We start from the raw sequence: 115,343 nt of genomic DNA on the forward strand, positions 1-115,343 counted from the left end.
GAGTTGGAAGAACCAGGGGCCACGCAGTCGTAGGCGTTGGTTGATCACTTCTGCGATCTGCGTGATCTGCGGGTCTGCTGCCGGGAACGTGCTGCGCATGGAAATGCCGGCTCTCACGCGCTCGCGAGTGCGTGGGCCGACCCAGCGCAGCGCGTGTTCGAAATCGGTGAAGCAGTCCACGGTGGCTTCTTCGCCAGGCAGGTACTCAATCAGCAAGGGCAGCGTTGTGGCTGCCATCGTCGCCAGGGCTGCCTGGGGATTGGCTACGAGCGCGAAACCTTGTCCGCCCTGGCCGAGGTCTGGCTTGACCACAGCGGGCCAGTGCACCACCTGCGCCGCGTTGGCATAGACATGAGGTACCCAGGGTTGGTCAGCGAACTCAGCATAGGTCAGCGACTTGCGTCGAGCGATGGCGCATGTCCGCGCGTCATCATTGATCAGCCCGACGTTGAAACGCTCCCTGGATTGACTCAGATACGCCTGGACGGTGTCATGGGTAGCGAACACCAGATCAATCTGCCAGTGCCGGAGCAACGCGACGAACGCGTCGTCGAATTCAGGGGCATCGATGCGAGGCAGATCACCCTGGTAACGTTCGTACAATTGGCGCCCATGATCGTCGACGCTCGAGGCACCGTGGAGCCGCACATGGACCGAATGGATCAGGGCTTGATGAATTTCCGCGGCGTTTTCCGAACCGCAGGGGAAGACCAGTACGTTGAGTGGCATGTATTCAGCTCTGCCGCGCAGCATGGATCACTGAGATGATGCGCTCTTGGCTAACGATGTCGAGGTCCGGATAAATCGGTAGGCACAGCACTCGTCGAGAGGTGCGCGTGGCAATCGGCAGACGGTCGGGGCGGGCACTATCAAGGTTGCGATACATGGGAAACTCGCTGATCAACGGGTAGAAGTAGCGCCTCACCAAGATATCCTGCTCCCGGAAACGATCGTACAAGGCATCGCGGTCGATGCCGAAGGTCTCGCTATCGACCATGATCGGGCAGTAGGCATAGTTCCAGTCCAAGTCATGCGCTGGGGCGATCAGATCGATGCCGGGCACGTCTTGCAGAGCCGATCGATAGCGCTCGAATATCTGTCGACGGGTCACCAACGCCTGATCGATGTAGCGCAATTGCAGAAGGCCGAAAGCGGCCTGTAACTCGTTCATCTTGCCGTTGATGCCAGGCGCCACCACCGTGATCTCATCGGCAAACCCGAAGTTCTTCAAGTAGTCGATACGTCGTTTGGTTTTCTCATCCTGACAAACGATCGCACCACCTTCGAACGTATTGAATACCTTGGTGGCATGGAAGCTGAGCACCGAGACGTCGCCATGGTTAAGAATGCTTTCTCCATGCCATCTCACGCCGAAAGCGTGAGCGGCATCGTAGATCACTTTCAGGCCGTAGGTATCGGCGATCGCTTGGATTTCTTCGAGGTCGCACGGAATGCCGTAGCAGTGAACCGGCAAGATGGCGGTGGTATTGGGCGTTATCGCCTCGACGATGCGTTGCGGGTCTAGGTTGTTAGTATGCGGGTCGATATCGACGAACACCGGTTTGAGGTTGTTCCACAGAACGGAGTGAGCTGTGGCAACGAACGAATAGGGCGTGGTGATGACTTCGCCCGTAATTCGCAGGGCCTGTAACGCAGTGACAAGCGCCAGAGTACCGTTGGAAAACAGTGAAATGTAGCGGACCCCCAGATGGTTGGCCAACTCCTGTTCAAGCTGCTGGTGGAAACGACCGCAGTTGGTCAGGAACCGGCTTTCCCAGATCTGCTCCAGGTAAGGCACATAGCTCTCCAGCGGAGGCAGCAGCGGGCTTGTAACGGGGATGGGTTTCACCATGGACATGGCTCGCATTGACTACAGCTAAAGAGATTGCCGCATCGAGCGGTAATGCGCGTGCAGACAGGTGCCTGGGCGTCATTTAAACGACGATTCAGGCGCTATCGATGGGCTCAAGCAAGAATTTGGCCAACCTCGGGCGTCCAGATAAATGGCAAATGACCGTGCAACCGTGACTTGGCAGTCTAAACGGGCATCTCTAATCTATTGAGTCTGCGGGAAGGACCGTCACCACGGCAGCTCAGTCCATTTTGCGTGGACTGGACCCCGCGAAATTTCGCCATGTCTATCGGGAAGCCATAATGATTGGCATCAAAAGCATCGCCAGTTACGTACCTGTCGAAGGCGTCGACAACTACGCCCAAGGTGCGAAGTTCGGCAAAGATCAAGATTTCATTTTCGGCAAGATCGGGTCGACTTTTTTGCCGCGCAAGCATGACGGCCAGGAAACCTCCGATCTATGCGTGGAGGCTGCCCAAGCGCTTTTCGCCGCCAATCCGTCGCTGGATCCTGCCAGCATCGATGCTGTCATCGTCGTGACCCAGAATGGTGACGCCGAAGGCCTGCCGCACACTGCGGCTATCGTTCAGCACAAGCTTGGCCTGTCAACCCACGTTGCCGCTTTCGATGTGTCTCTGGGTTGTTCAGGCTATGTTTATGGCCTCTACGCCATGAAAGGTTTTATGGAAGCCGCGGGCTTAAAGAATGGCCTGCTCATCACTGCCGACCCGTACTCGAAGATCGTCGATGACGAGGATCGCAACACCTCCATGTTGTTCGGTGATGCAGCCACGGCCACCTGGATGACCCAGGGCGCTCACTGGCAGTTGGGCAAGTCCCTGTTCGGCAGCGACGGTGCAGGTGCCGAGCACTTGCGCACTACCGACGGCAAGTTTTTCATGAATGGCCGCCAGGTCTACAACTTCGCGTTGTCCAAGGTGCCGGCTCATTTGACCGCGCTGCTCGAAGCAAGCCAGGTGGACGCCGCGGATGTCGATATGTTCTGTCTTCATCAGGGCAGTGCCGCAATCGTTGATGCAGTGTCTCAGCGCTTCGAGGACGGTGAGTACAAGGCGCGTTTCGTAAAGGACATGCTCGAAACTGGTAATACCGTGTCGTCGAGCATTCCGTTGCTGCTCGAGAAACATGTGCTCGACTCGTCCCACGAGCGAGTTGTGGTCTGTGGCTTTGGAGTCGGGTTGTCCTGGGGGTCGGCGGTCTTGGAGCGAACGGACTGAGTTCGTTGCTACGCGTTGAAAGCGCTGATCGTCAATGCGATTGGCGTTTTGGCGTTTCTAGGTGGTTCCCGATAATGAAGTGCATTGTCGGGATTTGTGCTCTGCTCATGAACCTTTCCCAGGAGTATCTTTTGGCAAACAGGCGCGCTGTTGATGTGAACCTGTCGGCCCGCTCCGGCATGAGGGTGTAGGTCGCCACAGCTTGAAGAACCAGTCGGTAAGGGTTTGGCCGCCATATTGATCATGATCAGCGCACTTCGATGCTAGTGGACGTATCGTTGCGGTGCTTGATGCTGCCTTCTGTGTGGCGGCTGTTCTGTTGATGTCTGCTGCGGACCGTCAGCGGTCTGGGTGGGCCGAGACTCATCTCAACTGGACTTTTGGAGTTGAAAACTGAGCAATCAAGGAAGACTTATGTTCAAGCTCGCATGCGGAATTGTGGTGGCGATATCGATGGCTCCAGCACTTGCAACGGCAAGTGAAGCATCTCCCGTAGGGTCGTGGCAGTTCGCTTATTACCACGCGCCGAGCGGCGCTTTTTATGCCAACCAGACCATTTGCTTCAAGGAAGACAAAACATGGTATTCAAGCACGCAGGCCAACTGGAAGGGTGCATGGTTCCAGAGTGGCGATGACCTGCAGTGGTACGGTAGTGTGCCTATGAATGGAGTGGGGAGTGCCAATAATATCGCCACCATTTCGATCGGTAGGTTTACTGATGCAGGTGCCATGGGTGGCATTTACACGGAGTGGGCAGCGCCCAGCGCGCTACCTATGGGGTGGGACAAGCACTACACCTACAAAATGACGTTCAAGGGCACTGCGTGCGGTGCGCCCAAGTAGTCATGTGATCCCCGTTGACCTAAAGGCTTATTGCCTTGCGTGATAATCCATTCAGGTCGACGATTTTCGCCTCTGGCTCTGTCCGGAACTGGGTTGCAGTCCGTTCGTGCTCGCTTGCACGGGTGGAGGCGCTTAAGCGTACTTCGGTAATCGAGCTAAGTAGGGTGGTGAAGGGTAGGCCCAGTCATGGGGCGGGTGACCTGATTACTCCTTCATTGGGATCTTGTTGGCGGGGTCGAGCGATCAGGATCATCAGGTGGGGCCGCGGGGTGGCTGCGCTTGAGGTACGTGGGTGCGCCTCTAGTTGTTGAAAATCGCTCCCGATGCCGTATTTGCATTGTTGCGTCGAGCGGGCGGGGAGCAGGCTTTTAGGTGTGGTCCGTCCCCCATTGCCCGCGCAGTGGAGCCATTATCCTTTTTCGCAGGGCGGAGAAGTGATTTAGGGCTGTCTGCCTATCACCTCATTTCTGTCCCCTGAGTGGGCGGTGTTTTTCTGGCGTCAAACCCTTGATTTCACTGGGGTAGCATCAGGCCAGTAAAAAAATTCTGAAAATCCCTAAAGCAAACCGCCCGGACGACGATAACCATTACGAAGGTTCTCTAGGCCACACACCCGGCAGTTGCCAGGGCCGGAAGCCGCAGTACCCAATCCAACGAGGAATTCGTCATGGCTTTGACCGTAAACACCAACACCACCTCTCTGGGCGTTCAGAAAAACCTGAACCGTGCTTCCGACGCAGTAAGCACCTCGATGACCCGTCTGTCTTCCGGCCTGAAAATCAACAGCGCCAAAGACGACGCCGCTGGCCTGCAGATCGCTACCCGCATGACCTCGCAGATCCGTGGTCAGACCATGGCGATCAAAAACGCCAACGACGGTATCTCGATCGCTCAGACCGCTGAAGGCGCGATGCAGGAACAAACCAACATCCTGCAGCGTATGCGTGAACTGGCCGTTCAGTCGCGAAACGACTCGAACAGCGCGAACGACCGTCAAGCCCTGGACAAAGAGTTCCAGTCCATGGCTTCGGAACTGACCCGTATCGCCAACAGCACCCAGCTCAACGGCAAGAACCTGCTGGACGGCTCGGCTTCGGTCATGACCTTCCAGGTTGGCTCGAACACCGGTGCTTCCAACCAGATCACCATCGACCTGAGCGCCAAGTTCACCGCTTCGGACCTGGGTGTCACCAGCTCGATCAACATCCAGGGTTCGGACAGCACCACCGCCGAGTCGAACTTCAGCGCCGCTGTTTCGGCCATCGACAACGCTCTGCAGACCATCAACAGCAACCGTGCTGACCTGGGTGCCGCGCAGAACCGTCTGACCAGCACCATCAACAACCTGCAGAACATCAACGAAAACGCCGAAGCCGCTCGTGGTCGTGTACAAGACACCGACTTCGCTGCTGAAACTGCCCAGCTGACCAAGCAGCAGACTCTGCAGCAAGCGTCGACCTCGGTTCTGGCCCAGGCCAACCAGCTGCCTTCGGCAGTCCTGAAGCTGCTGGGCTAATCTCTAGCTAGCGGTAAGCGGGGAAGCGCTGTCCAGGCGCTTTCCCGCTGTCTATTTACGAGGTGGTGGACATGGACATGAGCGTCAAGCTGAACCTGTCTTACCCGGCCCCGCGCGCGGCCGAACAGGTGCCCGAAAAGCAAGCGCCGCTGCCCAGTCAGCAGCGTGACGATCGCGACGACAAGAAAGATGCTCAGGTGCCGCACGGTGCCGACAACGTCAAGCACGCCGTCTCGCAAATCGAAGAATTCATGAAGCAGACCCGACGCAATTTGCAGTTTTCCACCGACGAGGAATCCGGCAAGATCGTGGTCAAGGTCATCGCCAGCGAAACCGGCGAGCTGATCCGTCAGATTCCTTCCGAGGAAGCGCTGCGAATCGCTCATAGTCTGAGCGATGTAAAAAGTGTGCTGTTCGACGCTAAAGCCTGAAGGCGTTAGTGCGATAAACCGTTTTTTCCAATGCCTGTCCCGCCGCCCTCGGGCAGAGCATCATCACCAAGAGGGACTTCTGCATGGCTAGCCCGATCATTCCTTCCTCAGGTCTAGGCTCTGGTCTGGATATCGGCAGTATCGTCAAGGTGCTCGTATCTGGCGACACCTCTGCCAAGCAGGCGCAGATCAAGCGTCAGACCAGCAATAACAGTGCGATGATTTCTGGCATCGGCTCGCTGCGCAGCGCCCTGACGGCGTTCCAAGACGCCATGAAGAAGCTCAACGACAAGAATGCCCCTTCTTTCAACGCCTTCGCTGCCACCTCGGGCAATGAGTCCGTGGTGAAGGTCAAGTCCAATAACACGGCGGTGTCTGGCAACTACGACATCGTGGTCAACAAGCTTGCCACCAGCTCCAAGGTCGCCAGCCAGCAGTTCTCCAACGGCGCCAACAGCGCGATCAATGCCGGCGACATGACCATCACTCAAGGTGGCAGCAGCTACAAAGTCACCATCGGCAGTGGCGCGACGCTGCAGACTGTGCGTGACCAGATCAACAAGGAAATGTCCGCCAACGGCATTTCCGCGAACATCATCAATGAATCTGGCGGCTCACGTTTGGTGCTGACCTCCACCAAGACGGGTGCGGGGAACGACATTTCAGTGGGGGGTATCCCAGACCTCACCATTGACGGTACTAAGCAGATGTCCGGTACTGGCGGAGGATTCATCAATGCCTTGGCGCAGGATGCGGATCTGACTGTCGATGGTCTGAAGATCACCAGTGCTACCAACACCATCGACAAGGCGATCAGTGGTATGAGCCTGGAGTTGACGGGCGTCAGCGCCAAGGCTGCTGATGGCACGGGCACATCGACTCGTCTGACCGTGGCCCAGGACAATGATGGATTGAAAAAATCCATTCAGGGCTTCGTTGATGCCTACAACACCTTGCAAAAAGCCGTCACCTCCCTGACCGCCACCAGCAAGCAGACGCAGGATGGCAAGGAAGTAACCGTACTCGGCCCCCTGACCAACGACCCTACCACCCGCTCGTTGCTATCGGACATGCGCGGTGTGCTGAGTCAGGCGGTTTCTGGGGGGCTACTGAATAGCCTGAGCCAGTTGGGTATCAACACGTCGAAGGACGGGACCCTTGAGTTCAATAGCATCAAGTTCACCGCCGCGATGGATGACAAGAAGCTCGGTGGCGAGGTGCAGAACCTTTTCACCAGTGACAACGGCATCTTCGCACTGATGAACAAGGCTATCGATCCGTATAACGCCACCGATGGCAGCTTGGCGACACGCAAGTCCAATCTGGACAAGGTCGCCAAGAACCTCAGCGACCAGCAGGCCGCTCTTGATCGTCGTACCGATTCGCTCACCGAGTCACTGACGCGCAAGTTCGTGGCACTCGACACTGCGCTGGGCAAGATGAAGGCCCAGGCCAACCAGATCACCTCGATCTTCGACGCGCTCAACGCACAGAAGAAGAACAGCTGATTCTGGCGGTTGTGACAAAGGCCTGGCCGCGTCATATTGACGCGCCAGGCCTTTTGCATTGCCGCTAAAGTTTTTTCACATCGCGGCGATACAGCAGGTATCCGTCATCTTTTTCGCTGCAACGAGGTAGATCCATGAACCCGATGTTGGCCCTTCGGCAATACCAGAAAGTCAACGGTGTTGCACAGACCTCCGAAGCCAGTCCGCACCGTCTGGTGCAGATGCTGATGCAGGGCGGTCTCGACCGTCTGGCGCAGGCCAAGGGCGCGATCGCGCGAAAGGATGTGGCGCAGAAGGGTATTCTGATCGGCAAGGCCATCGACATCATCGGCGGCCTGCGCGAGGGTCTGGATCTGGAGAATCATGCCGACAGCCTGACCGACCTGGACAACCTCTACCAATACATGAGCCGCCGTCTGATTGAAGCCAACGTGAACAGCGATCCGGCGATCATCGACGAAGTGGCGCGGCTGCTGATCACCGTCAAGGAAGGCTGGGACGCCATTGGCGATCAAGCCGCTGCCGAGTAATACCAGGAGACGCACATGAGCGAAGTGATTGCACGTATCGAACGAACCCGCGATGCCTTGCTGGCTGCGTTCGCTGAACGCGACTGGGAAGCGGTGGGGGAGCTCGACCTGGAATGCCGCGTGTGCGTCGATGAGATCCTGGCCGAGGCCCACGAACACGATGCTCAGGTCAGGAACAGCCTGGATGAATTGCTGGGGGTTTACCGGCAATTGATTGAGGTTGCAAGTGGTGAACGTCAATCCCTCGTCGATGAGATGTCGCAGATCCGCCAGGCAAAAAACGCGACAAAGGTATACCATCTGTTCAGCTGATCGCTGGGCAATGCAAGAAGCTGCGCGCCATTAATTTGACTGTGTGCTGTTTTTTGACTTAACTAGTGGCTGTTTTCGAGTTTCAGACGTCTGATCCTCACGACGGATGTCTGAATGAAGTCGATAACGCCTGCGGGCGCCGAGATGACTAGGGAAGTTGGTATTGAATGTGGCGTGAAACCAAGATCCTTCTGATCGATGACGACAGCGAACGCCGCCGCGATCTGGCGGTGGTCCTGAATTTTCTCGGCGAAGACAACCTCTCCTGCTCCAGCCTGGACTGGCAGCAGACGGTGGAGGCATTGTCTTCGAGCAGGGAAGTTCTCTGCGTGCTCATTGGCGCGGTAAGCGGGCCGGCCGGGGTGCTGGGCTTGCTTAAGACCGTCACTGCGTGGGATGAGTTCCTTCCAGTGTTGCTTTTGGGCGAAATTTCTTCTGCTGAGTTTCCTGAAGACCTGCGCCGACGCGTGCTTTCCAATCTGGAAATGCCGCCTAGCTACAGCCAGTTGCTCGATTCGCTGCACCGTGCCCAGGTCTATCGCGAGATGTATGACCAAGCGCGTGAGCGTGGTCGTCAGCGCGAACCCAACCTGTTCCGCAGCCTTGTCGGTACCAGCCGGGCCATTCAGCATGTGCGCCAGATGATGCAGCAGGTGGCTGACACCGACGCCAGTGTGCTGATCCTCGGCGAGTCCGGCACCGGCAAGGAAGTGGTCGCCCGTAACCTGCATTACCACTCAAAGCGCCGCGAAGCGCCATTCGTGCCGGTCAACTGCGGTGCGATCCCGGCCGAGTTGCTGGAGAGCGAGCTGTTCGGTCATGAGAAAGGCGCCTTTACCGGCGCCATCACCAGTCGTGCCGGGCGCTTCGAGTTGGCCAATGGCGGTACGCTGTTCCTCGACGAGATTGGCGACATGCCGCTGCCCATGCAGGTCAAGCTGCTGCGGGTGCTGCAGGAGCGGACCTTCGAGCGGGTTGGCAGCAACAAGACCCAGAGCATCGATGTGCGTATCATCGCCGCGACTCACAAGAACCTCGAGAACATGATCGAGGAAGGCACCTTCCGCGAAGACTTGTACTACCGCCTCAATGTCTTCCCCATCGAGATGGCGCCGCTGCGCGAGCGGGTCGAGGACATTCCGCTGCTGATGAACGAGCTGATTTCGCGCATGGAGCACGAGAAGCGCGGCTCGATCCGCTTCAACTCGGCCTCGATCATGTCGCTGTGCCGCCATGGCTGGCCGGGTAACGTGCGCGAACTGGCCAACCTGGTCGAACGCATGGCGATCATGCATCCCTACGGGGTGATCGGCGTCGCCGAGTTGCCGAAGAAATTCCGCTACGTCGATGACGAAGATGAGCAGTTGGTGGATAGCCTGCGCAGCGACCTGGAAGAGCGGGTGGCGATCAACGGCAACACGCCGAACTTCTCCAGCCACGCCATGCTGCCGCCTGAGGGGCTGGACTTGAAGGACTACCTGGGCAGCCTTGAGCAAGGACTGATCCAGCAGGCGCTGGATGATGCCAACGGCATCGTCGCCCGTGCCGCCGAACGCCTGCGCATCCGCCGCACCACGCTGGTGGAGAAGATGCGCAAGTACGGCATGAGCCGTCAGGGCGGCGAGGAACAGGCCGAGGACTGAGTTCCCGGTAGCGGATACAACTCCTTTGGGGCTGCCTTGCAGTCCTTCGCGACACAAGGCCGCTTAGATTTTCTGGCAGCGGCCTTGTGTCGTGATCGGGTCGCGAAGCGGTCCTACGATTGCAAGCAAACCCCATCCCCGGCACGGCTATTGCTACACCGCAGGCGAAGTACCGTTTTTATGACGGTCAGCCATGCGAGAGAGCACGATGCCCCAGGCCGCCCCTATTTCCCGACTCCATGATGCGTCAGGGCGAGTTCCGGTCGAGCAGGACAGCCGACCCGGACTCGACCACGCCGTCGCCCTGTTCGATCAGGTTTCCACTCAGCTCAGCGAGTCCTACACCTTGCTCGAGGCGCGGGTCACCGAACTCAAGGGTGAGCTGGCAGTGGTCAGCGCCCAGCGCATGGCGGAACTGGATGAAAAGGAGCGTCTGGCCAACCGTCTGCAGCACCTGCTCGACCTGCTGCCCGGTGGTGTGATCGTGATTGATGGTCATGGCCAGGTGCGCGAGGCCAACCCGGCCGCCTGCGACTTGCTCGGTGAGCCGCTGGTCGGCGAGCTGTGGCGCCAGGTGATTGCGCGCAGCTTCGCCCCTCGCGAAGACGATGGTCATGAAGTGTCACTGCGCGACGGCCGCCGCCTGTCCATCGCGACGCGTTCGCTGGATGCCGAGCCTGGCCAATTGGTGCTGATAAACGACCTGAGCGAAACCCGTCGGCTGCAAGAGCAGTTGGCGCGCCATCAGCGTCTGTCATCGCTGGGGCGCATGGTTGCTTCGTTGGCCCATCAGATCCGCACGCCGCTGTCGGCGGCCATGCTTTATGCCAGCCACCTGGCGGATGACCAGGGCACCCTGGCGTTGGACACCCGCCAGCGTTTTGCCGGTAACCTCAAGGAGCGCCTGCACGAACTGGAGCACCAGGTGCGCGACATGCTGGTCTTCGCGCGCGGCGAACTTCCGCTGAACGATCGCGTCACGCCCAAGGCGCTGTTCCAGGCCCTGCAGCACGCCGCCCAGCCCCACGTTCAGGGGCATGCGGTGCGCTGGCAGTGCGATACCCACCTGGGCGAGTTGCTGTGCAATCGCGACACGCTGGTCGGCGCGCTGCTCAATCTCCTGGAAAACGCCGTGCAGGCCAGCACCGCACCGGCCCGGCTCAAAGTGCATCTGTTGCGCCGTGAGCAGAACCTGCACCTGAGTGTCAGCGATGCCGGCAGTGGCATCGAGCCGCAGGTGCTACAGCGCCTGGGCGAGCCTTTTGTCACCACCAAGTCCACCGGCACCGGATTGGGCCTGGCTGTGGTCAAGGCCGTGGTCAAGGCGCATCAGGGCAGTCTGACGCTGCGTTCTAAAGTCGGTCGCGGCACGTGCGTGCACGTCGTGCTGCCGTTGATTGCCGCCCCTGGCGCGCAGGTACTGGCATGACCAAGGTATTGCTGGTCGAGGATGACCGGGCCCTGCGCCAGGCCTTGAGCGACACGTTGTTGATCGGTGGATTCGCCCATCGCGCGGTGGGCAGTGCCGAAGAGGCGCTGTCGGCGGTGAGCGAAGAGGCTTTCGGCCTGGTGATCAGCGACGTGAACATGCCGGGTATGGATGGTCACCAGTTGCTGGCCCAGCTCCGGCGCCAGCAGCCGCAGTTGCCGGTCTTGCTGATGACGGCCCACGCGGCGGTCGAGCGTGCGGTCGATGCGATGCGTCAGGGCGCGGTCGACTACCTGGTCAAACCGTTCGAGCCCAAGGCTTTGTTGAGCCTGGTCGAGCGGCATGCCGCCGGCCATCTGGAGGCGGCAGAGGAAGGGCCGGTGGCCTGCGAAGCGGCGAGTCGGCAACTGCTCGAGCTGGCGGCTCGGGTGGCGCGCAGTGACTCGACGGTATTGATTTCCGGCGAGTCCGGCACCGGCAAGGAGGTGCTGGCGCGCTACATCCACCAACAATCGTCGCGGGCCGCGCAGCCGTTCGTGGCCATCAACTGTGCGGCGATCCCCGACAACATGCTCGAAGCCACGCTGTTCGGGCACGAGAAAGGCGCCTTCACCGGCGCCATCGCGGCCCAGGCCGGCAAGTTCGAGCAGGCCGAGGGCGGTACGCTGCTGCTCGACGAGATTTCCGAAATGCCGTTGGGCCTGCAAGCCAAACTGCTGCGGGTGCTGCAGGAGCGGGAAGTGGAGCGGGTCGGTGGACGCAAGCCGATCGCCCTGGACATTCGTGTGCTGGCCACCACCAACCGCGACTTGGCGGGCGAGGTGGCCGCCGGACGGTTCCGCGAAGACCTCTATTACCGGCTTTCGGTGTTTCCCCTGGCCTGGCAGCCGCTGCGCGAGCGCCGCGCCGACATCCTGCCGCTGGCCGAGCGCCTGCTGGCCAAGCATGTGCTGAAGATGAAACACGCCCCGGTGCGCCTGTCCGCTGACGCGCGTCATTGTCTCCAGGCGTATGCCTGGCCGGGGAACGTGCGCGAGCTGGACAATGCGTTGCAGCGTGCCTTGATCCTGCAGCAGGGCGGGGTGATCGAGGCGGCGGATTTCTGTCTGGCGGGTGCCATTCCCTTGTCGCCAGTCAAGGGTGCCATTATTGAGCCATCATGCGCCGAATCCAGTGCCGAGTCCAGTGGCCTGGGCGATGACCTGCGCCGTCACGAATTTCAGATGATCATCGACACCCTGCGTGCCGAGCGTGGTCGTCGCAAGGAGGCCGCCGAGAAGCTGGGTATCAGCCCCCGCACCTTGCGCTACAAGCTGGCGCAGATGCGCGATGCCGGCCTGGATGTGGAAGGTGGCCTGTACGGTTGAATGCTGGGTAAAGGGACACTCCGCCAAGGCTGGCACCTTTGTTGCTTTAACCGTCTTACCCGCTGCATCAGTGTCAAAAAAATGCGGCCGCCGGAGAGAGAAGTTCATGAGCCAAGGTGTTGAATTCAATCGTCTGATGCTGGACATGCGCGCGATGCAGGCCGATGCCATGTCGCTGCCCAAGGTCGCGGCTGCGCCCGAGCTCGCGCCAGGCCAGAGCAGCTTCGCCGACATGCTCGGCCAGGCCATCAACAAAGTCAGCGATACCCAGCAGGCGTCCAACCAGCTGGCCAACGCCTTCGAGATCGGCAAGAGCGGTGTCGACCTCACCGATGTGATGATCGCCTCGCAGAAGGCCAGTGTCTCTTTCCAGGCGCTGACCCAGGTACGTAACAAGCTGGTGCAGGCGTACCAGGACATCATGCAGATGCCGGTTTGAGGGCGCGTTGAGTCATGGCCGAAGCAGTCGTCGATAACGCCCCCGCCAAGAGCGGCCCGCCCGCGGCCAAGCCGCCGCTGTTCGGCATGGCGTTCCTGGAAAACATTTCGCGTATGCCCATGCTGCGTCAGGTCGGCCTGCTGGTCGGTCTGGCTGCCAGCGTGGCCATCGGCTTTGCCGTGGTGCTGTGGTCGCAGCAGCCCGACTACCGTCCGCTGTATGGCAGCCTGGCCGGCATGGACACCAAGCAGGTCATGGAAACCCTGGCCGCTGCCGACATCCCCTATACCGTCGAGCCCAACTCCGGGGCGTTGCTGGTCAAGTCCGACGATCTGTCCCGGGCGCGCATGAAGCTGGCGGCTGCCGGCGTTGCACCGAGCGACGGCAACCTGGGCTTCGAGATTCTCGACAAGGAACAAGGGCTGGGCACCAGCCAGTTCATGGAGGCGGCCCGTTATCGCCGTGGCCTGGAAGGCGAACTGGCGCGCACCATCTCCAGCCTCAACAACATCAAGGCCGCCCGCGTGCACCTGGCGATCCCGAAGAGCTCGGTGTTCGTGCGCGACGAGCGCAAGCCCAGCGCCTCGGTGCTGGTGGAAATGTACTCTGGGCGCAGCCTAGAGGCCGGTCAGGTGATGGCGATCGTCAACCTGGTCGCCACCAGCGTGCCGGAACTGGACAAGTCTCAGGTCACCGTGGTCGACCAGAAGGGCAACCTGCTCTCCGACCAGTTGCAGGACACCGCGTTGACCATGGCCGGCAAGCAGTTCGACTATACCCGGCGCATGGAAGGCCTGCTCACCCAGCGTGTGCACAACATCCTGCAGCCAGTGCTGGGCAACGACCGCTACAAGGCTGAGGTGTCGGCTGACGTCGACTTCAACGCCGTCGAGTCCACCTCCGAGCAGTTCAATCCCGACCAGCCGGCGTTGCGCAGCGAGCAGTCGGTGAACGAGCAGCGCGCCAGCGGCCAGGGTCCGCAGGGCGTGCCGGGTGCGCTGAGCAACCAGCCGCCGGCCGGCGCTGCGGCGCCTGAGAACGCCAGGGCCGGTGCAGCCCCAGCCGGTGCCATCGCGCCCGGCCAGCCGCTGGTCGATGCCAACGGCCAGCAGATCATGGATCCGGCCACCGGCCAGCCGATGCTGGCACCGTACCCGGCCGACAAGCGTCAGCAGAGCACCAAGAACTTCGAGCTGGACCGCTCCATCAGCCATACCCGTCAACAGCAGGGGCGTTTGACCCGCCTGTCGGTGGCGGTGGTGGTGGACGACCAAGTCAAGGTCGGCGCCAATGGCGAGAGTACTCGCGCCCCGTGGGGGGCCGAAGACCTGTCGCGCTTCACCCGCCTGGTGCAGGACGCGGTGGGCTTCGATGCCAGCCGCGGTGACAGCGTGACGGTGATGAACGTGCCGTTCTCCGCCGACCGCGGCGAAGTGCTGGCCGATATCCCGTTCTACTCGCAGCCCTGGTTCTGGGACATCGTCAAGCAGGTGCTGGGCGTGGTGTTCATCCTGGTGCTGGTGTTCGGGGTACTGCGCCCGGTGCTCACCAGCATCACCGGTGGCGGCAAGAACGTGGCCGGCGACCCCGACATGCAACTCGGCGGTATGGGTGGCATGGGCATGATCGGTATGGACGGCGAGGTCGGCGACGACCGCGTCAGCCTGGGCGGACCGAGCAGCATCCTGCTGCCGAGCCCAAGCGAAGGCTATGAGGCGCAACTGAACGCAATCAAGGGCCTGGTGGCCGAAGACCCGGGTCGTGTGGCCCAGGTCGTCAAAGAGTGGATCAACGCCGATGAGTGACAACCGAGCCATTACCGCCAAGCTGAGCCGCGTCGACAAAGCGGCCATCCTGCTGCTGTCGCTGGGCGAGACCGACGCCGCCCAGGTCCTGCGTCACATGGGGCCCAAAGAAGTGCAACGGGTCGGTGTGGCCATGGCGCAGATGGGCAACGTCCACCGCGAGCAGGTCGAGCAGGTGATGAGCGAGTTCGTCGAGATCGTCGGCGACCAGACCAGCCTGGGCGTCGGCTCCGACGGCTACATTCGCAAGATGCTCAACCAGGCCCTGGGCGAAGACAAGGCCAACGGCCTGATCGACCGCATCCTGCTCGGGGGCAACACCAGCGGCCTGGACAGCCTCAAGTGGATGGAACCGCGCGCCGTGGCCGATGTGATCCGCTTCGAGCACCCACAGATTCAGGCCATCGTGGTCGCCTACCTCGACCCCGACCAGGCCGGTGAGGTGCTGAGCAACTTCGACCACAAGGTGCGCCTGGACATCGTTCTGCGCGTGTCGTCGCTCAACACCGTGCAACCGGCGGCGCTCAAAGAGCTGAACCAGATCCTGGAAAAGCAGTTCTCCGGCAACTCCAATGCCGCGCGCACCACCTTGGGCGGCATCAAGCGCGCCGCCGACATCATGAACTTCCTCGACAGTTCGGTCGAAGGCCAGCTGATGGACGCGATCCGCGACATCGACAGCGACCTGTCCGAGCAGATCGAAGACCTGATGTTCGTCTTCAACAACCTGGCCGACGTGGACGACCGCGGCATCCAGGCCCTGCTGCGCGAAGTGTCGTCCGACGTGCTGGTGGTCTCGCTCAAAGGCGCCGACGAGAAGGTCAAGGACAAGGTCTTCAAGAACATGTCCAAACGGGCCTCGGAGCTGCTGCGCGACGACCTCGAGGCCAAAGGGCCGGTGCGGGTCAGCGACGTGGAAACCGCGCAGAAGGAAATCCTCACCATCGCCCGGCGCATGGCCGAGGCCGGCGAGATCGTGCTCGGCGGCAAAGGCGCCGAGGAAATGATCTAAGGCCGCTTGCCTGGCTGGCGAACCGCCGCGCCTGCACGGTGCGGCGTCGGTCGAACACGGTTTTGAGTGCCTGAGAACATGACCACCAAAGAACACCCCAGCGACCTGATCCGCGCCCGCGACCTCGAGGGCGTCGATGTGTGGGCGCTGCCCAGTTTCGACCCTGCGCCCGCGCCGGAACCCGAGCCGGAGCCCGAACCGCAGCTGGTCGAGGAAATCGAAGAAGTACCGCTGGAGGAAGTCCAGCCGCTGACCCTCGAAGAGCTCGAAGCGATTCGTCAGGAGGCCTACAACGAAGGCTTCGCCACGGGCGAGCGCGAGGGCTTTCACAGCACCCAGATCAAGGTTCGCCAGGAAGCCGAGCAGGCCCTCGATGCCAAGCTGCAAAGCCTGGAGCAATTGATGACCCATCTGCTCGAGCCAATTGCCGAGCAGGACGCGCAGATCGAAAAATCCCTGGTGCACCTGGTGGCCCATGTCGCCCGCGAGGTGATCGGCCGCGAACTGCGCAACGATTCCACGCAGATCGCCCAGGTACTGCGCCAGGCGCTCAAGCTGCTGCCGATGGGCGCCGAGAACATTCGCATCCACCTCAACCCGCAGGACTTCGAGCAGGTCAAGACCTTGCGCGAGCGTCACGAGGAGCGTTGGAAGCTGCTCGAAGACGAGTCGCTGCTGCCTGGCGGCTGCCGTATCGAGACGGCCCATAGCCGCATCGATGCGAGCATGGAGACGCGCATGGAAAAAGCCGTGGCGCAACTGTTCGAGCAAGGCCATGAGCAGACCCTGCATCCTGCGTCGCCCGATGTGTCCGTCGAGCTGGATGTGCCTGATGCGCCTTGAACGCACCAGCTTCGGCCGCCGCCTGGGCGGTTATGCCGACGCGGTGAAGCTGCCCGAGCAGCCAGTGGTCGAAGGCCGCCTGCTGCGCATGGTCGGCCTTACCCTCGAAGCCGAGGGGCTGCGCGGGGCGGTGGGCAGTCGCTGCAAGGTGATCAACGACGACAGCTACCACCCGGTCGAAGTCGAGGCCGAGGTGATGGGCTTCGCCGGCAGCAAGGTGTTCCTCATGCCGGTTGGCAGCATCGCCGGCATCGCGCCGGGCGCGCGGGTGGTGCCGCTGGATGACAGCGGCCGCCTGCCGATGGGCATGAGCATGCTCGGGCGGGTGCTCGATGGTGCCGGTCGCGCCCTCGACGGCAAGGGCGGGATGAAGGCCGAGGACTGGGTGCCGCTGGACGGGCCGGTGATCAACCCGCTCAATCGCGATCCCATCAGCCAGCCGCTGGATGTCGGTATCCGCAGCATCAACGGCCTGCTGACCGTCGGGCGCGGCCAGCGCCTGGGCCTGTTCGCCGGTACCGGCGTGGGCAAGTCGGTGCTGCTGGGCATGATGACCCGCTTCACCAAGGCCGACATCATCGTGGTCGGGCTGATCGGCGAGCGCGGGCGCGAGGTCAAGGAATTCATCGAGCACATCCTCGGCGAGGAAGGGCTCAAGCGCTCCGTGGTGGTGGCGTCGCCCGCTGACGATGCGCCGCTGATGCGGCTGCGTGCGGCCATGTACTGCACCCGCATCGCCGAATATTTCCGCGACAAGGGCAAGAACGTCCTGCTGCTGATGGACTCGCTGACTCGATTCGCCCAGGCCCAGCGCGAAATCGCCCTGGCCATCGGCGAACCGCCCGCCACTCGGGGTTATCCGCCGTCGGTGTTCGCCAAGCTGCCCAAGCTGGTGGAGCGGGCGGGCAATGGCGAGGCCGGTGGCGGCTCGATTACCGCGTTCTACACCGTGCTGTCCGAGGGCGATGACCAGCAGGACCCCATCGCCGACTCGGCGCGCGGTGTGCTCGATGGGCACTTCGTGCTGTCGCGCCGCTTGGCCGAGGAAGGTCATTACCCGGCCATCGATATCGAAGCCTCGATCAGCCGAGTGATGCCGCAGGTGGTGGATCACGATCATCTGCGCCAGGCGCAGAAGTTCAAGCAACTGTGGTCGCGCCTGTCGCAGAGTCGCGACCTGATCAGCGTCGGTGCCTATGTGGCTGGCGGCGATCCGGAGACCGACCTTGCCATCGCCTTGCAGTCCAAGCTGGTGGGCTTTCTGCGCCAGGGGCTCGACGAGAGTACCGGCATGGCCGAAAGCCGTGAACAGCTGGGCAGCATCTTCGCACCGCCTTCGGGTAGCTGACCGGCGTGGCCCTGCCCAGTCGTGCCGCGCGTCTTGCGCCTGTGGTGCAAATGGCCGAGGAGGCCGAGCGCAAGGCCGTACAGCGCATGGGCCAGTTCCAGCAGCAGGTGGCCCAGGCCCAGGCCAAGCTCGCCGAGCTGGAGCGCTTTCGCGAAGACTACCAACAGCAGTGGATCAACCGCGGCAGCCAGGGTGTGGACGGCAACTGGCTGGTGAACTACCAGCGCTTCCTAGGCCAGTTGGAAACCGCCATGACCCAGCAGCGCCAGAGCCTGACCTGGCATCAGAACAACCTGCGCAACGCCCGCGATGCCTGGCAACAGGCCTATGCGCGGGTCGAGGGCTTGCGCAAACTGGTGCAGCGCTACCTCGACGAAGCACGCCGCGCCGAAGACAAGCGCGAGCAGAAGCTGCTCGACGAGTTGTCGCAGCGCTTGCCCCGGCAGAGCCCTTTCTAGGACTTGCGCTTGCGGCGCACCCAGCGGCCTGCTACACCTTCCTCACTCCCCGCCATCAACGAAGGAATCGCGCATGGCAGTCGAATCTGTTTATTCAGCGGACGAAGAACAGCTGACGATCACGATCAAGGGCCGTTTCGATTTCGGCCAGCACCAGGCCTTCCGTGAAGCCTACGAGCGCCAACCGGCCAAGCGCGTGGTCATCGACCTCAAGGACGCCACCTATCTGGACAGCTCGGCCCTGGGCATGCTGCTGTTGCTGCGTGACCATGTCGGTGGCGACCACGCGCGCATCAGGGTGGTCAACACCAGCCCTGACGTGCGCAAGATCTTCGCCATTTCCAATTTCACCAGCCTGTTCGAGATTCACTGAGGCCGGTCATGTCGGTGTCCCCGCGCTTGCGCGTGCTGATCGCCGAGGACGGTGCCACCGATCGTCTGCTGCTGGCGCAGATCGTGCGCCGTCAGGGCCATGAGGTCATCACCGCCGAGCATGGCGAGCAGGCGCTTGCCCTGTTCATCGAGCAGCGCCCGGACCTGGTGTTGCTCGACGCCCTGATGCCGGTGATGGATGGCTTCGAGGCGGCGCGCCGGATCAAGGCCCAGGCGGGCGAGCACTTCGTGCCGATCATCTTCCTCACCTCGCTCAACGAAGAGCAGGCGCTGGTGCGCTGCCTGCAGGCCGGTGGCGACGATTTCATGGCCAAGCCCTACAGCGCGGTGATCCTGGCGGCCAAGATCAATGCCCTGGACCGTCAGCGGCGCCTGCAGGCGACGGTGCTGCAGCAGCGCGACGAATTGGCCAGGCACCACCATCACCTGCTCAACGAACAGCGCGTGGCCAAGGCGCTGTTCGACAAGGTCGCCCATGCCGGCTGCCTGCATAGCGACACTATCCGTTACCTGCAATCGCCCTACGCGCTGTTCAACGGCGATCTGCTGATGGCGGCGCGCACACCTTCGGGTGACCTGTACGTACTGCTCGGCGACTTCACCGGCCACGGTCTGCCGGCAGCCGTGGGCGCCATGCCGCTGGCCGAGATTTTCCATGGCATGACTGCCAAGGGCTACGGCCTGGCGCAGATGCTGCGCGAGATGAACGCCAAGCTCAAACGCATCTTGCCGGTGGACATGTTCTGCTGTGCCTTGCTGGTGGGGCTTGGCCTGGAGCGCGGCACGCTGGAGGTCTGGAACGGGGGCATGCCCGATGCCTATCACCTGAAGGCGGGTGGGCAGGTCCTGGCGACATTGCCGTCCCGGCATCTGCCGCTTGGCATCCTCGCGCCTGAACAGTTCGATGACACCACTGTGGTCATGCCCATGGCCTTGGGTGAGCGTTTGCTATTGCTCTCCGACGGCGTGATCGAGACGGGCGATGCCCAGGACCGGCTGTTCGGCGTCGAGCGCTTGAGCGAGGTGCTGAAGGCCAACCGTGAGCCGCGGCAGTTGTTCGACGAGGTGATGCAGGCGTTGGCGCGTTTCGGCGGGCGGCCGCGTGACGATATCAGCCTGTGCGACATCGCGATGCTACCGCGCGACGAACGCCTGCCGCTCGAGCCGCCAACCCTCGACAACCACCGCAGCAGTCCGCTGGACTGGTCCTTGTCGCTGGTGCTGCACGCCGACAGCCTCAAGCGCTTCGACCCGCTGCCCTATCTGCTGCAATTGCTGCAGGAGATCGACGGCCTGCGCGCCAGCGGCGGGGTGCTGCACAGCGTGTTGGGCGAGCTGTATACCAATGCCCTGGAGCATGGCGTGCTCGGCCTCGATTCGCGCCAGAAAACCGATGCGCAAGGCTTTGCCGAGTACTACCGCGAACGTGATCGGCGTTTAGCCAGTTTGCGCGAAGGGTTCGTGCGCATCGAGTTGAAGGTTGAACCCATCGCCGACGGTGGGCGTCTGACGCTTGAGGTCAGTGACAGTGGCACGGGTTTTGATATCGACGACGTGCTGGCCCATTCTGCGGCGCATCAAAGCCTCAGCGGTCGCGGCCTGCATCTGGTCAGACGCTTGGGCGTACGTGCGCAGTGGCTCGACGACGGACGGCGGGCACGGGTCGAATTCGGTTGGTAAAGTGACGGGTTGAATCCAGGCGCAGGCAGGCTTGATCAAGGAGCGAGCAAGTGACACACGAACATATCGACTACAAGGTGCTGAGCGACCTGCGGGAGGTCATGGAAGATGGCTACCTGCAACTGCTCGAGACCTTTCTGGAAGACTCCGAACGGCGCCTGAGTCAATTGCATCTGGCCAAGGACGCGCAGACGCTGGGCATGGCGGCACATAGCTTCAAGGGCAGTAGCAGCAACATGGGTGCGGTGGGTCTGGCCCAGCTCTGCCAGCAGCTCGAAGAGCGCGTGAGGCAGCAACCCTTGTATGGCATCGAAGACCTGATCAACCGCATCGATCTCGAATTCGTCGAGGTCCAGCGGTTCTATCGGGGCGAGCGCGAGCGCATTGCCGCTGGTTGAAGGCAAGGCTGGCGCGAGTTTTGCTTATCCATGACCAGTCACCCCTTTCGCTGCCCTGGCGTGGAGAGTTTCAATGCCTGTCGCATCCAACCCCTTGCTGCAACCCGGCCACGCCAGCCCTGCCTCGCGGCCAAGCACGGCAGTGCCGGAAAAACCTGTGCAGGCGCCGGGTTTACAGGGCGGCGGCTTCGACCAACTGATGGCCCGTCAGCAGCGCAATCAGCCGGCGATGCGCGCCGACAAGCCGGTCCAAGCGGCACCGAAGGACAAAGTCGATTTTGCACCCGGCGGCAAAGGCGGCAATGACAAGCCCGCAGCCCTTGCCGTCAATGGCAAGCCTTTGCCAGCGGCTCGCGACCAGGCCCCTGCGCGCACCGAGCAAAAGGCCCAAGACCGCGACGGCCCGTCAGCGCCTGCCGAAGACGATGTGCAGGCTTCGACCGGTAACGCTGACGATCACCCCGTCGAACCTGGATCGGTCGACGCCAATTTGGTGGCGGGGCAGGTCACTGACGCCCAGACCGGGGCGCAGTTGATCCAGGCCCAAGCCGAGGCGGTCGCGCCAGTGCTTCAGGCGGCGGTCCAGCCTCCTGTGGCCACCACCCAGGCAGCGGCGGCGGCGCCTGGCACAGAGGAAAAACCGGGAGATGGCGACTTCGATCCCGAAGCCGACCCCTTGGCGAACATGCCGACCTTGCGCTTGGCCCTCGAACAGAGTGCCCAGGCCAAAGGTACGACCTCTACGCATGCCTCGTCCCAGAACGAAAAGACGCCAGGACAGGACGCCAGTGCATCGGGCACTGTCAATACCTTGGCGAATCTGCTGGTGGAAGCCGAGGGCGAGTCGCCGCGCGGTCAAACCCAGCATGGCGAGAAGGGTTTCTCGGAACTGCTTTCGACGGGTCTGAAGGACGTCAAGAAAGCCGACAGCGACACCCGGGTCGATGACTTCGCCAACCGTCTGGCCAACCTGACCCAGGCCGTCACGCCAAAGACTGCCAACGCGGTGGCTCCGAGCAACCCGCTGCAGCAGCCCCTGGTCATGAACCAGGGGGCCTGGAGCGAGGGACTGGTCAACCGGGTCATGTACTTGTCGAGTCAGAACCTCAAGTCCGCCGATATCCAGCTTGAGCCGGCCGAGCTCGGTCGCCTGGACATCCGCGTCAACGTGGCGGCGGACCAAGCCACCCAGATCACCTTCATCAGTGGCCACGCCGGGGTGCGCGATACCCTCGACAGCCAATTGCACCGCCTGCGCGAGCTATTTGCCCAGCAGGGCCTGGCCCAACCTGACGTCAACGTTGCCGATCAGTCACGCCAGCAGCAACAGCAGGCGCAGCAGGGGAGCTCGAACTTCTCCGGTGTCGCGGCGCGGCGGGCCGGGGAGGGCGGCGACAATGCCGAGCCGGGCGACACCGCTCGGCCTGCCGAGCAGCAGGTGGTGATCGGCGACAGTGCGGTCGACTATTACGCCTGACGTTCCTGCAGGCGCGGCCTGAGCCGCGTCTGCAGACAGTCCGACAGATCTGGCATAACACTTGCTCAAGCCTCGTCATCCTTTCTTGAAACCACGATGGACGACGGATTATTGGCATGGCGAAGAGCGACGCAGTCAAAGACCCCGCCACTAAAGGCAAACTCAAGCTGATCCTGTTGGTGGTACTGGCCTTGCTGCTGGCCGTTGGCCTGTCGGTGGGCGCCACCTGGTTCGTCATGCACAAGAGCGAACCCGCACCGGCGGCGGATCCTGCGCAGGCCAACGTCAAGCCCCCTGCAATCTACGAGCCGCTGGCACCAGCCTTCGTGGTCAATTTCAACCAGAACGGCCGGCAGCGCTACATGCAGGTCAGCATCACCATGCAGGGCCGCAACCAGGCCGACCTCGATGCCCTCAAGGTGCACATGCCGGTGATTCGCAACAACCTGGTGATGATGTTCTCCGGTCAGGGCTTCGACAGCCTGGCCAGCAGCGCCGTGGGCGAGGAAATGTTGCGCCAGAAGGCCACTGCGGTGGTCCAGGAAGTGGCGCAGAAGGAAGTCGGCAAGCCGGTCATCGACCAGCTGCTGTTCACCAATTTCGTATTGCAGTAGGAGCCGACCGATGGCCGTGCAGGACCTGCTGTCCCAGGATGAGATCGATGCCCTGTTGCATGGCGTCGACGATGGGCTGGTACAGACCGAGAGCGCAGCCGAGCCTGGCAGCGTCAAGAGCTACGACCTGACCAGCCAGGATCGGATCGTTCGCGGTCGCATGCCGACCCTGGAAATGATCAACGAGCGCTTTGCCCGCTACACCCGCATCAGCATGTTCAACCTGCTGCGCCGCTCGGCCGATGTGGCCGTGGGTGGCGTGCAGGTGATGAAGTTCGGTGAGTACGTGCATTCGCTGTACGTGCCCACCAGCCTCAACCTGGTCAAGATCAAGCCGCTGCGTGGCACGGCGCTGTTCATCCTCGACGCCAAGCTGGTGTTCAAGCTGGTGGACAACTTCTTCGGCGGCGACGGCCGCCACGCCAAGATCGAAGGCCGCGAATTCACCCCCACCGAACTGCGCGTGGTGCGCATGGTGCTGGACCAGTGTTTCGTCGACCTCAAGGAAGCCTGGCAGGCCATCATGCCGGTGAACTTCGAGTACATGAACTCCGAGGTCAACCCGGCCATGGCCAACATCGTCGGGCCCAGCGAGGCGGTGGTGGTGTCGACGTTCCACATCGAGCTCGATGGCGGTGGCGGCGACCTGCACGTGACCATGCCCTATTCGATGATCGAACCGGTGCGCGAGATGCTCGACGCGGGCTTCCAGTCCGACCTCGACGACCAGGACGAGCGCTGGGTCAAGGCCCTGCGCGAAGACGTGCTGGATGTCAGCGTGCCGCTCTCGGCCACCGTCGCCCGTCGCCAGCTCAAGCTGCGCGACATCCTGCACATGCAGCCCGGCGACGTGATTCCAGTGGAGCTGCCTGAACACCTGGTGCTGCGTGCCAATGGTGTGCCGTCGTTCAAGGCCCGGCTGGGCTCGCACAAGGGCACCCTGTCGCTGCAGATCATCGATCCGATCGAGCGCCGCTGACGGCGGCGCGATCGTACAACGCATTGAAAGCTTGTCGAGGACTTTATGGCTAACGAAAACGAGATCACCTCCCCGGAGGAACAGGCCCTGGCCGATGAGTGGGCCGCGGCCCTGGAAGAGACCGGCGATGCCGGCCAGGCTGACATCGACGCGCTGCTGGCCGCCGATGCCGGCCGCGCCTCCGGCCCCGGTCGCTTGCCGATGGAGGAGTTCGCCAGCTCGCCACGGCCGAACGAGAACGTCAGCCTCGAAGGCCCGAACCTGGATGTGATCCTGGACATTCCGGTGAGCATCTCGATGGAAGTGGGCGCCACGGAAATCAGCATCCGCAACCTGTTGCAACTGAACCAGGGCTCGGTGATCGAGCTCGACCGCCTGGCCGGTGAGCCGCTCGACGTACTGGTCAACGGTACCCTGATCGCGCACGGCGAGGTGGTGGTGGTCAACGAGAAGTTCGGCATCCGCCTGACCGACGTGATCAGCCCAAGCGAACGCATCAAGAAGCTGCGCTGAGTGAAGGCCATGATTCGCGCCCTGGGCGCCTGCGCGGTCCTGCTCGCCAGCGAGGCGGTGCTGGCCAGCGCTGCCGTCGCGCCAGCGCCCGCCGCGGCCCCCGCGCCTGACAGCCTGAGCGGACAACTGGCGCAGATGGTCCTGGGCCTGCTGTTGGTGGTCGGGGTGATCTTCCTGCTGGCCTGGTTGCTGCGGCGCATGCAGCTGGCGCAACCGCGTGGCGGCCAGGTCATCGAGATCCTCGGCAGCCGAGCCCTGGGTCCGCGGGATCGGCTGGTGCTGGTGCAGGTGGGCAAGGAGCAGATTCTCATCGGTCACAGCCCAGGCAGCATCGAAGCGCTGCATGTGCTGGCCGAACCCGTGCCGGTGCCGGACAGCGCGCGCCAGGCCGCGCCGGAATTTGCCCAGCGCCTGCTCGAATTGATGGGCAAGGATGGCAAGCACGACAAGGACAACCGCCGATGAACCGCGCGTTGCGCACGATCCTGACCCTGGCGCTGCTGCTGGCCGCGCCGCTGGCCTTGGCCGCCGATCCGTTGTCGATCCCGGCCATCACCTTGAGCAACGGGCCGAACGGCCAACAGGAATATTCGGTCAGCCTGCAGATTTTGCTGATCATGACGGCGCTGAGCTTCATTCCAGCGTTCGTCATTCTGATGACCAGCTTCACCCGCATCATCATCGTCTTCTCCATCCTGCGTCAGGCCCTGGGCCTGCAGCAGACGCCCTCGAACCAGTTGCTGACCGGCATGGCGCTGTTCCTGACGATGTTCATCATGGCGCCGGTGTTCGACCGGGTGAACCGCGATGCCCTGCAGCCCTATTTGAACGAGCAGATGACCGCCCAGCAGGCGATCGACAAGGCCCAAGGCCCGCTGAAGGACTTCATGCTGGCGCAGACCCGGCAGAGTGACCTGGACCTGTTCATGCGCCTGTCCAAGCGCACCGACATCGCCAGCCCCGACCAGGCGCCGCTGACCATTCTGGTCCCGGCGTTCGTCACCTCGGAGCTCAAGACTGCGTTCCAGATCGGCTTCATGATCTTCATCCCGTTCCTGATCATCGACATGGTAGTCGCCAGTGTGCTGATGGCGATGGGCATGATGATGCTCTCGCCGTTGATCATTTCGCTGCCGTTCAAGATCATGCTGTTCGTCCTGGTCGATGGCTGGGCGTTGATCATGGGTACGCTGGCCGGCAGTTTCGGCGGTGTCTGAGCCCGCTCCAGGAGGTGTCGCATGACCCCGGAAATCGCAGTCGACCTGTTTCGCGAGGCACTCTGGCTGACCGCCATGATGGTGGCCGTGCTGGTGGTGCCCAGCTTGCTGGTCGGTCTGGTGGTGGCGATCTTCCAGGCCGCCACGCAGATCAACGAACAGACCCTGAGCTTCCTGCCGCGCCTGCTGGTGATGCTGGTCACGCTGATCGTGGTCGGGCCGTGGCTGGTGCAGAAATTCATGGAATACATGACCGGCCTGTACAGCGGCATTCCGCAGTTGATCGGGTGAGCGGCGCATGCTCGAGCTGACCGCTGCGCAGATCGGCACCTGGGTCGCCACCTTCATCCTGCCGCTGTTTCGGGTCACCGCGGTGCTGATGACCATGCCCGTGTTCGGTACCCGCATGCTACCTGCGCGCATTCGCCTGTACGCGGCGCTGGCGATCACCGTGGTGATCGTGCCCGGCCTGCCGCCGATGCCCGAATTCGAGCCCCTGAGCCTGCGCGGCGTGCTGCTGTGCGCCGAGCAGATCATCGTCGGCGCACTGTTCGGCTTTTCGTTGCAGATGCTGTTCCAGGCCTTCGTCATCGCCGGCCAGATCGTGGCGATTCAGATGGGCATGGCCATGGCCTCGATGATCGACCCCGCCAACGGCGTCAACGTGGCGGTGGTCGGCCAGTTCCTGACCATGCTGGTGAGCGTGCTGTTCCTGTTGATGAACGGCCACCTGGTGGTCATCGAGGTGCTCACCGAGAGCTTCACCACCTTGCCGATCGGCAACGCGCTGGTGGTCGAGCACTTCTGGGACATCGCCGGTCGCCTGGGGTGGGTGCTGGGCGCGGGGGTGGTGTTGATCCTGCCGGTGATCACCGCGCTGCTGGTGGTCAACATCGCCTTCGGCGTGATGACCCGCGCGGCGCCGCAACTCAATATCTTCTCCATCGGTTTTCCGCTGACCCTGGTGCTGGGGCTCGGCGTATTCTGGGTCGGCCTGGCCGATATCCTTTCCCACTATCAGCAGCTGGCCAGCGAGGCCTTGCAGTGGCTGCGTGAGCTGGCACGGGTGCGCTGAGCATGGCCGAGAGCGAGAGCGGTCAGGACAAGACCGAGGAACCCACCGACAAACGCAAGCGCGATTCCCGCGAAAAAGGCGAGATCGCGCGTTCCAAGGAGCTCAACACCTTCGCCATCACCCTTGGCGGCGCCGGTGCCTTGCTGGCCTTCGGCGGCTATCTGGCCGAGACGCTGATGACCCTGATGCGCATGAACTTCACCCTGTCGCGCGAAGTGCTGGTGGACGAGCGCTCGATGGGCGCGTTCCTCATGGCCTCGGGCAAGATGGCCATCTGGGCCACTCAGCCGGTGCTGGTGCTGCTGTTCGTGCTGTCGCTGGTGATGCCCGTCGTGCTGGGGGGCTTCATCTTTTCCGGTTCGCTGTTGCAGCCCAAGTTCAGCCGAATGAACCCGTTGTCGGGGATCAAGCGCATGTTCTCGCTCAATTCGCTGACCGAACTGTTCAAGGCGCTGGCCAAGTTCTGCCTGGTGCTGGTGGTCGCGCTGGTGGTGTTGACCAACGACCGCGAGGCATTGCTGGCGATCGCCAAGGAGCCGCTGGAGCAGGCGATCATTCACAGCGTCCAGGTGGTCGGGTGGAGCGCGTTGTGGATGGCGTCGGGGTTGCTGCTGATCGCCCTGGCGGATGTGCCGTTCCAGCTTTGGCAGACGCACAAGAAGCTGAAGATGACCAAGCAGGAGGTGCGCGATGAGTACAAGGACATGGAGGGCAAGCCCGAGGTCAAGCAGCGTATTCGTCAGTTGCAGCGCGAGGCCTCTCAGCGGCGCATGATGGCGGCGGTGCCGGAAGCCGACGTCATCATCACCAACCCGACCCACTATGCCGTGGCCCTGAAGTACGACCCGGAAAAGGGCGGTTCGGCGCCGCTGCTGCTGGCCAAAGGCACGGATTTCCTGGCCTTGAAGATTCGCGAGATCGGCCAGGAGCACAAGGTGCAGATCCTCGAGTCGCCCGAGCTGGCGCGGGCGATCTACTACTCCACCGAGCTGGAAAACGAGATTCCGGCGGGCCTGTACCTGGCCGTGGCGCAGGTGTTGGCCTATGTCTTCCAGATTCGCCAGTACCGCTCGGGACGCGGCAAGGCCCCGGATCCGCTGAACAAGGACCTGCCGATTCCGCCAGATCTTCGCCGCGACAGTTGAGCGTGTCGCAGAGCGTCCCGCTCGGTCACCGCTAGGGCGCTGCGGCGAACCGCCGCCCCCACTGGGGCCATGCCCTATCGCACCCCGGCAAAGTTGGAAAGCTTCTTGCAGAGCACCGCCCAGGCGCTGTCCAGGCGTCAAGTTTCTGCTCGAAGAGGATACCCGGTGGATCGCGCTCAGTTACTCAGCAACGCCCGCAACAACCTGGCCGGTCTCGGCCGGGGGAACCTGGGTGTGCCGCTGTTGCTGCTGGTGATGCTGGCAATGATGATGTTGCCCATCCCGCCGTTCCTGCTCGACGTGTTCTTCACCTTCAACATCGCCCTGTCCATCGTGGTGTTGCTGGTCTGCGTGTACGCCCTGCGCCCGCTGGACTTCGCCGCCTTCCCGACCATCCTGCTGGTGGCCACGCTGCTGCGTCTGGCGCTGAACGTGGCCTCCACCCGCGTGGTGATGCTCCACGGCCAGGAAGGGCATGGCGCGGCGGGCAAGGTGATCCAGGCGTTCGGCGAAGTGGTGATCGGCGGCAACTACGTGGTCGGTGCGGTGGTGTTCGCCATCCTCATGATCATCAACTTCGTGGTGGTGACCAAAGGTGCCGGGCGTATCTCGGAAGTGAGCGCGCGTTTCACCCTGGACGCCATGCCCGGCAAACAGATGGCCATCGACGCTGACCTCAACGCCGGCCTGATCGACCAGGCCCAGGCCAAGGCGCGTCGTGCCGAAGTGGCCCAGGAGGCCGAGTTCTACGGCTCGATGGACGGTGCCAGCAAATTCGTCCGGGGCGACGCCGTCGCTGGCCTGCTGATCCTGTTCATCAACCTCATCGGCGGCATGCTCATCGGCATGCTCCAGCACGGCATGAGCTTCAGCGATGCCGGCAAGGTCTACGCGCTGCTCACCATCGGTGACGGTTTGGTGGCGCAGTTGCCGTCGCTGCTGCTGTCCACCGCCGCCGCGATCATGGTCACCCGCGCCTCGGGCTCCGAGGACATGGGCAAGCTGATCAACCGGCAGATGTTCGACTCACCCAAGGCGCTGGCCGTCTCCGGCGGCTTGATGGTGGTCATGGGCCTGGTGCCGGGCATGCCGCACATCGCCTTCCTCAGCCTCGGCCTGCTGGCCGGCGGCGGCGCCTACCTGGTGTGGAAGAAGCAGCAGAAGGCCAAGCAGACGGCCCTGCAAGAAGCGCAGCGCCAGCAGGATCTGCTGCCTTCGCCGCAGCGTGCGATGGAAACCAAGGAGTTGGGCTGGGACGACGTCACACCGATCGACATGATCGGCCTGGAGGTCGGCTATCGGCTGATTCCCCTGGTCGACCGCAACCAGGGCGGGCAACTGCTGGCGCGGATCAAGGGCGTGCGCAAGAAGCTGTCCCAGGACCTGGGCTTCCTCATGCCCACCGTGCACATTCGCGACAACCTCGACCTGCAGCCCAGCGCCTACCGTCTCACGCTGATGGGCGTGATCCTGGCCGAGGCCGAGATCTATCCGGACCGCGAGCTGGCCATCAACCCCGGTCAGGTGTTCGGCAGCCTCAACGGCATCGCCGCGCGCGACCCGGCCTTCGGCCTGGAGGCGGTGTGGATCGATGTCGCCCAGCGCGCCCAGGCGCAGTCGCTGGGCTATACGGTGGTCGATGCCAGTACCGTGGTTGCCACGCACCTGAACCAGATTCTGCAGAAGCACTGCCACGAGTTGATCGGCCACGAAGAGGTCCAGCAGTTGCTGCAAGTGCTGGCCAAAGCCTCGCCCAAACTTGCAGAGGAACTGGTGCCAGGCGTCATTTCCTTGTCGGGGCTGCTCAAGGTCTTGCAGGCGCTGCTCTCCGAGCAGGTGCCGGTGCGTGACATCCGCAGCATTGCCGAAGCCATCGCCAACAATGCGGCCAAGAGTCAAGATACCGCCGCGCTGGTGGCCTCGGTGCGGGTCGGCTTGTCCCGCGCCATCGTGCAAAGCATTGTAGGCACTGAGTCCGAGCTGCCTGTGATCACCTTGGAGCCCAGGTTGGAACAGATCTTGCTCAATAGTCTGCAACGGGCCGGGCAAGGTCAGGAAGACGGTGTTCTCCTGGAGCCGAGCATGGCCGAGAAGCTGCAGCGTTCGCTCATCGAGGCGGCGCAGCGCCAGGAGATGCAGGGCCAACCGGCCATTCTCCTGGTGGCCGGTCCCATCCGCGCCATGCTGTCGAGATTCGGTCGTCTGGCCGTGCCCAATCTGCACGTGCTGGCCTACCAGGAAATACCGGACAACAAGCAAGTCACCATCGTTGCCACCGTGGGCCCTAACGGCTGAGGTAGTGGGTTATGCAAGTTAAGCGTTTTTTCGCCGCCGACATGCGTCAGGCCATGAAACTGGTCCGCGATGAGCTTGGTGCCGATGCCGCGATCATCGGCAACCGGCGCATTGCCGGTGGTGTCGAGCTCACGGCCGCGCTGGACTACACACTGTCCGCCCTGGCCCCGCGCGTGCCCAACCTGGAGCTGGAAGACGAGCTGCGCAAGACCCAATCGCGCATCGCTACCGCCCAGGCCGAGCTGGACGGGCGTGGCGACGTCGAGGCGGGCAACCGTCAACTGTTCGCCGGCCTTTCGCTGACTGCCTCTGAACCGCTGGTCGAGCCGCATGTCGAGGCGCCCGCTGCCGCGCCGGCTGCGGCCGTGTCGGGCGTCGATCGCCGCGTGTTCGACGCCATGCGCTCCGAGCTCTCGGGTCTGCGCGAATTGCTCGAAGTGCAGCTCGGCTCGCTCGCCTGGGGCCAACTGCAGGGCAACAAGCCCCAGCAGGCCAATCTCTGGCGGCGCTTGCAGCGCCTGGGCCTGTCCGGTCCGATCGCCCGCGAGCTGCTGCAACTGGCCGGCGAAATCGACGAGCCGCGCCAGGCCTGGCGCATGGTCCTGGCGCATCTGGCGCGCTTGATCCAGGTGCCGGAGGTCGAGCCGCTGGAAGAGGGTGGGGTGATCGCCATGGTCGGTCCCGCCGGTATGGGCAAGACCACCACCTTGGCCAAGCTGGCGGCGCGCTACGTGCTCAAGTACGGCGCGCACAACCTGGCGCTGGTGAGCATGGACAGCTACCGCATCGGTGCGCAGGAGCAGCTCAAGACCCTGGGCCGCATCCTCAACGTGCCGGTGACCTACGTCGACCCGGGCCAATCGCTGGCCCAAGCCCTGGAACCGCTGCTGCGCAAGCGCGTGGTGCTGATCGATACCGCCGGCCTGCAGGCCAGCGACCCGGCCCTGCGCATGCAGCTCGAGTCGCTGGCCGGGCGCGGCATCGCCGCGCGCAACTACCTGGTACTGGCCACCACCAGCCAGAAGCAGGTGCTCACCGCCGCCTACCACAGCTACAAGCGCTGTGGCCTGGCCGGGTGCATCCTGACCAAGCTCGACGAAACCGGCAGCCTCGGCGAAGTGCTGAGTCTGGCCATCAGTCATGAACTGCCCGTGGCCTATCTCACCGATGGTCCGCGCATTCCTGACGATCTACAGCTGCCGCGCCGGCACCAATTGGTCAGTCGCGCTGTCAGTGTGCAGTTGCAGGAAGATCCCAGCGAGGAGGCCATGGCCGACATGTTCGCTGATCTCTACCACAATCCCGACAAGCGCGTAGGTTGACGATGCACGGCGCCCGGGAGTCGACAGCGACCCTTCAAGTGGGCAAGTCCCACGCGAGACAAGGTAAATAACAGACATGGGTAGCATGCATCCCGTACAGGTGATCGCCGTCACCGGTGGCAAAGGTGGCGTCGGCAAGACCAACGTTTCAGTGAACCTGTCCCTGGCGCTGGCCGAGCTCGGCCGCCGGGTCATGTTGCTGGACGCCGACCTGGGTCTGGCCAACGTCGATGTGCTGCTGGGGCTCACGCCCAAACGCACCCTGGCCGACGTCATCGAGGGGCGCTGCGAGCTGCGCGATGTGCTCCTGCAGGGGCCGGGCGGTGTGCGCATCGTGCCAGCGGCCTCCGGCACCCAGAGCATGGTGCACCTGGCGCCGGCACAGCATGCCGGGCTGATTCAGGCGTTCAGCGAAATCGGCGACAACCTCGATGTGCTGGTGATCGACACCGCTGCGGGCATCGGTGACTCGGTGGTCAGCTTCGTGCGCGCCGCCCAGGAAGTGCTGCTGGTGGTGTGCGACGAGCCCACCTCGATCACCGACGCCTACGCCTTGATCAAGCTGCTCAACCGCGATTACGGCATGAACCGCTTCCGCGTCCTGGCCAACATGGCGCAGAGCCCGCAGGAAGGGCGCAACCTGTTCGCCAAGTTGACCAAGGTCACCGACCGTTTCCTCGACGTTGCCTTGCAGTACGTCGGCGCCGTGCCCTATGACGAATGCGTGCGCAAGGCGGTACAGAAGCAGCGCGCGGTCTACGAGGCGTTTCCGCGCTCCAAGTGCGCCCTGGCGTTCAAGGCCATCGCGCAGAAGGTCGACAGCTGGCCGTTGCCGGCCAACCCGCGCGGCCACCTGGAGTTCTTCGTCGAGCGCCTGGTGCAACCTACCAGCGCGGGACCAGTGCTATGAACGCGAGCGGTTTCAAGATGTACAGCAAAGCCTCCAAGGACGCCCAATACGAGCTGGTCGAGCGCTATGCGCCGCTGGTCAAGCGTATCGCCTACCATCTGCTGGCGCGCCTGCCGGCCAACGTGCAGGTCGAAGACCTGATCCAGGCCGGCATGATCGGTTTGCTGGAGGTGGCCAACAAATACGACGCCAGCAAGGGCGCGAGCTTCGAGACCTACGCCGGTATTCGCATCCGCGGTGCGATGCTCGATGAGGTGCGCAAGGGCGACTGGGCGCCGCGTTCGGTGCACCGCAACACGCGTATGGTCAGCGACGCGATTCGCTGCGTCGAAGCAAGAACCGGTCGTGACGCTAAAGATCACGAGGTTGCTGCCGAACTCCAATTGGGTCTCGACGATTATTACGGGATCCTGAACGATACCTTGGGCAGCCGTCTGTTCAGTTTCGACGACCTGCTGCAGGACGGCGAACACGAGGGGCTGCACGAGGATGGGGTCAGTGGTCAGGTCGAGCCGTCGCGCGATCTGGAAGACGAGCGCTTCCAGGCCGCGCTGACCGATGCGATCGCCAACCTGCCGGAGCGCGAGCGTCTGGTCCTGGCCCTGTACTACGACGAGGAACTGAACCTCAAGGAGATCGGGGAAGTGCTGGGGGTCAGTGAATCGCGCGTGAGCCAGTTGCACAGCCAGTGCGCGGCGCGTCTGCGCAGCCGCCTGGGAGAATGGCGGGCACGCTGAGCCCCGATTCGCTGCAGTCGTTGTACGGGGTGCCGAATTGATTGAGCGCGCGCTTGTGAGACGAGCGCGTTTAAGACTGCTTGGAGGTCTAATTGAACAAAGACATGAAAATCCTCATCGTTGACGACTTCTCGACGATGCGGCGGATCATCAAGAACCTGTTGCGTGATCTGGGCTTCACCAACACCGAAGAGGCCGACGACGGCGTCACGGCGTTGCCGATGCTCGAAAGTGGCCACTACGACTTCCTGGTGACCGACTGGAACATGCCCGGCATGTCCGGCATCGATCTGCTGCGCAAGGTGCGCGCCCACGACCGGCTCAAGGGGATTCCCGTGCTGATGGTGACGGCCGAGGCCAAGCGCGAGCAGATCATCGAAGCGGCTCAGGCCGGGGTCAACGGCTATGTAGTCAAGCCATTCACCGCGCAGGTGCTCAAAGAAAAGATCGAGAAGATCTTCGAACGCGTCAACGGCTGAAGCATGTCTGGGGGCGCTATGGAATCAAAAAAAGATTCTTTGGGGGAGTTCGAGTCGACCCTGAAGAAGCATGCCGAACAACTGGTGCAGAGCCTTGAGCGCGGCCAGTTCGGCGAGGCGGTGCAGCTGATCCATCAGCTCAACCAGACCCGAGACCGTGGCTTGTATCAAGAAGTCGGCAAGCTGACCCGTGAGCTGCACAGCGCCATCGTCAGCTTCCAGATCGACCCGCGCATGCCGCAGGCCGAGGAAGTGTCGCAGATCACCGACGCCACCGAACGGCTGTCCTACGTGGTCCGCCTGACCGAGAACGCGGCCAACCGCACCATGGACCTGGTCGAGGAGAGCACGCCCGTGCTCAACGACCTGTCGGCCGAGGCGCAGACGTTGTCGGCCGATTGGCAGCGCTTCATGCGTCGCGAAGTGCCGGCCACCGAGTTTCGCGAGTTGGTCAAGCGCGTCGACGGTTTCCTGACGCACAGCGCCGAAGGCAACCGCAAGGTGGCCGGTCACCTCAACGACATTCTGCTCGCCCAGGACTACCAAGACCTGACCGGGCAGGTGATCAAGCGGGTCACCGCGTTGGTCGCCGAGGTCGAAAGCAATCTGCTCAAACTCGTGTTGATGGCCAGTCAAGTCGACCGCTTTGCCGGTATCGAACATGACCACGATCAATTGCGTGCTGAAAAAGATGAAGAAAAACATCCAGCCCGGGGTGAAGGTCCGCAGATTCATGCCGATAAGCGTGAAGACGTCGTGTCCGGTCAGGACGATGTCGACGATCTGCTATCCAGCCTGGGTTTTTAGGGAGCACGTTTAATGAGCTTCGGCGCCGATGAAGAAATCCTTCAGGATTTCCTGGTAGAAGCCGGCGAAATCCTCGAGCAACTGTCCGAGCAACTGGTCGAGCTGGAAAGCCGGCCCGATGATGCGGACCTGCTCAACGCCATATTTCGCGGTTTTCACACTGTAAAAGGGGGCGCCGGCTTCCTCCAGCTCAACGAGCTGGTGGAGTGCTGCCACATTGCCGAGAACGTCTTCGACATCCTGCGCAAGGGTGAGCGTCGGGTCGACGCCGAGTTGATGGATGTGGTGCTCGAAGCACTGGACACGGTCAACAGCATGTTCGGCCAGGTCCGCGAGCGCAGCGAGATCACCCCCGCCACGCCGGAACTGCTGGCAGCGCTGGCACGCCTGGCCGAACCTGCCGGCGAGGACGTCGCCGCGCCCGCCGTGGTCGAAGCGCCGGCGGCGGTCGAGCCGCCAGCGGCCAGCGAAGACATCACCGATACCGAGTTCGAGCAGTTGCTCGACTCCCTGGATGCGGTCAAGGCCCAGGCCGAAGCGGCCGAGCAGGCGCCGGTCGAGGCGGCCTCCGGCAACGCCGACGAAATCACCGACGCCGAATTCGAGTCGCTGCTCGATCAATTGCATGGCAAGGGCCAGTTCTCGCCGGACGTGGCCGAGAGCGAAACGCCTGCGGCAGTATCGCCGGCCAGCGACGAAATCACCGACAGCGAATTCGAGGCCCTGCTCGACCAATTGCACGGCAAGGGTACCTTCGCCGCCGATGGGCTGCCCAAGGCTGAAGCCGCCGCCGGCGCTCCCGCCGCCGAGCCTGCCGGCGAGCACATCACCGACCACGAATTCGAAGCGCTGCTGGACCAGTTGCACGGCAAAGGCAAGTTCAGCGGTGATGCCGTAGCTGCCGAGGCACCTGCTGCTGCTACTGCTGTGGCACCAACGCCTGCGGCCAAGGCTGAAAGCAAACCGGTGGCCAAGCCTGCACCCGCCGCTGCCGCCAAGCCCGCCGCAGCGGCCGGCGCCGCCCCGGCACGCGCTGCGGCGCCGGCCGCCGACAAGCATGGCGCCAGCGAAGCGGAAACCACGGTGCGCGTCGACACGGCACGCCTGGACGAGATCATGAACATGGTCGGCGAACTGGTGCTGGTGCGTAACCGCTTGGTGCGCTTGGGCCTGAACAGCGGCGACGAGGCCATGTCCAAGGCCGTGTCGAACCTCGACGTGGTCACCGCCGACCTGCAGACCGCGGTCATGAAGACGCGCATGCAGCCGATCAAGAAAGTCTTCGGCCGCTTCCCGCGCCTGGTTCGCGACCTCGCCCGCCAGCTCAAGAAAGAGATCAACCTGGAGCTGGTCGGCGAAGAGACCGACCTGGACAAGAACCTGGTCGAGGCCCTCGCCGACCCGTTGGTGCACTTGGTGCGCAACGCCGTCGACCACGGCGTCGAGACCCCCGAGGAGCGCGAGGCGTCCGGCAAGGCGCGCACCGGTCGGGTGGTGCTGTCGGCCGAGCAGGAGGGCGACCATATCCTCTTGTCGATCTCCGACGATGGCAAGGGCATGGACCCCAACGTGCTGCGCGCCAAGGCCGTGGAAAAGGGCCTGATGGACAAGGACGCGGCCGACCGCCTGAGCGAGTCGGACTGCTACAACCTGATCTTCGCCCCAGGCTTCTCGACCAAGACCGAGATCTCCGACGTGTCTGGCCGCGGTGTCGGCATGGACGTGGTCAAGACCAAGATTTCCCAGCTCAACGGCTCGATCAACATCTTCTCGGCCAAGGGCCAGGGCTCGAAGATCGTGATCAAGGTGCCGCTGACCCTGGCGATCATGCCGACGCTGATGGTGATGCTGGCCAACCAGGCCTTCGCCTTCCCGCTGGTCAACGTCAACGAGATCTTCCACCTGGACCTGTCGCGCACCAACGTGGTCGATGGCCAGGAAGTGGTGATCGTGCGCGACAAGGCGCTGCCGTTGTTCTACCTCAAGCGTTGGCTGGTCCAGGACCAGCAACATGAGGAGCAACTCGAAGGGCACGTGGTGATCCTGTCGGTCGGCACCCAGCGCATCGGCTTCGTGGTCGACCAGTTGGTGGGCCAGGAGGAGGTGGTGATCAAGCCATTGGGCAAGATGCTCCAGGGCACTCCGGGCATGTCCGGCGCCACCATCACCGGCGACGGTCGTATCGCGCTGATCCTCGACGTTCCGAGCATGCTCAAGCGTTACGCCGCCCGGCGTATTTGATTTCGGCGGCGCGACCTGGCGGTTGCGCCGTCTAATGGAGTGTTTATGGCAGTCAAGGTCCTGGTGGTGGATGATTCCGGTTTCTTCCGCCGCCGTGTCTCTGAAATCCTCTCGGCGGACCCGACCATCCAGGTCGTGGGTACCGCGACCAACGGCAAGGAAGCGATCGACCAGGCGCTGGCACTCAAGCCCGATGTGATCACCATGGACTACGAGATGCCGATGATGGATGGCATCACGGCCGTGCGTCATATCATGCAGCGCTGTCCGACCCCGGTCCTGATGTTCTCTTCGCTGACCCACGAAGGCGCGCGCGTGACCCTCGATGCGCTGGACGCTGGCGCCGTGGACTACCTGCCGAAAAACTTCGAGGACATCTCGCGCAACCCCGACAAGGTCAAGCAGATGCTGTGCGAGAAGGTGCATACCATTTCGCGCAGCAACCGCCGTTTCAGCAGCTTCTCCAGCCCGACGCCCAGCCCGGCGACCAGCGCGCCGAGCAGCAGCGCAGCGTCGAGCAGCGTCGCCAGCAGCCCTGCGCCCGTTCGCAGTGCCGCCCCGACACGCCCGAGCGCGCCGGCAGCCAGCCACTCGCCGGCGCCCAAGCGCAAACCCTACAAGCTGGTCGCCATCGGCACCTCCACCGGCGGCCCGGTGGCCCTGCAACGGGTGCTGACGCAACTGCCGGCCAGCTTCCCGGCACCGATCGTGCTGATCCAGCACATGCCTGCCGCCTTCACCAAGGCCTTCGCCGAGCGTCTCGACAAGCTGTGCAAGATCAGCGTCAAGGAAGCCGAGGACGGTGACGTGCTGCGTCCGGGCCTGGCGCTGCTGGCGCCCGGTGGCAAGCAGATGATGGTCGATGGCCGTGGCACGGTGAAGATCCTGCCTGGCGACGAGCGCCTGAACTACAAGCCGTGTGTGGACATCACCTTCGGTTCGGCAGCCAAGACCTACGGCGACAAGGTGCTCTCGGTGGTGCTCACCGGCATGGGCGCCGATGGTCGCGAAGGGGCGCGCCTGCTCAAGCAGGGCGGCAGCACTGTATGGGCCCAGGACGAGGCCAGTTGCGTGATCTATGGCATGCCCATGGCCATCGTCAAGGCCAACCTGGCCGATGCGGTATACAGCCTGGACGACATCGGGCGCCACCTGGTCGAGGCCTGCGTCTGATGGACGTGCTCAGCCTCATCGGCCTGATCCTGGCGTTCGTCGCCATCGTCGGCGGCAATTTCCTTGAAGGTGGCCATGTCGGTGCCTTGCTCAACGGACCTGCCGGGCTGATCGTGCTGGGCGGTACCCTGGCCGCAGCGCTGCTGCAGTCGCCGCTGTCGGCGTTCAAGCGTGCGCTGCAGATTCTGCGCTGGATCCTGTTTCCACCGCGCGTGGACCTGGCCGGTGGCATCGACCGGGTGGTCAACTGGAGCCTGACCGCGCGCAAGGAAGGCCTGCTGGGCCTGGAAGGCGTGGCCGATGCCGAACCTGACCCCTATGCCCGCAAAGGCTTGCAGTTGCTGGTCGATGGCGCCGAGCCGGAATCGATCCGCAGCATTCTGGAGGTGGATTTTCTGACCCAGGAAAGCCGCGATATCCAGGCCGCCAAGGTCTTCGAAAGCATGGGCGGCTATGCGCCGACCATCGGCATCATCGGTGCGGTCATGGGCCTGATCCACGTGATGGGCAACCTGGCCGATCCGTCGCAACTGGGCAATGGCATCGCCGTGGCCTTCGTCGCCACCATCTACGGCGTGGCCAGCGCCAACCTGGTGCTGCTGCCGGTGGCTAACAAGCTCAAGGCCATCGTCCTGCGCCAGTCGCGCTACCGCGAGATGCTGCTGGAGGGGCTGCTGTCGATCGCCGAAGGCGAGAACCCGCGTTCCATCGAGCTCAAGCTGCAAGGCTTCATGGAGTAGACCATGCGCCGTCGCCGTCATACCGAGGAGCACGAGAACCATGAGCGGTGGCTGGTCTCGTACGCCGACTTCATCACCTTGCTGTTCGCCTTCTTCGTGGTGATGTACTCGATTTCCTCGATCAACGAAGGCAAGTACAAGGTGATTTCCCAGGCGTTGGTCGGGGTCTTCAACGACCCCGAGCGCAGCCTGCGGCCGATTCCCATCGGCGACGAGCGTCCACTGACGGTCAAGCCTGCCGAGCCGTTGATCAAGGACAGCGACCAGGTCGATGCCGGCCTCGGCCAGAGCAGCGCCGATGCGTTGAAAACCATCAGTGACGAGGTCGGCGCTGCCTTCGGCGACCTGATCGGTTCCAACCAGATGACCGTGCGCGGCAACGAGCTGTGGATCGAGATCGAGCTCAACTCGGCGTTGCTGTTCGGCAGCGGCGATGCCATGCCCAGCGATACCGCCTTCGAGATCATCGACAAGGTGGCCAAGATCCTCAAACCGTTCGCCAACCCAGTGCATGTCGAAGGCTTCACCGACAACCTGCCGATCCGTACCGCGCAGTACCCGACCAACTGGGAACTGTCCTCGGCGCGCGCGGCGAGCATCGTGCGCCTGCTGGCGATGGACGGGGTGGACCCGGCGCGCATGGCCTCGGTGGGCTACGGCGAATACCAGCCGGTGGCCAGCAATGACAGCGCCGATGGCCGGGCGCGCAATCGCCGGGTGGTGCTGGTGATCTCGCGCAACCTGGAAGTGCGCCGCAGCCTGACCGGTTCGGGTACGGCCAATGCCACGCCGGACGCGGCATTGCGCCGTGCTGGCACACAAAGTGCACCAGCTTCGCCAGCCACGACGGCCGGGCGCGATCCCGTCAAATCTCCGTCACCGAATTTATAGACCGTTCCCGCAGGGACCCGCGCCCATGTCGGGAGGAAGCAACGCACGATGAGAGTCTGGGCAGTAGCCAATCAAAAAGGTGGTGTCGGCAAGACCACCACTACCATCGCTCTGGCCGGTCTGCTGGCCGAGGCGGGCAAGCGCGTGGTCGTCGTCGACCTCGACCCTCACGGTTCGATGACCAGCTATTTCGGGCACAATCCCGACGTACTCGAGCACAGCTGCTATGACCTGTTCCTGCACAAGGGCAGCGTGCCCGAGGGCCTGCCGGGGCAATTGCTGCTGCCCACCAGCCACGAGCGGATCTCGCTGCTGCCCTCGAGCACGGCGCTGGCCGTGCTCGAGCGTCAGTCGCCCGGGCAGAACGGCCTGGGCCTGGTGATCGCCAAGAGTCTGGCGCAGCTGTGGCAGGATTTCGACTTTGCCCTGATCGACAGCCCGCCGCTGCTCGGCGTACTGATGGTCAACGCGCTGGCGGCCAGCCAGCAGTTGGTGATTCCGGTGCAAACCGAGTTTCTTGCGGTCAAGGGCCTGGAGCGCATGGTCGGCACCCTGGCCATGATCAACCGTTCGCGCAAGCAAGCGCTGCCTTATCAGATCGTGCCGACGCTGTTCGACCGCCGCACGCAAGCCTCGCTCGGCACCTTGAAACTGCTGCGCGACACCTATGGCGAGCAGGTCTGGCAGGGCTATATTCCGGTCGACACGCGCCTGCGCGATGCCAGTCGCAATGGCGTCACGCCCTCGCAGTTCGACGGCAAGAGCCGTGGCGTCACCGCATACCGGGCGCTGCTCAAGCACCTGCTCTCCTACCGCAACGCCCTGCAGGTGGCCTGATGAATCACGCTCCACAGATCACCAGCAAGCCGCAACTGGCGTTGCAATCCTACCTCGATGGCCTGCTGCAGGACGCCACCGAGTTCGAAGAAGTGCCCGAAGCGAGTGCGCCGGCGCTGGAACAAGCCCCCAGCGACGAATTCGCTGCTGCCGTGCGTGAAGAGCAGGCCCGCGATGCGCGCCGGCCCGTCGAGACCCGGCCCTACGCCGAGCCCGCGCCGCGCGTTCTGCCTACGGTGCTGCCGCCTGAAACCGACGTCAGCGTGGACGACGCGTCGCCGGTTCAGGCCAGTGAGTTGGCGGCGGACACCACGCGCCAAGCGCAGCTCGTCGAGCCCGTCGCGCCGCTGGTCGATGTGCACTTGCCGGCGCCTGGCGCGCCGGTGCCCCCGGCCACCGTCGACGGTCGTCCGGCCTGGGCGGCGGAGCCGTTCGAGTGCCTGCTGTTCGACGTCGCCGGGCTGACCCTGGCGGTGCCGCTGGTGTGCCTGGGCTCGATCTACAGCCTGGAAGGGCAGGAGCTGACGCCGCTGTTCGGCCAGCCCGACTGGTTCCTCGGCATCCTCACGTGCCAGGCCGGTAACCTCAAGGTGTTGGACACCGCGCGTTGGGTGATGCCCGACCGCTACCGCGACGACTTCCGCCAAGGCCTGCACTACGTGATTTCGGTGCAGGGCTACGAGTGGGGCCTGGCCGTGCATCAGGTCAGCCGCTCGCTGCGCCTGGACCCTCAGGAAATCAAATGGCGCAGCCAGCGCGGTCAGCGCCCCTGGCTGGCGGGCACGGTCATCGAACACATGTGCGCCTTGCTCGACGTTGCCGAGCTGGCCGAGCTGATCGCCAGTGGCGCGGTCAAGCAGATGAACATCACACACAACTGAATCGGCGCCGCAGCTGCTGCGACCATAACGAGCACACCGCCACCGGCGGACTGAGAGGGCTAGGGTAATGAAGAAGTCGTCTGCACAAGGTTCCGAAGATCCGATCCTGCAATGGGTCACCTTCCGTCTGGACAACGAGTCCTACGGCATCAACGTGATGCAGGTGCAGGAAGTCCTGCGCTACACCGAGATCGCCCCGGTTCCGGGCGCGCCAAGCTACGTGCTGGGCATCATCAACCTGCGCGGTAACGTGGTCACCGTGATCGACACCCGTCAGCGCTTCGGCCTGATGCCGTCGGACATCACCGACAACACCCGCATCGTCATCATCGAGGCGGACAAGCAGGTGGTCGGCATCCTGGTCGACAGCGTGGCCGAAGTGGTCTACCTGCGTCAGTCGGAGATCGAGACCGCGCCGAACGTCGGCAACGAAGAGTCGGCCAAGTTCATCCAGGGCGTGTGCAACAAGAACGGCGAACTGCTGATTCTGGTCGAGCTGGACAAGATGATGAGCGAGGAAGAGTGGTCGGAGCTGGAGAACATCTGAGGTGATCTTCGAGGCTGCCGTCATCTTGCTCGCGTTGTTGTGGGCGCTGAGCCTGTGGTTCTTTCTCAACTACAGCAAGCGCCAGCGCGAGCTGGCCGCCCAGCAGGCCCAGGGCGATGCGCTGCGTGACCAGCGCATCAAGGACCTGGCCAAGCGGCTGGACGACTACCAGAACGTGACCGTGCGCATGGGCGAAGCGATTCATGAATTGCGCGCGGTGGTGGCGCCGTTGCCGGAGAAGCTGCTGCAACTGGAGCAGCGCGATCCCAACAGCGTCACCTTCTCCCAGGCCGCCAAGCTGGTGGGCATGGGCGCCAGCGTCGAGGAACTGACGCAGAGCTGTGGCCTGACCCAGGCCGAGGCCGAGCTGATGAGCCGCCTGCACCGCGGCTGAGTGGCCCACAGGCGCCCTGACGCGCGCGTGGGCCGCTTGGCATTGGGCTGAAACGCGCCGGGATCAGCCTTTGGCCCAGGAGTGCAGGCTGCCGACCTTGGCCAGGCGGTTGAGTGGCAGGAGATTGCGCACCAGTTCGGTGTAGCGGTCCAGATCGACGAACAGGCCTAGATTGACGATCTTCATGCAGCCCAGGTTCGCCACTTGGCGCAGTTGGGAGAGGGCGGCAAGCCGGCGGTCGATCACGTCCGTGACCACGCGCGGTCCGGTCAGCGCACTGAGGCGTCGGGCGTAGCGATAGAAGGCGGCTGGATCCTCGGCGAATGTCGGTCGCCAGGTATGGAAGTCCGGCGTTTGCGACAGCCTGGTATGGATTTCTTCGGAAATGGCCTCCAGCGTAGGATTGCCCGCGTGGCTGCCGATGAAGCTGGTGTTGAACAGGCAGTTCATGCCCAGGGTTTCGTTGCTGATCGGCGGCTGCAACAGCAGTCCATCGGGGCTTGTCGCCAGCTCCACCGCGTCCAGCGCCTCTCCCGGCGTACCGACGCCGACCCCATTCTCGAACTGTCGATAGCCTCCTGCGCCAAGCAGCGTGTCGTCCACATCCATGTACAGTCCGCCGTCGTGGTACAGCATGCGGTAACGCAGGATGTCCGAGGCTGCGGCGAATGCACCGCCGTCAATGGCAGCCTGATAGTGCGTGTGGTACTTGCTGTTGCGCAGGGCGACGAAGAATGCCTGGTCCTCCAGTGGCAGCACGTGCAGGCCGGGGGCCTCACGGACCAACTGCGCGAGGTTCTGCTCGAACGCCGAAGGGGTCGCCCGCGACAGCAGCAGGCGCAGGGTGTAACTGCTGTCCTGCACCAGTTGCGCATTGTGCGCGAGGTTGGCGATCAAGGCCTCGGAGAGCAGCTTGTCGCCGACCCACAGGCACGTCAGCGTTCGTGCAATGGGCTGCAGGGCTTGCGTCGCAGGCTCGGGCAACACGACAGGCAGTTGCAGATCGACACCCAATGCGCGAAGGCTGGCGCTGCGCATGGCGTCGTCGACCGGACGCTGGCGCACGTCGACCCGGGCCAGGTCACGCCGGCCGGGGCGGGCAGTGAAGTAGCGCGGATTCACCTCATTGATATCCTCTTCGCACATGAACGCATCCTGTTCCAGGTCGTACACCACCTCCGCGTTGTAGCCATGCAGGGAGGCCTCCAGGCGATCCGGCGTGCCGTCGTACAGGCAGTTGCGCACCACCGCTGCCGACACCGCAGGATCGGCACCGGCCACTGGCGCAATGGGGTCTGACACGTGGAAGTAAGGGGCCATGTCCAGATCGGGCAGGTGCGGCGGTGACACTGGGCTCAGCGGGTATCCCCAGCGTTCGTTGACCCGGGAGGGGAAGACGAAGTTGTCGCTTTTCACGCGCAACAGGGTGGAGATCCTGGCCGCGCTCTCCAGTGCCAGTGGCGCCGCGTTGAACAGGCCGAACACCATCGCCTCCAGGCCTTCGCTGGCTTGAGACTGCGTGCGCGCTTGCAGGGCCTGGTCCAGGCCCAGGCCGAACTGGGCGATACCGCCGACGGCAAACAGCGGCCAGAGCTCCGGCACGGCCAACGCCAGGGGAGCCAGGTAGGTCATGGCCGAGGACAGGTAGCCACGCCAGCGGGCTTTGCTGACTTCGCTGTCGGCGTGGATGAGGAAGTCGGCGTCTTGATAGCTGCGCTGGCGGTATCGCGTGGCCAGGGTGTGGAACAGGTCGCCGCTCAACGTCGGGCTGTAGCTGGACGGCTTGTAGTTGACGTAGTCGCGCGGTGCCCAGACCCCAGCGGCGGTGAAGCCAGGCCGCTGGCTGTCCAGATGGTAGAGATGGGGGTAGACCCCCAGGCCGCCCAAGGCCGTTTCCAGCCCGCTGAAGCTCAGGCCGTCCGGGGTATCGGCCGGGTTGAAACGCGCTTGCAGTGCCTCGCGCGTGGGCGCACTCCGGCATTGCTGGCCGAACCAATCCTGCAACTCGCCCTGATTGGCGAAGCTCAGCAGCGGCGAGGCATTGCCTGGCACGTACAGCACGATCAGGTCGCTTCCCTGGGCCTGCAAACACACCAGGTCGGTGCTGGCGTAACCGTAGACATTGAGCATGCGTACATCGATCGGGAGCGGCGAATGCATCACCCCGGCAGCCCTGAAGGCCAATCGCCTTCCTTCATCGCTCAGGCTGCCTTCGCTGATCTGCTTGTTGCATGCCGCGATGAAGTTCAGTTTCAGCGAGTCGCGGTAGCTGTCGAAATGCTCGGACCAGTAAGTGTCGAGCTCAGCCTTGTAGGCCCGGTTGAAATCCAGGTCCCAGACGAACGACTGAAGTGCCGACACCGACAGCGGCAGCATGCTGTGCTGGTCATAGACCTGGGGCTCGCTGCGCCGGAACAGGCCGCTGAGTACGTAGTAGTTCTGCGCTCCGGTCTGGTGCGGCGGCTGCAGGGCGGAAACGATGCGGATGTGCCGCGCGCTGCCTGGCGGCTGCTGCGGCCGGAGCAGGTGCGGTACGGCCTCCAGATCCGGCGGCGCTTGCCAGTTGCTCAGCAGCGCCTGCGCCAGGCTCTGTCGCTGGACGACGACGCCGTTCCAGCCGTCGCTGCCGGCTTGGTAATGCAGGGTGGCGGCAACGATCTGCTCGGCAGGTACGTCGATGCCTTGGCTGGGCAGCCACTGGTCGAGTGCCGCGATGGCCTGACGGTCTGGGCGAGGGAAGGCCGCCAGGTGCTGGCGGGCGAAATCGATACCTTTGGCGTTGAGATAGGGGATGGGGATCATGGCAGATACCTGGGTCGAGGGTTGAGGATCGCGGTGTCGTACGGTGCCGATCAGTGGTTCAACCAGGAATGGGCGCGGCCGATGTCGGCCACATCGCCCAGGGGCGCGAAACTGGCCAGGGCGTCCATCAGCGCACGGCTGTTGACCACGCTGAACACGTCGTGGACCGGCGAGGCCAGCAGGGTGCAGGTCTCGCGCAACTGGCGCAGCCACGGCAGATGCTGGTCGATCACATCGTTGAGCACGCCGGGACCGGTCAGCAGGTTCAGTCGGCGGGCATAGTGGTGCAGACCCACCGGATCCAGGTCCGGGTCCGGATGGTGGTCGTAGAAGGTGGGCTCCAAGCGATAGCGTCGCAGGATCTCGTCGGAAATGGCGTCCAGGGTCGGATTGCCCGCGTGGCTGCCGATCAGGCTGCTGTTGAACTTGATGTACATGCCTAGCCGGTCGTTGGACACCGGTTGCGCCAGCAGCAGCCCGTCGGCGCTGCAACGCAGGTCCTGCTGCTCCAGGGGCAGGGCGGCGACGCTACCGTCCTTGGGCAGCAACAGGCTGTCGTCGGTGTCCATGTACAAGCCGCCGAAGTGCTTGAGAACGCGATAGCGCAGGATGTCGCAGGCCGAACTGAAATGCGTGGCGCCCAGGCCGTCGCCGCGCAGCGCCGCCTGGTACTGCGGGTAATAGGCAGAGCGCTCGAATTCGAGAAAGAACGGCTGTTCTTCGAGGGTGCGGATTCGTAGCCGCGGCGCCACTGCGTTGAGCTGGCTGACGTTGTGGTCGAAGTTCGCCACGTTCTGGCGTGACAGCAGCAACTGATATTCGTAGCGACTACCGTGCAGCGCCCGGGCGTTGTGAGCGATGGCGTCGATGAACGGCTCGCCCAGACGACGATCGCCCAGCCAGACACTGGTGATCAAAGGCTCCAGCGGCGTGCGCGACATGTTTTGGTAGGGGGTGTAGTCCAGCGGTAGATCGACGTGGATACCCAAGGCGCGCAGCGTGGCCATGCGCTGCAGGTCGCTGACGGTTCTGCTGTCGGTCATGGGTACCAGAGCGTTGGCGTGCTCGGCACTGACGATCCAGCGTGGCGGGCTTTCCTGGCGGATCTGCGACAGCCGAATGAAGCTGTCGGTGTTCAGCTCATAGCAGACCCAGTCATTCTCCAGCCCAGCCTCTGTTTGCAGCCAGGCCGCGAAGCGATGGCGCAGGCTTTCGTCGATACGGGTAACCACGGCAGCGGTTTGCGTGGACGCTTGTACGGTGGGCTCGCGAAACGCCGCCTCGGCCGGTTGCAGGGCCAATGCCTCGGCGCTGTCGCTGCCTTGCAGCAACTGCCTGAAGGTGACGAAGCCGGGTCGGCACCAGCGATACAGCGCGCTCGATCGGGCCGCCGCCGTGCCGACCAGAGGGAGCGCGTTGAACAGGCCGAATACCTGGTCCTGGACGCCAGCGACCTTGTCCTCCAGCGAGCGGCCGTTGAGCACACGGTCCAGGCCCAGGCTGAACTGCGCCAGGCCGCCTGCGGCCAGTAGCGGCGCCAGGGCAGGGATCACCATCGCGACCGGTGCCAGCATCACCAGCGCGATGTTCAGATAGCGGGTCGCGCGAAGCTTTTCGATCTGTTGATTGCTGACGACCTGACTGTCGAGCGTGGCATAGGCGCGCTGTTGCTGGTGGCGCGCCAGGTAGCCGAACAGCTCTTCGGTAATGGGCGGGTTGTAGTGGTCGGCGCGGTAGTCGACCATCAACTCGGGCGTCCATAGCCCACTGGTGGCGAAGCCCGAATGGGAGGACAGGAAACGGTGTGGCTGCGGATAGCGACCCAGGCCCGCCAGTGCGGTTTGCAGGCCGCTGAAATCCAGGCCATCGGGCCAGTCGAGCGGGCTGAAGAGCGTCAGAAGCGCCGCGCGGCGGTCGGCCGACTGGCACTGGCGGGCGAACCAGTGCTTCATCGCCAAGGGGGTGTCGAAGCTCAGGAACGGACTGCTGTTGCCTGGGATGTACAACAAAGTCAGTGCACTGTCCTCGGTACGCAAGCACAGCAGCGAGGTGGCGACGTAGCCGTAGACGTTGAGCAGCGAGACCTTGAGCGTGAACCTGTCCTGACGTGAGATGCCCGCGGCCTGCCAGATCATCTGCCGCGCCTCTTCGCTGAGACTGCCTTCGGCGACTTGCCGATTGCAGGCGGCGATGAAGTTGATCTTCAGGGCTCGCTGGTAGTCGTTCAGATGAGCCGACCAGTAGCTATCCAACTGCGCCTTGTACAGGGTGTTCAGGTGCAGTCCCCAGATGAGCGCCTGGAAGTCTTCGGCGCGCACCGGCAGGCGCGTAGCGGGGCCATAGAGCGCCGGTGTCTGGCGTCGATAGAGGCCGTTGAACACCCGATAAGCCGAGAACCCTGGCGAGGTGCCCTCGGTGTCCAGACGTTCGACCAGGTGCAGCACGCCACTGGGTGCGATCCCAGCCCAATCACCGAAGTGAAAGCCCCCATAGCCCTCGGCGCTTTCGCCTTGCCAATTGCTCAGCAGGGCTTGGACTGCACTCATTTTCTGGGTGATCACCGCGTTTTCACGAAAATGCTGGCGGCCTTCGCCGAGCGGTTCGAGCTGGTAGTGCAAGGTGACGACGTCGATTTCCTGCGCAGGCGTGTCGATGCCTCGCGCTTTCAGCCACGGGCGCAGCAGGGTTTCGGCCAGAGCATCCGGTCGCGGGAAATCGACCAGTGCCGCGTGCACCAGGTGCAGGTTTTCGGCGGGGAGAGGGGGCATGGCCATGCGGGCCTCCGTGCAGAGCAGTGGAGGACCGAGCTTGGCGCCATGGGGGGCGGGGCAGGCGTTAGATAGTGCTGTCGTCGGGCGCAGGCAAGGCCCGCGCCGGGGTGATGTCGCGTGGCTCGGGCGGCGTGTCGTCGAAGCCTGGTGGCAGCTTGCCGCGCAGTTGCCAGGCGAAGGCGATGATCTCGGCGATGGTCAGGTACAGCGCCTCGGGAATCTGCTCGCCCAGCTCCAGACGCGCCAGCAAGCCGACCAGCTCGGCGTTTTCGTAGATCGGGACTTCGTGCTCGCGGGCCAGGGCGAGTATGGCCTCGGCCACGGCGTCCTCGCCTTTGGCACTCAGGGTCGGCGCTTGCTCGCCGTCATAGCTCAGGGCGATGGCCTGGCGTGGTGCGCGCTCTGTCATGCGGTTTCATCCACCCAACGTTGTTCCAGGCGGGTACGCGGGCCCTGGGGCGGCGCGCCGGGATGGCAGGCCAGGTCGCCGACGTCCAGACCGCGGGCCAGCAGACGCTCGCGCAGGCTGCCGAGCTGACTGTCGATCAAGCGGGCGGTCTGTGGACGTTCGGCCCATAACTGGCCGCTGAGACGACCCTGACTCAGTTGCGCCTGCACCTGCAGCGCACCGAGCGGCGGCAGGTCGAAGGCCAGCTCGATACGCCACAGCGATTCGAGCGGGTCACGCTGCGCGCGGTGCGGGTCGGCGTGCTGTTCCGGGGTTTCTTCGCGTTGCAGCTTGGCTTGTACCGGGAGGAACTCCTGGCCGTGGCGCAGGGGAATCTCGCTTTGCCAGGTGGTCTGCTGGTTGCCGGTCTCGGTGGTGCCGGTCTGCTGCAGGCTGGCCAATTGGTGACTCTGTACCCGGGAAATCGCCGCCGCTGCCAGACGCAGCAACTGCTGCAGGTCGCCGGTGTCCTCCAGGTTCTGCAACAGCCGCGACGGCAGCGGGAACATGCCGGGCTGCGGGCGGTTGCCGACCTGGTCGAGCAGACCGCGCGCACCACGGGCCAAGGCCGGCAGCGCCTGGGCCAGGGTGGCGGCGGCCAGGGCTTGATTGCCCGGCACACTGGGCAGGATCTGCGCCACCAGACGCACCAGTTGCGCCTTGAGGTCTGGCGCAACGCCCGGTCCCAGGCCTGCGAGCAGCTTGCCTTCAAGGAAGGCGCCGCTGTTGTTCAGGGCCTGGGCGACGGCCTTGGCATCGCCCAGTTGAGCGGGGTCGGGCAGGCTGGCCAGCAACCGTGAGGCGCTGGCCGAGAGTGCAGGGTCGGCGCTGGGCGCGCTGGCCAGTTGTTGAAGCGCGCCAAGCAGGGCGGGCAGCGAGGCCTGACGGCCTTGCTGGGTGAGCAGTTGCTGGGCGATGGCCAACTGGTCCTGGCGACCGCTCAGGGGCACGAAGCGCAGTGACTGGTCACCTTGCACCAGGGCGCTGAGCAGACTGCCGACGGGCAACGGGCGCGGGCTGTCAATGGCCAGAGTGGCGCCGGCCTGGCTGCTGTTGAGGAGGCTGACCAGTGCGCGGAAGGCCGGTGCCTGTCCCGCTTCGGCCGGCAGTGGCTGGTTGGTCAGGACCTTGCCTTGTAACAGCGTGCCGATCGGGATCTGGCGGGTGTCGAGCTGGGTCAGGGTGGCGATGTTGCTGGCGCTGGCCTGCTGCACGGCCACGGCCAGGCGGCTGCTGTCGAGTTGCCCGACGGTGACCTGGCTGCCGGGTGGCAGCGGTTGGGTCGCGTTGGCCTGAAGCTGCACAGGTCTGCCATCGGGCAGCATCAGGCGCAGGGTCAGGGTGAAGTCTGCGCCGTTCTGCCGCAGGTTCACCACCTCGGCCTGGGCGGTTTCGCCGTTGGGGATCAGGCCAGGTTGCGATTGTGTCAGGCGCAGCAGTTCGCCGGTCAGGCTGGCCTTGGCTACCTGGGCAGCGAAGGCGCTCTGCGCGCTGAGACTATTGATTTCGGTCATGATTGTATACAACCTGTCGAGCCAGCTCTCTTGACAGCCTGGGCGTCCATGTATAATCCGGGCGCCTCGCCACGGGTAGTTTAACGGCCGCGCGCGGGGCGACTTGAGACACCGGCGTGTTCGGCGTCGTTTGTTGCGCGGCTGAGCCCGCTCCTGCAGAGGGGCTGGGTGAGCCTGCAAGCAGCGGGTGCCGGACCCTGAACAGCATAAGGCGAAACCGTGACCTTCCACCTCCAAGCCGCGAACCTTGCCTGCGAGCGCGACTGGCGTCTGCTCTTCGAACACCTGGATTTTGAACTGTGCCCCGGCGACATGCTGCAGGTCAGTGGTCCCAACGGCAGCGGCAAGACCAGCCTGCTGCGCCTGTTGGCCGGGCTGATGCAGCCGACGGCCGGGCAGATCCTGCTCAACGGCCGTGCCCTGGGCGAGCAGCGCCAGGCCCTGGCCAGCGTGTTGCTGTGGATCGGCCATGCTGCGGGCATCAAGGAGTTGCTCAGCGCCGAGGAGAACCTGGCCTGGCTCTGCGCCCTGCATCGACCCGCCAGCCGCGCGTCCATCTGGCAGGCGTTGGCCCAGGTCGGCCTGCGCGGCTTCGAAGATGTGCCGTGCCACACGCTGTCGGCCGGTCAGCAGCGACGCGTGGCCCTGGCCCGCTTGTACCTGGACGGGCCTGGGCTGTGGATTCTCGATGAACCTTTCACCGCCCTCGACAAGCTGGGTGTGGCCCAGCTCGAAGCGCACCTGGCCAGCCATTGCGAGCAGGGCGGGACGGTGGTGCTGACCACGCACCACAGCTTGCAACACAAGCCGGGCGGCTATCGCGAACTGAACTTGGGGCAGTGGGCAGCATGAAGGTCTTTGCGTTGTTGTTGCGCCGCGAGGCGCGTCTGCTGTTCCGTCGTCCGGCAGAGTTGGCCAACCCGTTGGTGTTCTTCGCCATCGTCGTGGCGCTGTTCCCGCTGGCGGTCGGTCCCGAGAGCCAATTGTTGCAAACCTTGTCGCCGGGACTGGTCTGGGTCGCTGCCTTGCTGGCGGTGCTGCTGTCGCTGGACGGCCTGTTTCGCAGCGATTTCGAGGACGGTTCGCTGGAGCAGTGGGTGCTGTCGCCGCAGCCTTTGCCGCTGCTGGTGCTGGCCAAGGTGCTGGCGCATTGGACCTTTTCCGGCCTGGCGCTGGTATTGTTGGCGCCGGTGCTGGCGCTGATGCTCGGATTGCCCAGCGCCTGCCTGCCGGTGCTGCTCGGCTCACTGCTGCTCGGCACGCCGGTGTTGAGCCTGCTGGGGGCGGTGGGCGCAGCGCTGACCGTGGGTCTCAAGCGCGGTGGATTGCTGTTGGCGCTGCTGATTCTGCCGCTGTACATCCCGGTATTGATCCTGGGCAGTGGTGCGTTGCAGGCGGCGTTGCAGAATATGCCCGCCACCGGGTACCTGCTCTGGTTGGCCAGCCTCACGGCCCTTGCGGTAACACTGACACCCTTTGCGATAGCGGCCGGCCTGAGGATCAGCGTCGGCGAATAACGAGTTCCGGGCAGCGAAGCCCGGCAAAGACCCTGGATGTACCCTGATGAAAATGAGCTGGACATGGTTCCACAAGCTGGGCTCGCCAAAATGGTTCTACAGCCTCAGTGGCCGCCTGCTGCCCTGGCTGAGCGTCGCGGCGGTGCTGCTGTTGCTGGCAGGCATCGCCTGGGGCCTGGCCTTCGCCCCGGCGGACTACCAGCAGGGCAACAGCTTCCGCATCATCTATATCCACGTGCCGGCAGCCATGCTGGCGCAGTCCTGCTACGTGCTGCTGGCAGTGGCAGGCGTGGTGGGGCTGGTGTGGAAGATGAAACTGGCCGACGTCGCCCTGCAGTGCGCGGCCCCCATCGGCGCCTGGATGACCGCCTTGGCCCTGGTCACCGGCGCCATCTGGGGCAAGCCGACCTGGGGCAGTTGGTGGGTGTGGGACGCCCGCCTGACCTCGATGCTGATCCTGCTGTTCCTGTATTTCGGCATCATCGCCCTGGGCCAGGCCATCGGTAACCGCGACAGCGCCGCCAAGGCCTGCGCCGTGTTGGCCATCGTCGGCGTGGTCAACATTCCGATCATCAAGTACTCGGTCGAGTGGTGGAACACCCTGCACCAGGGCGCCACCTTCACCCTCACCGAACGACCGGCCATGCCCGCCGAGATGTGGCTGCCGCTGCTGCTGACGGTGCTGGGCTTCTATTGCTTCTTCGGTGCCGTGCTGCTGCTGCGCATGCGTCTTGAAGTGCTGCGCCGCGAAGCGCGCACCCAGTGGGTCCGCGAGCAGGTGCTCGGCAGCCTGGGTCGGGAGGCCGCACGATGAGTTTCGCCTCCTTCGCCGATTTCCTCGCCATGGGCCATCATGGGCTCTACGTCTGGTCGGCCTATGGCCTCTGCCTGGTCGTGCTGGCCATCAACGTCGCCGTGCCGGTGCTGGCGCGCCGCCGCTATCTGCAAGAAGAAGCGCGTCGTCTGCGCCGGGAGAACCACCAGTGAATCCGCAGCGCAAGAAACGCCTGTTGCTCATCCTCGCCCTGCTGGTCGGCGTGGCCGTCGCCCTGGGTCTGGCCCTCAGCGCGTTGCAGCAGAACATCAACCTGTTCTACACCCCGACCCAGATCGCCAATGGCGAGGCGCCGCTGGACACACGCATTCGCGCTGGCGGCATGGTCGAGCAGGGCTCGGTGAAGCGCTCGGCCGATTCGCTGGACGTGCGCTTCGTGGTCACCGACTTCAACAAGTCGGTCCCCATCACCTACCGGGGCATTCTCCCGGACCTGTTCCGCGAAGGGCAGGGCATCGTCGCCCTGGGCAAGCTCAACGCCGACGGCGTGGTGGTGGCCGACGAAGTGCTGGCCAAGCACGATGAGAAGTACATGCCGCCGGAAGTCACCAAAGCCCTCAAGGACAGCGGCAAGACTGCCGCCAGCGGCGAGGCCCGGCCATGAACGCGGCGCTGGTGATTCCGGAACTGGGGCAGTTGGCGATGATCCTGGCCATCTGCCTGGCGGCGGTGCAGGCCAGCGTGCCGCTGCTCGGCGCCTGGCGTGGCGACCGGCTGTGGATGAGCCTGGCGCGTCCGGCCGCCTGGGGGCAGTTCGCCTTCCTGGTGTTCGCCTTCGCCTGCCTGACCCATGCCTTCATGACCGACAACTTCTCGGTCGCCTATGTGGCCCACAACTCCAACACGGCGCTGCCGTGGTACTACAAGTTCAGCGCCGTGTGGGGCGCCCACGAAGGCTCGTTGCTGTTGTGGGCGCTCATCCTTGGCGCCTGGACTTTCGCGGTGTCGGTGTTCTCGCGCCAGTTGCCGCAGGTGATGCTGGCCCGGGTGCTGGCGGTGATGGGCATGATCAGTGTGGGCTTTCTGTCGTTCCTGATCATCACCTCCAACCCCTTCGCCCGCCTGCTGCCGCAGGTGCCGACCAACGGCCGCGACCTCAACCCGCTGCTGCAGGACTTTGGTTTGATCGTCCATCCGCCGATGCTGTACATGGGTTATGTCGGCTTCTCGGTGGCCTTCGCCTTCGCCATCGCCGCCTTGTTCGGCGGCCGCCTGGACGCGGCCTGGGCGCGCTGGTCGCGGCCCTGGACCCTGGTGGCCTGGGCCTTCCTCGGCATCGGCATCGCCCTGGGTTCGTGGTGGGCCTACTACGAACTGGGCTGGGGCGGCTGGTGGTTCTGGGATCCGGTGGAGAACGCTTCGTTCATGCCCTGGCTGGTGGGCACGGCGCTGATCCACTCGCTGGCGGTGACGGAAAAACGTGGGGTGTTCAAGAGCTGGACGGTGCTGCTGGCCATCGCCGCGTTTTCGCTGAGCCTGCTGGGCACCTTCCTGGTCCGCTCCGGGGTGCTGACCTCGGTGCACGCCTTCGCCGCCGACCCGGCGCGCGGCGTGTTCATCCTGATCTTCCTGCTGTTCGTGGTCGGCGGTTCGCTGACGCTGTTCGCTTTGCGCGCGCCGGTGGTCAAGAGCCAGGTGGGCTTCGGTCTGTGGTCGCGCGAGACGCTGCTGCTGGCCAACAACCTGGTGCTGGTGGTGGCCGCCTCGATGATTCTGCTCGGCACTTTGTATCCGCTGGTCCTCGATGCCCTGACGGGCGCCAAGCTGTCGGTCGGCCCGCCGTACTTCGATGCGCTGTTCGTGCCGCTCATGGCGCTGTTGCTGGGGCTGCTGACGGTAGGTGTGCTGGTGCGCTGGAAAGACACGCCCGGACGCTGGCTGGCCAGCCTGCTGACGCCGGTGCTGATCGGCAGCGCCATCCTGGCGCCAGTGGCCGGGCTGATCGTCGACGACTTCGACTGGCCGGCGCTGAGCGTCTTCGCCCTGGCTGCGTGGGTGGTGCTCGGGGGCGTGCGCGACATCCTCGACAAGACCCGCCACAAGGGCCTGGCCAACGGCGTGCGGGCGCTGCCGCGCAGCTATTGGGCCATGCACCTGGCGCACCTGGGGCTGGTGGTGTGCGCCCTGGGCGTGGTGCTGTCGAGCAACAACAGCGCCGAGCGCGACCTGCGCATGGCGCCGGGCGAGAGCGTCGAGCTGGGCGGCTATCACTTCCTCTTCGAAGGCGCCAAGCACTTCGAGGGGCCGAACTTCATTTCCGACAAGGGCACCTTGCGCGTGTCGCGCCAGGGCCGTGAGGTGAGTGTGCTGCACCCGGAGAAACGCCTGTACACCGTGCAGCAGTCGATGATGACCGAGGCCGGTATCGACGCCGGCTTCACCCGCGACCTCTACGTCGCCCTCGGTGAACCGTTGGAAAACGGCGCCTGGGCGGTGCGGCTGCACATCAAACCCTATGTGCGCTGGATCTGGCTGGGCGGGTTGCTGACCGCGCTGGGCGGGTTGCTGGCGGCGTGCGATCGGCGTTATCGGGTCAAGGTCGTGGCGCGGGTGCGCGACACACTGGGCCTGTCTGGAGCGACGGCATGAAGCGTTGGATCATGGTAGTGCCCTTGGCAGTCTTCCTGCTGCTGGCGGTCTTTCTGTACAAGGGGCTGTTTCTCAAGCCCGACGAGTTGCCTTCGGCGATGATCGGCAAGCCGTTCCCGGCCTTCTCGCTGCAAAGCGTGCAGGACGGGCGGACCTTGACCCAGGCCGACCTGCTTGGCCGTCCGGCCCTGGTCAACGTCTGGGGCACCTGGTGCCCGTCATGCAAGGTCGAGCACCCGTATCTGAATCAGTTGGCCGGGCAGGGCGTGGTGATCCACGGCATCAACTACAAGGACGACAACGCGGCAGCGCTCAAATGGTTGGCCGAGTTCCACAACCCTTACCAGCTCGATATCCGTGACGAACAGGGCACGTTGGGCCTGGACCTGGGCGTGTATGGCGCACCGGAAACCTTCTTGATCGATGCCGAAGGCATCATCCGCTACAAGCACGTGGGTGTGGTCGATGCCCAGGTCTGGCGCGAGCAACTGGCGCCGCTGTACCAGGCGCTGGTCGACGAGGCCCAGCCATGAAGCGCTGGTTCGCCGCTGCGGTGTTGGGCCTGAGCCTGGCCGGCATGGCCAGGGCCGCCATCGACACCTACCAGTTCCGCGACGAGGTCGAGCGCGAGCGTTATCAGCAGTTGACCAAGGAACTGCGCTGCCCCAAGTGCCAGAACCAGGACATCGCCGACTCCAACGCGCCCATCGCGGCCGACCTGCGTCGCGAGATCTACCGCATGCTGGGCGAGGGCCAGAGCAATCGGCAGATCATCGACTTCATGGTCGATCGCTATGGCGATTTCGTGCGCTACAAGCCAGCGCTGACGGCGCGCACCTGGCTGCTGTGGTTCGGCCCGGGCCTGTTGCTGACTGGCGGCCTGGTGGTGATCGCGGTGATCGTGCGCCGCCGGCGCAGGCCGGCAACGGCGGCAGGCACCGAGCTCTCCGTGGACGAACGACACCGTCTTGCCCAATTGCTGAATAAAGAACACACCCATGACTGAATTCTGGCTGAGTGCGGGCCTGCTGCTGCTGGCGGCCCTGGCGTTCCTGCTGATCCCAATCCTGCGTGGCCGTCGCCAGCAGCAGGCCGAACAAGACCGTACCGCGCTCAATGTCGCCCTGTACCAGGAACGCATCGCCGAGCTGACCACCCAGCAGCAGGCCGGTGTGCTCGACGCCGAGCAACTGGCGCGCGGACGCGATGAGGCGGCCCGCGAACTGCTGGCCGATACCGAGGGCGCCGAAGCGCCGCGCCAGGTCCATCTGGGGCGCACCGTGCCGCTGCTGGCGGCGGTGCTGGTACCGGTGCTGGCCCTGGGGCTGTACCTGCATTTCGGCGCCGCCGACACAGTCGAGCTGACCCGCGAATTCGCCCAGGCGCCGCAGTCGGTGCAGGAGATGACCACGCGCCTGGAGCGGGCCGTGCAGGCCCAGCCGGATTCGGCCGAAGGCCTGTACTTCCTGGGCCGTGCCTACATGGCCGAGCAGCGTCCCGCTGACGCTGCGCGCGCTTTCGAGCGCGCCGTAGCCTTGGCCGGGCGCCAGCCGGAGTTGCTCGGGCAGTGGGCCCAGGCCCAGTATTTCGCCGCCGACAAGCACTGGAGCGCGCCCCTGCAGCAACTCACCGACGAGGCGCTCAAGGCCGACCCGAACGAGGTCACCAGCCTGGGCTTGCGCGGTATCGCCGCATTCGAGGGCGAGCGTTATCAGGAGGCGATCGATTACTGGCAGCGCCTGCTGGCGCAACTGCCCGAAGGCGACGCCTCGCGTGCGGCGCTGCAAGGCGGTATCGACCGCGCGGCGGACAAACTCAAGGACAGCGGTGTCAAGCCGCAGCCGGCGGCAGGCCTGAGCGTGCGGGTGGCGCTGGCGGCGGCGCTCAAGGACAAGGTGCGGCCGGACGACACGGTGTTCATCTTCGCCCGTGCTCGCACAGGTCCACCCATGCCGTTGGCGGCCAAGCGGGTCACGGTGGCGCAGTTGCCCATCGAGGTGCGCTTGACCGATGCCGACGCGATGATGCCGCAGATGAAACTGTCGGATTTCAAGGAAGTCGAACTGGTTGCGCGCGTGTCGCGTAGCGGCCAGCCGACCCAGGGAGAGTGGATCGGCCAGAGCGCGCCGCTGGCCAACCAAGGTCAGCCCCTGCAGCACGTGACCATCGACCGACCTGACCGATAAGAGAGCCCGCCATGAACCGCTGCGTACGCTTGACCCTGATTACCCTGGCGCTGGGACTGTCCGCCTGTACCGGGCATCAGCCGGCCGAGCGTGAGCCGTTGCCGCCGCTGGAGACGCCGCCTCAGGGGCCTGTGGTCAAGCCGCTGCCTGGCGGCAAGCCTGCTGCACCGGCGAGCGCGCCCAGCGGCATTCCCAAGCCGCTGCCACGCACTTCCGCCAGTTTCGCGCCGCCGCCCGGTGGCGCCAGCCATTGGGATCCCAAGCTGGGGGTGTACGTGCTCGACAAGCAGCCCAACACCTTCTACCGCCAGCGCACTTACTATCGCTACGACCAAGGCTGGAGCTGGTCGCTGAGCCCCAACGGGCCGTGGCAAAGCACCGATGCCAGCGGCGTGCCGGGCGGGTTGGGGCGCGCGTTCGGGCAGTGATGCACCTCAGGCCGGGGCGCCGCAGCCCCGGCATCGCCAGGTGAACAGCCTGCGCGCAAGCTGGCATAATCGCCCTCCAAACCGAAGCGGAGGGTGGCATGAGCAAGACTGTTCTGGTGCTGGTGGAAACCGTCGATGACTATCTGCCGTTGCTCGAAAACGCCGGCTACCGGCTGATCCACGCCAAGACGCCGCAGTCGCGCGCCGAGGCCATCGCGCGGCATGCCGCCGACATCGACGCCGTCCTCACGCGCGGTCCGCTGGGCCTGACCGCCGCTGAAATCCATACCCTGACCCACCTGCAGATCATCTGTGTGATCGGCGCCGGCTACGAGCAGGTGGACCTGGCCGCTGCCAAAGCCCGCGGCATTACCGTTACCAACGGCGCAGGCGCCAATGCCGGGCCCGTGGCCGATCATGCCATGGCCTTGCTGCTGGCCCTGCTGCGCGGCATTCCCCAGGCCGACGCCAGCACCCGGCGTGGCGAATGGAACCGGGTGATCAGCCCCTCGGTGAGCGGCAAGCGCCTGGGCATCATCGGTCTTGGCGCCATTGGTCAAGCCATCGCTCAACGCGCTGAGCAGGGTTTCGCCATGAGCGTGAGCTATCACAGCCGCACGCCGCGTCGTGAGCAGCCCTACACCTGGTACGACAGTCCGCAGCGGCTGGCCGAGGCGGTCGACATCCTGGTGATCGCCACGCCCGGTGGCCCGGGCACCCGGCATCTGGTCGATGCGTCGGTGCTCGCGGCGTTGGGCAGCCAGGGCTATCTGGTGAACATCGCCCGTGCCAGCGTGGTCGACACCGAGGCGTTGGTGCAGGCGTTGCGCGCGGGCAGCATCGCCGGGGCGGCGCTGGATGTGTTCGACGACGAGCCCGCCGTGCCGGAGGCCCTCAAGGCCCTCTCCAACACCGTGTTGACCCCGCATGTGGCCGGCCAGTCGCCGGAAGCGGCGCGCGATACCGTCGCGCTGGTACTGCGCAACTTGCAGGCGTTCTTCGCCGGCGAGCCGGTGCTGACGCCGGTGACCCTGTAAGCCTATCGTTCGATCCCGCCCGCGCACTGTGGGCCGACAAGGAGTGTGTGCATGCAACTCGAGATTTTTCAGGTCGATGCCTTTTCGGCCGAACCCTTCGGTGGTAACCCGGCGGCCGTGATCCCGCTCGACGCTTGGCTCGCGGACGACCTGCTGCAACGTATCGCCGAGGAAAACAACCTCTCGGAAACCGCCTATTTCGTGCGCAATGGCGAAGCCTTCGACCTGCGCTGGTTCACCCCCGCCGTGGAGGTCGATCTGTGCGGCCATGCCACGCTGGCTACGGCCTGGGTGCTGTTCGAGCAACTGGGCGAGCAGGCCGAGGTGCTGCGCTTCAACACCCGCAGTGGCGAACTGCGCGTCAGTCGCGGCGCCGATGGCCTGCTGGCCATGGATTTTCCGGCCAAGCAGCCGCAGCCCGTGGACATTCCCGACGGCCTGTTGTCCGCCTTGGGGCTGCCCGGCGCCCGCGCGCTGTACCGCTCGGACGATTTCGTGGTGGTGATCGACGACGCTGCGCGGCTCGAGGCGTTGCAGCCTGATTTCGCTGCGTTGTCGGCCTTCGAGGTGCGCGGTATCGCGGTCACGGCACCGGGCCTAGACTGGGATTTCGTCACGCGCTGGTTCGGGCCACGGGTGGGCGTCAATGAAGATCCGGTGACCGGTTCCGCGCACACCAGCCTGGCGCCCTACTGGTCCGAGCGCCTGGGCAAGCGCGTGCTCGACTGCGAGCAGGGCGGGTCGCGCAAGGGGCAGTTGCAGTGCGAGGTGCCGGGCAACGGGCGCGTGATCATCAGCGGTCGCGCCGCGTTGTATCTGCGCGGGACGGTATTCATCTGAAACGCACGGCGGTGATCGCTGCGGCTGCTTGATCTGGGTCGACCAAGCAGCGAGACGATCACCGCTATACTTCGCGTTCCCCTCGACACGGAGCATCGCTTTCATGTCTTTCTCCCGGCAAGGCGCCTGCTTGTGCGGCGCGATCCACTTCACCGCCACCCTCGACAACCCTGACGTCAGTGCCTGCCACTGCAGCATGTGCCGCACCTGGGGCGGTGGCCCCATGCTGGTGGCCCATGGCAGCCAGGCGCCGGTCTTCGAAGGCGCGGCACCTGCGGTCTATCGGTCGTCGGAATGGGCCGAGCGTGGGTTCTGTGGCCAGTGTGGCACTCACCTGTTCTACCGGCTGACTGGCAAGGACGAGTACTTCTTCCCGGTGGGCATGCTGCAGGGGGCGCAAGATTGGCAATTCAGCCTGCAGGTCTATGCCGATGAGCGTCCGTCCTGGTACTGCTTCTCCAATCAGACCCAGCAACTGACCGGCGAGCAGATCCAGGCGATGTACAGCTGAGCTTGTCAAAACCCTGCTTTCCTGCGAAAAGGTCGGCCTTCGAATTTGGCATAGAGGGCCAGCCTGTGACTCAGGAACTGCACATCACCGATCTTCACCCAGGCGACGGCAAGGCCGTGGTCAAGGGCGCGCTGATCACCACCCAGTACACCGGTTGGCTGGCCGACGGCAGCGAGTTCGATTCCTCCTGGTCGCGCGGCAAGCCCTTCCAGTGCGTGATCGGCACCGGCCGGGTGATCAAGGGCTGGGACCAGGGCCTGATGGGCATGCGCGTGGGCGGCAAGCGCCGCTTGCAGGTGCCGGCGGCGCTGGCTTATGGCGAGCGCAGCGTCGGCCGCATCCCGCCGCACGCGGACTTGACCTTCGACATCGAGTTGCTCGAGGTGCTGACCCGCGACGAATGATGTCTTGTTGTTACCTGGATGACGTAATTCGGCAACATCCTGGGTCCAACATGGCTGCTGCCACGGAGGGCCGGCATGTTAACCCCTATCGGGCGGCCGTTGCTCGTCACCGCCGCCGGGCATGAGGGTGCTGGCAGGGAGGCCTCTTGTCCTTAGCCGAATGAGTCCTGCCATGAAGTGGAAGCACTACCTGAAACGCCGTCACCTGTTGCTCGGCCTGACCCTCGCTGCGGTGTTGATACCCCTCACGTTCGAGGCCGTGCGCAGCGACGACAGGCGCGGTGACGGCACGCAGACCCTGGTCTTCCTGCGCCATGCCGAAAAACCTGGCGAGGGGCTTGGGCAATTGAACTGCCAGGGCCTGAACCGCGCCATCGACCTGGCAACGGTGCTGCCGGAACGCTTCGGCAATGCCGATTACGTGTTCGCCGCCAATCCGACCCGCCATGTCGAGGAAGGCAGCGAGGATCGACGCTTCAGCTACATCCGCCCGCTCATGACCATCAGCCCGAGCGCCATTCGCCTGGGGCTGCCGGTCAATATCGACTTCGACGCCAACGATTACGACGACCTCGCCGATGAACTGCTGCGCCCCAAGTACCGCAATGCCACGGTGTACACCGCTTGGTCGCACGGCTACCTGCCCGACCTGATCAATGCCGTGGCCGGCAAGGCCTTGGGCGAGAAGCGCGTCATCACCGAGGACTGGGACGGCGGCGATTTCGACACCCTCTAGGTGCTCACCCTCACGTGGCACGACGGCAAGGCCACGCTGCTCAGCCGTAACGTACGCCAAGAGCTCGATGGCGGATCCATGGTCTGCCCGACCTGAGGCACCAGGGCGCCTTCGCCAGGTTTTTCGGAGCTTTCTGACGCAGCTTGTCGATTCAGGCTCGCTGGTTTTCCCGCGACGGTCAGGCACCTTCCATCAGTCCCCGGACGACCGCTTCCGGGGCTGGAGCGAGAGGGTGTATGGAAATCGACCGAGCCTACCGGTATAGGGGGCACCGCGGGATCACTTACGACGTTATCGAGTTCACCGTCAGGGCTGACGGTTTCTTCCTGAGCGATGGATCATGAATGTCTACCAGGATCCGTTTCAGATAGGGCTGATGATCGTCACCACGCTGGTCCTGGATCGCTTGATCGCCGAACCAGCGTGGCGAACAACAATTGGGTCGATTCTCTTTGCCTCCAGTCTTTTCACGCTGTTGTTTCACCAAGCGTGGTTCTATCACGGCATCGATCTGTACATGTGGAAGTCCTGGGGCTTGATGATGGGTATCTGCCTGATGCTTCGTCGTCACCGACGGTTGACTGAGGAGGCTAGCCGTGACCTACGATAGCCCCTTGCAGATCGCCTTGATGGTTCTGGTGGGCTGCGCTTTCGACAGGTTTTTGGCTCCGCCATGGCGTCGGTGGACGGGTTTCGTTCTTTTCGCCAGCGGTGTGTACAGCCTGTTTCTCGACGTCTGGACAGTGTTTGGCGTGGAAATAGCGCTGTGGAAATCGACGGCCATTGCGCTTGGCTGTTTGCTGATGATGCGCAGCAATCGATACCTGTCGAAAGATTGAGCCGTTGTCGCGTGTGGAGACGCCGGTGAACGGCACCTGCGTCCATCGTCCGTAGACCAGATTTCAGCGCCCCAGGCGCAAAGGCCAGCCCACCACCTTCTTGGTCCGCGGCGTGGCATAGGTGCGCACCTTCGACGTACTCAAGCCCAGCCGCACCAGCGACTCAGCGATGGTCACCGCTGCGCTGACGCCATCGACCACAGGTACGCCGGTCCGCTGACGGATCTGCTCATCCAGCCCGGCCATGCCGCCGCAGCCCAGGCAGATCACCTCGGCCTTGTCCTCACACACGGCGCGCTCGGCCTGCTCGACGATGGCCTGCACCGCGCGCTGCGGGTCGGCCTCCAGCTCCAGTACCGCCATGCCGCTGGCCCGCACCGAGGCGCAGCGATCGTACAGGCCGGACAACTTCAGGCGATCCTCGATCAGCGGCACGGTGCGGTCCAGGGTGGTGACCACCGAATAGGCATGGCCCAGGTACATCGCCGTGCTGGCCGCTGCATCGGTGATGTCCACCACCGGCACGTTCAGCAACTCCTGCAGACCTTCGCGGCCGTGCTCGCCATAGCCAGCTTGAATGACTGCGTCATAGGGCTGGTCATAGGCCAGCACCCGGTCCATGACGGCGATGGCGGCCAGGTAGCTTTCGAAATTGCCTTCCACCGATTCGGCGCCGAACCAGGGCGTCAGGCCGACGATTTCGGTCCCCGGCGCGGCCACGCTGCGCGCCTGTTCGGCGATGGCCTCGGTGATGGCTTCGGTGGTGTTGACGTTGGCGATCAAAATACGCATTAACGACTTTCCTTGATCAGTGACTGCTGTGGTCGACGGCGATGGCTTCGCCGCTGACGTCGAAGTATTGGCGATTGCGCGGCGCGATCAACAGGTACAGGGTCGCGGCGGTGGCGGCGCCGATCAGCCAGGAGAACGGCGCCACGCTGTGGAAGTGCGGTACCAGGGCGAGCACGATCGCCAGCAGTGCTGCTGGGATGAACGCCGCGAGCGCCCGCAGGTTGATACCGCGCGAGTAATGGTAGGCGCCGCTTGGGTGTTCGCTGTACAGCTCCGGCACGTTGACCCGGCCTTTTCGCAGCAGCCAGTAGTCGGACATGATCACGCCGTACAGCGGACCGAGCAGGGCGCCCAGGCCGGACAGGAAGTACACGATCACCAGCGGGCTGTTGTACAGGTTCCACGGCAGGATCAGCACGGCCACGGTGGCGCTGATCAACCCGGCGCGGCGGAAATTCAGGTGGCGTGGCGCCAGGTTGCTGAGCACGAAGGCGGGGGCGACGAAGTTGGCCATGATGTTCACCGCCACGGTGACGATCAGGAAGGCCAGACAGCCCAGTACCAGGAAGGGGGTGCTGGGAATGGTCGCGACGATCTGCGTCGGGCTGTCGATCACCTGGCCGTTGATCTGGAACTGCGCACCGCACAGCACCACGGTGATCATCGCGAACACCAGAATGTTCACCGGCAGGCCCCAGAAGTTGCCGACGCGGATGGTCTTGCGGCAGGGCGAGGAGCGCGCGAAGTCGCAGAAGTTGAGCACCAGGGTGCCGTAGATCGCCAGCCACAGCGCGCCGCCGGCGAAGATGTTGCGCCACATCTCGTAGCCGGTCAGCGGATCGCTCACCGACCAGGCGATGCGCGCATCGTTCTTGAAGAACATCCACGCGGCCAGGCTGGCCACGGTGAGCAGGATCACCGGACCTGCGAAGCCTTCGTAGCGGCGCACCATCTCCATGCCGTAGGCGAGGATCACCAGTTGCACCAGCCAGATCGCCACGAAGCAGAGCCAGCCCAGGCTCGACAGGCCCAGGAGGCTGTCGTGGTCGTAGGCGGCGAGCTGCGGCCAGACGGCAGTCAGCAGCACGCGTAGCACCACCGAGGCGAGGTAGGTCTGGATGCCGAACCAGGCGATGGCGATGACGGCACGAATCAAAGCGGGAATTTGTGCGCCATGGATGCCGAAGGCGATGCGGCTCATCACCGGAAAGGGAACCCCGGTCTTCTGGCCCATGTAGCCGGACAGGTTCATGAAGAAGTACACCAGCGCTGCGCCGATGGCCAGCGACACGAGAATCTGCCAGCCACCCAGGCCGAGCGCGAACAGGCCCATGGCGAAGGAGTAGTTGGCGATGTTGTGCACGTCGTTGGTCCACAACGCGAAGATGCTGTAGCCGCCCCAGCGACGGCCCTCGAGGCGAGTGGGCGCCAGGTCGCGATTGTGCAGGCGCGGGCTGAGTTCGCACGGGCTGGCGGGGGTGTCGAGCGGGGTGGTGGTGGGCTGGGTGCTGGCTACGGAAAGTTCAGGGGCAAGGTCGAGGCTGCTACTCATTCCGGAGGCTCCTGATGCGCGAGGGGCTGCGAGGCGGCGAAAGCTCGCCAGCGCGTCGGTGCAGCCATGGCATCACTGGGTTCTGGGCGCAAACGGCTTGCTGGGCAAGCGCTGCGGTTCTTGTGTGTTTATGTCTTGCTTAAGTTGTATACAAAACATATGACCACTCAAGCCAGTTCCATGCCAGTGAGGACAGGTTTTCTAGAAGACGCAGGCAAGTAAGTGTTCGATAGATTTTTAATCTATTGATTTTATTGGATTAAATTCAAATTCTCGGTGGTGTGTTCAAGTCCGCTAGCGCCATAACCTGATCTATGAGTCAGATTTATCTACCGAAAGATGTCACCTGATAGTGCAGTGAAGTAACGAGTGCACACAAAAATGGCACTTGAGGTGACAGATTTGTGCACAATAACTGCGATCAGTTTTCATATTTTCTCGATTAACTGTCTACAGTGTGATCGCTGCACAATGCTGACGGAGTCCAGTCAGGAAAACCGTTAGAATGTCGGTTTTGCCTACCACGACGCCTCATGACCTCTCCAATCCATACGCTGGAGCAGCATCTGCTCACTTCCCTCGACGCTGCGCCTAGCGAAACCCGCCGGCTGTTCCACGGCCGCGGTCGCTGCTGGCCAGGCCTTGAGCAGATCACCGTTGACTGGCTGCAGGGCGTGCTGTTGGTCGCCCTGTTCCGGGAGCTACCAGACGGCCAGTTGACCGAGCTCGAATCGATGTTGCGTCGCTTGGCCGAACGCCCGCAGTGGACCGGCCAGGCCATCCTGCTGCAGCACCGCTACCTGCCCGACAGTCCCGGGCAGTGGCTTTTGGGCGAGCCTTGCCAGCAACGCGCAGTGGTCGAAGACGGCCTGAGCTACCTGCTCGATCTGGGTGTGCGGCAGAACAATGGCTTGTTTCTCGACATGCGCTACGGCCGCCGCTGGGTACGTGAGCAGGCGGCAGGCAAGCGGGTGCTCAACCTGTTCGCCTACACCTGCGGCTTTTCGGTGGCGGCCATTGCCGGGGGCGCGCAGCAGGTGGTCAACCTGGACATGGCCAAGGCCGCCTTGTCGCGCGGGCGGGAGAATCATCGGCTCAACGGCCACGACGCCTCGCGGGTGGCGTATCTGGGGCACGAACTGTTCAAGTCGTGGGGCAAGGTGCGCAAGTACGGGCCGTACGACCTGATCATCATCGATCCGCCGACGTTCCAGCGCGGCAGCTTCGTGCTGACCCAGGATTACGCCAAGATCCTGCGCCGTCTCCCGGAATTGCTGGAGGAGGGCGGCTGCGTGCTGGCGTGCGTCAACGATCCGGCCATTGGCCCGGAGTTTCTCATTGAGGGCATGGCCGAACAGGCGCCCGAGCTGAGGTTCGTCGAGCGCCTGGAGAACCCGCCGGAGTTTCCCGACGCCGACCCGCAGGGCGGGCTCAAGGCGCTGGTGTTCCGCCGACAGGCTTGAGCCCTGCGCGGCTCAGTATTCGGAGAGGGAGAACTCGGTCAGGCAGAAGGTCGGCACGCCGGCCGCCTGCAGGCGCCGCGAGCCTTCCAGCTCCGGCAGGTCGATGATCGCCGCCGCCTCGAACACCTTGGCGCCGGTGCGCCGCACCAGGTTGACCGCCGCCAGCAGGGTGCCGCCGGTGGCGATCAAGTCATCGAAGATCAGCACCGAGTCGCCATCGCACAGGCTGTCGGCATGCACTTCGAGGAAAGCTTCGCCGTACTCGGTCTGATAGCCTTCGGAGAGCACATCGGCAGGCAACTTGCCTTGCTTGCGGAACAGGATCAGCGGCTTGTTCAATTGGTGGGCGATGATCGAGCCGATCAGGAAGCCACGCGCGTCCATCGCGCCGATGTGGCTGAAGTCAGCTTCGACGTAGCGCTCGATGAACTGGTCGGCAACGTAGCGCAGCCCGCGTGGCGACTGGAACAGCGGGGTGATGTCACGGAAGATCACGCCCGGTTTCGGGAAGTCCACTACCGGGCGGATCAGGGCTTTGAGGTCGAAGGTGTCGCTAGGCATGGGGCGGGTATCCTGGAAAAACGTGGCGTCAGTATACCCTGGCGCCGCGCTCAGGCGTCCATCGCACCACCGGCCAGGGCGCACAGCTGGATCGGGTCGAGGATGTGCACCTCTTTACCCTCGGCCTTGAGCAGGCCGTTCTGCTGGAAGCGGGTGAACACCCGCGACACGGTTTCCACGGCCAGGCCCAGGTAGTTGCCGATCTCGTTACGCGACATGCTCAGGCGGAACTGATTGGCCGAATAGCCACGGGCGCGGAAGCGCGCGGACAGGTTGACCAGGAAGGTGGCGATGCGCTCGTCGGCGGTTTTCTTCGACAGCAGCAGCATCATCTGTTGGTCGTCGCGGATTTCACGGCTCATCACGCGCATGAGCTGGCGACGCAACTGCGGCAACTGCACCGACAGCTCGTCCAGGCGCTCGAAGGGGATTTCGCAGACCGAGGTCGTCTCCTGCGCTTGCGCCGACACCGGGTAGGCTTCGGTGTCCATGCCGGACAACCCGACCAGTTCGCTGGGCAGGTGGAAGCCGGTGATCTGCTCTTCGCCGGCATCGCTCAAGCTGAAGGTTTTCAGGGCGCCGGAGCGTACCGCATAGACCGAGCCGAAATTGTCACCCTGGCGGAACAGGAACTCGCCCTTTTTCAGAGGACGGCCGCGCTTGACGATCTCGTCCAGTGCGTCCATGTCTTCAAGATTGAGTGACAGGGGCAGGCACAGGGGGGCCAGGCTGCAATCCTTGCAATGGGCCTGACCGTGGGGGCGCAGTTTGACTGGCTCGGACATTTCTTTCGATCCTTGTGGAAAAGCACACATAAGCCGTAAGGGTAACCTACGGGTGGTCTGGAGGCCAGCCTGCACTTCTTTGGTGCGTCTGCTGGATGGCGCACGCGGATAGGCGTGCGCACCCTCTACCGTCCATGGTGTGCCTCACAAGTTGGGCTGTCCATGCGGCCCATCGTCTCGCTGAGGCGTATGAAACTCCTAAATTACGCGGGAAAAACGCTGACGATTCTGTAGGGCCAAGTAAGCATCGAAGACCATGCACACCGATCGCACCAGCAGGCGTCCGGCCGGCAGTACGCGGATACCGCGGGCATCGAGGGTGATCAGACCGTCGCGCTGCATCGCCTGCAACTGCGGCCAGAGCGCTTTGAAATAGCCACGGAAATCGATGGTGAAAGCCTGCTCGATCGGCTCGAAGTCCAGCTCGAAGTGGCAGATCAGTTGTTGGATCACGGCCCGGCGCAGACGGTCGTCCTGGTTGCACAGCAGTCCGCGTTGGGTCGCCAACTGCGCGCTGGACAGGGCGTCCTGGTAGGTGTTCAGGTCGCTGCTGTTCTGGCAGTACAGGTCGCCGATCTGGCTGATGGCCGATACGCCCAGGCCGACCAGGTCGCAATGACCGTGGGTGGTATAGCCCTGGAAGTTGCGCTGCAGCGTGCCTTCCTCCTGGGCGATGGCCAGTTCGTCGTCGGGCAGGGCGAAGTGGTCCATGCCGATGTAGCGGTAGCCGGCGGCGGTCAACTGCTCGATGGTGTTGTGCAGCATCTCCAGCTTGACCGCGGCGGCTGGCAGTTCATTGGCGTCGATGCGCCGTTGCGGCATGAAGCGCTCGGGCAGGTGGGCATAGTTGAACACCGAGAGGCGATCTGGCTGCAGGCGGATGACTTCCTCGACGGTGCGGGCGAAACCATCTGGTGTTTGCTTCGGCAGGCCGTAGATCAGGTCCAGGTTCACTGAGCGGAATTGCAGGGTGCGTGCGGCCTCCACCAAGGTGCGGGTCTGCTCCAGGCTCTGCAGGCGGTTGATGGCACGCTGCACGGCCGGGTCCAGGTCCTGCACGCCCAGGCTGACGCGGTTGAAGCCCAGTTCGCGGAGCAGACCCATGGTTGACCAGTCGGCTTCGCGGGGGTCGAGTTCGATGCCGTAGTCGCCCGAATCGTCGTCCAGCAGGTTGAAGTGCTGGCGCAAGGTGGCCATCAACTGGCGCAGCTCTACATGGCTGAGGAAGGTCGGCGTACCGCCTCCGAAGTGCAACTGTTCCACGCGCTGACGCGGGTCCAGGTGGCAGGCGATCAGTTGGATCTCCTGCTCCAGGCGTTGCAGGTAGGGCGCCGCGCGGGCGCGGTCCTTGGTGATGACCTTGTTGCAGGCGCAGTAATAGCAAATGTTGGCGCAGAACGGCACGTGCAGGTACAGCGACAGCGGACGCACGGCCCGGCGGCTTTCGCGCAGGGCATGCAGCAGGTCGAACGAGCCCACTTCGGCGTGCAATTGCACGGCAGTCGGGTAGGAGGTATAGCGCGGCCCGGCCAGATCGTAACGACGGATCAGGTCGGGGTCCCAGTGGAGTTCGTCGAGCATGTGGGCAGTCCCCGAATAGAGCGGCAGTGTCCGGAGTCTAGAATTGTCTGTAGGAATCAGCCTTGACCTGCATCAAGCGCGGTGCCAGGCGCGAACGCCCTTTCATGTTGCCGTCGGGGGGGGCACGCCTGCCTCATGCCCCGCGCAGTAGGCTCACGTCAGACGCTTTTCGAAGCGAACATCCCCCTCAGGTAACTGTTCCACGGCTTGCCAGCCCAGATGTCGATAGAAGCCGCTAGCGCGGCTGGCTTCAGCAGTTTCAAGCCAGATCGTCCGATGGTGTTGAAACAGATGAGCCTCGGCCTGGTTCATCAGGCTGCGCCCCACTCCAAGTCCCTCGAATGCCGGAAGAACGAACGCCGCGAACACGCAACCCTCCTCGGCATCCACCATGCAGAACCCCGCCGCAACGCCATCGACCTCAGCGATCCAAGCGCACGGCGCGTCTTCGATGGATTGTCGTATGGCATCGGGGGTGATACCCATCTCTACCAGTTGGTCATAGGACAGATGGTTTTCCCGAACCCGGGTCCGTATATCAAAAATCGCCTCGATATCGTCCGGATCAGCAAGTCTGATTGTTTTTCTCATAAAGCACTCCTTGGCAAAACCCGCCCACAACTTCTGCAGCTATCGACAGTGATCACGCCACCTCAGTGCAGTGCACGCAATCCGCTCTTCCTTGCCGCTTGCCGCTCAAAGCTTGCCGCTCGCTCTTCAATGCCCCATCAACCAATGCTGATGCGGCCCCGGTAAGGTCCAAAGGCCGAACAGCATCACCAGCATACCGCCCGCCATGCGCACGTGGCGTCGGCGCAGCACGGCGGTGACACGCTCGGCTGCCAGGCCCGTGACCAGCAAGACCGGCCAGGTGCCGACACCGAAGGCGAGCATCAGCAGTGCGCTGTGCACCGCGTTACCCTGGCTCGCTGCCCACAGCAGGGTGCTGTAGACCAGCCCGCACGGCAGCCAGCCCCAGAGCGCGCCGAGCAGTAACGCGCGGGGCAGGCTGGACACCGGCAGCAGGCGCGAAGCGATGGGCTGCAGGTATCGCCACAGCCCGCGCCCCAGCGCCTCGATGCGTGTCAGTCCGCTCCACCAGCCTGCCAGGTACAGGCCCATGGCCATCAGCAACAGGGCTGCCACAACCCGCAGCATCTGCACCGCCGGGCTGCCGGCCAAGGCCCAGCCGGCCAGGCCCAGCAACAGCCCGGCGACTGCGTAGCTGAGCACGCGTCCCAGGTTGTAGGCGATCAACAGACGCAGGCGACGTGCGCGTTGTTCAGGCGGGATAGCCAGGGTCAGCGCGCCCATCAGGCCGCCGCACATGCCCAGGCAATGGCCGCCGCCGAGCAGGCCCAGTACCAGTGCCGAGACGAGCGCAGGCAGCAGTTCAGGCACGGGGGGAGGTGTCCTGGTCGGTGGCGTCGGGGGCGCCGGCGTCGTGCTTGATCGCTGCCTGGTGGCGCGGGTCTTGATCGTCGAACAGGATGCTGTGGGCAGGCCCTTCGAGGTCGTCGTACTGGCCGCTGTCCACGGCCCAGAAGAACACGTACAGCGCCACGCCGACCAGGAGTAGCGCGGCAGGGATCATGATGTACAGGGCGGGCATGCAAAAGTCCTCAGGGTACGCAGGTGCACACGGTCAGGCCTCGGCGCAGGCGGTGACGGGATCGGGCCGGCCTCGACCTTCGCTCGGCGCCGGCAGCCGGGTCAGGCGCAACGCATTGAGCACCACGATCAACGAACTCAATGACATACCGACTGCCGCCCAGACCGGGGTGATCCAGCCGAGCGCCGCGAAGGGCAGCATCAGGCCATTGTACAGCGTCGCCCACAGCAGGTTCTCGAGGATATTGCGCCGCGTGCGTCGGGCCAGGTCGAAGGCTTGCGCCAGGGCTTGCAGACGGTTGGACAGCAGCACCGCATCGGCGCTGGTCTTGGCCAGGTCGGTGGCCGAGCCCATGGCGATACTGATATCGGCCGCCGCCAGCACCGGCACGTCGTTGACGCCGTCGCCGAGCATCAGCACCTTGCGCCCCTGCGCCTGCAGCGCCTTGACCCGCGCCAGCTTATCGTCCGGGCGCAGGCCACCGATGGCCTGGTCGATCCCCAGTTGCGTCGCCACTTCATCGACCATCGGCGACGTGTCGCCAGACAGCAGCAGCGTGTGCCAACCCCGCGCCTTGCACGCCGCGAGCAAGATCTCGGCATCATCGCGCAGGCGATCGTCGAGGCCGAACCAGGCCAGTGGCCCCTGCCGGTCACCGAGCAGCAGCCATTGCCCGCGAAGCTCCGGCACCGGCGGCACCTCAGCGCCGCTCAGGGCACAGACGAACGTCGCCTGACCGATGCGCAGGCGTTGCTGGCCAACCTGGCCCTCCAGGCCCAGCCCCGGCATCGCCTGCACCTGCTCGGCCGGCTCGGCGCTGACCCCGAAGGCGCGGGCAATGGGGTGTTCGGAGCGGTTTTCCAGGGCCGCGGCCAGGGCCAGGCAGCGCTGCGCCGTCAACTGGCCCAGCGGGCGGATGCTGCGCAGCGTCAGTCGCCCCTCGGTCAAGGTACCGGTCTTGTCGAACACCACCATGTCGATCTGGTTCAAGCCTTCGAGCACATGCCCACGGGTGACCAGCAGGCCAAGCGTGTGCAGGGTGCCGGTGGCTGTGGTGAGCGCTGTCGGGGTGGCCAGCGAGAGGGCGCAGGGGCAGGTGGCGACCAGCATCGCCAGGACGATCCAGAACGCCCGGTCGGCGTCCAGGTGCCACCACCACAGGCCGATGCCCAGCGCCGCCAGCAGGCTGAACAGCAGGAACCACTGCGAGGCGCGGTCGGCGATCTGTGCCAGGCGCGGCTTTTCCGACTGGGCGCGCTCGAGCAGGCGCACGATGGCCGACAGCCGTGAAGCCTGGCCAAGGGCTTCGACCTCCACCACCAGCGTGCTTTCCACGTTCAGGGTGCCGCCGGTGACGCGTTCGCCGGCCTGCCGCGCCTGTGGCAGGTACTCGCCGGTGAGCAGCGATTCGTCGACGCTGGAGCGCCCGTCCACGATGCGGCCGTCAGCCGGAATCACCGCGCCGGGCAGCACCTGCACGCGCTCGCCACAGGCCAGTTCGGACAGCAGCACGCGTTGCGCCTGGCCCTGAGGGTCCAGACGCAGGCACGAGGCTGGCAACAGGTTGACCAACTGCGCGGTGGCCGCTGCCGTGCGTTCACGGGCGCGCCGTTCGAGGTAGCGCCCGCTGAGCAGGAACAGGGCGAACATGCCGACCGTGTCGAAGTACAACTCGCCCCGGCCGGTGATCGCGGTCCAGATCCCGGCGCCGTAGGCCAGGGCGATGGCCAGCGATACCGACAGATCCATGGTCAGATGCCCGGTGCGCAGGTCGCGGGCAGCGCCTTTGAAGAAGGGCGCGCAGCTGTAGAACACGATGGGCGTGGTCAGAAACAGCGCGACCCAGCGCAGGATGGTGTGCAGCTCCGGCGACAGGTCGATGTTGAATTCCGGCCAGGTGGCCATGGTCGCCATCATCGCCTGGAACCACAACAGCCCCGCCACGCCCAGTCGCCGCAGCGCCGTGCGGTTTTCCTGGGCCAGGCGCTCGGCGGCCTGGTCGGGTTGGTAGGGATGGGCGGCGTAGCCGATGCCACGCAGTTCGCCGAGCAGCCGCGACAGCGGCAGTCGCTGGTCATCCCAACTGACGTGCAGGCGATGGTTGGACAGGTTCAGGCGCGCCTCGCCCACGCCCTCGAGGTTGCGCAGGTGCTTCTCGATCAACCAGCCGCAGGCTGCGCAACTGATGCCTTCGATCATCAGGGTGGCTTCGGCCAGCGCGCCCTGACGATGGACGAAGCCCTGCTGCACGTCGGCGCGGTCGTACAGCGCCAGTTCGTCCTGCAATTGCCTGGGCAGGGTCTGCGGGTTGGCGCTGCTGTCGCTGCGGTGCTGGTAGTAATGCTCCAGGCCGCCAGCGACGATGGCCTCGGCCACCGCTTGGCAGCCAGGGCAGCAGAACGGCCGGGCCTGGCCCAGTACCACGGCGCTGAAGCGGCTGCCGGCGGGGACGGGCAGCGCGCAGTGGTAGCAGGGGATGGGTTGGCTCATCGGGCGAAGTTCTTGTGGCCTGGGATCATGGCTGGTGCTCGGCCCCTTGCAGCGCTTCGTCGCCCAGTAGCAAGGCGACCCCGTGCTCGACCTTCTCCTCCTCGAACAAGCGCCACACCTGATCTTGCTCGCTGCCGAGCAGCTCGACGAAGCGCCGGCCTTCGACCTTGTCGTCGAGCTGGCCGACATAGCGCCCGCCCTCCACGCGCAGCAGCTTGACCTTGCGGTCCCTATCCGGCTGGGTCGGCGAGATCAGGTTCAGCTCCAGACGCTGCGGTGCGCTGTCGCCACTCAGGTGCAGTTCCACCTCGCCGGTCAGCTCGTCCAGGTGCACGCTGGCACGCAGGTTCAGGGCCTGGGCCAGCATTTCGCGGTCCAGCGACCGGTTGATGCCTTTGCCGGCCTCGTAGTAGTTGTCGTTCACCAGGTTGTCCGGATTGCGCACGGCAATGCTGACCATGGTCAGGCTCAGGCACACCGAGGTGGTCAGGATGCCGATGATGATCCAGGGCCAGAGGTGCTTGTACCAGGGGCTGGTGGCGGTGGCGGTCATGGCGCAGGGTCTCTCTTTCAGCGGATCTGGGGGCCGATGAAACGGCTTTTGGCTTCAACCTGGGTGCCGCTGTCATCGGCATCCTTGAGGATGAAGGTGATGTCGTTGGTGGTCGACGGCAATTGCTCGGGCGCGATGGACAGTTGCACCGGCAAGCTGACGATATCGCCGGCGGCCACCCGCAGTTCGCGCTGGCCGGACAGCTGCAGGCCTGGCAGGCCGCTGGCGTCGAGCACGTAGACGTGGTCGTGCTGGTCCTTGTTCATCACCTTCAGGCTGTACACGTTCTCGATCTGCCCCTGGGCGTTCTCGCGGTACAGCACCCTGTCCTTGCTCACGTCGAAGCCGACCAGCGAACGGGTGGCGAAGGCGGTGGCCAGGGCGCCGATCATCACCAGCAGCACCACGGCGTAGCCGATCAGGCGCGGGCGTATCAGGTGGGTCTTCTGCCCTGAGAGGTTGTGCTCGGTGGTGTAGCTGACCAGTCCACGCGGGTAGTTCATCTTGTCCATCACGCCATCGCAGGCATCGATGCAGGCCGCGCAGCCGATGCATTCGATCTGCAGGCCGTCACGGATGTCGATGCCGGTCGGGCAGACCTGCACGCACAGGGTGCAGTCGATGCAGTCGCCCAGGCCTTTGGCCTGGTAGTCCGCGCCTTTCTTGCGTGGGCCTCGGGTTTCGCCGCGGCGCGGGTCGTAGGAGACGATCAGGGTGTCCTTGTCGAACATCACGCTCTGGAAACGCGCATAGGGGCACATGTACACGCACACCTGCTCGCGCAGCCAGCCGGCATTGCCGTAGGTGGCCAGGGTGAAGAAGCCTACCCAGAAGTAGGCCCAGCCATCGGCCTGGCCGCTGAAGAAGTCCACCACCAGTTCGCGGATCGGTGCGAAGTAGCCGACGAAGGTCAGTCCGGTGACGAAGCCGATCAGCAGCCACAGGCTGTGCTTGGCCAGCTTGCGCAGGAACTTGTTGCCGCTCATCGGCGCCTTGTCCAGCTTCATGCGCTGGTTGCGATCACCCTCGGTGACCTTCTCGCACCACATGAAGATCCAGGTCCACACGCTTTGCGGGCAGGTGTAGCCGCACCAGACCCGGCCAGCGTACACGGTGATGAAGAACAGGCCGAACGCGGCCACGATCAGGATGCCCGACAGCAGAATGAAGTCTTGCGGCCAGATGGTGGCGCCGAAGATGTAGAACTTGCGCTCGGGCAGGTTCCACCAGACGGCCTGGTGGCCGCCCCAGTTCAGCCAGACAGTGCCGAAGTACAGCAGGAACAGCACGGCACCACCGACCATCCGCAAGCGGCGGAACAGTCCGGTGAAAGCGCGGGTGTAGATCTTTTCTCGGGAGGCATACAGGTCGACGGAATCCTTTCCGGTTGCAGGCGGGGTGACATCGTGTACGGGAATCTGCTTGCTCATCATCAAGTCCCACGGCAGTGGAGAAATGCCAGGGCCAGTGCGTGCCGGCCGTGGTCGCGCGCCCGGTGCTGGCGCTCTGCGGGCCATGATACGCCTGTGATGGCAAGGTCGGGCCTGGCTGCGACCTTTAGTCGCATTGGGTTGTGCTCGGTAATCGTGATATGGGAAGTGTCAATTGATTCAGGTCAGTGGCCGGTGGAATTAACCGCCGGCCACCGCACCTCATTTCGGCTGATCGTCCTGGGCCGCAGGCTTTTCCTGAGACAGGCTGTACACGTAGGCCGCCAGCAGATGCACGCGGTCGTTGCCCTGGATCTCGGCCTGGGCCGGCATCTGGCCCTGGCGGCCGTAGCGGATGGTCTGCTGCAACTGGGCGAAGCTCGAACCATAGATGAACGCCTGCGGATGAGTCAGGTCCGGCGCGCCCATCGCCGGGGTGCCTTTGCCTTGCGGTCCGTGGCAAGCCACGCAGGTGCTGGCGAAAATCTGCTGACCCTTGATCGGGTCGGCCTTGGCGTCCTCGGGCAGCTTGCGCCCATCCAGCTGACTCAGCACGAAGGCCGCCACGTCGGCCACGCCCTGTTCGCCGATCACCTCGCCCCAGCCGGGCATGACGCCGTGGCGACCGTTCATGATCGAGGCCTTGATGGTTTCCGGCTCACCGCCCCAACGCCAGTCGCTGTCGGTGAGGTTTGGGAAGCCGTAGGCCCCCTTGGCGTCCGAGCCATGGCACACGGCGCAGTTGGAGGCGAACAGGCGCGCGCCCATCTTCAGCGCCTGCGGGTCCTTGGCCACCGCTTGCAATGGCATGGCCGCGAACTTGGCGAAGATCGGGCCGAAGCGGGCGTCGGCCTTGGCCATTTCCTTCTCCCACTCGTGCACGCCGCTCCAGCCTGTCTGGCCGTCGCCAAATTCGCGGCGCGAGTCGCTGTCCAGGTAGGCGTAGCCGGGCAATAACCCGCGCCAATTGCCCAGGCCCGGATACAGCACCAGGTAGCCCAAGGCGAAGACGAGGGTGCCCACGAACAACCAGAACCACCAGCGCGGCAGGGGGTTGTCGTACTCCTCGATGCCATCGAAGGCATGCCCGACGGTCTGGTCGGTGAGGTCTTCGCGCTGGCCCTTGCGGGTCGACAGCAGCAGCCAGGTCAAGGCGAAGATCGTGCCCAGGGTCAGCACGCTGATGTACAGGCTCCAGAAACTGCTCATGGTCGCTCGCTCCCCGATGTGTCTCGTGCATTGCGCTCGATCCGGCGCTGGGCCTCGGGATCGTCGGCGAACGGCAGTTGCGTGGCTTCGTCGAAGTCGCGCTTGCGGCGTGGGCTGAATACCCACAGCGCCAGGCCCACGAAGGCCACCAGCACCACGAGGGTGCCCAGGCCTCGAATCGTTCCGATTTCCATGCGCGTCACCGTTTGCTCTTGATCAGGGTGCCAAGGCCTTGCAGGTAGGCCACCAATGCGTCCATCTCGCTCTTGCCCTTGACCGCCTCGCGGGCGCCGGCAATGTCGGCGTCGCTGTAGGGCACGCCGAGCGTGCGCAGTACTTGCAGCTTCTTCGCCGTGTCCTGGCCGTCGAGGTGGTTTTCCACCAGCCAGGGATAGGCTGGCATCTTCGACTCCGGTACCACGTTGCGCGGGTTGTACAGGTGCGCGCGGTGCCAGTCGTCCGAGTAGCGTCCACCCACGCGGGCCAGGTCCGGCCCGGTGCGCTTGGAACCCCACAGGAACGGGTGGTCCCAGACGCTTTCGCCAGCCACCGAATAGTGGCCATAGCGTTCGGTCTCGGCCCGGAATGGCCGGATCATCTGCGAGTGGCAGCCCACGCAGCCCTCGCGGATATAGATGTCGCGCCCCTCGACTTCCAGCGCGGTGCGCGGCTTCATGCCCTCCACCGGCTGGTTGGTGACGTCCTGGAAAAACAGCGGCACGATCTGGGTCAGCCCACCGATGCTCACCGCCACCACCATGAAGAAGGCCAACAGGCCGATGTTCTTCTCGACGACTTCATGTTTCATCAGTGCGCTCCCACGACGACGATCTTGGCGGCTTCGTCGGCCTGCGCCGGATGGGCGCCACGCACCGTGCGCACCACGTTGTAGGCCATCAGCAGCATGCCCGAGGCGAAGAACGCCCCGCCCACCGCGCGCACGATGTAGCCCGGATGGCTGGCCTGCAGCGCTTCGACGAAGGAATAGGTGAGCGTGCCGTCGTCATTGATCGCCCGCCACATCAGGCCCTGGGTGATGCCATTGACCCACATCGAGGCGATGTACAGCACGGTGCCGATGGTGGCCAGCCAGAAGTGCGCGTTGATCAGCCCGACGCTGTGCATCTGCGCGCGTCCATAGAGCTTGGGAATCATGTGGTACAGCGCGCCGATGGTGATCATCGCCACCCAGCCCAGGGCGCCGGCGTGAACGTGGCCGATGGTCCAGTCGGTGTAGTGGGAGAGGGCGTTGACGGTCTTGATCGCCATCATCGGGCCTTCGAAGGTGGACATGCCGTAGAACGCCAGCGAAACCACCAGGAAGCGCAGGATCGGGTCGGTGCGCAATTTATGCCAGGCCCCGGAGAGGGTCATCATGCCGTTGATCATGCCGCCCCAGCTTGGCGCCAGGAGGATGATCGACATCACCATGCCCAGCGACTGGGCCCAGTCGGGCAGGGCGGTGTAGTGCAAGTGGTGCGGGCCGGCCCAGATGTACAGGGTGATCAGCGCCCAGAAGTGGACGATCGACAGGCGATAGGAATAGATCGGCCGCTCGGCCTGCTTGGGCACGAAGTAATACATCATCCCGAGAAAACCGGTGGTCAGGAAAAAGCCGACGGCGTTGTGGCCGTACCACCACTGGATCATCGCGTCGGTGGCACCGGCGTAGGCCGAATACGACTTGAACAGGCTGACCGGCAGGGCTGCATGGTTGACGATGTGCAGCATGGCGGTGACCAGGATGAAGGCGCCGTAGAACCAATTGCCGACATAGATGTGCTGGGTCTTGCGCCTGACCAGGGTGCCGAAGAACACCACGGCATAAGCCACCCAGACAATGGCCAGCAGAATCGCGATCGGCCATTCCAGCTCGGCGTATTCCTTGGTGGTGGTGTAGCCCAGGGGCAGCGTGACCAGCGCCCCGACGATCACCGCCTGCCAGCCCCAGAAGGTGAAGGCAGCCAGGCCATCGCAGATGAGCCGGGTCTGGCAGGTGCGTTGCACCACGTAATAGCTGGTGGCGAACAGCGCACAGCCGCCGAAAGCGAAGATCACCAGGTTGGTGTGCAGCGGGCGCAGGCGGCCGAAGCTGGTCCAAGGCAGGTCGAAGTTGAGGCTGGGCCAAACGAGCTGCGAGGCGATGAACACGCCCAGGCCCATGCCGAGGATGCCCCAGACCACGGTCATGAGGGCGAACTGGCGGACGACTTTGTAGTTATACGCAGGCGGACTGATGGCTGTGTTCATGCTGGGGTTCCACGCTTTGACTGTTCTTGTGGGTGGAAAAAACGCTGTCAGGGTCACGCAAAGCCCTGCACTGCTTCCTGTCCGTGACTGCGGGGCAGTCGACGATGGATCAGACAGGCCGAGTGAGTGTACACAAACAAATCACTGTTATGTGTACCGTTTCTCGAATTTTTCTGATCGATCGGTCAGGCTTTTTTCCAAGCCGTTTTCGCGCCGGGCATCGGGCCATAGGCGAACGGTCGCCAGCTTAGAGGTCGTGGGCAGGGGAGGAAAGGCTCAGAACGGCACGCCCCCTGTGATGGTGCAGATGCGGGAATGTCCCGTACCTGCACCCCCGACAGGGGGCGCGGTGTTGGCGGGGTTACTGATTGCTTGAGGCTTGCGCTGGCTCACACGTCGGCTATTTAATTCCCGTGCAAGTGCTGCTTGAGCAAAGCCGTGAATATGATCACGGCCGTACTCAAGCAACTACCTTCGAGATTGCAGGTGCTCGAGCATAGTGCTTTGAAAAAAGCGCATAAGCCGGCTCGAAAAGCTTGCTCACCGGATCACATTTTTTGGCCTAGGGATGCCCATAAGCTGTTTAAGCATTGAAGATCTGCAGAACCCAGCCTCATGATGCGAATAAGCAATTCCTGAGCTCTCAAATGTCCCCCATATTTTGTCCAACGATAGCTCATTACCTTTTTTGACCATCAGGACGTCGACGCTGTAGGACTTTGCAATCAACTCAAGATGCTCTACCGAATTGTGTTCGAAATGGCTTAGGCTATAATTTGCCGTTAATTTCCCACCCTCCATATCTTTGATTCTCAGGGTTTTGGCTTTGCCTGCAGCTATCAGGTGCGCGGGGCGCCATTCTTTCACAAGCATTCCATTGGCGGAGCGCTGTAACTGTGTTGGGCCGCTGATCGTTCCCGTTGCTGGTGCGTAATAATGAAGCGTACTATTTGCCGGGACTGTCGCTGAACCGCCAAGAATCTTGTTTTGACCGTGGGCTGAGTAATACAGGGTCTCGGACCTTTGCGCACCACTTCGTATGATAATGAAGTCACCGAGATCCTCATGATGCACGCCCCCCGTAGCGGTGCGTCTTACTGCTTGTGGTGATTGAGCAGGCGATGCGGTTCTTTGACTATTCCTAAGATTTCTCAGGACTTTTGTCGGGCTAGCATCAATCAAGGCTTCAGACACATTATTCGATACGCGCATGCGTATTCCACGCAACTGCTGCAGGCCTCGAGCGGAGCCCTTCAGCAGGGACGGAAGCGCAGTCAAAGCCGCAACCGCCTGGGATGCCATCGATGCCCACCCCAGTTTTTCTGCCAGTTCCGGGTTGTCCTGTTCCACGGCCATTTTCGTGACGTCCAGTGCTACCGAAACCATCGTAGTGACCACCAGTGCTGCGGCGACCATCACGGATAAGCCGCCAGCCATCCCCGGAAGACTCGCCAACGCCATCACGACGTGACCTGCCTCTTCCAGGCGCGAGGACAACCGCGGGTTGCTCTGGCGCTGGGCCATGCCCGCGGCGGTGACGGCCCCGCCTACCATGATCGCGGTACAAAGCGCCATGCCGATCCCGGCCATTACCGGCCCCGCTGCCCCAAACGTGAGGATGGTCGCCGCGATAGCGACAACCACGAAAACCGCCAACGCAACCCATTGCCACCAGGGAACCGCCTCGTGCACCGGCGGCTGGGCTGCACTGATTGCCGAGTCAAGCCTAGCCAGGCTTTGAGCTTGATCGCGCCGGCTGAGCATGATGTGGCCGCTGGGGTCATGCCAATTCACAGGGTCCCCGCCGGCGCAGTACGCCCGGTCATTGAGCCCGCCAGCGCCGAACGGGCTCCAGTCGTCACGTTGATAGAACGCTCGGTGACGCGGGTCATAGACACGATAGCCATTGCCCAGATGAGCGCACCCGGTCGCAGGGTCCAACCGTTGCCCGTCACGGCCCAGACCACTGAGCATCGCTTGAGTGCTGGACACCGGCGCTTCGCCCCAGGGCGTAAACGCCAACGACCGGTGCTGCCAGGCACCCTTGGCATCTACCCAGTACTCATCGCCACCGGCCTGTTGCGGGTCGCCCAGAACGAAGAGCTGTGTCTCTGCAGTTCCCTGACGGTTCTTGATGACCATCCCCGCGTGTTCGTCCAGCGTCAGGGAGCGAACGACCTTGCCTTCTTTGTCTAGCCAGGTTTCACCTCAGAGCACATCACCCGTGTAAGCAAGAACCCGACGCTGGTTGTCCGCTGCGATCCATTGGCTGATCAAGCAGTCATTTTCGTCATACTCGTAATAAGTCGAAGGCGTTGGCTGACCTTTTTCGGTGACTGAGCGCAACCTGCCGGTATCCGAGTAGGCAAGGGTTTGCTCGCGTTCGTTGAGCGTCAGCCGCCCAGCGTCATCGTAGGTGTAGCTCAATGATCGAAGCGTACCGGCCTTGCCGCCCTTTGGCGTGAGCTGGGTACTTTGCCGAGTACGGCGGGTGGGATGATCGCTGTCATACTCATAGATCACGCGTTCCACGTCACCATTGCTGCGTGTACTGCTGCACTCGGTAAGGTTGCCCAGTGCATCGTACTGGTAACTCTGCTCTTTGATGGAGTGCCCCTCGGCATCCTTGACCTCATCACCCGAGATCGCCTCGACCGTCCACTTTTGCAGCTCATCACGCGTACCGTCCACACTGGTGTAGTAGATGAATGTCTCGGTACGAGCCGGCGTGGATTGGCCATCGCGGAACAAGACTTTGCTGGTCAGCTGTCCGATGGACGACCAGGTCTGCACGTAGCGTGTCTTGGTCTGGTCATCGAGCCGATACAGCCGTTCAACTTCATTGCCCAGTTTGTCGTACGTATAGGACACGGCCATGGTTCGGCCCGTGTTCAGATCACGCACGGTCATCCGCTGGCATTGGCCCAAGGCGGTGTATTCATACCAGTACTCCAGCGAGCCACGGACAACACGGTCACATTGTCCCTGCGGGCCGCTCCAGGCTTGGCTGCTCACGCCATTGGCATATTTCGCCCGCTGAACCTGGCCACGCAATGACACCAAGGTTTCCTGTCGCTGTTGCTGTGCATGCACGGTGCGGTTGAAATGCCAGGCTCCAAGCAGCAGCGGGGTCAGGTCCTCACTGGTGACTTTGCTCTGCTGGGTACCCTGCGCCGGGCGCTCGGCCTTCAGCGACTGAGTCACCTGGTTAAATTTGAACGACGCCAGCAGTGTGCCGGTACTGTCACTTTTGTTCTCTACATACCACTCGACACTGTGGTCGGTTTCTTTGCGGTACAGTTTCTTGCCGTCAGGCCCCGTGAGTTTTCCGGCTCGATCACTGTAGGCCAAGCCTTTTTTACCCCCGACGACCACGCCAGTCACAAGGTCACCCTGGTTACCGCCACCCTCCAGCGTCTGGTTGCCGAGCAACTGGCTGGTCTTGCCTTTGGCCTTGATGCTGACGGTTGTGGGTACCGCACTCATGCCCTGGTAGTTCCAGGTGACGACTGACTCGTCGGGTTGGGTACGCGACAGCGGGCGATCCAGGTCATCCCAGGTCGTGGTCCACTCCCGCGATTTGAATGTTCCGTCCTCCATCGGCACATGCTGCTTGAGGGCCACGGTGCGCCCACGGGCATCGATGAGCTCCTCGACTCGCAGCGCTTTGGCCTCATTGCTGCTGTCATGCCCACTCCAGAGCGCAGACGACAACGTCACGGATCCTGTCGCATGGTTTACCTGCTGCTCCCGGCGGGTGTGCTGGATGCCGTCAGGCAAGAGCGCCAGCGCCGACTGCTGGGTGAGCGTCTGTTCATCCTTCGCGTTCTTCTTCAGCACAGGGTCGGCATGTGCCTGCCAGAAATGCTGGTGCAGCTGGGTGGGTGCCTGAAGGTCCTTGTCATTGTGAGTGCACAGGCCGCCAGGCAGGAAATCATAGGCCTTGACCTTTTCAGGCGCCTCGCCACGCCCCCAGGTACTTTCCTCCAGCAGCACGAATTCGCTCGTGTCGCTCGCTTCACGTTGCATTTCGCGTCTGACTGCTCGCTGCAGGCCATCGTACAGGGTGCGCTGCCGTCGGCCGCTCGAGTCCAGTGTTGTCAACCAAGTGCCCGAACCCGTTTCCGTGTGGGTGATGCGCTGTTGTTCGATCGGCTTGAGCGCTTTGACCTCTCCAGAATCGAACGCCTTGGCATCGTACGGGTACGTCACACTGTGGGCCCCTCGGCCACAGGTGTCGTAATCATGGCAGGAGAAACGCACAGGCTTGCCGTCACCATCCTGATGCGACTCGCGTAGCAGCCGACCACTGAACGCCGACTGGATCTGCTGGCTGAGGATGGCATCGCCGCCCGCGATCAAAGGGGCCGTGGTGACGAGCTTCCAGGTGTTGGGCTGTTTTCCTGGGTAAGTGGTTTCCGTGATCGTCTGCGTGCTGCGAACGGTGTTGTCTTTGTACCAGGTGGTGGCTGTCCGGGTGATGCTGCGCAATGCGCCGCTCACTTTATTGGCTTGGCTCTGGATCAGCGTGACTTTGATGCCACTCCAGGACGAGGCAAGCGATACGGTCCAGTCCTTTGCCTCTGACTTGACACTGGCGACCGTGACACCTTCGAGCACCAGCACGGTGTCAGGCATCAGCCGGCCCTGTGCATCCTGGGTCGACTTCGCATAACCACAAAGCGTCAGCGTGGCCGCCGAAGTGGCCGTGCCGTCGAACGCCAGGTATTCCAGGCGAGCCATCAATGGTGGTTGGTGGGGGTCTACGATCTTCGGGCAGACCAACCCGGCGGCATCCGCCAGCAAGGTTTCGTCAGCAAGTTTGAGCCCGCTGATCAATTCACTGATCACGGGCAATTGATCGCCGCGAGTGCCCTTATCGGTGTCCGATCCTGAGTAGTACCGCACGCAGGTCGTCTGCCCATCACTGGTAACCGTCGAGCTCGGTTGACCGTGTTTGGTATAAGCAGCCAATGTGCTTTCGACTTGCGAGGCATTCGAAGACGATCCGTTGGTTGTGTCGGTCATGATAGGTCCACCGCAATTGAAGTTTCGACTGGCGATTCAGTGGTGACTTCGATTTTGACAGGGCGTGAGAGTGCCAGGTGCCTGTAGCTATTTGACGCGGCGGTGTCAGGGTATGTAAAGCGCGTCGTACGCAGGGGAGCGTCAGGCTGATATTGAATGATCGTGTCCACCACGCGTACGCCATTGTTGAATGTCCACGACGTTTCGATGAAAGGGCAAGGGGACTTTCCAACACGGCTGAGTCGCCATTTACGCGACCTCTCAATTATGTATTCACCTGTCCATTCATAGCGATGAGCGATGCACTGCTGATTGGCGCCGGGCACCAACGTATGCATCTCGACGCGTGGCGCCACGGCGCGTTCCAAACTCGGAGATTCGTATTGAACGGTTTCCAGTGAGCCGTCTTCTTCGAGAATACCGGTCAACACCTGATCCAGCACTGGATCGAGCTCATAGTTGAAACGAACATACCGCTCAGGCGTTGAATCCTGCCCAGCACGATGACGCGTGATCGACTCCAACAGGCAGTTTTGGATATCCAGCGTGACATCGTAGCTTTCAGCGGTGTCAGGCCATACCGTGAAGGTGCTTTGCGACGAACCTTGAGCAACGATTGAATCATGTTTGGCCCTTAACAGCACTGTATCTGCGCCTGCGTCTGCAATGCTGTCTAGCCGGACGTGCCCTTTAATGCCCTGCCATGCCAGCGTGAGTTCTCCACCTTGTGGCGAGAGGATGCGCGACGTTACCAGCACCAGACTTTCGCGCTCGATATCCGCCAGTTCTGCTTTCCAGGCGTCGCGTTGTTTTTTTAGATTGGCGATTTGTCCGCTTGTGATGTTTTCCTTTTCGATCCATCGGGTCAGGTTTTCGATGATCTTTTCCAGCTTGGCCTTCAGCGCTGCTTTGTACGCGGCCCCCGCTTCTTTCCCATCATGCGAGATGGGTAACGAAAGCACTTCCTGGCGTCCCTCGGCACCTGCTGGCATTTGGATAGTCAGGGAGGTCCATCGATTTTCGTCGCCCTCGACAGCCGTAATTCTGTAACCCTCTTGATCAAGAAACTTCGTCTTGGCGGCGCTCAGTGATTTCATTTGCGCCTTGGTCAGGGTCACTGTCTGGCCCGTGCTCAACGTCAGTACTCGCCGTCGATTGTCGAAGTAGGAGAAGCGGAATGCCCAACCATCGCCCAGTGCCCCTTCATTCGCACGTACCGCCGAATAATGAAGCGTCAGGTCCAACTCTGGACCTTCACCTCCAAGCCCCCTGAGTGTGCCAACTGGATAGTGGGCATGAAACAAACCCGTGTTTTCGTCTACCCCATTTTCCCGAGCGCCGCCTGTATCGTAGACATGCGCGCCAAGGGTCATGCAACGGTCAGCACAAAGCGTATCCTTGGGGCGGAATAATTTGATGCGATCAGGTGCTATCTTCAAGTTAAGTTCGAAAGGGTCGACCCAAGGGCTTTGAAAATCAAACTCAGCGCCGACCATTCCTACCGATGCCAACGGTGAAGTGTGGAAAGAGGGAGATAGATACAATGTATCTGAACTGTCCTTTTTGTACCCGTACTCCTTCGCGAATGCCGGGTGCTGCTCACGCCTGGTCCGGGAAAGTACTCCCGGAGGCATCACGTACAAAAAGCGTATACCTTCGCTTAGGGATTCCGGCTTGAGCTTCAGTTGAAGCCGTCGGTCAGCCATTATCATGGAGTCGCCAGATAAAAAATTCTGACAAGAGGGTAAAGGAATACCGAAACTATCAATATGCGTCGGTCTATCCGAACCCTGTGCTTTTGAAAAATGGGCTAGATAATGCTGTTTGGCTACGAGCTCCACTTGCAACGAGCCGCCATAGTGGCTTATTTGTTTCGGGCGTTGTATATGTAAAGTGGCGACCATGCCAAGTTTTCTAGGCAGCCATAAAACAGACGTGTCTTCGGTGTTCTCAGCGCCATTACTTGATAAGGTTTGATCCGCGAAAACTGTTTCTGGGATGCCGCCGCGTCGCATAGCATCCATCAGCTTTTGGGCAAATGCCTGAGGGGTCTCGGTGTATGCAATGTGCCCAGCTGAATACTCTACGCATACGTGATAGCACACGTACCCCGTGCGAATGTCGTGCAATGTCACTTCCAGTGGATAGAGAGTCCAGTGTCGGTCGAGCGCCGCTGTAGCTCCATGAACCGTGAACGTCTCTACGGGCAGCACGAAATTATCCTTATTCGCTTGATCAATAGCACTCTGCATAGCCTGTGTCAGTTTGAATAACTGCTCTTTCATTGGAATGGGTTCATCGATGAGGCCGTTTTCAGGTACCAGCGGCACCCACTCATCGTTTTCCTCCAAGGGCGTGCTCATCAAGATGCGCAAGGGAATTCCCGCGCATTTCCAGTGCCCAGAGGCACCATTGGGCTTGTCCAGTTCCAGGGCAAGGTACTCAGCCAATGAAGAGACTTGCAGCGTTCTGGACAACGCCGCCGGCCATTTATCCTGCTCAAGCTGATCAGCACTCGCCTTGAAGATGACCGGTGACCCCTTCAACGGCATACCCGTGACATCGTCGTGTATATGAATGCGCAGTTCTTCCTCCGCCGCGACTGCCCGTGACGCGACAAAGTTGCCGTGAAAGACCCAAGGCGCGGGATTCACGGTAACTGACAGTTCCGACAGTTGGGGTATCCACAGCGCGTTTCCCTGGTCGTTTGGCGCAATACTGATACCGTCATCCGCCAGCACACCGGCCCGCAGAATTTCGCTACCCTGCATCACCGCGTCACACAGCGATTTGGCGCGATCAGAGGGGGCGCTGTTCACCTCGAAGCTCACCACAATCGACTCCAGCAAGCCCTGGCTGGTGCGGTCACGTACCTGAACGCAAAGGCGCTGGCCCGCCTGGAAGTCGATATCTGCCAGATCGTGAGCCATAACCTGATTGGCAGCGAACGGTGCATTGCTATACAGCCGTGCACGGGATGAAAGCACCCATAGGCGATCGCAGTCCGCATGGGAAGACGCCGCGATGAATTTGGACGTGGAATGGCTTACGGTGCCCGCGCTGAACGTGGTGCCTTTGATGACGCCTGCATGCAGCAACTTGGAATGGTCGACCTGCGTCTCATCATTGCGGATCGCGTTGATCAATGCTGTCGGCCATTGATCTCGAGTGCGATTGGCCTGCGTGGCCTTCAAAGCGACCACCTTCAACACTCGCCCGTCCTGCCGATCAACCGCCCACACACGGATGACCTCATTCAACGCCAGGTCTCTGTCAGCCAACAAGTAACAAGGCGACGTCCATTCACATCGCTCAGCACCAATACGTTCTTCCGCGAAACCAATCATGCTGGGTAGGGCGTCGTTGAACGACGTGGAAACTACGTTCATGGGAGCTCCTTTTCGGTGTCTGCCATTTCGTGGACTTATGTATCCTGGATGCATCGAGCGGTCGGCGTGTGTCTGACGTCGCCGTATGCCTCTAATGTGGCGTGCCCTGCGGCTTGGTAGCGCAATCGGTGAGTTGGCCAGGTTGCCTGCGGTGCGAATCTTTATTCACTGTCTTCCCCTGGCAGGCGTTCGGCAACTCACAAAAATGACAGTGGGTATGCGTACAGTTGGGGGCATTCGAGGTCCAGGGCTTACCGGCATCGTCATCGACTCGAAGGGGGCGCGGAGACTGTTGAGGGGGATTTGACGCAAGAAGAACTCGAGCAAGTCGGCTGATGCGTTGGTCGAGGTCTTGATGGAAGATGCTGGCAGGGCCTGGCGTATGTCTAACGCGTGTCAGGCTTACGGGAGGGCGGACTGCTCTGGCGAAAGAAGCGCCTGAGCAGCCCGCCTGGGTGTTACTCGTGGGTAGCGTTTACAGGATCCTGCGACAGGCTATACACATAGGCGGCCAACAGGTGCACCTTGTCGTTGCCCTGGATATCGGCCTGGGCCGGCATCTGGCCCTGGCGGCCGTAGCGGATGGTCTGCTGCAACTGGGCGAAGCTCGAACCGTAGATGAACGCTTGCGGGTGAGTCAGGTCAGGGGCGCCCATGGCCGGCGTGCCTTTGCCTTCAGGGCCGTGGCAGGCCACGCAGCTGCTGGCGAAGATGTCCTTGCCCTTGGCCGCGTCGGCTTTCACGCCTTCCGGCAGGCTGCGTCCGTCCAGGTTGGTCAGCACGAAGGCTGCCACATCCGCCACGCCTTGCTCGCCGATCACTTCGGCCCAGGCGGGCATCACGCCATGGCGACCATTCATGATCGACGCCTTGATGGTCTCCGGCTCGCCGCCCCAGCGCCAGTCCTGGTCGGTGAGGTTAGGGAAACCGTAGGCGCCCTTGGCGTCGGAGCCGTGGCACACGGCGCAGTTGGAGGCGAACAGGCGTGCGCCCATTTTCAGCGCCTGTGGATCCTTGGCCACGTCCTCGACCGGCATGGCGGCGAACTTGGCGAAGATCGGACCGAACTTGGCGTCGGCCTTGTCCATCTCCTTTTGCCATTCGCCGACTTGGGTCCAGCCGTCCTCGTAGCCGGGCAGGATGCCTTTCCAGTTGCCCAGGCCCGGATAGAGGATCAGGTAGCCGACCGAGAACACCAAAGTGCCGACGAACAGCCAGAACCACCACTTGGGCAGCGGGTTGTCATATTCCTCGATGCCATCGAAGCTGTGGCCCATGGTCTGGTCAGTGGTATTGCTGCTCTCGCCCTTGCGGGTGCCCAGCAGCAACCAGGTCAGGCCGATCAGGCTGCCGAGGGTCAGTACGCTGATGTAGGTACTCCAGAAGGTGGTCATTGCCCGTTACTCCTCACCACTGCAGTCACGGCTGCGCTCGCAGCCGCGGGTTCCTGCCCGGCAGGGGGCAGGCGGTCGTCGTCGAAGGGCAGCAGGCGCGCTTCGGCGAAATCACGGTCGCGGCGCCGGTTGAACACCCACAGCGACAGGCCGATGAAGGCCACCAGCACCACCAGGGTGCCCAGGCCGCGGATCATGCCGATGTCGAATTCCATCGTGCTCACCTCTTGTTCTTGATCGAGGTGCCCAGCACCTGCAGGTAGGCCACCAGCGCGTCCATCTCGGTCTTGCCCTTGACCGCGTCGCGGGCACCGGCGATGTCCTCGTCGGTATAGGGCACGCCGAGCGAGCGCATCACGCGCAGCTTGGTGTCGGTATGGCTGCTGTCCACCGGCTGGGCTACCAGCCAGGGATAGGCCGGCATCTTCGACTCAGGCACCACGTTGCGCGGGTTGTACAGGTGCGCGCGGTGCCAGTCGTCCGAGTAGCGCGCGCCCACGCGGGCCAGGTCCGGCCCGGTGCGCTTGGAACCCCACAGGAACGGGTGGTCCCAGACGCTTTCACCGGCTACCGAGTAGTGGCCGTAGCGTTCGGTTTCGGCGCGGAACGGACGAATCATCTGCGAGTGGCAGCCTACGCAGCCTTCGCGGATGTAGATGTCGCGGCCTTCGAGTTGCAGCGCGGTGTAGGGCTTCATGCCTTCGACCGGTTTGTTGGTGACGTCCTGGAAGAACAGCGGGACGATTTGCGTGAGGCCGCCGATGCTGACGGCGAACACCATCAGCAAGGCCAGCAGGCCGACGTTTTTCTCGATGACTTCATGTTTCATCTGGTGTCTCTCCTCAAGCCAGCTGGGCGTTCGCAGGGGCGACGTCAAGGGCTGGCGAACGTACGGTGCGCCAGGTGTTCCAGGCCATCAGGAACATGCCGCTGAGGAAGATCGCACCGCCGACGAAGCGCACGATGAAGCCGGGATGGCTGGCGACCAGGGTCTCGACGAACGAGTAGGTCAGCGTGCCGTCGCTGTTCACTGCGCGCCACATCAGGCCCTGGGCGATGCCGTTGACCCACATCGAGGCGATGTACAGCACGGTGCCGATGGTGGCCAGCCAGAAGTGCGCGTTGATCAGGCCCAGGCTGTACATTTGCTGCTTGCCGAACACCTTGGGGATGGTGTGGTACAGCGCGCCGATGGAGATCATCGCCACCCAGCCCAGGGCACCAGCGTGAACGTGACCAATGGTCCAGTCGGTGTAGTGGGAGAGGGCGTTGACGGTCTTGATCGCCATCATCGGGCCTTCGAAGGTGGACATGCCGTAGAACGCCAGCGACACCACCAGGAAGCGCAGGATCGGGTCGCTGCGCAGTTTGTGCCAGGCCCCGGAGAGGGTCATCATGCCGTTGATCATGCCGCCCCAGCTCGGTGCCAGCAGTACCAGGGACATGATCATGCCCAGCGACTGGGCCCAGTCGGGCAGGGCGGTGTAGTGCAGGTGGTGCGGGCCGGCCCAGATGTACAGGGTGATCAGCGCCCAGAAGTGGACGATCGACAGGCGATAGGAATACACCGGACGCTCGGCCTGCTTGGGCACGTAGTAGTACATCATTCCCAGGAAGCCGGCAGTGAGGAAAAAGCCGACGGCGTTGTGGCCGTACCACCACTGGACCATGGCGTCGGTGGCACCGGCGTAGACCGAGTAGGACTTGGTCAGGCTGACGGGCGCTTCCAGGTTGTTGACGATGTGCAGGATCGCCACGGTGAGGATAAAGGCGCCGAAGAACCAGTTGCCCACGTAGATGTGCTTGGTGGTGCGCTTCATCAGCGTGCCGAAGAACACGATGGCGTAGCAGACCCAGACGATGGTGATCAGCACGTCGATCGGCCATTCCAGTTCGGCGTATTCCTTGGAGCTGGTGTAGCCCAGTGGCAGGCTGATCGCCGCCAGCAGGATCACCAGTTGCCAGCCCCAGAAGGTGAAGGCCGCCAGCTTGGGCGCGAACAGCAGGGTCTGGCAGGTGCGTTGCACCGAGTAGTAGGAGGTGGCGAACAGCGCACAGCCACCGAAGGCGAAGATCACCGCGTTGGTGTGCAAGGGTCGCAGGCGGCCGAAACTGGTCCACGGCAGGTCGAAGTTGAGGCTTGGCCAAACGAGTTGCGCGGCGATGAAGACGCCGAGCCCCATCCCGACGATGCCCCACACCACCGTCATGATGGCGAATTGGCGGACCACCTTGTAGTTATAGGCGGTACTGCTGGTTGTGTTCATGTATGGGTTCCCATCCACGGTTATAGGCAGGCTAAACAGCGAGGCAAGCATGAAAGATGGGCAATTTGCCTGTATTGATTCGGATCAATGGGCCCAAGTGGGAAATATCCCAGGCTTGCGCGTCGATCCCCCGCAAATTCGGGGGGATCAGACGTGTTCGTGGGGCTTGATCCTGGCCCATGGCGCCGGCGCGCCCATGGACAGCGCGTTCATGGAGTCGATGGCGCTAAGGCTGGCGGGGCTTGGCGTAGGCGTCATTCGCTTTGAATTTTCCTACATGGCCGAGCGGCGGATAAACGGCGGCAAGCGCCCACCCAATCCGCAGCCGGTGCTGCTCGAGGGTTGGCGTGAGGTGTACAGGCAGGTGCGACCATTAGTCACAGGACCGCTGGCGATTGGCGGCAAGTCCATGGGCGGGCGCATGGCCAGTCTGCTGGCCGACGAATTGGCTGCCGATGCGCTGGTCTGCCTGGGTTATCCGTTCTACGCCGTGGGCAAGCCGCAGAAACCCAGGGTCGAGCACCTGGCGGCGTTGCGCACGCCGACGCTGATCGTTCAGGGCGAGCGCGATGCGTTGGGCAATCGTGAGGCGGTGGCGGGCTACGCGCTGTCAGCGGCGATCGAGCTGAGCTGGCTGGTGGCGGGTGACCATGACCTCAAGCCGCTGAAAGCGTCCGGGTTCAGTCATGAGCAGCATCTGCAGACGGCTGCCGAGCGGGTGGCGCAGTTCCTGGACGAACGGCACCGGCCGCCGATGCTGCACCGGTAGGTGCAGCGGTTGCACTGCGATCAGTCGCGGTACTCGCACAGGTAGGCGGTGTCGACCTTGACCTGCAACTGGAACTTGCTGTCGGCGGGCACGTTGAACTGGGTGCCGGCGGCGAAGGTTTCCCAGGTGTCGCTGCCGGGCAGCTTGACGGTCAGCGCGCCGGACACCACGTGCATGATCTCGCGCTTGGCGGTGCCGAACTCGTATTCGCCCGGGGCCATCACGCCCACGGTGGCCGGACCTTCTTCGCCGCTGAAGGCGATCGACTTGACGGTGCCGTTGAAGTACTCGTTGACCTGGAACATGGGCCACTCCTGAACAGGGTCTGGAAAAAGGCTGGCCAGTATGCCCAAGCCCCGCGCGCCCGTCATCTGCTTTCAGGCCCCGCTGGCCGGCAGGCTCAAGGGCAGCAAACGTGCGGTGTTGCGTGCATCCTCCAGGGCCCGGTGCTGCTGCCCGGTGAACTGCAGTCCGGCCAGTTGCAGGGCGCTGTTCAGACCGGTGGGTCGCTGCAAGTGACGGGCTTTGGCGAAGCGCTGCTTGAGGTTGATGTGCGGCACTTGGGCGAGCAGGCTGTCGAGTTGATGGTGCTGCCATTCCTGGAGCAATTGCAGACGGTCGTAGTCGCCCCAGCTAACCCAGGCCTGCAACTGCTGACGGTGATGGCCCAGCCAGCGCTCGAACTGCGCCCAGACCTCGGCGAACGACGCGGCTGCATCGACGCTGGCCTGGTTGATATGCGTGAGCTGCCGGCAGAAGGGCGTCAGTTGTGGGCGCCGACGCGGTTTGACGAAGCGCTGGAAGTGATCCACCTCGCGCCCTTCGCGGGTGACCAGGCTCGCGCCGATCTCGATGATTTCCATGTCGGTGACCGGCCAGCCACCGTCGTCGGTGGTGGCTTCAAGATCGATGACCAGCCAGTGGCCCATACCCGGTTTCCTTGCTCAGCGCCTAGGGATCGCGACGTCTGCAGGGCGCTCCAGCGTCGCGGCCCCTAGAGCGTAGCCAATCCTCGAGCCTTACGGCATCCCCTGGCAGATTGCCGCTACTTTGGCGCAAGCAGCGGTTGTGCCCTGATGGGAAAACGCCTAGCTTAGGCGTTTCCAAGTCAACACCCTGTGATCGAGCGTCTCCCGTGATTCCTCTGCCCGGCCTCAAGGCCCTGCCATCGTTGCTGATGCTCGCTGCACTGTGCGTGGGCGGGGCAGTCCACGCTGCCGAGGTGATCGAAGTGCGCATCGGCGCAGCGCATTTCCCGCCCTACACGGTGCGCCCGGAGCAGGGCGCCGACACCGGGCTGCTCCCGCAACTGGCCGAGGCGCTCAACCAACTGCAGGCCGGTTACCGCTTCGTCCTGGTGCCGACTTCGATCCCACGGCGCTTCGGCGACTTCCAGCAGGGCCGCACCGACATGGCGATCTTCGAAAACCCGCAGTGGGGTTGGCAGCAGATCCCCCACAGCGCCGTGGACATGGGGCTGGAGGATGCCGAGGTGTTCGTTGCCCGTCGCCAGCCGGGACGCGACCAGCCGTACTTCGACGAACTGGCGGGCAAGCGCCTGGCGCTGTTCAGCGGCTATCACTATGCGTTCGCCGACTTCAATGCCGACCCGGATTACCTGAAGAAGGCTTATCAGGCCAATCTCACCTACTCCCACGACAGTAACCTGTCGATGGTCCAGCACGGTCGCGTCGACATTGCGCTGGTGACGCGCTCCTACCTGAGCGACTACCTCAAGCGCAATCCGGCCAAGGCCACCGAGTTGCTGGCTTCGCAACGTGTCGATCAGGTCTACCATCACTACGCGCTGCTGCGCCCCGGTGCGCCGATCAGTGCCGAGGCGTTCGCGCAACTGATGCAACGCCTGCGCGAGCGTGGCACCTTGGCTGCACTGTTCGATCCCTACCGCATCACCGTGCAGGCGCCGCGGCCTTGACGCTCAGCCCTGGCGGCTGTTCTTGCGGCAGTGGATCAGGGCATCGCGGATCATGAAGTTGACCAGCGTCGGCGAGACCCCGAGCTCCTTGGCGATGTCCTTCTGCGGCACGCCGTGCAGGCGGTACATCTCGAAGGCGTAGCGGGTGCGCTTGGGCAGTTCGTTGAGCGACTCGGCGATGTGCTCCAGGGTGGCCAGGTTGATGTGGGTGGCCTCTGGCGAAGCATTCTGGATCACCACGTTCAGACCCTCTTCCTCGCTGCCCGAGTACCTGAGCTCCATGGTCTGCTTGCGATAGTGGTCGATGGCCAGGTTGCGCACGATCTGGAACAGATAGCTGAGCTGGGCCTTGAACGACGACGTGATCTGCGGCGCGGAACCGAGCCGGAAGAAGGCGTCCTGCACCACATCCTCGGCGCGCGAGCGGCACCCGGTGATGCGGGCGGCGATCTTCACGAGAATGCTGCGGTTGTCGACGAAGGCCTGGAGCAGTGGTGAATCGCACTTACTTGTGGATAGTTGTTCCGCCATGGAAATCACCTGGTCTCTAAAGGAAAAGGATGCACAACGTGAAAGCGTGCTCCCTGCAACGTGCGACAAACTATTCGTAATGATAATGATTGTCAAATACAGAAGTGAGTGAGTCTCTATTCGCTCTCGATCTAAGCTGAACCGCGCGCGTGACCGCTCTGTGAAGGTGGCTTGAACACCTTGCGACGTTTCTAATTATTTCCACTGCCCATCCGTTCCCCTGTGTACATCCAGCCGCCGCCTGCCGCCGCCCGTCGTGCCCCCAGCACCGGGCCCGGCCCCGGCTCGCCCCATCCAGACACTGGCAGGAACACTCCATGACGGACGCCTTCGAACTCCCGCTCACGCTGGTCCAGGCCCTGGCGCAACGCGCTGCGGCCACCCCGGACCGGATCGCCCTGCGCTTTCTCGCCGACGATCCGAGCGACCAGGCGGTGCTCAGCTACCGTGAGCTGGACCTGCGGGCACGCACCATCGCGGCGGCGCTGCAGACCCGCGCGAGCCTGGGCGACCGGGCGATCCTGCTGTTCCCCAGCGGCCCGGACTACGTCGCGGCGTTCTTCGGATGCCTGTACGCCGGGGTGATCGCCGTGCCGGCCTATCCGCCGGAGTCCTCGCGCCAGCATCATCAGCAGCGCCTGCTGTCGATCATCGACGACGCCCAGCCGCGCCTGTTGCTGACCGTGCAGAGCCTGCACGACAGCCTGCGCGGGCTCGAGGCATTGTCCGCGCAGGATGCCCCGGCGCTGCTGGCGGTCGACGCGCTCGCGGCGGACCTCGCCGTCACCTGGCAGGCACCGACGTTGTCCAGCGACGATATCGCCTTCCTCCAGTACACCTCCGGCTCCACCGCGTTGCCCAAGGGCGTGCAGGTCAGCCATGGCAACCTGGTTGCCAACGAACAACTGATCCGCCACGGCTTCGGCATCGACCTCAACCCCGATGATGTGATCGTCAGTTGGTTGCCGCTGTACCACGACATGGGCCTGATCGGCGGTCTGCTGCAGCCGATCTTCAGTGGTGTGCCCTGTGTGCTGATGTCGCCCGGCTACTTCCTGGCCCGGCCGCTGCGCTGGTTGCAGGCGATCAGCGACTACGGCGGCACCATCAGCGGCGGCCCCGACTTCGCCTATCGCCTGTGCTGCGAGCGGGTCAGCGAAGCCGCCTTGGCCGGGCTCGACCTCAGTCGCTGGCGGGTGGCCTACTCCGGTTCCGAGCCGATTCGCCAGGACAGCCTCGACACCTTCGCCGACAAATTCGCCGCCTGCGGTTTCCTGCCGAGCAGTTTCTTCGCCAGCTACGGGCTGGCCGAGGCGACCCTGTTCGTCAGTGGCAGCCGACGCGGTCAGGGCATTGCGGCATTGGCGCTGGATGCCGACGCCTTCGCCGCCCACCGCGCCGAACCGGGCACAGGCAGCGTGCTGATAAGTTGCGGTTACCCGCAGCCAGGTCATGCCGTGCGTATCGTCGAACCGCAGCAAATGACCCTCCTGGACGACGGCCAGGTGGGCGAAATCTGGGCGACAGGCCCGAGTATCGCCCGGGGCTACTGGCGCAACCCCGAGGCCAGCGCGCGCACCTTCGTCGAGCAGGATGGCCAGACCTGGCTGCGCACTGGCGACCTGGGCTTCATGCGCGCCGGCGAGCTGTTCGTCAGCGGACGCCTGAAGGACATGCTGATCGTGCGCGGTCAGAACCTGTATCCGCAGGACCTGGAGAAAACCCTCGAAACAGCCGTCGAGGGTCTGCGCAAAGGCCGGGTGGCGGTGTTCGCGGTGGACGACAACGGCGAGGAAGCCATTGGCGTAGCGGTAGAGATCAGTCGCAACGTGCAGAAGGCCGTGGCGCCTGAGGTACTGATAAAGACCCTGCGCCAGGTGGTCGCCGACGCCTGCCGCCAGGCACCGGCCGTGGTATTGCTGCTCAACCCGGGCGCGCTGCCCAAGACCTCCAGCGGCAAGTTGCAGCGCTCGGCATGCCGTCAGCGCCTGCACGACGGCAGCCTGGATTGCTACGCCCGCTTCCCGGACACGCCGACTGCGAGCACACCAGCAGCGACCCTCGACACCCTGCACGCCCGCATCGCTGAGGTGTGGCGCGAACAGCTGGGCGTCGAGTCGGTCGCGGCGGATGATCATTTCCTGCTGCTGGGCGGCAACTCCATCGCGGCCACCCAGGTCACGGCGCGGCTGTCCGAGGAGCTGGGCGTGACGCTGAGTCTGCGGACCCTGTTCGAAGCCCCGTTGCTGGCCGACTACAGCGCAGCGGTGGCGGCACTGCTGGCGTCCGGCGAGCAGGGCAGCGGCGCCATTGCCGCCCTCGACCGCGCCCAGCCCCTGCCACAGTCGCTGGCGCAGAACCGCTTGTGGTTGCTGTGGCAACTGGCGCCCGAGTCGGCGGCCTACAACATCCCGGCCGGGCTGCGTCTGCGTGGCGAGCTGGATCCGGCTGCCGTGCAGGCGAGCTTCCAGGCGCTGGTCAATCGTCACGAAGCACTGCGCACGCGCTTCAGCGAAATCGATGGCCAGGCATTGCAACAGGTGCAGCCGCAGGTCGAGTTCAGCCTGCAGCACCTGGACTGTGAAGGGCTGCCGGCCAGTGAAGTGGCCAACCGCCGTGAGCACGAGGCCGTTCAGCCCTTCGACCTGGGTCGAGGCCCGCTGCTGCGGGTGACCCTGGTGCGCCTGGCCGATGACGAGCATCAGCTCTGGGTGACCTTGCACCACATCGTCGCCGATGGCTGGTCGTTGAATATCCTGCTCGACGAGTTCGCCCGCCTGTACGCGGGTCACTGCCAGGGTCAACCCGTGCACCTGGCGCCCTTGCCACTGGGGTATGCCGACTACGGCACCTGGCAGCGCCAGTGGCTGGCGCAAGGCGAGGGCGCACGTCAGTTGCAGTTCTGGACCGAGCAGTTGGGCGAGCAGCCGCCGGTGCTCGACCTGTGCACCGACCATCCCCGCTCGGCGCAACGTGAACAGCGTGCCGCGCGCTTGACCGTGAAGGTGCCCAATGCGCTGGCCCAGGCGCTCGAAGGCCTGGGGCGCGACCATCAGGCGAGCCTGTTCATGGTGCTGCTGGCCGGCTGGCAGGCGCTGCTGCAGCGCTACACCGGCCAAACCGACATCCGCGTCGGGGTGCCCAATGCCAACCGTCCGCGCCTGGACACCCAGGGCCTGGTCGGCTTCTTCATCAACACCCAGGTGCTGCGCGCCGAGCTCGATGGGCGCACCGCATTCGACCAGTTGCTGGCGCAGGTCCGCACCCGCACCCTCGATGCCCAGGCCAATCAGGATCTGCCGTTCGAGCAACTGCTCGAAGCATTGCCTCAGGCCCGCGAGCAGGGCCTGTTCCAGGTCATGTTCAATCACCAGCAGCGCGATCTGTCGGCCCTGCGTCGTCTGCCTGGCCTGCTGGCCGATGAGTTGCCCTGGCACAGCCGCGAGGCCAAGTTCGACCTGCAGTTGCACAGCGAGCAGGACCACCAAGGCCGCCTGTCGCTGGCCTTCGACTACGCTGCCGAGCTGTTCGACGCGAGTACCGTCGAGCGTCTGGCGCAGCACCTGCTGGCGCTGCTGGAACAGGTGTGTGCCCAGCCGAGCCTGCCCATCGGCGAGGTGCGCCTGCTCGACGAGGCCGACAACGCCCAACTGCTCGCCTGGGGGCAGGCGCCGTGCCAAGCGCCGGCTGCTCTGTTGGTCGAACGACTCAACGAACAGGCCCGCCTGACCCCCGAGCGCATTGCCCTGGTCTGGGAGGACGGTGAACTGGACTACGCCAGCCTGCACCAGCAGGCCAACCGCCTGGCCCATTACCTGCGCGACAAAGGCGTCGGCCCCGACACCTGCGTGGCCATCGCCGTGGAGCGCTCGCCGCAGTTGCTGATCGGTCTGCTGGCGATCCTCAAGGCTGGCGGTGCCTACGTACCGCTTGACGTCGATTACCCGGCCGAACGCCTGGCCTACATGCTGGCCGATTGCGGCGCGAGTCTGCTGCTGAGCCAGAGTCATCTGCGCGAACGCCTGCCACAGGTGGACGGCGTCAGCACCATCGCCCTGGACCAGTTGCACCTGGACAGCTGGCCGAACCAGGCGCCGGGTCTGCACCTGGAAGGCGAGCATCTGGCCTACGTCATTTATACCTCCGGTTCCACCGGTCGCCCCAAGGGTGTGGGCAATACCCATGCAGCGCTGGCCGAACGGCTGGGCTGGATGCAGGCGACCTACGCCCTCGATGCCAGCGATGTGCTGATGCAGAAGGCGCCGATCAGTTTCGACGTGTCGGTGTGGGAATGCTTCTGGCCGCTGGTCACGGGCTGCCGTCTGGTGCTGGCCGGCCCCGGCGAGCACCGCGACCCTCGCCGTATCGCCGAGCTGGTGCAGCAGCATGGGGTGACCACGCTGCACTTCGTGCCGCCGCTGTTGCAGGTGTTCGTTCAGGAACCCCTGGCGGCCGGCTGCACCTCTCTGCGCCGGTTGTTCTCCGGGGGCGAGGCATTGCCCGCCAGCCTGCGTGACCGTGCCCTGGCGCTGTTGCCACAGGTGCAGGTGCATAACCGCTATGGTCCGACCGAGACCGCGATCAACGTCACCCACTGGCACAGTCGGCGCGAAGACGGCGAGCGCTCGCCCATCGGTCGGCCGTTGGGCAATGTGCTGTGCCGGGTGCTGGACGATCAGTTCGAGCCGACCGCCCTCGGCGTGCCGGGCGAGTTGTGCCTGGGCGGTGCGGGCCTGGCCCGCGGCTACCTGGGCCGTCCAGGGCTGACCGCCGAGCGCTTCGTGCCCCAGCCCGATGGCGATGGCCAGCGCCTGTACCGCAGCGGCGACCGCGCCCGCTGGCGGCTGGACAGTGGCGCGCTGGACTACCTCGGACGCCTCGACCAGCAGGTGAAGGTACGCGGGTTCCGCGTCGAGCCTGAGGAAGTGCAGGCACGGTTGCTGGCCCAGCCCGGCGTGGATCAGGCGCTGGTGTTGATTCACCAGGATGCCGTCGGCGCGCAACTGATCGGTTACTACAGTGGTGTCGAATGCAGTGACGCGCTGCTGGCCCACCTGAGTCAGCACCTACCGGCGTACATGGTGCCCGCCCAATTGATCCACCTGGCGCAGATGCCGCTGGGGCCGAGCGGCAAGATCGACCGGCGGGCCCTGCCGGCGCCGGTCTGGCAGCAGCACGCGCACGTCGAGCCGCACAGCGCACTGCAACGGCAAGTGGCGGCGGTCTGGCGCGAAGTGCTGAACCTGCCGCAGGTCGGTCTGCAGGACGACTTTTTCGCCCTCGGCGGCCATTCGCTGCTGGCCACCCAGATCGTCTCGCGCTGCCGCCAGGCCTGCGATGTCGAGCTGCCGCTCAAGAGCCTGTTCGAGGCCAGCGAGCTGGGTGCGTTCTGCGCCGAGATCGCGCGCATCCAGGCGGCAGGCGGACGCAACCTGCAGGGGCCGATCGCCCGTGTCGATCGCCGCCAGGCCGTGCCACTGTCGTACTCCCAGCAGCGCATGTGGTTCCTCTGGCAGATGGAGCCGGACAGCCCCGCGTACAACGTCGGCGGCATGGCGCGCCTGCGCGGAGCCTTGCACGTGGACGCCTTCGAGCGGGCCTTGCAGGCGCTGGTCGCGCGTCACGAAACCCTGCGCACCACCTTCCCCAGCATCGACGGCAAGCCCTACCAGTGCGTGGCCGATGACGCCGGCCTGCGCCTGCAATGGCAGGACTTCAGCGCGCTGCCGGCGAACAGTCGTCAACCGCGCTTGCAGCGACTGGCCGACGAGCAGGCGCACCAGCCCTTCGATCTGGAGCGTGGCCCGCTGCTGCGAGCGTGCCTGGTCAAGACCGAGGCGCGCGAGCACTACTTCGTCCTGACCCTGCACCATATCGTCACCGAGGGCTGGGCGATGGACATCTTCGCCCGCGAACTGGGTGAGCTCTACGAAGCCTTCGTCGACGAGCGCGAATCGCCCCTGGCGCCGCTACCGGTGCAGTACCTGGACTACAGCCTGTGGCAGCGTCAGTGGCTGGACGCCGGTGAGGGCGCGCGTCAGTTGGCCTATTGGAAAGACCGTCTGGGCGACGAGCACCCCGTGCTGGCGCTGCCCGCCGATCGTCCGCGGCCGGCGGTGCAAAGTCATCGCGGCGGGCTGTACCGCTTCGACCTCGACCCGGCACTGGTCGAGCGGGTGCATGCCTTCAACAGCCAGCGCGGGCTGACGATGTTCATGACCATGACGGCGACCCTGGCCGTGTTGCTGCACCGCTACAGCGGTCAGCGCGACCTGCGCATCGGCGCGCCGGTGGCCAACCGTATCCGCCCGGAAAGCGAAGGGCTGATCGGCGCCTTCCTCAACACCCAGGTGCTGCGTTGCGAGCTGGACGGGCAGATGAGCGCTGCCGAACTGCTCGACCAGGTGCGCCAGACCGTCATCGACGGGCAGTCGCACCAGGACCTGCCGTTCGACCAGTTGGTCGAGGCCCTGCAGCCGCCGCGCAGCAGCGCCTACAACCCGCTGTTCCAGGTGATGTGCAACGTCCAGCGCTGGGCCTTCCAGCAAAGCCGCAGCCTGGCCGGCATGCAGGTGGACTATCTGGTCAACGATGCCAGCGCCACCAAGTTCGACCTGTACCTGGAAGTCACCGACCTGGACGGTCGCCTGGGCTGCTGCTTCACCTACAGCCATGACCTGTTCGACCAACCGCGCATCGCGCGCATGGCCGAGCACTTGCAGCACGTGTTGAGCGGGCTGCTCGACGATGACCGGCAGCGCCTGTGCCAGTTGCCGATGCTGACGGACGCCGAGCAGCAGGTGCTGATCGGTCAGTTGCAAGGCGAGCAGGACTTCGACCTCGATCAGACGCTGCATGGCTTGTTCGCCGCCCAGGTCGCGCGTGCGCCCCAGGCGTTGGCGCTGACCTTCGCCGGTCGGCACCTGAGCTATGCCGAGCTCGACCAGCAGGCCAACCGCCTGGCGCGGGCCTTGCGTGAGCGTGGGGTGGGACCGCAGGTGCGCGTCGGGCTGGCGCTGGAGCGCTCGCTGGAGATGGTGGTGGGGCTGCTGGCGATTCTCAAGGCCGGTGGTGCCTATGTGCCGCTGGACCCGGAATACCCCCTCGAGCGCCTGCACTACATGATCCAGGACAGTCGCCTGGGCCTGCTGATCGCCTCGCGCGACTTGCTCCTTACCCTCGGCGAGCTGCCCGAAGGCGTGGCCACCTGGAGCCTGGAAGACGATGCGGCGTCGCTGTCCGCCCACAGCGACGCTGCGCTGGACAACCTCAACCTGGCGCAGCACTCGGCCTACCTGATCTACACCTCGGGCTCCACCGGCCAGCCCAAGGGCGTGGTGGTCAGCCACGGCGAGATCGCCATGCACTGCCAGGCGGTGATCGCCGACTTCGGCATGCGCAGCGACGACTGCGAGTTGCACTTCTATTCGATCAACTTCGACGCGGCCACCGAGCGCCTGCTGACGCCGCTGTTGTGCGGCGCCCGGGTGGTGCTGCGTGCGCAAGGGCAGTGGGGCGCCGAGGAGATCTGCGAACTGGCGCGCGAGCAGCGGGTGAGCATTCTGGGCTTCACCCCGAGCTATGGCAGCCAACTGGCGCAGTTCCTCGCCAGCCGTGGCGAGGCGCTACCGGTGCGGCTGGTGATCACCGGTGGCGAGGCGCTGACCGGCGAGCACCTGCAGCGTATCCGCCAGGCCTTCGTGCCGCAGCAGGTGTTCAATGCCTATGGCCCCACCGAGACGGTCGTCATGCCACTGGCCTGCCTGGCGCCGCAGACAGTGCCCAGCGATGCCGGCAGCGTGCCGATCGGTCGTGTGGTCGGTGCGCGCACCGGGTATATCCTCGACGAAGACCTGGCGCTGTTGCCCCAAGGCGGTATCGGCGAGTTGTACATCGGCGGCGCCGGGCTTGCCCAGGGCTACCACGACCGTGCAGGGCTCACGGCCGAGCGTTTCGTGGCCGACCCGTTCAGCCATCACGGTGGACGCCTGTATCGCACCGGCGATCTGGTGCGCCTGGGCGCCGACGGCCTGGTGGAGTACATCGGTCGCGCCGACCAGCAGGTGAAGATCCGCGGTTTCCGCATCGAGTTGGGCGAGATCGAAAGCTGCCTGCAAAGTCATCCCGACGTCGAACAGGCGGTTGTCCTGGCCCTCGACCTGCCCGGTGGCAAGCAGTTGGTCGGCTACCTGGTCTGCCCGCAGGCCACGGCGGGCAGTGAAGCCCAGGCGCACCTGCGCGAAACCGTGAAGGTGCAGGCTCGCCAGCACCTGCCGGACTACATGGTGCCCGCGCACCTGGTGCTGCTGGAGCGCCTGCCGCTGATGGGCAACGGCAAGCTCGACCGTCGCGCGCTGCCGGCGCCTGACCTCGAACAGGCCGGGCAGCACTACCTGGCGCCGACCACCGCGCGGCAAGTGCAATTGGCGCAGGTCTGGCGCGAGGTGTTGAACGTTTCCCGTGTCGGTGTGCAGGACAACTTCTTCGAGCTGGGCGGCGATTCGATCCTGTCGATCCAGGTGGTCAGCCGCGCCCGCCAGTTGGGCTTGCAGTTCACCCCGCGCGACCTGTTCCAGCACCAGACCATCCTGGCCCTGGCCGAGGTCGTGACCGAGGGCACGGCGCCGACCCAGGTGGAGCAGGGCGCTCGCCAGGGCCGTATTGGCCTGACCCCGATCCAGCACTGGTTCTTCGACAGCGACGTGCCGCAACCGCAGCACTGGAACCAGGCGCTGCTGCTCGAAGTGCGCCAGCCGTTGCAGGCCGAGCGTCTCGAAGCGGCGCTGGCCGCGCTGGTGCAGCACCACGACAGCCTGCGCCTGCGCTTCACCCAGGCGCATGGGCAATGGCAGGGCGAGTACGCCGCTGCCAGCACTGAGCCGCTGCTGTGGACGGCAACGGTAGCCGATTTTGCCGATTGCCAGGCGCTGTACGACGACGCCCAGCGCAGCCTGGACCTGACCGCAGGGCCGCTGCTGCGCGGTCTGCTGCTCACCGACGACGCCGGGCAGCAACGTCTGCTGCTGGCGATCCATCACCTGGTGGTCGATGGTGTGTCCTGGCGTGTGCTCCTTGAAGACCTGCAGACGCTGTACCGGGGTCACCGTGTGCCGGCCAAGACCCATGCGCCGGGCGACTGGGCTGCCCGACTGACCCATTACGCCGGCAGCGATTCGCTGCGTGACGAGCTGGACTGGTGGGACGCCCAGTTGAGCGGCGTGGTGCGCGAACTGCCGTGCGATCACCCGCAGGGCGGCAACCTGCACCGACACGCCCGTACCCTGGCGATCGCCCTGGACCGCGAGCAGACCCGCCAACTGCTGCAACAGGCGCCTGCGGCCTACCGTACGCAGGTCAATGACCTGCTGCTCACCGCGCTGGCGCGCACCCTGTGCCGCTGGAGCGGCGAAGCGCACGCGCTGGTGCAGCTCGAAGGCCATGGCCGCGAGGGACTGTTCGAAGACATCGACCTGACCCGCAGTGTCGGCTGGTTCACCAATGCCTATCCGCTGAGCCTGAGCCCGGTGGTCGGCGATGACGACAGCGCTCGCGCTGCCTCGATCAAGGCGATCAAGGAGCAACTGCGCCAGGTGCCGCACAAGGGGCTGGGCTTCGGCGTGCTGCGCTACCTGGCCGATGCACCGCTGCGCGAACGCATGGCTGCACTGCCGCAGGCGCGCATCACCTTCAACTACCTGGGGCAGTTCGACCAGCAGTTCGATGACGCCGCACTGTTCCAGCCGCTGGACGCGCCGGCCGGCTTGGCCCATGACCTGGAGGCACCACTGCCGAACTGGCTGAGTGTCGATGGCCAGGTCTATGGCGGCGCCTTGCAGTTGCGCTGGACCTTCAGCCGCGAACGCTACGACGAGGCCAGCATCGCCGCGCTGGCCGAGGCCTACCGTGAGGAACTGCTGGCGCTGGTCGAGCATTGCCTGGTCGAAGGCCATGGCAGCTTCACGCCGTCGGACTTCCCATTGGCTCGCCTGACCCAGGAACAGATCGACGCGCTGCCGGTGCCCGCCGCGGACATCGAAGATGTCTATCCGCTGACGCCCATGCAGGAGGGGCTGCTGTTGCACACCTTGCTCGAACCGGGCACTGGCATTTACTACATGCAGGATCGCTACCGCATCAACAGCGAGCTGGACCCTGCGCGTTTCGCCCAGGCCTGGCAGGCCGTGGTCGCACGGCACGAGGCGCTGCGCGCGTCGTTCAGCTGGAACGCCGGTGAAGCGATGCTGCAGATCATCCACAAACCCGGCAACACGCCGCTGGACTACCAGGACTGGCGCGACCTGGACGACGCCGCCCAGGAGGCGCGCTTGCAAGCCCTGCACCAGCAGGAACGCGAAGCGGGTTTCGAGTTGCTGCGCGAGGCGCCGTTCCATCTGCGCCTGGTGCGGGTCGCCGACGCGCGCTATTGGTTCATGATGAGCAACCACCACATCCTCATCGATGCCTGGTGCCGCTCGCTGCTGATGAACGACTTCTTCGAGCTCTACCAGGCGCTCGGTGAAGGCCGCACGGCGCAGTTGCCGGTGCCGCCGCGTTACCGCGACTACATCGGCTGGCTGCAGCGTCAGGACCTGGACGAGGCGCGTCGCTGGTGGCAGGCCAACCTGGCCGGTTTCGAGCGGGCCACGGCCATTCCCAGCGACCGTCCGCTGCGTCATGACCACGCCGGTGACGGCATGCTCGTCGGTGATTGCTACACCCGCCTGCAGGCCAGTGAAGGGGTGCGTCTGCGCGAACTGGCCCAGGCCCACCAGTTGACCGTCAACACCTTCGCTCAGGCCGCCTGGGCGCTGGTGCTGGCGCGCTACAGCGGTGAGCGCGACGTGCTGTTCGGGGTGACCGTGGCCGGTCGTCCGGTGAGCTTGCCGCAGATGCAGCGCACGGTCGGGCTGTTCATCAACAGCATCGCCTTGCGCGTGCAACTGCCCGCTGCCGGCGATCGCCTGAGCGTGCGCCAGTGGCTGCAAGGGCTGCTCGAACGCAACATGCAACTGCGCGAATACGAGTACTTGCCGTTGGTTGCCATCCAGGAGTGCAGTGCGCTGCCCAAGGGCCAGCCGCTGTTCGACAGCCTGTTCGTGTTCGAGAACGCGCCGGTCGAGACCGCCGTACTCGATCATGCCCAGCACTTCAATGCCAGTTCCGATTCCGGTCGCACCCACACCAACTTCCCGCTGACGGCGGTGTGCTATCCGGGCGACGACCTGGGGCTGCACCTGTCGTTCGACCAGCGTTACTTCGATCACGCCACCGTCGAGCGCCTGCTGGCCGAGTTCAAGCGGCTGCTGCTGGCGCTGGTCGAGGGCTTCGATGGTCAGATGGATGCCTTGCCGCTGCTCGGCGCCGAAGAACAGCGCTTCCTGCTCGAGGACTGCAACCGTACCGAGCATGCCTACACGCTGGAGCAGAGCTACGTGGCGCTGTTCGAGGCGCGGGTGGCGGCGCATCCGCAGCGCACGGTTGCGCGCTGCCTGGAAGCGTCCTACGACTATGCTGGGCTGAATCTGGCAGCCAACCGCCTGGGACACGCGCTTCAGGCAATTGGCGTGGGCGTCGATCAGCCGGTCGCGCTGCTGGCCGAACGCGGCTTGCCGCTGCTGGGGATGATCGTTGGCAGCTTCAAGGCCGGGGCCGGATACCTGCCGCTGGATCCGGGCCTGCCGTCGGTCCGTTTGCAGCGCATCGTCGAACTGAGCCGCACGCCGGTGCTGGTGTGCAGCGCCGCCTGTGCCGAGCAGGCGCGCCAGTTGCTCGATGAACTGGGCAGCGTGACGCGACCGCATCTGCTGGTGTGGGAAGAGGTCCAGGCCGGTCAGGTGGCCAGTCACGATCCAGGTCTCTACAGTGCCCCGGACAACCTCGCCTACGTCATCTACACCTCCGGCTCCACCGGCTTGCCCAAGGGGGTGATGGTCGAGCAGCGCGGCATGCTCAACAATCAACTGAGCAAGGTGCCTTACCTGGCCTTGGACGAGCACGACGTGATCGCGCAGACCGCGTCGCAGAGCTTCGACATCTCGGTGTGGCAGTTCCTCGCTGCGCCGCTGTTCGGCGCCTGCGTCGAGATCGTGCCCAATGCCATCGCCCACGACCCGCAAGGTTTGCTGGCGCACGTGCAGTCACGCGGCATCACCGTGTTGGAAAGCGTGCCGTCGCTGATCCAGGGCATGCTGGCCAACGACCATCAAGCGCTGGATGGCCTGCGCTGGATGCTGCCTACAGGCGAAGCGATGCCGCCGGAGCTGGCAGCGCAGTGGTTGGCGCGGTATCCAGGGATCGGTCTGGTCAACGCCTACGGTCCGGCAGAGTGCTCGGACGATGTGGCGTTCTTCCGCGTCGATGTCGAATCGACGCGCGGCAGCTACCTGCCCATCGGCACGCCGACCGACAACAACCGCCTGTACCTCTATGGCGAGGAGCAGACCCTGGTGCCGTTGGGCGCGGTGGGCGAGCTGTGCGTGGCTGGCACGGGTGTTGGTCGCGGCTATGTCGGCGATCCGGCCCGCACGGCCTTGGCCTTTATCCCGCACCCACACGGCGCGCCGGGCGAACGCCTGTATCGTACGGGCGACCTGGCACGGCGGCGCGCCGATGGCGTGCTCGAATATGTCGGACGCATCGACCATCAAGTGAAGATTCGCGGCTACCGCATCGAACTGGGTGAGATCGAGGCACGTCTGCACGAGCAACCTGAACTGCGCGACGTCGCGGTCGGCGTGCAGGAGGGTGTCAACGGCAAGCATCTGGTGGGCTACCTGGTGGCGCATCAGGGCGTGTCGGCCGATACCGCGCTGCTCGACCAGCTCAAGCAGCGCCTGCGCGCCGAACTGCCCGAGTACATGGTGCCGCTGCACTGGGGCTGGTTCGAGAGCCTGCCGCACAACGCCAACGGCAAGCTCGACCGCAAGGCGCTGCCGGCCATCGAGATCGGTGGTCAGCACCAGCAAGACTATCTGGCGCCGCGCAGTGAACTGGAGCAGACCTTGGCCGACATCTGGGCCGAAGTGCTCAGGGTCGAGCGGGTCGGGGTACACGACAATTTCTTCGAGCTGGGCGGGCACTCGCTGCTGGCCACGCAGATCGCCTCGCGGGTGCAGAAGCGTCTGCAACTCAACGTGCCGCTGCGGGCGATGTTCGAGTGCAGCACGGTGGAGGCATTGGCACAGTACGTCGAAGGGGTGCGCGACAGTGCGCTGGATGAGGCCAAGGTGGATCGGTTGAGTGATTTGATGGCGATGTTGGAGGGGGCATGAGGTTGCCCCGACGCCCGTGTCGTACGCGAGTGATCATGTGACTGTGGAGCGATGCCTCATAATGATGCGCGTCTACTGGGCGGATCGCGATGAGCGAGGTTCTTGCGTCGGTGAAGTTGCTGGGGCGTGCTATGCGCTGAGCGGTCGGATACCAGGCTGGCGCTCGGCGCAGTGCCCTCTGGGTCTGTGATGTTTAGAACGGTCTGCCTGCCGATGTTCTGGGTTCCGGTAATCACGTTCACGGTGCCGATACTCACCGGGCTGGTGCTGGTGCTGGTGCTGTTGATGTTGACTGTCACGGTATGCGCTTCAGGCATGCCCTCCAGCGTCGTGCTTACTAATGCGAAATCTTGATCACGTGCTGGTGTAGGCACGCGTGAGCCGTGGTGAGTCCAAGCTTCACCTGCCGCCGGAACGTCCTCTGGAATCTCGATTTTGGGAAACAGGTCTCGAATAGTGGGGAACTCGCCGTGGCGCATGTCATTCAGGAGCCCGACAATGGTAAAAATCTGCTCGCTCACACTGAGTCCGACAGTGGTATTCGCGATGTCGTTCGCCGTGTCGTGACTCACCCTCGCCGCAGAAGCGGCCACGAACGTCGTCGCTGATACCGTGCTTGCCAGCCCGGCGATGAACGCAGCTGAGTTCAGGTTGAATGAGAGCGAGCGCATACTGTATTTCAAGCCTCTGGAGATTTCCCCAGTGGTATGTCGAAACCCTAGACCGCCTCGGTAAACGCCAATGATCGTAATGAGTTTCTTTAGCAAGGTCAGCGCTGTCGTGGCGACTGCAATACGCGCAATTATCTGTTGCCACGACGGGCCTGGCGCCAACGAGTCAGACGATTCGGTGCTTGTCGGGACGGCCTCTTGACCCGTCGTGTCCTCTGGAATCCGGCCATCATTATCGGCGTAGCGCAGGGGGTTGCTGGTATTCGCAGTGTAAAGGTTCACACCGTCCACCAACCCGCTCGGATCGGCACTCAACCACCGGCATGACCCCGCCTGGTAATAGCGCCAGCCGTAGTAATAAAGCCCACTGGCGTCGAGCTCCTTGCCCGCATACCGCTGGGTTCGCCGTCTCAGCCCATCGACTTCCGCGGCGGGTTCGTCCAGGCCGGTACTCTCACCATAGGGCGCGAACTCTTCGCGCGATACGACGTTGCCCGCTTCATCCGTTTCACCCACGCCGCTACCCAGATGATCGGTGAAGGCGTAGCGCAGGTAGGTCTTGCCGTGCACCCGATCCTGTATCCAGCGCACCCCCTCGGCTTCACTGATCAGCACATGGCGTTGCGCCGCGGGCTGGCCGTCGCGTGTTCTGATGCGCAACTCGCAGTCTTCCAGGTAAGTGGTCACAGTGGTCTGCGCGGCACCGGCCACTTGCACGGTGTTGATCTTGCGCCGTCGGGTGCCCCCATCGGCGTAGCGATACTGTTCGCGGTCATCCATCGCTTCGCGGGCACGGGTCACCAGCGTGACCTCGGCCAACTGGTTATCGGTGCGCCAGGTCAGCGCCCGGCCATCGACCGTCTGCTTCTGCAAGCCGCCTGCGAAGAAGCCGGTGTCTGGGGTGAGCCCGTGCCCTTCGGGCAGCGCCCGGTTGCTGTGCGTCGAGACACGCAACTGGCGGGAGCGCTGGCCGCTGCCGCCGTTGTGAACGAGGGTGGTCAGGTTGTCGCCGTCGTCGTAGACGTAGTGCTCCCGGTAGGGTGTCCAGACGCTGCCACCTTGACGGTCGGCGGCGCCGAAGGCCGGTGACCCATAACCTGCCACGGGAGTGCGCTCGCGGCCGCTGGCGTCGATCAGGCGGTACAGGGTGTCGTAGGCATACTCGCGCAGACCGTCTGTGCGCTGATTGCCATGCCATTGCGGATCAGCGCCCTGATCGTCCAGCTCGAGCAGATTACCGACCGGGTCGTAGCGGTAATGCAAGTCGCTGATCAGCAGGTAGCCGAGCGGGTGGTCGGCCGGGCGTGCGGTATGGTGTTGGATCAGGCGGTGGTCCAACGGTGAGTAACGATAGTGATCGACCACTCCGTTGCCTGACTCGTGCTTTACGACCTTGCCGTCCGCACTGCGCGTGGCGTCGGCCAGCGCCAGGGCTTCCCGATCGCCTTGCCGTAGGCGGGTGCGATAGACGGCGCCACTGATATCGCGCTCGATAGAACGTGTCAGGCCGACGGCGTCGGTACGGTTCAGCAGTTCGCCGGTAGCATCGTAATCGCAGAGGGCGGTATGCACATCGGTCTCGAGATCGTCTTCAGGGCCCTCGGTCCAGTCAGGCTGATCCACTTGCACCTGCAACAGGCACTGCCGCTGCTCCAGCGGCTGTCCGGTGAGCGCCAGCGCGACAGTACGGGTCAGTCCGGCATCGTCGAAATGCTCCATGACGGCGCCGGCCCTGTTGCGTGCGCGTTGAGCGTCGGTCACCGGTGCATAAATCAAGCGTTCGCGCATGCGCGGCAAGCCCGCCGCCGCTTGCTCGAACAGCGCGTGGCGTCGCGCGCCTTGTTCGGGGCGCTCGTAATCGTGCCAGTGACGTGTGCCCTGGGCATTGCAGGTCCACAACGGGCGCCCGGCACCATCGACGAGCGCTAGCGACGTATCGCCATCAACGCTGTGCAGGGCCAACGTTTGGCCGCCCAGAGCGAGGTGGACGGTGGCATCGGCCAGCGTGGGCCCACCCTCCGAGGTGCGCAAGGGCCGTGGTCCGTACTCACGGACCGTGCGGCTGATTTCATCGGTGTGCGTGCGGTGGCGCAAGATCCTTGGCGTGTCAGCTTGCGACTGGCGCAACAAGCGCAGACTCGCCGCCTGCGCACCTGTCGAAGATCTGACGCTGAGCTGCGGCGTGTCGGCATGCAGGCGCGCCGTTTCGCGATCCGACATCAGCTTTTCCTTTATTTACGCCTCAAGGTCCAGCGGTCGCGTGGCCACGACCGTGCAGTGCAGCGAGTCTAGGAAAATGCCTGTGGCCGCGCACCTGACAAATCTATCAGGTCAACGCTTGCCGAGGATCTTGCCCAGCATTTCCGGGCGCGGAGCGCCTTGTTGACTCTGCAATTGCCCTTGCTCGTCGCGGTAGAAGATCGCGGGCGTTGCGCCCAGCCCCAGGTCCTCCATCAGTGCCTGATTGGCGGTGAGCTGCGCTTGAACCGACTCAGGAATGCTTTCCAGCGGCTTCAGCGTGCTCGCCTTACCGGCGCTCTCATGCGCCTGCAGGGCCTTGGCCGGGTCCTTGGCGGCCAGCAGTGCGGCGGATTTGCCTGGGCTGTCCGGCCGAATGATGCCGACCATGATATGGCGCAGTTGCACCTTGCCCGAGGCGACCCATGGCCGAGCCTGTTCCCAGAACATGTTGCAGTAGGGGCAGTTCGGGTCGCTGAACAGGTAGACGGTGCGTGGTGCGTCAGCCTTTCCATCGGCGATCCAGGCGGCGTTCTCCAGCTTCGCCCAGATAGCCTTGCTCATCGGGGCGTAGACCAGCTTATCCAGCGGTTCGGCGCTCAGGTCCTGGCCCTGCTCGTCGAACAGGCTACCGACCAGCACGTGCTTGCCATCGGGCGTCAGGTACAAGGCAATCCCTTTGTTGTGATACTCGGCGGCATAGCCACGCAGGCCGTCGGGCGCATCGAAGCTGCCTTTGATCACGGCACCCTTGGCCTCCATCTGGCGGATGGGCTCGGGCCAGGATTCGGCCTGGGTCAATGGGGCGGCAAGCAGGGTCACCATCAAAGTCAGCAAAGCGGTCATTCGCATGTCATTGTCCTCGTGCAGGGGGAGCGTCGGGTTTGGCGGGCCGTTCGAGTGTGGTAAGGCCGTTGAGCAGGCTGGCGCGCGACAATTCGCCCAGATGGCTGCCAGTCAGGCGACCGTGAGCGTCGTAGAACAGGGTAGTGGGCAGGGCCATCGAGCCGACCTGTTGGGCCAGTTGTCCGGCTCCATCGAACAGCACATGTTGCAGGCTCAGCCCGGTAGTGGCGAGAAAGGTGCTGACGCTCTCGACCGTCTCGCCCTGGTTGACGAACAGAAAGGTCACCTCGGGATGGTCGCTTTGCGCCTGTTGCAGCACCGGCATTTCTCTCCGGCAGGGCGGGCACCACGTGGCCCAGAGGTTGATCACCAGAGGCTTGCCGCGATAGCTGTGCAGCGCCACCGCCTCGCCGCTGGCGTTGCGCAGGGCCAGATCCGGCAACTCGGTGCCTTTGCTGTACAGATGGCTGCCCAGACTCGCCAACCCCCAGAACAGGGCGCCGCTGAACAGTGCCCAGCTGAGTGGGCGGCGGAGGGCAGGGCGGCGCAGACCTTGCCAGAGCGTGGCGGCGACGATTCCGAAAAGCCCGCCCCAGAGCTGAAAGCCGCCATCACGAATGTCGATGATCTGCAGCGGATCGTCGCGGTACATGGCCCAGTACTGGAGGACGAAGCCAAGGCGGGCGCAGAGCACGCCGATCAGGAACACATTGAACAGCGCCGATTCCGGATTCTCCCCGCCCCGGCGCGCCACCGCCCAGCCGACCAGGCAGGCGACACCCAACGCCATGAGCAGCAGCAGGTGATTCAAGGCCATGGTCAGCGGCCCCAGGGTTATCGTCAGCATCATCCTTCACTCCTGATCCTGGCCCAGTGTTGCAGGAACGTGGTGGCATCGACCTCGCCGGTGATACGCCGATGGCGCCGTTCCTCGCCTTCCGGGCCGATCCACACCAGCGTGGGTGGTCCCGGAACCTGGTAGCGCTGCAACAATGCGCGGCTGGCCGGGGTGTCGGCGGTGACATCCAGGCGCAGGATGCGCACATCGTCCAGGCTGGCTTGGACGTCGCTGCGAGCGAACACTTGCTTGTCCATCACTTTGCAGGAAGCGCACCAGTCGGCGTAGTAATCGATCAACACCCATTGCTGATTGGCCTTGGCAGCGTCGAGTTCACGCTGCAGCGCTTGAGGGTTGTCCAGCGTGAGGGCTTGCTCCTGATGCGTGTCGGGCGTGGTGCCTGCTGGGGTGCCAACGAAGGGCTGCAAGGGCTGCCACAGGTCGCCACCGCCCGCCGCAGCGCCGACCAGCAGCAACCCTCCCCACAGTCCACCCAGTAATGGCAAGACGCGCAGTGCAGGCAGGCGTTGCAAGCCAGGCCAGGCCGCCCAGGCCAGGGCGATCAACCAGCCCCCGGCCAGCGCCAGCAGCAGCGGGCTGGGGAGCAAGGTGCGTACGGTATACAGGGCCATGGCCAGGAACACGAAGCCGAATACCCCTTTGACCCGATCCATCCAGGCGCCAGGGCGAGGCAGGTAGCGGTTGCCCACCGTCACCAGCAACAGCAGCGGCACGCCCATGCCCAGCCCTAGGCTGAACAGCACCAGTGCGCCGTGCACGACATCGCCGCTCTGCGCAATGTACAGCAGCGCACCGGCCAGCGGAGCCGTCATGCAGGGCCCCAGCAGTAGCCCCGACAGCGCACCGAGCAGCGCCGCTCCATACAGGTTACCGCCCCGCGCCCCGCGCCCGGCGCGGTCGAGACGGTCGCGCAGGGCGGTCGGCAACTGCAACTCGAAGGCACCGAACATCGGCAGGGCGAGGATCACGAACAACGCGGCCAGGCCACCCAGCAGCCAGGGTTGTTGCAGCCAGGCCTGCACACTCGCCCCCAGCAGGGCGGCGATCACGCCCAGCGCGGCGTACACCAGTGCCATGCTCAGTATGTAGACCGCAGCCAACATTGCCCCGCGCCGTGCGCTGGCGCCGTTGCCCATGACCAGTCCCGCCAGGATCGGCAGCATCGGCAGCGAACAGGGCGTAAAGGCCAGCAGCAAGCCCAGGCCGAAGAAGGCCAGCAGGCTCCAGGCCAGGCTGGCGTCCTGCAGGCTGCTGGCCAGCGACTGGTCGCTGGCTTGGCCGTCGAGGGCGGCGGTCGATGGCGACGCAGCCGCCTGGCCCCCGAGGTCGATCACCGTGGTCTGGGGTGGGTAGCACAACCCCGCATCGGCGCAGCCTTGCCAGCCCAGGCGCAGCGAGCCACTGGCACCGGCAGGCAGCAGCAGTTCCAGCTCGGTGCGATACACCGCGCTGTCACCGAAGAACTCGTCGTGATGATTGAGTGCCTGTGGCAATTGCGGCTGTTGTTCGGGCGCAATGCCGTCGAACTTCAGGCGCTTCTGGTAGAGGTAATAGCCGTCCTTGATCTGGAAATACAGGCGCGTCTGACCGGAGGGTAGACGGTCGTGGGTGAGTACGAAGGCCTGGTCCACCGGCAGGAAGTCCGGCTTGGGGGCAAAGGGGTTGGCCTGAAGTGGGCCGGCGAGCAGGAAGGTCAGAAGCAGCAGGAGAACACGCATGTCGACGCCTTGGCAGTGCAGTGATTGCACCATGCTGGAGCGAGCTGATTAACCGTGGGTTAACCCAGTCCGACATGAGGCCCTTTCAAAGCCGTGGGAAGGCTCCGAAAGGGCTGTGAGGCTTACATGTCGTCGAAGTAGCGCTCGTGCCAGTCCACCAACGGTTGCGGTACGTTGAGTTTCTGGCCGTAGATGACCGAGTACGACAGGACGTTCTGCACGTACTGACGGGTTTCATCGAATGGAATCGACTCGACCCAGACATCGAAACTCAAGTGCTTGGCGCCTTTGAGCCACTGCCGCACGCGGCCCGGGCCGGCGTTGTAGGCAGCCGATGCCAGCACCCGGTTGCCGTTGAACTGCCCATGTACCTGGCTGAGGTAGGCGGCGCCCAGCTGGATGTTCTTGTCCGGGTCCAGTACCTGCGCTGGCGAGGCCAGCGGAATGCTGAACTTGCGCGCGGTCTCCTTGGCGGTGCCTGGCATCAGTTGCATCAGGCCGCTGGCGCCCACGGGCGATCGGGCGTCGTCCATGAACGCGCTTTCCTGGCGGGTAATAGCGAACACCCAGCTCGAATGCAGGCCGCGGACCTTGGCTTCGCGCACCAGGGTGTCGCGGTGGGCCATGGGGAAGCGAATGTCCAGATCGTCCCAGTACTGGGCCTGGCTGATGGTGCGGATGGCCGGGAAGTACCAGCGCAGATCGTAAGCCAGGCGCGCCTGGGCGACCATCTCGTCGCGGTTGAAGTGACGGCTGACGTGGTACCACTCGCGCCGCCCCTCGACGATCTGCCCGCGCGCATGGAATTCCAGGGCGCGGCGCACGCCGGGCGTGTTGCGCACTTTGTTCAGCAGGGCCTGGCTCAGCACCAGCGGTTTGTTGTTGAGCTGGTAAGGCGTCTGCGCCCGATCGGCAGCCAGGAAGCCATAGAAGTCGCGCTCACGCGACACGTTCTTGTACAGCAGCGGGATCTGCGGGTTGTTCGGTTGCGCCAGTTCCAGGCTGCGCGCCTGCCAGTAGCGCCAGCGGCTGCTGCCGGCCAGGTCCTGGGGTAGGCGTCGGCTCAGTTCGTAGGCGTCCTCCCAGCGGCCCAGGCGCAGCAGCAGGCGCATGCGCCATTCGCTGACGGTGTTGTCGCGCAGCTCCGGGTCGTAGCGGGTCATCAGGTCGAGTGCGCGGGGGTCGTAGCGGCGGGCGAGGGTGAGACCGATTTCGCGGGCGATGGCGACTTTTTCATCGCGTGAGAAGCGCATGCGCTGGGCGTAGTCGTCGAGCAGCGCCATGGCCTGGTCCGGATCCTGGCGTGCCAGGCGACGCAGGCCCAGGCTGACGACATCGGACATGGCGTCACTGGCCGGCTGGAAGCGGGAAGGCTGCTTGAGCAGTTCCGGTTTCTGCGCCACGTCGATCAGCAACTTTCCCTGTGTGCCGAGCGTGGGCAGGGTCTGTACCAGGTTATTGGCCAGACTGTAGTTGCGTGCTTCGGCCGCCAATTTGGCCCGTTGCCAGCGCCGCGCCTCGGTGAGCTGGCCCTCGGCGGCCCACAGACCGAACAAGGTATCGCAGGTCGCTGGTTGCGACTTGCCGACATTCCACAGCTTCTCGGCCGTGGCGAAACCTTCGGCGCGCTGGCCGCTGGCCAGTTGGTACTGGCCATTGAGGCAGTCCAGTTCGGTGAAATTGAGTTTGGCGTCGTAATAACGGGCGAAGGTTTTCCAGTCGCCGCGTTCGGCCAGCCAGCGCAGCCAGCGCAATTTCATCCAGTTGGCCTGGGGAAGGTCGCCGTGCTTTGCGAGAAACCCCTCGATTTCCTCGTTGCTGGCGGTCTTCAGCCGTGCGGTGAGTTCGTCGTAGGCCAGGTAAGGGGTCAGCGGGTAGTCGCTCAGGGCTTGGGCGTAGCGCAGGTAAGGCCCCTTGTCGCCCTTGGCGAGTGCGCGTTTGGCCTCGTCGTAGTACTGGCGCTGCTGGGTGATGTCGGTGGCGTGGGCAGCGCTCGCGGTGGCGGCGCTGAGCACCAGGCAGGAAACGAAGTGGAACAGGCGGCTGCGCATGAGACGTCCGGGCAGTTGAACCATGAGAAAGTGACGGCGAAGCCAACACTGGTGAGGTCGTTTGGTTCCTAGCTTAGCCGGTTGCCGGTCGTGGATGAAAGCACTGTGCTTGTATCGAATCGTGAACCTCGACCACGCGTCGCAAAGCCTGCGCTGCGCCAGCACACCGCTGCATGCACCGGCCAAGGCAGGGCAAAAGTCAGGTAGAATGCGCGCCCGGTTTTTGGAGATGATCATGACCCTGCTCAAATTCAGCGATGTGTCCCTCGCGTTCGGTGCCATGCCGCTGCTGGACAAAGTGTCCTGGCAGATCGCCCGTGG

Annotated in this window: 99 protein-coding genes and 1 pseudogene (2 of these 100 running past the window's edge); 64 read left to right on the plus strand and 36 right to left on the minus strand. The window is 63.9% G+C overall.

Features of this window, described 5'->3' with window-relative positions:
- Together Q7C30_RS18405 and vioA are read right to left on the minus strand one after the other, a co-directional pair.
- Positions 1–729, minus strand: the 5' portion of a protein-coding gene (locus tag Q7C30_RS18405; RefSeq protein WP_317872328.1) for an ATP-grasp domain-containing protein. Its footprint begins 540 nt before the window's first position; only the first 729 of its 1,269 coding nucleotides appear in the window; its start codon is at positions 727–729; its stop codon lies beyond the left edge, outside the window.
- Between the two features lie 4 nt (positions 730–733).
- Entirely contained in the window at positions 734–1,852 is a 1,119-nt protein-coding gene (gene vioA, locus Q7C30_RS18410) for a dTDP-4-amino-4,6-dideoxy-D-glucose aminotransferase VioA (protein ID WP_039583235.1), read from the minus strand.
- 302 nt (positions 1,853–2,154) lie between these two features.
- Here vioA and Q7C30_RS18415 point away from each other — a divergent pair, with 302 nt between their 5' ends.
- The 42 genes from Q7C30_RS18415 to Q7C30_RS18620 all read left to right on the plus strand — a co-directional run bounded on the left by Q7C30_RS18415 (position 2,155) and on the right by Q7C30_RS18620 (position 42,319).
- Entirely contained in the window at positions 2,155–3,090 is a 936-nt protein-coding gene (locus tag Q7C30_RS18415; protein WP_317872329.1) for a ketoacyl-ACP synthase III, read from the plus strand.
- A gap of 414 nt (positions 3,091–3,504) precedes the next feature.
- Positions 3,505–3,933 (plus strand): hypothetical protein, encoded by a 429-nt coding sequence (locus Q7C30_RS18420; RefSeq protein ID WP_317872330.1) that lies wholly within the window; start codon positions 3,505–3,507, stop codon positions 3,931–3,933.
- A 667-nt stretch (positions 3,934–4,600) separates the two neighbouring features.
- Positions 4,601–5,449, plus strand: coding sequence for a flagellin domain-containing protein (locus Q7C30_RS18425; RefSeq protein ID WP_317872331.1), 849 nt, complete (start codon positions 4,601–4,603; stop codon positions 5,447–5,449).
- Positions 5,450–5,520: 71 nt separating this feature from the next.
- The gene (locus Q7C30_RS18430) at positions 5,521–5,880 is read left to right on the plus strand and encodes a flagellar protein FlaG (protein ID WP_029612424.1); all 360 of its coding nucleotides are present in this window, start codon (positions 5,521–5,523) and stop codon (positions 5,878–5,880) included.
- An 83-nt stretch (positions 5,881–5,963) separates the two neighbouring features.
- Positions 5,964–7,388, plus strand: a complete 1,425-nt coding sequence (gene fliD / locus Q7C30_RS18435; protein WP_317872332.1) for a flagellar filament capping protein FliD — start codon at positions 5,964–5,966, stop codon at positions 7,386–7,388.
- Positions 7,389–7,522: 134 nt separating this feature from the next.
- The gene (fliS, locus tag Q7C30_RS18440; protein WP_317872333.1) at positions 7,523–7,918 is read left to right on the plus strand and encodes a flagellar export chaperone FliS; all 396 of its coding nucleotides are present in this window, start codon (positions 7,523–7,525) and stop codon (positions 7,916–7,918) included.
- Between the two features lie 15 nt (positions 7,919–7,933).
- Complete coding sequence (locus Q7C30_RS18445) at positions 7,934–8,230, plus strand: flagellar protein FliT (RefSeq protein WP_317872334.1); 297 nt, start codon at positions 7,934–7,936, stop codon at positions 8,228–8,230.
- 167 nt (positions 8,231–8,397) lie between these two features.
- Positions 8,398–9,873, plus strand: a complete 1,476-nt coding sequence (fleQ, locus tag Q7C30_RS18450) for a transcriptional regulator FleQ (RefSeq protein ID WP_039578953.1) — start codon at positions 8,398–8,400, stop codon at positions 9,871–9,873.
- A 208-nt stretch (positions 9,874–10,081) separates the two neighbouring features.
- On the plus strand, positions 10,082–11,302 hold the full coding sequence (locus Q7C30_RS18455; protein ID WP_317872335.1) for an ATP-binding protein: 1,221 nt from the start codon (positions 10,082–10,084) through the stop codon (positions 11,300–11,302).
- Positions 11,299–12,669, plus strand: coding sequence for a sigma-54 dependent transcriptional regulator (locus Q7C30_RS18460; protein WP_317872336.1), 1,371 nt, complete (start codon positions 11,299–11,301; stop codon positions 12,667–12,669). Before Q7C30_RS18455 ends, Q7C30_RS18460 begins: the two co-directional genes overlap by 4 nt.
- Positions 12,670–12,775: 106 nt before the next feature.
- On the plus strand, positions 12,776–13,108 hold the full coding sequence (fliE, locus tag Q7C30_RS18465) for a flagellar hook-basal body complex protein FliE (RefSeq protein ID WP_029612419.1): 333 nt from the start codon (positions 12,776–12,778) through the stop codon (positions 13,106–13,108).
- Positions 13,109–13,122: 14 nt separating this feature from the next.
- The gene (fliF, locus tag Q7C30_RS18470) at positions 13,123–14,913 is read left to right on the plus strand and encodes a flagellar basal-body MS-ring/collar protein FliF (protein WP_317872337.1); all 1,791 of its coding nucleotides are present in this window, start codon (positions 13,123–13,125) and stop codon (positions 14,911–14,913) included.
- Positions 14,906–15,925 carry a flagellar motor switch protein FliG gene (gene fliG / locus Q7C30_RS18475; protein ID WP_029612418.1) on the plus strand — a complete coding sequence of 340 codons (1,020 nt, stop codon included), beginning with the start codon at positions 14,906–14,908 and terminating at the stop codon, positions 15,923–15,925. Before fliF ends, fliG begins: the two co-directional genes overlap by 8 nt.
- A 78-nt stretch (positions 15,926–16,003) precedes the next feature.
- The gene (fliH, locus tag Q7C30_RS18480) at positions 16,004–16,768 is read left to right on the plus strand and encodes a flagellar assembly protein FliH (protein ID WP_317872338.1); all 765 of its coding nucleotides are present in this window, start codon (positions 16,004–16,006) and stop codon (positions 16,766–16,768) included.
- Complete coding sequence (fliI, locus tag Q7C30_RS18485) at positions 16,758–18,116, plus strand: flagellar protein export ATPase FliI (RefSeq protein ID WP_295482330.1); 1,359 nt, start codon at positions 16,758–16,760, stop codon at positions 18,114–18,116. Before fliH ends, fliI begins: the two co-directional genes overlap by 11 nt.
- Positions 18,117–18,121: 5 nt before the next feature.
- Positions 18,122–18,574: a flagellar export protein FliJ gene (fliJ, locus tag Q7C30_RS18490; RefSeq protein WP_039578945.1), complete on the plus strand. Its 453-nt coding sequence runs from the start codon at positions 18,122–18,124 to the stop codon at positions 18,572–18,574.
- A gap of 73 nt (positions 18,575–18,647) precedes the next feature.
- Entirely contained in the window at positions 18,648–18,947 is a 300-nt protein-coding gene (locus Q7C30_RS18495; protein WP_317872339.1) for an STAS domain-containing protein, read from the plus strand.
- Between the two features lie 8 nt (positions 18,948–18,955).
- Positions 18,956–20,647: a fused response regulator/phosphatase gene (locus Q7C30_RS18500; RefSeq protein ID WP_317872340.1), complete on the plus strand. Its 1,692-nt coding sequence runs from the start codon at positions 18,956–18,958 to the stop codon at positions 20,645–20,647.
- 50 nt (positions 20,648–20,697) lie between these two features.
- Positions 20,698–21,045, plus strand: a complete 348-nt coding sequence (locus Q7C30_RS18505) for an Hpt domain-containing protein (protein ID WP_295482319.1) — start codon at positions 20,698–20,700, stop codon at positions 21,043–21,045.
- Between the two features lie 73 nt (positions 21,046–21,118).
- The gene (locus Q7C30_RS18510; protein ID WP_317872341.1) at positions 21,119–22,522 is read left to right on the plus strand and encodes a flagellar hook-length control protein FliK; all 1,404 of its coding nucleotides are present in this window, start codon (positions 21,119–21,121) and stop codon (positions 22,520–22,522) included.
- Between the two features lie 116 nt (positions 22,523–22,638).
- Complete coding sequence (gene fliL, locus Q7C30_RS18515; RefSeq protein WP_029612409.1) at positions 22,639–23,136, plus strand: flagellar basal body-associated protein FliL; 498 nt, start codon at positions 22,639–22,641, stop codon at positions 23,134–23,136.
- A 10-nt stretch (positions 23,137–23,146) separates the two neighbouring features.
- Positions 23,147–24,115: a flagellar motor switch protein FliM gene (fliM, locus tag Q7C30_RS18520; RefSeq protein WP_317872342.1), complete on the plus strand. Its 969-nt coding sequence runs from the start codon at positions 23,147–23,149 to the stop codon at positions 24,113–24,115.
- 45 nt (positions 24,116–24,160) lie between these two features.
- Positions 24,161–24,628: a flagellar motor switch protein FliN gene (gene fliN / locus Q7C30_RS18525; protein WP_039578932.1), complete on the plus strand. Its 468-nt coding sequence runs from the start codon at positions 24,161–24,163 to the stop codon at positions 24,626–24,628.
- Positions 24,629–25,093, plus strand: coding sequence for a flagellar biosynthetic protein FliO (fliO, locus tag Q7C30_RS18530; RefSeq protein WP_317872343.1), 465 nt, complete (start codon positions 24,629–24,631; stop codon positions 25,091–25,093).
- On the plus strand, positions 25,090–25,845 hold the full coding sequence (fliP, locus tag Q7C30_RS18535) for a flagellar type III secretion system pore protein FliP (RefSeq protein ID WP_039578927.1): 756 nt from the start codon (positions 25,090–25,092) through the stop codon (positions 25,843–25,845). The genes fliO and fliP overlap by 4 nt, the downstream gene beginning before the upstream one ends.
- 21 nt (positions 25,846–25,866) lie before the next feature.
- On the plus strand, positions 25,867–26,136 hold the full coding sequence (gene fliQ, locus Q7C30_RS18540) for a flagellar biosynthesis protein FliQ (protein ID WP_029612405.1): 270 nt from the start codon (positions 25,867–25,869) through the stop codon (positions 26,134–26,136).
- 7 nt (positions 26,137–26,143) lie between these two features.
- On the plus strand, positions 26,144–26,920 hold the full coding sequence (gene fliR, locus Q7C30_RS18545; RefSeq protein ID WP_039578925.1) for a flagellar biosynthetic protein FliR: 777 nt from the start codon (positions 26,144–26,146) through the stop codon (positions 26,918–26,920).
- A 2-nt stretch (positions 26,921–26,922) separates the two neighbouring features.
- Complete coding sequence (flhB, locus tag Q7C30_RS18550; protein ID WP_039578922.1) at positions 26,923–28,065, plus strand: flagellar biosynthesis protein FlhB; 1,143 nt, start codon at positions 26,923–26,925, stop codon at positions 28,063–28,065.
- Between the two features lie 165 nt (positions 28,066–28,230).
- A complete protein-coding gene (flhA, locus tag Q7C30_RS18555; RefSeq protein WP_039578921.1) occupies positions 28,231–30,360 on the plus strand; it encodes a flagellar biosynthesis protein FlhA in 2,130 nt (709 codons plus the stop codon).
- 11 nt (positions 30,361–30,371) lie between these two features.
- Positions 30,372–31,682: a flagellar biosynthesis protein FlhF gene (flhF, locus tag Q7C30_RS18560; RefSeq protein ID WP_039578918.1), complete on the plus strand. Its 1,311-nt coding sequence runs from the start codon at positions 30,372–30,374 to the stop codon at positions 31,680–31,682.
- Positions 31,683–31,749: 67 nt separating this feature from the next.
- On the plus strand, positions 31,750–32,592 hold the full coding sequence (gene fleN / locus Q7C30_RS18565; RefSeq protein ID WP_205419329.1) for a MinD/ParA family protein: 843 nt from the start codon (positions 31,750–31,752) through the stop codon (positions 32,590–32,592).
- Positions 32,589–33,329: an RNA polymerase sigma factor FliA gene (fliA, locus tag Q7C30_RS18570; protein WP_029614958.1), complete on the plus strand. Its 741-nt coding sequence runs from the start codon at positions 32,589–32,591 to the stop codon at positions 33,327–33,329. Before fleN ends, fliA begins: the two co-directional genes overlap by 4 nt.
- Before the next feature lie 104 nt (positions 33,330–33,433).
- The gene (locus tag Q7C30_RS18575; protein WP_162889548.1) at positions 33,434–33,808 is read left to right on the plus strand and encodes a chemotaxis response regulator CheY; all 375 of its coding nucleotides are present in this window, start codon (positions 33,434–33,436) and stop codon (positions 33,806–33,808) included.
- Positions 33,809–33,826: 18 nt separating this feature from the next.
- Positions 33,827–34,615: a protein phosphatase CheZ gene (locus Q7C30_RS18580; RefSeq protein WP_029614960.1), complete on the plus strand. Its 789-nt coding sequence runs from the start codon at positions 33,827–33,829 to the stop codon at positions 34,613–34,615.
- 12 nt (positions 34,616–34,627) lie between these two features.
- The gene (locus Q7C30_RS18585) at positions 34,628–36,856 is read left to right on the plus strand and encodes a chemotaxis protein CheA (protein WP_317872344.1); all 2,229 of its coding nucleotides are present in this window, start codon (positions 34,628–34,630) and stop codon (positions 36,854–36,856) included.
- A 45-nt stretch (positions 36,857–36,901) separates the two neighbouring features.
- Complete coding sequence (locus Q7C30_RS18590; RefSeq protein ID WP_029614965.1) at positions 36,902–38,029, plus strand: chemotaxis-specific protein-glutamate methyltransferase CheB; 1,128 nt, start codon at positions 36,902–36,904, stop codon at positions 38,027–38,029.
- Positions 38,029–38,769: a flagellar motor protein gene (locus tag Q7C30_RS18595; protein WP_039578908.1), complete on the plus strand. Its 741-nt coding sequence runs from the start codon at positions 38,029–38,031 to the stop codon at positions 38,767–38,769. The genes Q7C30_RS18590 and Q7C30_RS18595 overlap by 1 nt, the downstream gene beginning before the upstream one ends.
- A 3-nt stretch (positions 38,770–38,772) precedes the next feature.
- Entirely contained in the window at positions 38,773–39,660 is an 888-nt protein-coding gene (motD, locus tag Q7C30_RS18600; protein ID WP_295482283.1) for a flagellar motor protein MotD, read from the plus strand.
- Positions 39,661–39,708: 48 nt separating this feature from the next.
- A complete protein-coding gene (locus Q7C30_RS18605) occupies positions 39,709–40,497 on the plus strand; it encodes a ParA family protein (RefSeq protein WP_317872345.1) in 789 nt (262 codons plus the stop codon).
- Positions 40,497–41,378, plus strand: a complete 882-nt coding sequence (locus tag Q7C30_RS18610; RefSeq protein WP_317872346.1) for a CheW domain-containing protein — start codon at positions 40,497–40,499, stop codon at positions 41,376–41,378. Before Q7C30_RS18605 ends, Q7C30_RS18610 begins: the two co-directional genes overlap by 1 nt.
- A gap of 67 nt (positions 41,379–41,445) precedes the next feature.
- Positions 41,446–41,925, plus strand: a complete 480-nt coding sequence (locus tag Q7C30_RS18615) for a chemotaxis protein CheW (RefSeq protein WP_029614967.1) — start codon at positions 41,446–41,448, stop codon at positions 41,923–41,925.
- Position 41,926: 1 nt separating this feature from the next.
- Positions 41,927–42,319 (plus strand): DUF2802 domain-containing protein, encoded by a 393-nt coding sequence (locus Q7C30_RS18620; RefSeq protein WP_039578900.1) that lies wholly within the window; start codon positions 41,927–41,929, stop codon positions 42,317–42,319.
- A gap of 63 nt (positions 42,320–42,382) precedes the next feature.
- Here the strand turns inward: Q7C30_RS18620 and Q7C30_RS18625 are convergent, their stop codons facing one another.
- The 4 genes from Q7C30_RS18625 to Q7C30_RS18640 all read right to left on the minus strand — a co-directional run bounded on the left by Q7C30_RS18625 (position 42,383) and on the right by Q7C30_RS18640 (position 49,854).
- Positions 42,383–45,121, minus strand: a complete 2,739-nt coding sequence (locus tag Q7C30_RS18625; RefSeq protein WP_317872347.1) for a DUF6543 domain-containing protein — start codon at positions 45,119–45,121, stop codon at positions 42,383–42,385.
- A gap of 50 nt (positions 45,122–45,171) precedes the next feature.
- Positions 45,172–47,895, minus strand: coding sequence for a DUF6543 domain-containing protein (locus Q7C30_RS18630; protein WP_317872348.1), 2,724 nt, complete (start codon positions 47,893–47,895; stop codon positions 45,172–45,174).
- A 61-nt stretch (positions 47,896–47,956) separates the two neighbouring features.
- The gene (locus Q7C30_RS18635) at positions 47,957–48,301 is read right to left on the minus strand and encodes an EscU/YscU/HrcU family type III secretion system export apparatus switch protein (protein WP_317872349.1); all 345 of its coding nucleotides are present in this window, start codon (positions 48,299–48,301) and stop codon (positions 47,957–47,959) included.
- Complete coding sequence (locus Q7C30_RS18640) at positions 48,298–49,854, minus strand: flagellar hook-length control protein FliK (RefSeq protein WP_317872350.1); 1,557 nt, start codon at positions 49,852–49,854, stop codon at positions 48,298–48,300. The genes Q7C30_RS18635 and Q7C30_RS18640 overlap by 4 nt, the downstream gene beginning before the upstream one ends.
- Before the next feature lie 219 nt (positions 49,855–50,073).
- Between Q7C30_RS18640 and ccmA the strand changes: the two genes are divergently transcribed.
- From ccmA to Q7C30_RS18725, 17 genes and pseudogenes are all read left to right on the plus strand, one after another.
- Positions 50,074–50,706, plus strand: a complete 633-nt coding sequence (gene ccmA, locus Q7C30_RS18645) for a cytochrome c biogenesis heme-transporting ATPase CcmA (protein WP_317872351.1) — start codon at positions 50,074–50,076, stop codon at positions 50,704–50,706.
- Positions 50,703–51,371, plus strand: coding sequence for a heme exporter protein CcmB (ccmB, locus tag Q7C30_RS18650; RefSeq protein WP_029614971.1), 669 nt, complete (start codon positions 50,703–50,705; stop codon positions 51,369–51,371). The genes ccmA and ccmB overlap by 4 nt, the downstream gene beginning before the upstream one ends.
- Positions 51,372–51,417: 46 nt before the next feature.
- A complete protein-coding gene (locus Q7C30_RS18655) occupies positions 51,418–52,185 on the plus strand; it encodes a heme ABC transporter permease (protein ID WP_039578886.1) in 768 nt (255 codons plus the stop codon).
- Positions 52,182–52,358, plus strand: a complete 177-nt coding sequence (ccmD, locus tag Q7C30_RS18660) for a heme exporter protein CcmD (protein ID WP_029614972.1) — start codon at positions 52,182–52,184, stop codon at positions 52,356–52,358. The genes Q7C30_RS18655 and ccmD overlap by 4 nt, the downstream gene beginning before the upstream one ends.
- Entirely contained in the window at positions 52,355–52,810 is a 456-nt protein-coding gene (gene ccmE / locus Q7C30_RS18665; protein ID WP_029614973.1) for a cytochrome c maturation protein CcmE, read from the plus strand. The genes ccmD and ccmE overlap by 4 nt, the downstream gene beginning before the upstream one ends.
- Before the next feature lie 11 nt (positions 52,811–52,821).
- Complete coding sequence (locus Q7C30_RS18670) at positions 52,822–54,795, plus strand: heme lyase CcmF/NrfE family subunit (protein ID WP_317872565.1); 1,974 nt, start codon at positions 52,822–52,824, stop codon at positions 54,793–54,795.
- Positions 54,792–55,328, plus strand: coding sequence for a DsbE family thiol:disulfide interchange protein (locus Q7C30_RS18675; RefSeq protein ID WP_029614974.1), 537 nt, complete (start codon positions 54,792–54,794; stop codon positions 55,326–55,328). The genes Q7C30_RS18670 and Q7C30_RS18675 overlap by 4 nt, the downstream gene beginning before the upstream one ends.
- Positions 55,325–55,801, plus strand: a complete 477-nt coding sequence (locus tag Q7C30_RS18680; protein ID WP_317872352.1) for a cytochrome c-type biogenesis protein — start codon at positions 55,325–55,327, stop codon at positions 55,799–55,801. The genes Q7C30_RS18675 and Q7C30_RS18680 overlap by 4 nt, the downstream gene beginning before the upstream one ends.
- Positions 55,794–56,981, plus strand: a complete 1,188-nt coding sequence (gene ccmI, locus Q7C30_RS18685) for a c-type cytochrome biogenesis protein CcmI (protein ID WP_317872353.1) — start codon at positions 55,794–55,796, stop codon at positions 56,979–56,981. Before Q7C30_RS18680 ends, ccmI begins: the two co-directional genes overlap by 8 nt.
- A gap of 11 nt (positions 56,982–56,992) precedes the next feature.
- Positions 56,993–57,409 carry a hypothetical protein gene (locus tag Q7C30_RS18690; RefSeq protein ID WP_029614976.1) on the plus strand — a complete coding sequence of 139 codons (417 nt, stop codon included), beginning with the start codon at positions 56,993–56,995 and terminating at the stop codon, positions 57,407–57,409.
- Positions 57,410–57,507: 98 nt separating this feature from the next.
- Entirely contained in the window at positions 57,508–58,446 is a 939-nt protein-coding gene (locus Q7C30_RS18695) for a 2-hydroxyacid dehydrogenase (RefSeq protein ID WP_039578872.1), read from the plus strand.
- Positions 58,447–58,497: 51 nt separating this feature from the next.
- Positions 58,498–59,286 (plus strand): PhzF family phenazine biosynthesis protein, encoded by a 789-nt coding sequence (locus tag Q7C30_RS18700; RefSeq protein ID WP_317872354.1) that lies wholly within the window; start codon positions 58,498–58,500, stop codon positions 59,284–59,286.
- A gap of 103 nt (positions 59,287–59,389) precedes the next feature.
- Positions 59,390–59,797: a GFA family protein gene (locus tag Q7C30_RS18705; RefSeq protein WP_029614978.1), complete on the plus strand. Its 408-nt coding sequence runs from the start codon at positions 59,390–59,392 to the stop codon at positions 59,795–59,797.
- Between the two features lie 65 nt (positions 59,798–59,862).
- Positions 59,863–60,201, plus strand: a complete 339-nt coding sequence (locus Q7C30_RS18710) for an FKBP-type peptidyl-prolyl cis-trans isomerase (RefSeq protein WP_295482234.1) — start codon at positions 59,863–59,865, stop codon at positions 60,199–60,201.
- A gap of 172 nt (positions 60,202–60,373) precedes the next feature.
- Positions 60,374–61,033: pseudogene (locus tag Q7C30_RS18715) on the plus strand (histidine phosphatase family protein).
- A gap of 244 nt (positions 61,034–61,277) precedes the next feature.
- Positions 61,278–61,547: a hypothetical protein gene (locus Q7C30_RS18720; RefSeq protein WP_317872355.1), complete on the plus strand. Its 270-nt coding sequence runs from the start codon at positions 61,278–61,280 to the stop codon at positions 61,545–61,547.
- Positions 61,534–61,776, plus strand: a complete 243-nt coding sequence (locus tag Q7C30_RS18725; protein ID WP_039578855.1) for a hypothetical protein — start codon at positions 61,534–61,536, stop codon at positions 61,774–61,776. The genes Q7C30_RS18720 and Q7C30_RS18725 overlap by 14 nt, the downstream gene beginning before the upstream one ends.
- A 63-nt stretch (positions 61,777–61,839) precedes the next feature.
- Here the strand turns inward: Q7C30_RS18725 and Q7C30_RS18730 are convergent, their stop codons facing one another.
- Both Q7C30_RS18730 and Q7C30_RS18735 read right to left on the minus strand, forming a co-directional pair.
- The gene (locus Q7C30_RS18730; RefSeq protein WP_317872356.1) at positions 61,840–62,568 is read right to left on the minus strand and encodes an aspartate/glutamate racemase family protein; all 729 of its coding nucleotides are present in this window, start codon (positions 62,566–62,568) and stop codon (positions 61,840–61,842) included.
- 16 nt (positions 62,569–62,584) lie between these two features.
- Positions 62,585–64,120, minus strand: a complete 1,536-nt coding sequence (locus tag Q7C30_RS18735) for an NCS1 family nucleobase:cation symporter-1 (protein ID WP_317872357.1) — start codon at positions 64,118–64,120, stop codon at positions 62,585–62,587.
- Positions 64,121–64,653: 533 nt separating this feature from the next.
- Between Q7C30_RS18735 and Q7C30_RS18740 the strand changes: the two genes are divergently transcribed.
- A complete protein-coding gene (locus Q7C30_RS18740) occupies positions 64,654–65,583 on the plus strand; it encodes a class I SAM-dependent methyltransferase (RefSeq protein WP_317872358.1) in 930 nt (309 codons plus the stop codon).
- Between the two features lie 12 nt (positions 65,584–65,595).
- Here the strand turns inward: Q7C30_RS18740 and Q7C30_RS18745 are convergent, their stop codons facing one another.
- The 20 genes from Q7C30_RS18745 to ccoN (Q7C30_RS18840) all read right to left on the minus strand — a co-directional run bounded on the left by Q7C30_RS18745 (position 65,596) and on the right by ccoN (Q7C30_RS18840) (position 90,132).
- On the minus strand, positions 65,596–66,144 hold the full coding sequence (locus Q7C30_RS18745; RefSeq protein WP_029614985.1) for an adenine phosphoribosyltransferase: 549 nt from the start codon (positions 66,142–66,144) through the stop codon (positions 65,596–65,598).
- Between the two features lie 50 nt (positions 66,145–66,194).
- On the minus strand, positions 66,195–66,929 hold the full coding sequence (gene fnrA / locus Q7C30_RS18750; RefSeq protein ID WP_029614986.1) for a Crp/Fnr family transcriptional regulator FnrA: 735 nt from the start codon (positions 66,927–66,929) through the stop codon (positions 66,195–66,197).
- A 198-nt stretch (positions 66,930–67,127) separates the two neighbouring features.
- The gene (hemN, locus tag Q7C30_RS18755; RefSeq protein ID WP_317872359.1) at positions 67,128–68,510 is read right to left on the minus strand and encodes an oxygen-independent coproporphyrinogen III oxidase; all 1,383 of its coding nucleotides are present in this window, start codon (positions 68,508–68,510) and stop codon (positions 67,128–67,130) included.
- Between the two features lie 153 nt (positions 68,511–68,663).
- Positions 68,664–69,101 carry a GNAT family N-acetyltransferase gene (locus tag Q7C30_RS18760; protein WP_317872360.1) on the minus strand — a complete coding sequence of 146 codons (438 nt, stop codon included), beginning with the start codon at positions 69,099–69,101 and terminating at the stop codon, positions 68,664–68,666.
- A gap of 126 nt (positions 69,102–69,227) precedes the next feature.
- Positions 69,228–69,911 carry a sulfite exporter TauE/SafE family protein gene (locus Q7C30_RS18765; protein ID WP_317872361.1) on the minus strand — a complete coding sequence of 228 codons (684 nt, stop codon included), beginning with the start codon at positions 69,909–69,911 and terminating at the stop codon, positions 69,228–69,230.
- A complete protein-coding gene (gene ccoS / locus Q7C30_RS18770; RefSeq protein WP_317872362.1) occupies positions 69,904–70,122 on the minus strand; it encodes a cbb3-type cytochrome oxidase assembly protein CcoS in 219 nt (72 codons plus the stop codon). The genes Q7C30_RS18765 and ccoS overlap by 8 nt, the downstream gene beginning before the upstream one ends.
- Before the next feature lie 33 nt (positions 70,123–70,155).
- Entirely contained in the window at positions 70,156–72,612 is a 2,457-nt protein-coding gene (locus tag Q7C30_RS18775; protein ID WP_317872363.1) for a heavy metal translocating P-type ATPase, read from the minus strand.
- Positions 72,613–72,637: 25 nt separating this feature from the next.
- Entirely contained in the window at positions 72,638–73,165 is a 528-nt protein-coding gene (locus Q7C30_RS18780; protein ID WP_029615019.1) for a FixH family protein, read from the minus strand.
- Positions 73,166–73,182: 17 nt separating this feature from the next.
- Positions 73,183–74,595, minus strand: a complete 1,413-nt coding sequence (gene ccoG, locus Q7C30_RS18785; protein ID WP_029615020.1) for a cytochrome c oxidase accessory protein CcoG — start codon at positions 74,593–74,595, stop codon at positions 73,183–73,185.
- A gap of 222 nt (positions 74,596–74,817) precedes the next feature.
- Positions 74,818–75,804: a cytochrome-c oxidase, cbb3-type subunit III gene (gene ccoP / locus Q7C30_RS18790; RefSeq protein ID WP_317872364.1), complete on the minus strand. Its 987-nt coding sequence runs from the start codon at positions 75,802–75,804 to the stop codon at positions 74,818–74,820.
- Positions 75,801–75,998, minus strand: a complete 198-nt coding sequence (locus tag Q7C30_RS18795; RefSeq protein WP_029615021.1) for a cbb3-type cytochrome c oxidase subunit 3 — start codon at positions 75,996–75,998, stop codon at positions 75,801–75,803. The genes ccoP (Q7C30_RS18790) and Q7C30_RS18795 overlap by 4 nt, the downstream gene beginning before the upstream one ends.
- Before the next feature lie 5 nt (positions 75,999–76,003).
- Complete coding sequence (ccoO, locus tag Q7C30_RS18800; protein WP_039578836.1) at positions 76,004–76,612, minus strand: cytochrome-c oxidase, cbb3-type subunit II; 609 nt, start codon at positions 76,610–76,612, stop codon at positions 76,004–76,006.
- Positions 76,612–78,054 carry a cytochrome-c oxidase, cbb3-type subunit I gene (gene ccoN, locus Q7C30_RS18805; RefSeq protein ID WP_317872365.1) on the minus strand — a complete coding sequence of 481 codons (1,443 nt, stop codon included), beginning with the start codon at positions 78,052–78,054 and terminating at the stop codon, positions 76,612–76,614. Before ccoN (Q7C30_RS18805) ends, ccoO (Q7C30_RS18800) begins: the two co-directional genes overlap by 1 nt.
- A 540-nt stretch (positions 78,055–78,594) precedes the next feature.
- Complete coding sequence (locus Q7C30_RS18810) at positions 78,595–80,196, minus strand: RHS repeat-associated core domain-containing protein (RefSeq protein WP_317872366.1); 1,602 nt, start codon at positions 80,194–80,196, stop codon at positions 78,595–78,597.
- 66 nt (positions 80,197–80,262) lie between these two features.
- Entirely contained in the window at positions 80,263–83,082 is a 2,820-nt protein-coding gene (locus tag Q7C30_RS18815; protein ID WP_317872367.1) for a hypothetical protein, read from the minus strand.
- Positions 83,079–86,471, minus strand: coding sequence for a hypothetical protein (locus Q7C30_RS18820; protein WP_317872368.1), 3,393 nt, complete (start codon positions 86,469–86,471; stop codon positions 83,079–83,081). Before Q7C30_RS18820 ends, Q7C30_RS18815 begins: the two co-directional genes overlap by 4 nt.
- A 458-nt stretch (positions 86,472–86,929) precedes the next feature.
- Positions 86,930–87,865: a cytochrome-c oxidase, cbb3-type subunit III gene (gene ccoP, locus Q7C30_RS18825; RefSeq protein ID WP_317872369.1), complete on the minus strand. Its 936-nt coding sequence runs from the start codon at positions 87,863–87,865 to the stop codon at positions 86,930–86,932.
- A complete protein-coding gene (locus tag Q7C30_RS18830; RefSeq protein ID WP_029614905.1) occupies positions 87,862–88,080 on the minus strand; it encodes a cbb3-type cytochrome c oxidase subunit 3 in 219 nt (72 codons plus the stop codon). Before Q7C30_RS18830 ends, ccoP (Q7C30_RS18825) begins: the two co-directional genes overlap by 4 nt.
- A gap of 5 nt (positions 88,081–88,085) precedes the next feature.
- Positions 88,086–88,694 (minus strand): cytochrome-c oxidase, cbb3-type subunit II, encoded by a 609-nt coding sequence (ccoO, locus tag Q7C30_RS18835; protein ID WP_039578822.1) that lies wholly within the window; start codon positions 88,692–88,694, stop codon positions 88,086–88,088.
- Between the two features lie 13 nt (positions 88,695–88,707).
- The gene (ccoN, locus tag Q7C30_RS18840) at positions 88,708–90,132 is read right to left on the minus strand and encodes a cytochrome-c oxidase, cbb3-type subunit I (protein ID WP_317872370.1); all 1,425 of its coding nucleotides are present in this window, start codon (positions 90,130–90,132) and stop codon (positions 88,708–88,710) included.
- A gap of 49 nt (positions 90,133–90,181) precedes the next feature.
- Between ccoN (Q7C30_RS18840) and Q7C30_RS18845 the strand changes: the two genes are divergently transcribed.
- Positions 90,182–90,901, plus strand: coding sequence for an alpha/beta family hydrolase (locus tag Q7C30_RS18845; RefSeq protein ID WP_317872371.1), 720 nt, complete (start codon positions 90,182–90,184; stop codon positions 90,899–90,901).
- A 20-nt stretch (positions 90,902–90,921) separates the two neighbouring features.
- On the opposite strand, the gene Q7C30_RS18850 is transcribed toward Q7C30_RS18845, so the two are convergent.
- Both Q7C30_RS18850 and Q7C30_RS18855 read right to left on the minus strand, forming a co-directional pair.
- The gene (locus Q7C30_RS18850; protein WP_029615045.1) at positions 90,922–91,206 is read right to left on the minus strand and encodes a pyrimidine/purine nucleoside phosphorylase; all 285 of its coding nucleotides are present in this window, start codon (positions 91,204–91,206) and stop codon (positions 90,922–90,924) included.
- A 72-nt stretch (positions 91,207–91,278) separates the two neighbouring features.
- Positions 91,279–91,830 (minus strand): exonuclease domain-containing protein, encoded by a 552-nt coding sequence (locus tag Q7C30_RS18855; protein WP_317872372.1) that lies wholly within the window; start codon positions 91,828–91,830, stop codon positions 91,279–91,281.
- 206 nt (positions 91,831–92,036) lie between these two features.
- On the opposite strand from Q7C30_RS18855, the gene Q7C30_RS18860 reads away from it, so the two are divergent.
- Positions 92,037–92,837, plus strand: coding sequence for a transporter substrate-binding domain-containing protein (locus tag Q7C30_RS18860; protein ID WP_295482188.1), 801 nt, complete (start codon positions 92,037–92,039; stop codon positions 92,835–92,837).
- Positions 92,838–92,840: 3 nt separating this feature from the next.
- On the opposite strand, the gene Q7C30_RS18865 is transcribed toward Q7C30_RS18860, so the two are convergent.
- Positions 92,841–93,368, minus strand: a complete 528-nt coding sequence (locus tag Q7C30_RS18865; protein WP_317872373.1) for an RNA polymerase factor sigma-70 — start codon at positions 93,366–93,368, stop codon at positions 92,841–92,843.
- A gap of 317 nt (positions 93,369–93,685) precedes the next feature.
- Here Q7C30_RS18865 and Q7C30_RS18870 point away from each other — a divergent pair, with 317 nt between their 5' ends.
- A complete protein-coding gene (locus Q7C30_RS18870; protein ID WP_317872374.1) occupies positions 93,686–106,639 on the plus strand; it encodes a non-ribosomal peptide synthetase in 12,954 nt (4,317 codons plus the stop codon).
- A gap of 56 nt (positions 106,640–106,695) precedes the next feature.
- Here Q7C30_RS18870 and Q7C30_RS18875 read toward each other — a convergent pair whose 3' ends face one another.
- The 5 genes from Q7C30_RS18875 to Q7C30_RS18895 all read right to left on the minus strand — a co-directional run bounded on the left by Q7C30_RS18875 (position 106,696) and on the right by Q7C30_RS18895 (position 115,022).
- On the minus strand, positions 106,696–109,530 hold the full coding sequence (locus Q7C30_RS18875; RefSeq protein WP_317872375.1) for an RHS repeat-associated core domain-containing protein: 2,835 nt from the start codon (positions 109,528–109,530) through the stop codon (positions 106,696–106,698).
- Positions 109,531–109,641: 111 nt separating this feature from the next.
- Complete coding sequence (gene dsbG, locus Q7C30_RS18880; protein ID WP_317872376.1) at positions 109,642–110,400, minus strand: thiol:disulfide interchange protein DsbG; 759 nt, start codon at positions 110,398–110,400, stop codon at positions 109,642–109,644.
- Position 110,401: 1 nt separating this feature from the next.
- The gene (locus tag Q7C30_RS18885; RefSeq protein WP_317872377.1) at positions 110,402–111,241 is read right to left on the minus strand and encodes a TlpA disulfide reductase family protein; all 840 of its coding nucleotides are present in this window, start codon (positions 111,239–111,241) and stop codon (positions 110,402–110,404) included.
- On the minus strand, positions 111,241–112,971 hold the full coding sequence (locus Q7C30_RS18890; RefSeq protein WP_317872378.1) for a protein-disulfide reductase DsbD: 1,731 nt from the start codon (positions 112,969–112,971) through the stop codon (positions 111,241–111,243). Before Q7C30_RS18890 ends, Q7C30_RS18885 begins: the two co-directional genes overlap by 1 nt.
- 122 nt (positions 112,972–113,093) lie before the next feature.
- The gene (locus Q7C30_RS18895; RefSeq protein ID WP_317872379.1) at positions 113,094–115,022 is read right to left on the minus strand and encodes a transglycosylase SLT domain-containing protein; all 1,929 of its coding nucleotides are present in this window, start codon (positions 115,020–115,022) and stop codon (positions 113,094–113,096) included.
- Between the two features lie 235 nt (positions 115,023–115,257).
- On the opposite strand from Q7C30_RS18895, the gene Q7C30_RS18900 reads away from it, so the two are divergent.
- On the plus strand, positions 115,258–115,343 hold the beginning of the coding sequence (locus tag Q7C30_RS18900) for an ATP-binding cassette domain-containing protein (RefSeq protein ID WP_317872380.1). Its footprint extends 1,846 nt past the window's final position; 86 of the gene's 1,932 nt are visible here — the first part of the coding sequence; the start codon lies at positions 115,258–115,260; the stop codon falls past the right edge of the window.

The organism is Pseudomonas sp. RAC1, from assembly GCF_030658255.1.
Classification (GTDB): domain Bacteria; phylum Pseudomonadota; class Gammaproteobacteria; order Pseudomonadales; family Pseudomonadaceae; genus Aquipseudomonas; species Aquipseudomonas boreofloridensis.

Coding starts and splice junctions, on each gene's coding strand:
- vioA (WP_039583235.1), bottom strand. CDS start 1,852: ATGGTGAAACCCATCCCCGTTACAAGCCCGCTGCTGCCTCCGCTGGAG.
- Q7C30_RS18415 (WP_317872329.1), top strand. CDS start 2,155: ATGATTGGCATCAAAAGCATCGCCAGTTACGTACCTGTCGAAGGCGTC.
- Q7C30_RS18420 (WP_317872330.1), top strand. CDS start 3,505: ATGTTCAAGCTCGCATGCGGAATTGTGGTGGCGATATCGATGGCTCCA.
- Q7C30_RS18425 (WP_317872331.1), top strand. CDS start 4,601: ATGGCTTTGACCGTAAACACCAACACCACCTCTCTGGGCGTTCAGAAA.
- Q7C30_RS18430 (WP_029612424.1), top strand. CDS start 5,521: ATGGACATGAGCGTCAAGCTGAACCTGTCTTACCCGGCCCCGCGCGCG.
- fliD (WP_317872332.1), top strand. CDS start 5,964: ATGGCTAGCCCGATCATTCCTTCCTCAGGTCTAGGCTCTGGTCTGGAT.
- fliS (WP_317872333.1), top strand. CDS start 7,523: ATGAACCCGATGTTGGCCCTTCGGCAATACCAGAAAGTCAACGGTGTT.
- Q7C30_RS18445 (WP_317872334.1), top strand. CDS start 7,934: ATGAGCGAAGTGATTGCACGTATCGAACGAACCCGCGATGCCTTGCTG.
- fleQ (WP_039578953.1), top strand. CDS start 8,398: ATGTGGCGTGAAACCAAGATCCTTCTGATCGATGACGACAGCGAACGC.
- Q7C30_RS18455 (WP_317872335.1), top strand. CDS start 10,082: ATGCCCCAGGCCGCCCCTATTTCCCGACTCCATGATGCGTCAGGGCGA.
- Q7C30_RS18460 (WP_317872336.1), top strand. CDS start 11,299: ATGACCAAGGTATTGCTGGTCGAGGATGACCGGGCCCTGCGCCAGGCC.
- fliE (WP_029612419.1), top strand. CDS start 12,776: ATGAGCCAAGGTGTTGAATTCAATCGTCTGATGCTGGACATGCGCGCG.
- fliF (WP_317872337.1), top strand. CDS start 13,123: ATGGCCGAAGCAGTCGTCGATAACGCCCCCGCCAAGAGCGGCCCGCCC.
- fliG (WP_029612418.1), top strand. CDS start 14,906: ATGAGTGACAACCGAGCCATTACCGCCAAGCTGAGCCGCGTCGACAAA.
- fliH (WP_317872338.1), top strand. CDS start 16,004: ATGACCACCAAAGAACACCCCAGCGACCTGATCCGCGCCCGCGACCTC.
- fliI (WP_295482330.1), top strand. CDS start 16,758: ATGCGCCTTGAACGCACCAGCTTCGGCCGCCGCCTGGGCGGTTATGCC.
- Q7C30_RS18495 (WP_317872339.1), top strand. CDS start 18,648: ATGGCAGTCGAATCTGTTTATTCAGCGGACGAAGAACAGCTGACGATC.
- Q7C30_RS18500 (WP_317872340.1), top strand. CDS start 18,956: ATGTCGGTGTCCCCGCGCTTGCGCGTGCTGATCGCCGAGGACGGTGCC.
- Q7C30_RS18510 (WP_317872341.1), top strand. CDS start 21,119: ATGCCTGTCGCATCCAACCCCTTGCTGCAACCCGGCCACGCCAGCCCT.
- fliL (WP_029612409.1), top strand. CDS start 22,639: ATGGCGAAGAGCGACGCAGTCAAAGACCCCGCCACTAAAGGCAAACTC.
- fliM (WP_317872342.1), top strand. CDS start 23,147: ATGGCCGTGCAGGACCTGCTGTCCCAGGATGAGATCGATGCCCTGTTG.
- fliN (WP_039578932.1), top strand. CDS start 24,161: ATGGCTAACGAAAACGAGATCACCTCCCCGGAGGAACAGGCCCTGGCC.
- fliP (WP_039578927.1), top strand. CDS start 25,090: ATGAACCGCGCGTTGCGCACGATCCTGACCCTGGCGCTGCTGCTGGCC.
- fliQ (WP_029612405.1), top strand. CDS start 25,867: ATGACCCCGGAAATCGCAGTCGACCTGTTTCGCGAGGCACTCTGGCTG.
- fliR (WP_039578925.1), top strand. CDS start 26,144: ATGCTCGAGCTGACCGCTGCGCAGATCGGCACCTGGGTCGCCACCTTC.
- flhB (WP_039578922.1), top strand. CDS start 26,923: ATGGCCGAGAGCGAGAGCGGTCAGGACAAGACCGAGGAACCCACCGAC.
- flhF (WP_039578918.1), top strand. CDS start 30,372: ATGCAAGTTAAGCGTTTTTTCGCCGCCGACATGCGTCAGGCCATGAAA.
- fliA (WP_029614958.1), top strand. CDS start 32,589: ATGAACGCGAGCGGTTTCAAGATGTACAGCAAAGCCTCCAAGGACGCC.
- Q7C30_RS18575 (WP_162889548.1), top strand. CDS start 33,434: ATGAAAATCCTCATCGTTGACGACTTCTCGACGATGCGGCGGATCATC.
- Q7C30_RS18580 (WP_029614960.1), top strand. CDS start 33,827: ATGGAATCAAAAAAAGATTCTTTGGGGGAGTTCGAGTCGACCCTGAAG.
- Q7C30_RS18585 (WP_317872344.1), top strand. CDS start 34,628: ATGAGCTTCGGCGCCGATGAAGAAATCCTTCAGGATTTCCTGGTAGAA.
- Q7C30_RS18590 (WP_029614965.1), top strand. CDS start 36,902: ATGGCAGTCAAGGTCCTGGTGGTGGATGATTCCGGTTTCTTCCGCCGC.
- Q7C30_RS18595 (WP_039578908.1), top strand. CDS start 38,029: ATGGACGTGCTCAGCCTCATCGGCCTGATCCTGGCGTTCGTCGCCATC.
- motD (WP_295482283.1), top strand. CDS start 38,773: ATGCGCCGTCGCCGTCATACCGAGGAGCACGAGAACCATGAGCGGTGG.
- Q7C30_RS18605 (WP_317872345.1), top strand. CDS start 39,709: ATGAGAGTCTGGGCAGTAGCCAATCAAAAAGGTGGTGTCGGCAAGACC.
- Q7C30_RS18610 (WP_317872346.1), top strand. CDS start 40,497: ATGAATCACGCTCCACAGATCACCAGCAAGCCGCAACTGGCGTTGCAA.
- Q7C30_RS18615 (WP_029614967.1), top strand. CDS start 41,446: ATGAAGAAGTCGTCTGCACAAGGTTCCGAAGATCCGATCCTGCAATGG.
- Q7C30_RS18625 (WP_317872347.1), bottom strand. CDS start 45,121: ATGATCCCCATCCCCTATCTCAACGCCAAAGGTATCGATTTCGCCCGC.
- Q7C30_RS18630 (WP_317872348.1), bottom strand. CDS start 47,895: ATGGCCATGCCCCCTCTCCCCGCCGAAAACCTGCACCTGGTGCACGCG.
- Q7C30_RS18635 (WP_317872349.1), bottom strand. CDS start 48,301: ATGACAGAGCGCGCACCACGCCAGGCCATCGCCCTGAGCTATGACGGC.
- Q7C30_RS18640 (WP_317872350.1), bottom strand. CDS start 49,854: ATGACCGAAATCAATAGTCTCAGCGCGCAGAGCGCCTTCGCTGCCCAG.
- ccmB (WP_029614971.1), top strand. CDS start 50,703: ATGAAGGTCTTTGCGTTGTTGTTGCGCCGCGAGGCGCGTCTGCTGTTC.
- Q7C30_RS18655 (WP_039578886.1), top strand. CDS start 51,418: ATGAAAATGAGCTGGACATGGTTCCACAAGCTGGGCTCGCCAAAATGG.
- ccmD (WP_029614972.1), top strand. CDS start 52,182: ATGAGTTTCGCCTCCTTCGCCGATTTCCTCGCCATGGGCCATCATGGG.
- Q7C30_RS18675 (WP_029614974.1), top strand. CDS start 54,792: ATGAAGCGTTGGATCATGGTAGTGCCCTTGGCAGTCTTCCTGCTGCTG.
- Q7C30_RS18680 (WP_317872352.1), top strand. CDS start 55,325: ATGAAGCGCTGGTTCGCCGCTGCGGTGTTGGGCCTGAGCCTGGCCGGC.
- ccmI (WP_317872353.1), top strand. CDS start 55,794: ATGACTGAATTCTGGCTGAGTGCGGGCCTGCTGCTGCTGGCGGCCCTG.
- Q7C30_RS18690 (WP_029614976.1), top strand. CDS start 56,993: ATGAACCGCTGCGTACGCTTGACCCTGATTACCCTGGCGCTGGGACTG.
- Q7C30_RS18695 (WP_039578872.1), top strand. CDS start 57,508: ATGAGCAAGACTGTTCTGGTGCTGGTGGAAACCGTCGATGACTATCTG.
- Q7C30_RS18700 (WP_317872354.1), top strand. CDS start 58,498: ATGCAACTCGAGATTTTTCAGGTCGATGCCTTTTCGGCCGAACCCTTC.
- Q7C30_RS18705 (WP_029614978.1), top strand. CDS start 59,390: ATGTCTTTCTCCCGGCAAGGCGCCTGCTTGTGCGGCGCGATCCACTTC.
- Q7C30_RS18720 (WP_317872355.1), top strand. CDS start 61,278: ATGAATGTCTACCAGGATCCGTTTCAGATAGGGCTGATGATCGTCACC.
- Q7C30_RS18730 (WP_317872356.1), bottom strand. CDS start 62,568: ATGCGTATTTTGATCGCCAACGTCAACACCACCGAAGCCATCACCGAG.
- Q7C30_RS18735 (WP_317872357.1), bottom strand. CDS start 64,120: ATGAGTAGCAGCCTCGACCTTGCCCCTGAACTTTCCGTAGCCAGCACC.
- Q7C30_RS18740 (WP_317872358.1), top strand. CDS start 64,654: ATGACCTCTCCAATCCATACGCTGGAGCAGCATCTGCTCACTTCCCTC.
- Q7C30_RS18745 (WP_029614985.1), bottom strand. CDS start 66,144: ATGCCTAGCGACACCTTCGACCTCAAAGCCCTGATCCGCCCGGTAGTG.
- fnrA (WP_029614986.1), bottom strand. CDS start 66,929: ATGTCCGAGCCAGTCAAACTGCGCCCCCACGGTCAGGCCCATTGCAAG.
- hemN (WP_317872359.1), bottom strand. CDS start 68,510: ATGCTCGACGAACTCCACTGGGACCCCGACCTGATCCGTCGTTACGAT.
- Q7C30_RS18760 (WP_317872360.1), bottom strand. CDS start 69,101: ATGAGAAAAACAATCAGACTTGCTGATCCGGACGATATCGAGGCGATT.
- ccoS (WP_317872362.1), bottom strand. CDS start 70,122: ATGCCCGCCCTGTACATCATGATCCCTGCCGCGCTACTCCTGGTCGGC.
- Q7C30_RS18775 (WP_317872363.1), bottom strand. CDS start 72,612: ATGAGCCAACCCATCCCCTGCTACCACTGCGCGCTGCCCGTCCCCGCC.
- Q7C30_RS18780 (WP_029615019.1), bottom strand. CDS start 73,165: ATGACCGCCACCGCCACCAGCCCCTGGTACAAGCACCTCTGGCCCTGG.
- ccoG (WP_029615020.1), bottom strand. CDS start 74,595: ATGAGCAAGCAGATTCCCGTACACGATGTCACCCCGCCTGCAACCGGA.
- ccoP (WP_317872364.1), bottom strand. CDS start 75,804: ATGAGCAGTTTCTGGAGCCTGTACATCAGCGTGCTGACCCTGGGCACG.
- Q7C30_RS18795 (WP_029615021.1), bottom strand. CDS start 75,998: ATGGAAATCGGAACGATTCGAGGCCTGGGCACCCTCGTGGTGCTGGTG.
- ccoO (WP_039578836.1), bottom strand. CDS start 76,612: ATGAAACATGAAGTCGTCGAGAAGAACATCGGCCTGTTGGCCTTCTTC.
- ccoN (WP_317872365.1), bottom strand. CDS start 78,054: ATGAACACAGCCATCAGTCCGCCTGCGTATAACTACAAAGTCGTCCGC.
- Q7C30_RS18810 (WP_317872366.1), bottom strand. CDS start 80,196: ATGGTCATCAAGAACCGTCAGGGAACTGCAGAGACACAGCTCTTCGTT.
- Q7C30_RS18815 (WP_317872367.1), bottom strand. CDS start 83,082: ATGACCGACACAACCAACGGATCGTCTTCGAATGCCTCGCAAGTCGAA.
- Q7C30_RS18820 (WP_317872368.1), bottom strand. CDS start 86,471: ATGAACGTAGTTTCCACGTCGTTCAACGACGCCCTACCCAGCATGATT.
- ccoP (WP_317872369.1), bottom strand. CDS start 87,865: ATGACCACCTTCTGGAGTACCTACATCAGCGTACTGACCCTCGGCAGC.
- Q7C30_RS18830 (WP_029614905.1), bottom strand. CDS start 88,080: ATGGAATTCGACATCGGCATGATCCGCGGCCTGGGCACCCTGGTGGTG.
- ccoO (WP_039578822.1), bottom strand. CDS start 88,694: ATGAAACATGAAGTCATCGAGAAAAACGTCGGCCTGCTGGCCTTGCTG.
- ccoN (WP_317872370.1), bottom strand. CDS start 90,132: ATGAACACAACCAGCAGTACCGCCTATAACTACAAGGTGGTCCGCCAA.
- Q7C30_RS18845 (WP_317872371.1), top strand. CDS start 90,182: ATGAAAGATGGGCAATTTGCCTGTATTGATTCGGATCAATGGGCCCAA.
- Q7C30_RS18850 (WP_029615045.1), bottom strand. CDS start 91,206: ATGTTCCAGGTCAACGAGTACTTCAACGGCACCGTCAAGTCGATCGCC.
- Q7C30_RS18855 (WP_317872372.1), bottom strand. CDS start 91,830: ATGGGCCACTGGCTGGTCATCGATCTTGAAGCCACCACCGACGACGGT.
- Q7C30_RS18865 (WP_317872373.1), bottom strand. CDS start 93,368: ATGGCGGAACAACTATCCACAAGTAAGTGCGATTCACCACTGCTCCAG.
- Q7C30_RS18870 (WP_317872374.1), top strand. CDS start 93,686: ATGACGGACGCCTTCGAACTCCCGCTCACGCTGGTCCAGGCCCTGGCG.
- Q7C30_RS18875 (WP_317872375.1), bottom strand. CDS start 109,530: ATGTCGGATCGCGAAACGGCGCGCCTGCATGCCGACACGCCGCAGCTC.
- dsbG (WP_317872376.1), bottom strand. CDS start 110,400: ATGCGAATGACCGCTTTGCTGACTTTGATGGTGACCCTGCTTGCCGCC.
- Q7C30_RS18885 (WP_317872377.1), bottom strand. CDS start 111,241: ATGCTGACGATAACCCTGGGGCCGCTGACCATGGCCTTGAATCACCTG.
- Q7C30_RS18890 (WP_317872378.1), bottom strand. CDS start 112,971: ATGCGTGTTCTCCTGCTGCTTCTGACCTTCCTGCTCGCCGGCCCACTT.
- Q7C30_RS18895 (WP_317872379.1), bottom strand. CDS start 115,022: ATGCGCAGCCGCCTGTTCCACTTCGTTTCCTGCCTGGTGCTCAGCGCC.